This window comes from Allorhizobium undicola ORS 992 = ATCC 700741 (genome assembly GCF_000621665.1).
GTDB classification, from domain to species: domain Bacteria; phylum Pseudomonadota; class Alphaproteobacteria; order Rhizobiales; family Rhizobiaceae; genus Allorhizobium; species Allorhizobium undicola.
On record NZ_JHXQ01000002.1, the window covers coordinates 56,679 to 172,021 of the forward strand.

Annotated in this window: 101 protein-coding genes and 2 pseudogenes (1 of these 103 only partly in view); 52 read left to right on the forward strand and 51 right to left on the reverse strand. The window is 58.6% G+C overall.

Annotation, left to right across the window (positions count from 1 at the left end; translation table 11 throughout):
• Positions 1 to 245 precede the first annotated feature (245 nt).
• Both T424_RS0102360 and ilvA read right to left on the reverse strand, forming a co-directional pair.
• On the reverse strand, positions 246 to 695 hold the full coding sequence (locus tag T424_RS0102360) for an RrF2 family transcriptional regulator (protein WP_027486296.1): 450 nt from the start codon (positions 693 to 695) through the stop codon (positions 246 to 248).
• Between the two features lie 530 nt (positions 696 to 1,225).
• Positions 1,226 to 2,476 (reverse strand): threonine ammonia-lyase, encoded by a 1,251-nt coding sequence (ilvA, locus tag T424_RS0102370; protein ID WP_169737295.1) that lies wholly within the window; start codon positions 2,474 to 2,476, stop codon positions 1,226 to 1,228.
• A 927-nt stretch (positions 2,477 to 3,403) separates the two neighbouring features.
• Here ilvA and T424_RS19975 point away from each other — a divergent pair.
• The 4 genes from T424_RS19975 to T424_RS0102395 all read left to right on the forward strand — a co-directional run bounded on the left by T424_RS19975 (position 3,404) and on the right by T424_RS0102395 (position 8,186).
• Positions 3,404 to 5,155, forward strand: coding sequence for a type I secretion system permease/ATPase (locus tag T424_RS19975; RefSeq protein WP_245269392.1), 1,752 nt, complete (start codon positions 3,404 to 3,406; stop codon positions 5,153 to 5,155).
• Complete coding sequence (locus T424_RS0102380; protein WP_051558737.1) at positions 5,152 to 6,510, forward strand: HlyD family type I secretion periplasmic adaptor subunit; 1,359 nt, start codon at positions 5,152 to 5,154, stop codon at positions 6,508 to 6,510. Before T424_RS19975 ends, T424_RS0102380 begins: the two co-directional genes overlap by 4 nt.
• Positions 6,511 to 6,742: 232 nt before the next feature.
• A complete protein-coding gene (locus tag T424_RS0102385) occupies positions 6,743 to 7,708 on the forward strand; it encodes a calcium-binding protein (RefSeq protein ID WP_027486300.1) in 966 nt (321 codons plus the stop codon).
• 157 nt (positions 7,709 to 7,865) lie between these two features.
• Complete coding sequence (locus T424_RS0102395; protein WP_027486301.1) at positions 7,866 to 8,186, forward strand: HlyU family transcriptional regulator; 321 nt, start codon at positions 7,866 to 7,868, stop codon at positions 8,184 to 8,186.
• A gap of 354 nt (positions 8,187 to 8,540) precedes the next feature.
• Here the strand turns inward: T424_RS0102395 and T424_RS0102400 are convergent, their stop codons facing one another.
• Together T424_RS0102400 and T424_RS0102410 are read right to left on the reverse strand one after the other, a co-directional pair.
• Entirely contained in the window at positions 8,541 to 10,541 is a 2,001-nt protein-coding gene (locus T424_RS0102400) for a bifunctional 2',3'-cyclic-nucleotide 2'-phosphodiesterase/3'-nucleotidase (protein ID WP_037066407.1), read from the reverse strand.
• 243 nt (positions 10,542 to 10,784) lie between these two features.
• Positions 10,785 to 11,243 (reverse strand): Lrp/AsnC family transcriptional regulator, encoded by a 459-nt coding sequence (locus T424_RS0102410; protein WP_037066508.1) that lies wholly within the window; start codon positions 11,241 to 11,243, stop codon positions 10,785 to 10,787.
• A gap of 160 nt (positions 11,244 to 11,403) precedes the next feature.
• Here T424_RS0102410 and ald point away from each other — a divergent pair, with 160 nt between their 5' ends.
• The gene (gene ald, locus T424_RS0102415; RefSeq protein ID WP_027486304.1) at positions 11,404 to 12,522 is read left to right on the forward strand and encodes an alanine dehydrogenase; all 1,119 of its coding nucleotides are present in this window, start codon (positions 11,404 to 11,406) and stop codon (positions 12,520 to 12,522) included.
• 122 nt (positions 12,523 to 12,644) lie between these two features.
• Here ald and T424_RS0102420 read toward each other — a convergent pair whose 3' ends face one another.
• The 5 genes from T424_RS0102420 to folE form a co-directional block, all read right to left on the reverse strand.
• Positions 12,645 to 14,216 carry an asparaginase domain-containing protein gene (locus tag T424_RS0102420; RefSeq protein ID WP_027486305.1) on the reverse strand — a complete coding sequence of 524 codons (1,572 nt, stop codon included), beginning with the start codon at positions 14,214 to 14,216 and terminating at the stop codon, positions 12,645 to 12,647.
• Between the two features lie 178 nt (positions 14,217 to 14,394).
• Complete coding sequence (locus T424_RS0102425; protein ID WP_245269399.1) at positions 14,395 to 14,679, reverse strand: lysozyme inhibitor LprI family protein; 285 nt, start codon at positions 14,677 to 14,679, stop codon at positions 14,395 to 14,397.
• 714 nt (positions 14,680 to 15,393) lie between these two features.
• Positions 15,394 to 16,326, reverse strand: coding sequence for a patatin-like phospholipase family protein (locus T424_RS0102435; RefSeq protein ID WP_027486307.1), 933 nt, complete (start codon positions 16,324 to 16,326; stop codon positions 15,394 to 15,396).
• Positions 16,327 to 16,457: 131 nt separating this feature from the next.
• Entirely contained in the window at positions 16,458 to 16,922 is a 465-nt protein-coding gene (hisI, locus tag T424_RS0102440) for a phosphoribosyl-AMP cyclohydrolase (RefSeq protein WP_027486308.1), read from the reverse strand.
• Positions 16,923 to 16,997: 75 nt separating this feature from the next.
• Complete coding sequence (gene folE / locus T424_RS0102445) at positions 16,998 to 17,603, reverse strand: GTP cyclohydrolase I FolE (RefSeq protein WP_027486309.1); 606 nt, start codon at positions 17,601 to 17,603, stop codon at positions 16,998 to 17,000.
• A gap of 380 nt (positions 17,604 to 17,983) precedes the next feature.
• Between folE and T424_RS0102450 the strand changes: the two genes are divergently transcribed.
• The 4 genes from T424_RS0102450 (at position 17,984) to thrS (ending at position 21,346) form a co-directional block, all read left to right on the forward strand.
• Positions 17,984 to 18,427, forward strand: a complete 444-nt coding sequence (locus T424_RS0102450; protein ID WP_210164376.1) for an iron-sulfur cluster assembly scaffold protein — start codon at positions 17,984 to 17,986, stop codon at positions 18,425 to 18,427.
• 1 nt (position 18,428) lies between these two features.
• A complete protein-coding gene (gene yidD, locus T424_RS0102455; protein ID WP_027486311.1) occupies positions 18,429 to 18,806 on the forward strand; it encodes a membrane protein insertion efficiency factor YidD in 378 nt (125 codons plus the stop codon).
• Between the two features lie 2 nt (positions 18,807 to 18,808).
• Positions 18,809 to 19,237, forward strand: a complete 429-nt coding sequence (locus T424_RS0102460) for a DUF2267 domain-containing protein (protein WP_245269401.1) — start codon at positions 18,809 to 18,811, stop codon at positions 19,235 to 19,237.
• 108 nt (positions 19,238 to 19,345) lie between these two features.
• Positions 19,346 to 21,346, forward strand: coding sequence for a threonine--tRNA ligase (thrS, locus tag T424_RS0102465; protein WP_027486313.1), 2,001 nt, complete (start codon positions 19,346 to 19,348; stop codon positions 21,344 to 21,346).
• 208 nt (positions 21,347 to 21,554) lie between these two features.
• On the opposite strand, the gene T424_RS0102470 is transcribed toward thrS, so the two are convergent.
• Positions 21,555 to 22,091: a hypothetical protein gene (locus T424_RS0102470; RefSeq protein WP_027486314.1), complete on the reverse strand. Its 537-nt coding sequence runs from the start codon at positions 22,089 to 22,091 to the stop codon at positions 21,555 to 21,557.
• A 255-nt stretch (positions 22,092 to 22,346) separates the two neighbouring features.
• On the opposite strand from T424_RS0102470, the gene T424_RS0102475 reads away from it, so the two are divergent.
• The 5 genes from T424_RS0102475 to T424_RS0102495 all read left to right on the forward strand — a co-directional run bounded on the left by T424_RS0102475 (position 22,347) and on the right by T424_RS0102495 (position 27,397).
• The gene (locus T424_RS0102475; protein ID WP_027486315.1) at positions 22,347 to 23,255 is read left to right on the forward strand and encodes an NUDIX hydrolase; all 909 of its coding nucleotides are present in this window, start codon (positions 22,347 to 22,349) and stop codon (positions 23,253 to 23,255) included.
• Positions 23,256 to 23,371: 116 nt separating this feature from the next.
• On the forward strand, positions 23,372 to 24,337 hold the full coding sequence (nadA, locus tag T424_RS0102480) for a quinolinate synthase NadA (protein WP_027486316.1): 966 nt from the start codon (positions 23,372 to 23,374) through the stop codon (positions 24,335 to 24,337).
• Positions 24,334 to 25,869, forward strand: coding sequence for an L-aspartate oxidase (locus T424_RS0102485; RefSeq protein ID WP_027486317.1), 1,536 nt, complete (start codon positions 24,334 to 24,336; stop codon positions 25,867 to 25,869). The genes nadA and T424_RS0102485 overlap by 4 nt, the downstream gene beginning before the upstream one ends.
• A 1-nt stretch (position 25,870) precedes the next feature.
• Positions 25,871 to 26,725, forward strand: coding sequence for a carboxylating nicotinate-nucleotide diphosphorylase (gene nadC / locus T424_RS0102490; protein ID WP_027486318.1), 855 nt, complete (start codon positions 25,871 to 25,873; stop codon positions 26,723 to 26,725).
• A gap of 339 nt (positions 26,726 to 27,064) precedes the next feature.
• Positions 27,065 to 27,397, forward strand: a complete 333-nt coding sequence (locus tag T424_RS0102495) for a hypothetical protein (RefSeq protein ID WP_027486319.1) — start codon at positions 27,065 to 27,067, stop codon at positions 27,395 to 27,397.
• Between the two features lie 31 nt (positions 27,398 to 27,428).
• Here T424_RS0102495 and tam read toward each other — a convergent pair whose 3' ends face one another.
• Positions 27,429 to 28,199 (reverse strand): trans-aconitate 2-methyltransferase, encoded by a 771-nt coding sequence (tam, locus tag T424_RS0102500; RefSeq protein WP_027486320.1) that lies wholly within the window; start codon positions 28,197 to 28,199, stop codon positions 27,429 to 27,431.
• A gap of 49 nt (positions 28,200 to 28,248) precedes the next feature.
• Positions 28,249 to 30,552: an NADP-dependent malic enzyme gene (locus T424_RS0102505; RefSeq protein ID WP_027486321.1), complete on the reverse strand. Its 2,304-nt coding sequence runs from the start codon at positions 30,550 to 30,552 to the stop codon at positions 28,249 to 28,251.
• A gap of 291 nt (positions 30,553 to 30,843) precedes the next feature.
• Between T424_RS0102505 and T424_RS19985 the strand changes: the two genes are divergently transcribed.
• From T424_RS19985 to T424_RS0102530, 5 genes are all read left to right on the forward strand, one after another.
• Positions 30,844 to 31,695: a UDP-2,3-diacylglucosamine diphosphatase gene (locus tag T424_RS19985; RefSeq protein WP_051558738.1), complete on the forward strand. Its 852-nt coding sequence runs from the start codon at positions 30,844 to 30,846 to the stop codon at positions 31,693 to 31,695.
• A gap of 204 nt (positions 31,696 to 31,899) precedes the next feature.
• Entirely contained in the window at positions 31,900 to 33,021 is a 1,122-nt protein-coding gene (locus tag T424_RS0102515; RefSeq protein WP_027486322.1) for an ABC transporter permease, read from the forward strand.
• Between the two features lie 9 nt (positions 33,022 to 33,030).
• Positions 33,031 to 33,846: an ABC transporter ATP-binding protein gene (locus tag T424_RS0102520; protein WP_027486323.1), complete on the forward strand. Its 816-nt coding sequence runs from the start codon at positions 33,031 to 33,033 to the stop codon at positions 33,844 to 33,846.
• A 10-nt stretch (positions 33,847 to 33,856) separates the two neighbouring features.
• Positions 33,857 to 35,224 carry an MCE family protein gene (locus T424_RS0102525; RefSeq protein WP_027486324.1) on the forward strand — a complete coding sequence of 456 codons (1,368 nt, stop codon included), beginning with the start codon at positions 33,857 to 33,859 and terminating at the stop codon, positions 35,222 to 35,224.
• A 77-nt stretch (positions 35,225 to 35,301) separates the two neighbouring features.
• Positions 35,302 to 35,916 carry an ABC-type transport auxiliary lipoprotein family protein gene (locus T424_RS0102530; protein WP_051558739.1) on the forward strand — a complete coding sequence of 205 codons (615 nt, stop codon included), beginning with the start codon at positions 35,302 to 35,304 and terminating at the stop codon, positions 35,914 to 35,916.
• A 214-nt stretch (positions 35,917 to 36,130) separates the two neighbouring features.
• Here T424_RS0102530 and T424_RS0102535 read toward each other — a convergent pair whose 3' ends face one another.
• The 6 genes from T424_RS0102535 to T424_RS0102560 all read right to left on the reverse strand — a co-directional run bounded on the left by T424_RS0102535 (position 36,131) and on the right by T424_RS0102560 (position 40,136).
• Entirely contained in the window at positions 36,131 to 36,667 is a 537-nt protein-coding gene (locus T424_RS0102535; protein WP_027486326.1) for an acyloxyacyl hydrolase, read from the reverse strand.
• Positions 36,668 to 36,845: 178 nt separating this feature from the next.
• Complete coding sequence (locus T424_RS0102540) at positions 36,846 to 37,232, reverse strand: hypothetical protein (RefSeq protein ID WP_027486327.1); 387 nt, start codon at positions 37,230 to 37,232, stop codon at positions 36,846 to 36,848.
• Between the two features lie 280 nt (positions 37,233 to 37,512).
• Entirely contained in the window at positions 37,513 to 38,187 is a 675-nt protein-coding gene (gene purQ, locus T424_RS0102545; protein ID WP_027486328.1) for a phosphoribosylformylglycinamidine synthase subunit PurQ, read from the reverse strand.
• Between the two features lie 146 nt (positions 38,188 to 38,333).
• Positions 38,334 to 38,579, reverse strand: a complete 246-nt coding sequence (purS, locus tag T424_RS0102550) for a phosphoribosylformylglycinamidine synthase subunit PurS (protein WP_027486329.1) — start codon at positions 38,577 to 38,579, stop codon at positions 38,334 to 38,336.
• A gap of 15 nt (positions 38,580 to 38,594) precedes the next feature.
• Entirely contained in the window at positions 38,595 to 39,359 is a 765-nt protein-coding gene (gene purC / locus T424_RS0102555) for a phosphoribosylaminoimidazolesuccinocarboxamide synthase (RefSeq protein WP_027486330.1), read from the reverse strand.
• 228 nt (positions 39,360 to 39,587) lie between these two features.
• On the reverse strand, positions 39,588 to 40,136 hold the full coding sequence (locus tag T424_RS0102560) for an RBBP9/YdeN family alpha/beta hydrolase (protein ID WP_027486331.1): 549 nt from the start codon (positions 40,134 to 40,136) through the stop codon (positions 39,588 to 39,590).
• A gap of 233 nt (positions 40,137 to 40,369) precedes the next feature.
• Here T424_RS0102560 and T424_RS0102565 point away from each other — a divergent pair, with 233 nt between their 5' ends.
• Entirely contained in the window at positions 40,370 to 41,596 is a 1,227-nt protein-coding gene (locus tag T424_RS0102565; RefSeq protein ID WP_027486332.1) for a GGDEF domain-containing protein, read from the forward strand.
• A gap of 274 nt (positions 41,597 to 41,870) precedes the next feature.
• On the opposite strand, the gene T424_RS0102570 is transcribed toward T424_RS0102565, so the two are convergent.
• Together T424_RS0102570 and T424_RS0102575 are read right to left on the reverse strand one after the other, a co-directional pair.
• Positions 41,871 to 42,509: a glutathione S-transferase family protein gene (locus T424_RS0102570; protein ID WP_027486333.1), complete on the reverse strand. Its 639-nt coding sequence runs from the start codon at positions 42,507 to 42,509 to the stop codon at positions 41,871 to 41,873.
• A 77-nt stretch (positions 42,510 to 42,586) separates the two neighbouring features.
• Positions 42,587 to 43,801 carry an NADP-dependent isocitrate dehydrogenase gene (locus T424_RS0102575; RefSeq protein WP_027486334.1) on the reverse strand — a complete coding sequence of 405 codons (1,215 nt, stop codon included), beginning with the start codon at positions 43,799 to 43,801 and terminating at the stop codon, positions 42,587 to 42,589.
• A gap of 228 nt (positions 43,802 to 44,029) precedes the next feature.
• Between T424_RS0102575 and T424_RS21660 the strand changes: the two genes are divergently transcribed.
• The 5 genes from T424_RS21660 to T424_RS0102600 all read left to right on the forward strand — a co-directional run bounded on the left by T424_RS21660 (position 44,030) and on the right by T424_RS0102600 (position 49,658).
• Positions 44,030 to 44,602, forward strand: a complete 573-nt coding sequence (locus T424_RS21660) for a hypothetical protein (protein WP_051558740.1) — start codon at positions 44,030 to 44,032, stop codon at positions 44,600 to 44,602.
• 114 nt (positions 44,603 to 44,716) lie between these two features.
• A complete protein-coding gene (locus T424_RS19990) occupies positions 44,717 to 45,556 on the forward strand; it encodes an RNA methyltransferase (RefSeq protein ID WP_037066417.1) in 840 nt (279 codons plus the stop codon).
• On the forward strand, positions 45,543 to 46,352 hold the full coding sequence (murI, locus tag T424_RS0102590; protein WP_245269393.1) for a glutamate racemase: 810 nt from the start codon (positions 45,543 to 45,545) through the stop codon (positions 46,350 to 46,352). The genes T424_RS19990 and murI overlap by 14 nt, the downstream gene beginning before the upstream one ends.
• Before the next feature lie 153 nt (positions 46,353 to 46,505).
• On the forward strand, positions 46,506 to 47,798 hold the full coding sequence (locus T424_RS0102595) for a hemolysin family protein (protein WP_027486337.1): 1,293 nt from the start codon (positions 46,506 to 46,508) through the stop codon (positions 47,796 to 47,798).
• Positions 47,799 to 48,137: 339 nt separating this feature from the next.
• On the forward strand, positions 48,138 to 49,658 hold the full coding sequence (locus T424_RS0102600; RefSeq protein WP_027486338.1) for an ATP-binding protein: 1,521 nt from the start codon (positions 48,138 to 48,140) through the stop codon (positions 49,656 to 49,658).
• Positions 49,659 to 49,700: 42 nt separating this feature from the next.
• Here the strand turns inward: T424_RS0102600 and pepT are convergent, their stop codons facing one another.
• Positions 49,701 to 50,936 carry a peptidase T gene (gene pepT / locus T424_RS0102605; protein WP_027486339.1) on the reverse strand — a complete coding sequence of 412 codons (1,236 nt, stop codon included), beginning with the start codon at positions 50,934 to 50,936 and terminating at the stop codon, positions 49,701 to 49,703.
• Positions 50,937 to 51,025: 89 nt separating this feature from the next.
• Positions 51,026 to 52,012, reverse strand: coding sequence for a TerC family protein (locus T424_RS0102610; protein WP_027486340.1), 987 nt, complete (start codon positions 52,010 to 52,012; stop codon positions 51,026 to 51,028).
• 333 nt (positions 52,013 to 52,345) lie between these two features.
• Here T424_RS0102610 and rpsD point away from each other — a divergent pair, with 333 nt between their 5' ends.
• The 6 genes from rpsD to T424_RS0102640 all read left to right on the forward strand — a co-directional run bounded on the left by rpsD (position 52,346) and on the right by T424_RS0102640 (position 57,739).
• Positions 52,346 to 52,963, forward strand: a complete 618-nt coding sequence (gene rpsD, locus T424_RS0102615) for a 30S ribosomal protein S4 (RefSeq protein WP_027486341.1) — start codon at positions 52,346 to 52,348, stop codon at positions 52,961 to 52,963.
• 102 nt (positions 52,964 to 53,065) lie between these two features.
• Complete coding sequence (locus tag T424_RS0102620; RefSeq protein WP_027486342.1) at positions 53,066 to 53,992, forward strand: glutaminase; 927 nt, start codon at positions 53,066 to 53,068, stop codon at positions 53,990 to 53,992.
• A 230-nt stretch (positions 53,993 to 54,222) separates the two neighbouring features.
• Positions 54,223 to 55,014 carry a ChbG/HpnK family deacetylase gene (locus T424_RS19995; protein WP_161712507.1) on the forward strand — a complete coding sequence of 264 codons (792 nt, stop codon included), beginning with the start codon at positions 54,223 to 54,225 and terminating at the stop codon, positions 55,012 to 55,014.
• Positions 55,015 to 55,092: 78 nt separating this feature from the next.
• Positions 55,093 to 55,986 carry a tRNA 2-thiocytidine(32) synthetase TtcA gene (ttcA, locus tag T424_RS0102630; protein WP_407921372.1) on the forward strand — a complete coding sequence of 298 codons (894 nt, stop codon included), beginning with the start codon at positions 55,093 to 55,095 and terminating at the stop codon, positions 55,984 to 55,986.
• An 87-nt stretch (positions 55,987 to 56,073) separates the two neighbouring features.
• The gene (locus tag T424_RS0102635; RefSeq protein ID WP_027486344.1) at positions 56,074 to 56,901 is read left to right on the forward strand and encodes an inositol monophosphatase family protein; all 828 of its coding nucleotides are present in this window, start codon (positions 56,074 to 56,076) and stop codon (positions 56,899 to 56,901) included.
• A 16-nt stretch (positions 56,902 to 56,917) separates the two neighbouring features.
• Positions 56,918 to 57,739: an inositol monophosphatase family protein gene (locus tag T424_RS0102640; protein WP_027486345.1), complete on the forward strand. Its 822-nt coding sequence runs from the start codon at positions 56,918 to 56,920 to the stop codon at positions 57,737 to 57,739.
• An 85-nt stretch (positions 57,740 to 57,824) separates the two neighbouring features.
• Here the strand turns inward: T424_RS0102640 and purB are convergent, their stop codons facing one another.
• From purB to T424_RS0102670, 6 genes are all read right to left on the reverse strand, one after another.
• Entirely contained in the window at positions 57,825 to 59,126 is a 1,302-nt protein-coding gene (gene purB, locus T424_RS0102645) for an adenylosuccinate lyase (protein WP_027486346.1), read from the reverse strand.
• Positions 59,123 to 59,257 (reverse strand): hypothetical protein, encoded by a 135-nt coding sequence (locus tag T424_RS23135; RefSeq protein ID WP_269076419.1) that lies wholly within the window; start codon positions 59,255 to 59,257, stop codon positions 59,123 to 59,125. Before T424_RS23135 ends, purB begins: the two co-directional genes overlap by 4 nt.
• Before the next feature lie 33 nt (positions 59,258 to 59,290).
• Positions 59,291 to 59,773, reverse strand: coding sequence for a hypothetical protein (locus tag T424_RS20000; protein ID WP_051558742.1), 483 nt, complete (start codon positions 59,771 to 59,773; stop codon positions 59,291 to 59,293).
• 7 nt (positions 59,774 to 59,780) lie between these two features.
• Positions 59,781 to 60,515: a DUF2259 domain-containing protein gene (locus tag T424_RS0102660; protein ID WP_051558743.1), complete on the reverse strand. Its 735-nt coding sequence runs from the start codon at positions 60,513 to 60,515 to the stop codon at positions 59,781 to 59,783.
• Positions 60,512 to 61,189, reverse strand: a complete 678-nt coding sequence (rpe, locus tag T424_RS0102665) for a ribulose-phosphate 3-epimerase (protein WP_027486348.1) — start codon at positions 61,187 to 61,189, stop codon at positions 60,512 to 60,514. The genes T424_RS0102660 and rpe overlap by 4 nt, the downstream gene beginning before the upstream one ends.
• A gap of 185 nt (positions 61,190 to 61,374) precedes the next feature.
• Positions 61,375 to 62,430: a branched-chain amino acid ABC transporter substrate-binding protein gene (locus T424_RS0102670; RefSeq protein WP_027486349.1), complete on the reverse strand. Its 1,056-nt coding sequence runs from the start codon at positions 62,428 to 62,430 to the stop codon at positions 61,375 to 61,377.
• A gap of 99 nt (positions 62,431 to 62,529) precedes the next feature.
• On the opposite strand from T424_RS0102670, the gene T424_RS0102680 reads away from it, so the two are divergent.
• Positions 62,530 to 62,895, forward strand: a complete 366-nt coding sequence (locus T424_RS0102680; protein WP_027486350.1) for a TfoX/Sxy family protein — start codon at positions 62,530 to 62,532, stop codon at positions 62,893 to 62,895.
• A 78-nt stretch (positions 62,896 to 62,973) separates the two neighbouring features.
• Here T424_RS0102680 and T424_RS20005 read toward each other — a convergent pair whose 3' ends face one another.
• From T424_RS20005 to T424_RS22765, 6 genes are all read right to left on the reverse strand, one after another.
• Complete coding sequence (locus T424_RS20005; RefSeq protein WP_037066421.1) at positions 62,974 to 63,372, reverse strand: NUDIX domain-containing protein; 399 nt, start codon at positions 63,370 to 63,372, stop codon at positions 62,974 to 62,976.
• A gap of 2 nt (positions 63,373 to 63,374) precedes the next feature.
• A complete protein-coding gene (locus T424_RS0102690) occupies positions 63,375 to 64,877 on the reverse strand; it encodes a DEAD/DEAH box helicase (protein ID WP_027486351.1) in 1,503 nt (500 codons plus the stop codon).
• 177 nt (positions 64,878 to 65,054) lie between these two features.
• Positions 65,055 to 66,245 carry a peptidoglycan DD-metalloendopeptidase family protein gene (locus T424_RS0102695; RefSeq protein ID WP_027486352.1) on the reverse strand — a complete coding sequence of 397 codons (1,191 nt, stop codon included), beginning with the start codon at positions 66,243 to 66,245 and terminating at the stop codon, positions 65,055 to 65,057.
• Between the two features lie 169 nt (positions 66,246 to 66,414).
• On the reverse strand, positions 66,415 to 67,239 hold the full coding sequence (locus T424_RS0102700) for a ferritin-like domain-containing protein (RefSeq protein ID WP_027486353.1): 825 nt from the start codon (positions 67,237 to 67,239) through the stop codon (positions 66,415 to 66,417).
• Between the two features lie 7 nt (positions 67,240 to 67,246).
• Positions 67,247 to 67,714, reverse strand: coding sequence for a peroxiredoxin (locus T424_RS0102705; RefSeq protein ID WP_027486354.1), 468 nt, complete (start codon positions 67,712 to 67,714; stop codon positions 67,247 to 67,249).
• Between the two features lie 4 nt (positions 67,715 to 67,718).
• Complete coding sequence (locus tag T424_RS22765) at positions 67,719 to 68,126, reverse strand: hypothetical protein (protein ID WP_161712509.1); 408 nt, start codon at positions 68,124 to 68,126, stop codon at positions 67,719 to 67,721.
• A gap of 27 nt (positions 68,127 to 68,153) precedes the next feature.
• Here T424_RS22765 and T424_RS0102710 point away from each other — a divergent pair, with 27 nt between their 5' ends.
• Positions 68,154 to 71,414: a YhdP family protein gene (locus tag T424_RS0102710; protein ID WP_161712511.1), complete on the forward strand. Its 3,261-nt coding sequence runs from the start codon at positions 68,154 to 68,156 to the stop codon at positions 71,412 to 71,414.
• Between the two features lie 240 nt (positions 71,415 to 71,654).
• Here the strand turns inward: T424_RS0102710 and T424_RS20010 are convergent, their stop codons facing one another.
• The 4 genes from T424_RS20010 to T424_RS0102730 all read right to left on the reverse strand — a co-directional run bounded on the left by T424_RS20010 (position 71,655) and on the right by T424_RS0102730 (position 75,664).
• The gene (locus T424_RS20010) at positions 71,655 to 72,590 is read right to left on the reverse strand and encodes a DUF2865 domain-containing protein (RefSeq protein WP_161712513.1); all 936 of its coding nucleotides are present in this window, start codon (positions 72,588 to 72,590) and stop codon (positions 71,655 to 71,657) included.
• A gap of 254 nt (positions 72,591 to 72,844) precedes the next feature.
• Positions 72,845 to 73,492 carry an acyl-homoserine-lactone synthase gene (locus T424_RS0102720; protein WP_027486356.1) on the reverse strand — a complete coding sequence of 216 codons (648 nt, stop codon included), beginning with the start codon at positions 73,490 to 73,492 and terminating at the stop codon, positions 72,845 to 72,847.
• A gap of 105 nt (positions 73,493 to 73,597) precedes the next feature.
• Positions 73,598 to 74,491: a helix-turn-helix transcriptional regulator gene (locus tag T424_RS21665; protein ID WP_051558745.1), complete on the reverse strand. Its 894-nt coding sequence runs from the start codon at positions 74,489 to 74,491 to the stop codon at positions 73,598 to 73,600.
• 186 nt (positions 74,492 to 74,677) lie between these two features.
• On the reverse strand, positions 74,678 to 75,664 hold the full coding sequence (locus T424_RS0102730; RefSeq protein ID WP_051558746.1) for a hypothetical protein: 987 nt from the start codon (positions 75,662 to 75,664) through the stop codon (positions 74,678 to 74,680).
• Positions 75,665 to 75,777: 113 nt separating this feature from the next.
• Between T424_RS0102730 and T424_RS0102735 the strand changes: the two genes are divergently transcribed.
• The 3 genes from T424_RS0102735 (at position 75,778) to T424_RS0102745 (ending at position 78,258) form a co-directional block, all read left to right on the forward strand.
• Positions 75,778 to 76,362 carry a nitroreductase family protein gene (locus T424_RS0102735; protein WP_027486358.1) on the forward strand — a complete coding sequence of 195 codons (585 nt, stop codon included), beginning with the start codon at positions 75,778 to 75,780 and terminating at the stop codon, positions 76,360 to 76,362.
• Entirely contained in the window at positions 76,362 to 76,967 is a 606-nt protein-coding gene (locus tag T424_RS0102740) for a flavin reductase family protein (protein WP_027486359.1), read from the forward strand. Before T424_RS0102735 ends, T424_RS0102740 begins: the two co-directional genes overlap by 1 nt.
• A 151-nt stretch (positions 76,968 to 77,118) precedes the next feature.
• Positions 77,119 to 78,258, forward strand: a complete 1,140-nt coding sequence (locus T424_RS0102745) for a DUF2336 domain-containing protein (protein WP_027486360.1) — start codon at positions 77,119 to 77,121, stop codon at positions 78,256 to 78,258.
• 58 nt (positions 78,259 to 78,316) lie between these two features.
• Here T424_RS0102745 and T424_RS20020 read toward each other — a convergent pair whose 3' ends face one another.
• Positions 78,317 to 78,709, reverse strand: coding sequence for a hypothetical protein (locus tag T424_RS20020; RefSeq protein WP_245269394.1), 393 nt, complete (start codon positions 78,707 to 78,709; stop codon positions 78,317 to 78,319).
• A 523-nt stretch (positions 78,710 to 79,232) separates the two neighbouring features.
• Here T424_RS20020 and T424_RS0102755 point away from each other — a divergent pair.
• On the forward strand, positions 79,233 to 80,957 hold the full coding sequence (locus T424_RS0102755) for an ABC transporter ATP-binding protein (protein WP_027486361.1): 1,725 nt from the start codon (positions 79,233 to 79,235) through the stop codon (positions 80,955 to 80,957).
• A 90-nt stretch (positions 80,958 to 81,047) separates the two neighbouring features.
• Here T424_RS0102755 and glnA read toward each other — a convergent pair whose 3' ends face one another.
• Together glnA and T424_RS0102770 are read right to left on the reverse strand one after the other, a co-directional pair.
• Positions 81,048 to 82,457, reverse strand: a complete 1,410-nt coding sequence (gene glnA, locus T424_RS0102760; protein WP_027486362.1) for a type I glutamate--ammonia ligase — start codon at positions 82,455 to 82,457, stop codon at positions 81,048 to 81,050.
• 160 nt (positions 82,458 to 82,617) lie between these two features.
• Entirely contained in the window at positions 82,618 to 82,956 is a 339-nt protein-coding gene (locus tag T424_RS0102770) for a P-II family nitrogen regulator (protein WP_007601055.1), read from the reverse strand.
• 334 nt (positions 82,957 to 83,290) lie between these two features.
• Here T424_RS0102770 and T424_RS0102775 point away from each other — a divergent pair, with 334 nt between their 5' ends.
• Positions 83,291 to 84,808: a bifunctional ADP-dependent NAD(P)H-hydrate dehydratase/NAD(P)H-hydrate epimerase gene (locus tag T424_RS0102775; RefSeq protein WP_027486363.1), complete on the forward strand. Its 1,518-nt coding sequence runs from the start codon at positions 83,291 to 83,293 to the stop codon at positions 84,806 to 84,808.
• 453 nt (positions 84,809 to 85,261) lie between these two features.
• Here the strand turns inward: T424_RS0102775 and uvrA are convergent, their stop codons facing one another.
• Complete coding sequence (uvrA, locus tag T424_RS0102780) at positions 85,262 to 88,183, reverse strand: excinuclease ABC subunit UvrA (RefSeq protein WP_027486364.1); 2,922 nt, start codon at positions 88,181 to 88,183, stop codon at positions 85,262 to 85,264.
• Between the two features lie 263 nt (positions 88,184 to 88,446).
• Between uvrA and T424_RS0102785 the strand changes: the two genes are divergently transcribed.
• The 6 genes and pseudogenes from T424_RS0102785 to bluB all read left to right on the forward strand — a co-directional run bounded on the left by T424_RS0102785 (position 88,447) and on the right by bluB (position 92,620).
• Entirely contained in the window at positions 88,447 to 88,974 is a 528-nt protein-coding gene (locus tag T424_RS0102785; RefSeq protein ID WP_027486365.1) for a single-stranded DNA-binding protein, read from the forward strand.
• A gap of 68 nt (positions 88,975 to 89,042) precedes the next feature.
• Positions 89,043 to 89,496 (forward strand): annotated as a pseudogene (locus T424_RS20025) (helix-turn-helix domain-containing protein); the annotation flags it as partial.
• A 139-nt stretch (positions 89,497 to 89,635) separates the two neighbouring features.
• Positions 89,636 to 89,992: a hypothetical protein gene (locus T424_RS22825; RefSeq protein ID WP_027486367.1), complete on the forward strand. Its 357-nt coding sequence runs from the start codon at positions 89,636 to 89,638 to the stop codon at positions 89,990 to 89,992.
• A gap of 56 nt (positions 89,993 to 90,048) precedes the next feature.
• Positions 90,049 to 90,834, forward strand: coding sequence for a glycosyltransferase family 2 protein (locus tag T424_RS0102800; protein WP_027486368.1), 786 nt, complete (start codon positions 90,049 to 90,051; stop codon positions 90,832 to 90,834).
• Between the two features lie 159 nt (positions 90,835 to 90,993).
• Positions 90,994 to 91,439 (forward strand): annotated as a pseudogene (locus tag T424_RS21950) (integrase core domain-containing protein); the annotation flags it as partial.
• A gap of 518 nt (positions 91,440 to 91,957) precedes the next feature.
• Positions 91,958 to 92,620 (forward strand): 5,6-dimethylbenzimidazole synthase, encoded by a 663-nt coding sequence (gene bluB / locus T424_RS0102810; RefSeq protein ID WP_027486370.1) that lies wholly within the window; start codon positions 91,958 to 91,960, stop codon positions 92,618 to 92,620.
• Positions 92,621 to 92,747: 127 nt separating this feature from the next.
• Here bluB and T424_RS0102815 read toward each other — a convergent pair whose 3' ends face one another.
• Positions 92,748 to 93,830 (reverse strand): flagellar biosynthetic protein FliO, encoded by a 1,083-nt coding sequence (locus tag T424_RS0102815; RefSeq protein ID WP_027486371.1) that lies wholly within the window; start codon positions 93,828 to 93,830, stop codon positions 92,748 to 92,750.
• Between the two features lie 329 nt (positions 93,831 to 94,159).
• Here T424_RS0102815 and cckA point away from each other — a divergent pair, with 329 nt between their 5' ends.
• Positions 94,160 to 96,793 carry a cell cycle histidine kinase CckA gene (cckA, locus tag T424_RS0102820; protein ID WP_027486372.1) on the forward strand — a complete coding sequence of 878 codons (2,634 nt, stop codon included), beginning with the start codon at positions 94,160 to 94,162 and terminating at the stop codon, positions 96,791 to 96,793.
• Positions 96,794 to 96,898: 105 nt separating this feature from the next.
• On the opposite strand, the gene T424_RS0102825 is transcribed toward cckA, so the two are convergent.
• Together T424_RS0102825 and T424_RS0102830 are read right to left on the reverse strand one after the other, a co-directional pair.
• Positions 96,899 to 97,822: a pseudouridine-5'-phosphate glycosidase gene (locus tag T424_RS0102825; protein WP_027486373.1), complete on the reverse strand. Its 924-nt coding sequence runs from the start codon at positions 97,820 to 97,822 to the stop codon at positions 96,899 to 96,901.
• A 289-nt stretch (positions 97,823 to 98,111) separates the two neighbouring features.
• A complete protein-coding gene (locus tag T424_RS0102830) occupies positions 98,112 to 99,059 on the reverse strand; it encodes a carbohydrate kinase family protein (protein ID WP_027486374.1) in 948 nt (315 codons plus the stop codon).
• Positions 99,060 to 99,296: 237 nt separating this feature from the next.
• Between T424_RS0102830 and recA the strand changes: the two genes are divergently transcribed.
• On the forward strand, positions 99,297 to 100,382 hold the full coding sequence (recA, locus tag T424_RS0102835; protein WP_027486375.1) for a recombinase RecA: 1,086 nt from the start codon (positions 99,297 to 99,299) through the stop codon (positions 100,380 to 100,382).
• Positions 100,383 to 100,538: 156 nt separating this feature from the next.
• Positions 100,539 to 103,193, forward strand: coding sequence for an alanine--tRNA ligase (gene alaS / locus T424_RS0102840; RefSeq protein WP_027486376.1), 2,655 nt, complete (start codon positions 100,539 to 100,541; stop codon positions 103,191 to 103,193).
• Positions 103,194 to 103,306: 113 nt separating this feature from the next.
• Here the strand turns inward: alaS and T424_RS0102845 are convergent, their stop codons facing one another.
• Entirely contained in the window at positions 103,307 to 103,936 is a 630-nt protein-coding gene (locus T424_RS0102845; RefSeq protein ID WP_027486377.1) for a MarC family protein, read from the reverse strand.
• 270 nt (positions 103,937 to 104,206) lie between these two features.
• Between T424_RS0102845 and gyrA the strand changes: the two genes are divergently transcribed.
• The 5 genes from gyrA (at position 104,207) to T424_RS0102870 (ending at position 111,607) form a co-directional block, all read left to right on the forward strand.
• Positions 104,207 to 106,990 (forward strand): DNA gyrase subunit A, encoded by a 2,784-nt coding sequence (gyrA, locus tag T424_RS0102850; RefSeq protein ID WP_027486378.1) that lies wholly within the window; start codon positions 104,207 to 104,209, stop codon positions 106,988 to 106,990.
• A 285-nt stretch (positions 106,991 to 107,275) separates the two neighbouring features.
• Positions 107,276 to 108,412: a septal ring lytic transglycosylase RlpA family protein gene (locus T424_RS21670; protein WP_407921373.1), complete on the forward strand. Its 1,137-nt coding sequence runs from the start codon at positions 107,276 to 107,278 to the stop codon at positions 108,410 to 108,412.
• Between the two features lie 165 nt (positions 108,413 to 108,577).
• The gene (locus T424_RS0102860; protein ID WP_027486379.1) at positions 108,578 to 109,735 is read left to right on the forward strand and encodes a D-alanyl-D-alanine carboxypeptidase family protein; all 1,158 of its coding nucleotides are present in this window, start codon (positions 108,578 to 108,580) and stop codon (positions 109,733 to 109,735) included.
• Between the two features lie 172 nt (positions 109,736 to 109,907).
• The gene (gene tmk / locus T424_RS0102865) at positions 109,908 to 110,582 is read left to right on the forward strand and encodes a dTMP kinase (protein WP_027486380.1); all 675 of its coding nucleotides are present in this window, start codon (positions 109,908 to 109,910) and stop codon (positions 110,580 to 110,582) included.
• A complete protein-coding gene (locus T424_RS0102870) occupies positions 110,579 to 111,607 on the forward strand; it encodes a DNA polymerase III subunit delta' (RefSeq protein ID WP_027486381.1) in 1,029 nt (342 codons plus the stop codon). The genes tmk and T424_RS0102870 overlap by 4 nt, the downstream gene beginning before the upstream one ends.
• Before the next feature lie 454 nt (positions 111,608 to 112,061).
• Here the strand turns inward: T424_RS0102870 and T424_RS0102875 are convergent, their stop codons facing one another.
• The 5 genes in view from T424_RS0102875 to trpD are tightly spaced (each overlapping or abutting the next) and all read right to left on the reverse strand, a layout consistent with a single transcriptional unit that may run on beyond the window.
• On the reverse strand, positions 112,062 to 112,757 hold the full coding sequence (locus T424_RS0102875; RefSeq protein ID WP_037066431.1) for a phosphatase PAP2 family protein: 696 nt from the start codon (positions 112,755 to 112,757) through the stop codon (positions 112,062 to 112,064).
• On the reverse strand, positions 112,742 to 113,977 hold the full coding sequence (locus tag T424_RS0102880) for a molybdopterin molybdotransferase MoeA (protein ID WP_027486383.1): 1,236 nt from the start codon (positions 113,975 to 113,977) through the stop codon (positions 112,742 to 112,744). Before T424_RS0102880 ends, T424_RS0102875 begins: the two co-directional genes overlap by 16 nt.
• Positions 113,977 to 114,462, reverse strand: coding sequence for a cyclic pyranopterin monophosphate synthase MoaC (gene moaC, locus T424_RS0102885; RefSeq protein WP_027486384.1), 486 nt, complete (start codon positions 114,460 to 114,462; stop codon positions 113,977 to 113,979). The genes T424_RS0102880 and moaC overlap by 1 nt, the downstream gene beginning before the upstream one ends.
• Complete coding sequence (gene trpC / locus T424_RS0102890; protein WP_027486385.1) at positions 114,459 to 115,274, reverse strand: indole-3-glycerol phosphate synthase TrpC; 816 nt, start codon at positions 115,272 to 115,274, stop codon at positions 114,459 to 114,461. The genes moaC and trpC overlap by 4 nt, the downstream gene beginning before the upstream one ends.
• Positions 115,271 to 115,343 carry the end of an anthranilate phosphoribosyltransferase gene (trpD, locus tag T424_RS0102895; RefSeq protein ID WP_027486386.1) on the reverse strand. The gene runs 950 nt beyond the window's last position, so 73 of the gene's 1,023 nt are visible here — the last part of the coding sequence; its start codon lies off the right edge, out of view — the gene reads right to left on this strand; it ends in the stop codon at positions 115,271 to 115,273. The genes trpC and trpD overlap by 4 nt, the downstream gene beginning before the upstream one ends.

The window sequence follows — 115,343 nt, forward strand, 5'->3', positions numbered from 1 at the left end:
TACGGACAAAGCGCCATTCTTCAAAGAGTATTTGCGATGACGGCCTTTTTCAAGGATTTAGGCAGGGCCTTGATCTTGCCGATCTCCCCCCTTGAGGGGGAGATGTCCGGCAGGACAGAGGGGGGTAAGCCACACGCAAAACCGTAGCGTCGTGTACTGTGTTTAATAAAACGCACGACGCTGTAACTATTTACTTTTACGCATTTTCAGACGGAAAACCGGGTTCCACTTTTCCTGAAAATTCTCTAACTCAGCAATTGATCGGCCATGGCCGGATTGGCCGATTTGCCGACGAATTCCGCAAGGCTCATATTGTCCAGAATGAGGGCGATGGCATCGCGCACTTCCGTCATGGACAGGCGCACCTGACAGCTTTCCGGGTCGGCGCAATCATCGCAGGCCTCGAAGGCGGTGCGGCTGGCGCAGCGAATGGGGGCAAGCGGACCATCCAGTGCACGCACGACCTGGCCAATGGTGATCTCGGATGCGGGCTTTGCCAGTCCATAGCCGCCATTCGGGCCCTTTTTCGAACGCAATATGCCGTCCTTGCGCAATTCGAGCAAAATGGCGTCGAGAAATTTCTTGGGAATATTGTTGCGTGCGGCGATTTCGTTCACGAACGCGCTTTGTCCCGGCTCCAGACGGGAAAGGTCCACCAGCGCTTTCAATCCGTATTTGCCTTTTTTCGTCAGCATTCCAGCACCCGTTCACACGTCCGCGCAGGCGTCCGACCGGGGCGCCGACGTTTTTTTAAAATCAATTTGACCGAAACATTCCGGCCCCATTGCCTGCGACACATCAGGCCCGAGTTTCGATAGCCCCGGGATGCGTAACGTCCTAATTTCAGGCAGAAACATCGGCAAGGCTACCGGCCGTTGGCTTTTCTCATCGAATGGCCGCCGGAATCGGGCGCAATCCTGCGCCGCTCTCTCTATTCTATAAAGAAGCTCGAATGAATCATCAATGAACCAGACCCAGTCTGCGAGTGATTCCCGGCCTGCCTCGCGCACATTTCATTTCCCTGTGTAATAGAGCACAAACCCGCCGGAGTGAAACGAGGATCGACAGGATTATGCGTCGAAAAGCGCTCTACAGCGCCGTGCGTTTTAACAAACGCACAAAGGACGCTATAACACTTTAAATCTGCTGCATAATTTTCACCTTAAATCGATTCCGATTTAAGGAATTATGCAGTAACGCGCAACAGGCCGATGGCCTTGCTCGGTCAGATGATGAGGTTGGCGAGAATCTCGTTTTCGGTGATGTCTTCATAGCCCAGACCGGCCGTCTCGAAACGTTCGATCAGGCCAGTGAAATTTTCCCGCGCCGATGTTTCGATGCCGATCAGGATGGAGCCGAAATTGCGTGCCGATTTCTTGAGATATTCGAAGCGGGAAATATCGTCTTCCGGGCCCAGCAGGTTCAGGAAATCACGCAGGGCGCCGGGCCGCTGCGGCAGGCGCAGAATGAAGTATTTCTTTACGCCGCGATAACGCATGGCGCGTTCCTTCACGTCCGGCAAGCGCTCGAAATCGAAATTGCCGCCGGAGACGATGCAGACAATGGTCTTGCCTTTCAGGTCCTGCCGGTCGGCAAGATCGAGTGCGGCTATGGCGAGCGCGCCAGCAGGCTCCAGCACCACGCCTTCAATGTTCAACATATCGGTCATGGTGCAGCAGATGGCATTTTCCGGCACGAGGCGGACCTGCTCCGGGGCAAAATGCTTCAACGCCGCAAAGGGCAGGGTGCCGATGCGGGCCACGGCTGCCCCATCGACGAAATTGTCCACGCGCGGCAGGGTGACGATTTCGCCCTTTTCCAGCGACCGGCGCAGGCTGGGCGCGCCAAGCGGCTCGGCAAACAGAAAGCTTTCCGGTGGAAGCCTGTCCGAGAGAAAGCTGGTAATGCCGGCACTGAGGCCGCCGCCGCCAACGGGCAGCACCAGAAGGTCGGGCGTAATGCCATCTGGCAATTGCGCGATGATCTCGGCGGCCACCGTCGCCTGTCCTTCCATGATGTCTTCGTGGTCGAAGGGCGGCACCATGAAACCATCCACCTCATCGACATAGGCTTGTGCGGCACGGTAGCACTGGTCGAAAATATCGCCGATCAGGCGTATGGAAATAAACGGACCGCCAAAGGCGCGGGTCTTGTCTATCTTCTGCTGCGGGGTCGTCACCGGCATGAACACCACGCCCTTGACGCCGAAATGACGGCAGGCAAAGGCAAAGCCTTGCGCGTGGTTGCCAGCGGATGCGCAAATGAACACCTTGTCGGTCTGGCCCGCCGCCATGGCCTTTCGAAAGAAGTTATAGGCGCCGCGCACCTTGTAAGAGCGAACCGGGGTCAGATCCTCGCGCTTGAGGTAGACGTTGGCGTCGTAAAGCTTGCTCAGATATTCGTTCAACTGTAATGGCGTGGGCGCAAAAAGCTCCCGCACCGCGTCCAGGGCAGCATTTACGTCGGCGTCTTTCACGGCTGTTTTCCTGTTCATTCGTCTTCTGGATCGGGTCTTGCGGCGTGGTTCGGAACATTCCGGAGGGTGCCGCATTCGCCGAGGGCAAATCATCCTTTCGGATGTGGGCGTGCGCCGTCTATCGCATAAGAGACGGTGCCAGACAAATGCAGATCAATGCAACCAAAGATATTAGTAATTTATAAATGCAAGCAAAGACCATAGTCCAACGGCGGCATTTAACATTTTTGGGTGTATTTTTCTCGCCATGAAAATTGAGGTAAGTTGTTATTCTGCAACAGGCTGTGCCAATTTGGTAAAAAACCGATGCAATTTTAAAATTTCTTGCGAGATACGATCCCCATCCGCAGTTGAGGGCAAGGGCTCCTGGCCTTTTGTAATAATCAACCCAAATATATTCGGTTTTAGTGGTTGAATGTTTTCGCATCCATCCGTATCGTTAAGCCATCGTTAAAGGGTGGTGTTTATCGGCGTGCCTGCTGCTGATGTCTGCCGTGCAATGATACAGGGTGTTGAAATGATGGTTTTGGTCTGCCGTCAGGCAGGCCGTGTGAAGAGTGGGCATTTCTGTCGTCGCTTCTGTTCCGGATGGCGGGATGCGAAGGCGCCGACGGCATGAATGTAAAGTGGGTGCCGGGAGTTATAGGGGTAATTCCAGGCAATTGATCGGAAAGGTGTGGCGCCTTGGCAGGTGCTGGCCATTTCCGCATGGAAAGACGAGGACGCGGCAGTTCATCCGGAGAGGTGTGCAAACATCTTGTACCGGGGCCTGAGCGCGCGCCTTTTTGTCTTTCTGGCCGTCATGGGTGGTGGCGGTTTGCTCTTAAATTTGGCTTTTCCTTCGTCCCGGCTTCGGGGCGGGGCCGGTTTTGCTGTGCGCGCCGGAATTTCGTCCATGTTTTGTTTGGCCCGCGGAGGGTGTATTCAGTGTTTACTTCCAGAAATTTGCGGGAAGACTTTCGTTGGGCGTTTTTCGGTCTGCTGATTGCGGGGGCATTCGTCAATGTCCTGCATCTCACCGGCTCGCTGTTCATGCTGGAAGTCTATGACCGTGTGCTTCCAAGTCAGAGCATCGACTCCCTCGTCGCGCTTTTTGTGCTTGTCGCGGCCCTTTATCTTTTCCAGCTTGGCTTCGATATTCTTCGCCAGCGGATTTTGACCGGTGTTGGCGCGTCGCTCGATTCCTCCCTCTCTGAGCGATTGTTCGGCGTGCAGATGCGGGCGCAGATGCAGTCGCGCATCTCAGGCGATGTCATGCAGCCGGTTGGCGATATGGACCAGATCCGCTCCTTCGCCTCCGGCTCGGGAATTGCCGCCTTCTTCGATTTTCCCTGGTTGCCGCTTTACCTTCTCGCCTGCTTTTTCCTGCATCCGCTGATTGGCTACACCGTGATCGGTGGCGCGGTGGTGCTGGTGACGCTGGCCGTCATGACGGAGTGGCTGACGGGGCGGCTGAGCAATGAAGCCTCGGAAGAGCGCGGCAGCCGCAATGCCTTTGCCGCCGAATCGCTGCGCAATTCCGAAGCCATCCTGTCCATGGGCATGATGAACGACATGCGCGAGAGCTGGCGCACCCGCCACGGCCTTTATCGCACAACCTCCATTCGCGCCGCCAATGTGGTGGGGGCCCTGAGCGCAATGTCGCGTTCGGCGCGCATGATGCTGCAATCGGCCGTCATGGCGGTTGGAGCCTATCTGGTCATCAACGACCATGTTTCCGCCGGTACGATCATCGCCTCCTCCATCCTGTCGGCCAAGGCGCTGGCGCCGGTGGAGCAGGCTATTGGCCACTGGCGCGGTTTTTCGGCAGCCCGGCAGAGCTGGGCGCGTCTGAAGACATTCATGGATGCGCATCCGGAAGAAGGCCAGCCGCTGCCTTTGCCCCGTCCCAGCCAGAACCTCACCGTGCAGAGCCTTGCGGGTGGTCCTCCTGCCCAGGAGCGGCTGACGCTTTTCGACGTTTCGTTTTCTCTCAATGCCGGTAGCGCCCTTGGCGTGATCGGGCCGAGTGCATCGGGTAAATCCACCTTTGCACGGCTGCTTCTGGGTCTTTGGGGGCGTGCGGGCGGGCACATACGCTTCGACGGAGCCGATATTAGCCAGTGGTCGCGCGAAGAGCTTGGCAATTTCATTGGCTATATGCCGCAAAACACCGATCTGATGAGCGGCACGGTGGCCGAAAATATTGCCCGCTTCCGTGCCGACGCCACGCCGGAGGCCATCATCGACGCGGCCATTCTGGCGGGCGCCCATGATTTCATTCTCGGCCTGCCCGAAGGCTATGAAACGAAGGTTGGCAGCCGCGGCGAGGGGCTTTCGGTGGGGCAAAGACAGCGCGTGGCGCTGGCGCGCGCCCTTTACGGCAATCCTTTCCTGGTGGTTCTCGACGAACCGAATTCCAACCTCGATGCGGAAGGTGAGCGCGCCTTGAGCGAGGCCATCGCCAGCGTGCGCCGCCGTGGCGGTATTGCCATCGTCATCGCCCACCGGCCAAGCGCGCTTGAGAATGTCGATACGGTCATGGTGATCGCCGGTGGCCACATGCAGCAGTTCGGCACCAAGGAAGAAGTGCTGTCCAAGGTGCTGCGTCAGAATATCCGCACGGTTCCACAAGGCGGGGCCGCCGCAGAGGCGGTCGCCGACCAGAGGTGGCGTCAGCAATCCGGAGCATCGGAATGACAAACAGTTTGGTCCTGCTCAGCCCGGCTCGTCCGGTTCGCTATAATCACGAGGCGGAACTGCTTCAGACAAGTACGTCCATTCGCAAGAATTTCCTGCGCTCCACGGTGCTGGGGGCCGCACTCCTGTTCGGGCTCGTTGGCTGGGCGGCAACCACCGATTTGTCCGGCGCGGTGATCGCCTCCGGCCGCGTTATCATCGAAGGCAATGCCAAGAAGATCCAGCATCAGGCAGGCGGCACGGTCAGCGAGATCCTCGTCAAGGATGGCGACCACGTTGCCGCCGACCAGGTGCTTTTCCGGCTGGATGGCAATCTGGCGCGGGTGAACCAGTCCATCGTGCGCAATGCGCTGGCGCAATTTTACGTGCGCCGCGCCCGGTTGCAGGCGGAAATCACCAAGGCGCCGGAAATGACCATGTCGGAAGATCTGACCCGTCTGGTTGCGCCGGAAACGGCACAGCTTCTCTTGCGCACCGAGCGCAATCTCTTCGATAGCCGCCGCAATGCGCAGGAGGCCATGAAACAGCAGCTTACCTCGCGCCAGCAGCAACTGCTGTCGGAAACCGACGGTCTTCGCTCGCAGGTGACATCCTATAACGAGCAGCTGGAGCTTCTCAGCGATGAAATCCAGAAGGCGCAATCCATGCTGTCGCAGGGGCTGACCACGCTGGAGCGGGTCAATACCCGCAAGCGCCAGAAGGCCGAGCTGGAAGGCAATAAAGGGCAGATCATTGCAGCGCTTGCGCAGGCGCAGGGCAAGCTTTCCGAAATCGACCTGCAATTGTTGCAGACCGACGAGGAGCGCAGCACGGAAGTTTCCAACGACCTCACGACCACGGAAGCCAAGGTTTCCGAGTATGAGGAACGGGAAACGGCGGCCCGCAATCTCATCGAACAATTGGAAGTAAGGGCGCCGACATCCGGCACCATTCACGAACTTGCCATCCGCAATGTCGGCGCTGTGGTGCAGCCCGGCGAAGTGGTGATGATGATCGTGCCGGACAAGGACAAGCTGGAAATCGAAACACGCATCGAGCCGCGGGACGTGGATCAGGTGCATCTCGGCCAGCAGGCGACGATTCGTTTCACCGCCTTCAACCAGAATACAACACCGACATTCGATGGGCAGGTGGCGTTTATAGCACCCGATCTCCACACCGACGAGCATACGGGCAAGGCTTATTATGTATTGCGCGTTGGCATGGATGAACAGGCGGCGAAAAAGCTTTCATCATTTGGTCTTTATCCTGGTATGCCATCCGAAGTGTACCTGAAAACCGAAGAGCGAAATGTCTTATCGTATTTCGTAAAGCCATTCGAAGATCGTCTACAGAATGTGTTTCGCTCAGAGTGAATATTGTTCCAGTGTCGTGAAGAAAAAATCACGAATTCAACCACACCTTAATGGTGTGGTTTTTTGTTTATACATTTGCTTTGGACTAGAATTACACCAAAAATGAACCAAATTCACCTAAATTAAAATTTGATTTGTTAAGTTGAGACACTATTATCCATTGCGTAAAGAGGGGGGAGCGGCTGCGCACGCGCCTCCTTCGCTGACGAATTTTCAACGCAAGGAGTAGGAAATGGCTCTCACTGTAACTTTTGGTAATGGTGGCGCCGCCACGGTTGCCGACCTTCAGAATGTCGCTGACCAGGCTGCATACGACCTGCTGGATAGCACCACGACCCAGACCAAGAGCACGATCGGCACGACGGGCTCGCAGATTTCCAGCACGTCTGTGGCTGTTGAAAGCACCACCGGCCAGGCTGCTGGCACCGTGGACATCCAGTATGATCTGTCTTCGAACTCGTTCGATTTCGACGTTGCCACCAAGTGGAACTCGGTCAAGAACGCGCTGGCCGTTTCCGATACGTCCGAAAACCTGTCCTTCAAGGATTTCGTTCAGGTTGACGTTTCGCTCGGCGGAACGGGCAACTCCACGGTTGAAATCTACAACGTCAAGCGTACCAACGTCACCACCGGCGATGGTAACGACACGGTTACGATCTCGATGTCGTCCAACGACAAGGCCTGGGTCAATGCTTTCAGCATCAACACCGGCAAGGGCAACGACACCATCACGCTGCTGAAGGGCGAAGCCCTGAACTCGTCTGATGTTGGCGGTGTACAGAGCGCGTCCGTTGTCAACGGCGGCGCTGGCGTAACCGACGGTTCCTTCACCAGCGTTACCATCAACGCAGGCGCCGGCAACGACACCATCGACCTGAGCGCCGTCAACCTGAAGAGCTCCACCGTTACCGGCGGTGCTGGCACCGATACGCTGATCGCCAGCGGCGGCACCGACACCTTCGTGTTCAACAGCGGCGATTTCGGCAAGACGGTCGGCTCCGCTGACCATATCGAAGGCTTTGCTCTCGGCACCGACAAGATCAAGCTGACCGGCACGGCCTATTCTGACTGGAAGGTCACGAATGTCGATGGCGATTCGCTGATCACCTACGTTGGCTCCGACTCGGCTCACGCCAAGGACAAGATCGTCGTTGACGGTGTTGACCTGTCCAGCTCCAGCGCCTGGTTCACTGCCTGATTTTTGCCGATTGATTTTCCGGCGGCGCTTCGGCGCTGCCGGTTTTTTTATGCCTATGGGCATGAACGTTTTCGTTCATGGACCCCCGATATTCCAAATCACGCCATTGCATGTTAAGCGCTGCCATCTGCTGCTGTCTCAGGAAGGACAAGAAGGCATGGCCAGTTTCATTTCGAAAATTCTTTCGGTCTTTTCCGGTCCTGCAAAGGGCGAAGCCGCCGCACCCGCAAGTGAGCCGCAAATCCACGCCGATTGCCGGATTTTCGCCGAGCCGCTGCGCGAGGGTGCGCAATATCGTCTCGCTGGCCGTATCGAAAAAGATGTCGATGGCCGCGTATTGACCCGCAGCTTCATTCGCGCCGATCTGTTTACCGGCCGTGACGAGGCGCTTGAATTCACCTTCCGCAAGGGAAGGCAAATTATCGATCAGTCGGGCGCCTCACTGTTTGCCGATGGCGAGGCCAGCCGTCAGGTCTGATCGTTTCCAGAGCATTTCCAGCCAAAGTGTAGTCGGTTTTGCGTGTGGTTTACCTCCCTCTGTCCTGCCGGACATCTCCCCCTCAAGGGGGGAGATCGGCAAGATCAAGGCCCTGCCTACATTCCTGAAAAAGGCCGTCACCACACCTATTCTTTGAAGAATGGCGCTTTGTCCGTATTGCAATCTCCCCCCTTGAGGGGGAGATGCCTGGCAAGGCAGAGGGGGGAAGGCCACGCGACATTCCTCAGCGTCGTGTACTGTGGAACCCGTGTTCGCCGGAAATGCTCAAATGCGTTGAATTGGAAGCAGGCCCTTGGCGGGGCCTGCTTTTTTGTGCGGGGGGTCTTCCCGGCGCTACAGCACGAGACGGTATTTCGCAAATCCGTCCGTGCCGTCTCCGGCGTCCTCGATCTTCGCGCCAACCACCTTGCCTGCGAAGGCGCGGCCCTTTGGGCCGGTCTGGAAGCTGGCGGTGGTGCCGGACAGTGGGGCAAAGCGCCAGTTGCCGTCGGCTGACGGGTTGATCGTGCCTTGTGAGACGATGTAGCGCACGATCACGTCGCGGTTGGTATCGGGGCCGACGAAGATCACCTTGTCGCTGGTGATCTCCGGGAATTTGCCGCCGCCACCGGCGCGGTAATTATTGGTGACGACCACGAATTTCTGTGTCGGATCAATTGGTTTTCCGTCGAAGCTCAACTTTTTGATGCGATTGGCTTGCGGATTGATTTCCTTGCCGTCCTTGTCGTATTTCGCCGGTTCCGACAGGTCGATCTCATAGGTCACGCCATCGATCACGTCGTAATTATAGGAGGGGAAATCGAGATTGAGCAGCTCGGCATCCTGCGAGCCCTGCTTGATCTGGTTGAACATGCCAGCCGACATTTCCAGCCAGTTTTTCACTTGCGCCCCGGTGATCAGCACGGCCTGCACCGTATTGGGGTAGAGGTAGAGATCGGAAACGTTCTTGATGGCGATGTCGCCTGCGGGAACATCGGTGTAGTAATCGGCGCCGCCGCGTCCGCCTGCCTTGAAGGGGGCTGCGGCGGAAAGAACCGGATAGTCCTTGAATTTCGTCTCCTTCAGCATGTCCTTGATGTACCAGAGCTGGGCGTTGGAGACGATTTGCACCGAGGGATCATCCGCCACCAGAGCAAAATAGGAGTAAAGCGGGGCGGCGGTTTTGCCGACGGGCGTGCGCACATAGGTCAGCGTGGCTTCGTGTTCTTCTTTCACGGCAGCCACGATTGCCGCCTTGTCGCCAGTATCGGCGATGATCTTCTTGCTGTCGTCGCGGTGGTAGATGGGGCGCGCCTCGCTGGTGAAATCCACGATCTTCCAGCTCTTGCCATCCTTCTCCAGCAAAAGATCGATCAGGCCCATATGCGAGCCCCAGAAACCGGCCATCACGGCGGGCTTGCCCATCAATGTGCCTTTCACCGCATCCACGCCCTGCATTCCCTCCCAGGTCTTGGGGCCGGGGAAGACGAGGTGCTGGTGGCCGGTAAAGATCGCATCGATCCCTTCGACGCCTGCGAGATAGAGCGATGCATTTTCCATCTTCTCGCTCTGCCCCTTGGCGTCAATACCGGAATGGGAAAGCGCGATGACGATGTCTGCGCCTTGCTCCTTCATGACCGGCACCCAGGCACGGGCGGCTTCCACGATGTCGCGGGTCTGGGCCTTGCCTTCAAGGTTCTTGGCATCCCACACCATGATCTGCGGCGGCACGAAGCCGATGAAGCCCACCTTGATCGGGCTTTCATTGCCCGCGCCGTCCTTGATCTTCTTTTCGATAATCACGAAGGGTTTGAAGAACAGCTCATCCTTGCGCGGATCGGCGGCAAGCTGACCCTTGGTGAGGTTGGCGCAGACGATCGGGTGCTTTGCTGCGGCCAGCGTGTTGAACATGAAGTCGAGGCCGTAATTGAACTCGTGATTGCCAAGCGTGCCGCAATCATAGCCCAGCGCGTTCATGGCCTTCATTACCGGATGCAGATCACCGGCCTTCATGCCCTTCTTATAGGCCATGTAATCGCCCATGGGGCTGCCCTGCAAAAGATCGCCATTGTCGATCAGCATGGAGTTGCCAGCTTCCGCGCGGATGCCGTCGATAAGGGACGCGGTGCGCGACAGGCCGAGCGTGTCGTTCGGCTTGTCGGCATAATAGTCGTAAGGCATGAGGTTGACGTGAATATCCGTCGTTTCCATCAGCCGCAGATGCGCCTGATTGGAGGCAGCGCGGGCCGCGAAGGGGTGCAGCACCACCAGCGCGCCTGCGGCGGCAAAGCCACTCAGCAGCGAACGGCGGGTGATGGGATGGAGGTCGAGGGTGTGAGGCTGTCTGAATGTCACGGGGGCTCTCCTGCCTTCGGTTATGCGCGTTGCATGACGATTGAAGGCATAACATGACAGCAGGATGATGCTATGAAAAAAGCAGAGATTCTGCCCCTTTCACAGCAAATCTCTTTTGATCCTGAAATTTACAGCGCCGTGCGTTTTATCAAACGCACAAAGGACGCTGTAAAACTTTAAATCTGCTGCATAATTTTCACCTTAAATCGATTCCGATTTAAGGAATTATGCAGTAGAATTTTCTCAAAGTCCCACATTGGGCCGGTCGATGATTTCGCGCAGCGCAAAGCTGGAATTGATTTTCACCACATGCGGCAGGGCGGAAAGCCAGTCGCGGTGAATGCGCTCGTAGTCTTCAAGATCCTTTGCGGCAACACGCAGGATATAGTCGTATTCGCCTGACATAAGATAGCAGACCAACACATTCGGGCAGCGCTTTACGGCGGCCTCGAATTCCTGAAGCGTTTTGGCGAATTGACCCGATAGCGAGATGTGGACGATCACCATCATCTTGTAATCCAGCGCCTTGTGGGCAAGGCGGGCATGATAGCCGGAAATGACGCCAGCCTTTTCCAGCGCGTCATGGCGGCGCGAGCAGGCCGACGCGCTCAAGCCCACCCGCTCTGCAAGCTCGCTGTTGGAGATGCGTCCGTTCCGCTGCAATTCCTTGAGGATCGCAAGATCAATTGTGTCCAGCTGCATGTGTGCAATAAAATCTACCAGAATAGCCAATTCCTGCAATTTTTCACGAAACTCGTGTCGCGGGCAAGCTGTCTTTGCAAGGACATTGCCAGTTTTTTCTGTTTGAATTTTCCTGCGTTACAACATTGACGCCTTGCGGGGAAAAATAAGGAAAAACGGGATGCGTGTAGGCTGCCCTAAGGAAATCAAGAACCATGAATATCGCGTGGGCCTGACGCCTGCCGCTGTGCGTGAATATGTTGCCCACGGCCACGAGGTTCTCGTGGAAACCGGGGCTGGGGCAGGCATTGGCGCCGACGATGGCGCCTATCAGGCCGCCGGTGCCAGAATTGTCGCCACGGCACGCGATGTGTTCGAAAAGGCCGACATGGTCGTGAAGGTCAAGGAACCGCAGCCGCAGGAATGGGCCATGCTGCGCGAGGGCCAGTTGCTCTACACCTATCTGCATCTTGCGCCCGATCCGGAGCAGACCAAGGGTCTTATCGGGTCCGGCGTGACCGCGATTGCCTATGAGACCGTGACGGATGACCGGGGCGGCCTGCCGCTGCTGGCGCCGATGTCGGAAGTGGCCGGGCGCTTGGCCATTCAGGCCGGTGCAACCGGGTTGCAGAAGGCCCATGGCGGCCGTGGCATCCTGCTGGGCGGCGTTCCCGGCGTATTGCCGGCCAAGGTCACGGTGATCGGCGGAGGCGTGGTTGGCCTTCATGCCGCCAAGATGGCCGTTGGCCTCGGGGCCGATGTGACGATCGTCGATCGTTCTCTGCCGCGTCTGCGCCAGTTGGATGATATTTTCAATGGCCGTGTGCATACGGTCTATTCGACCATCGATGCGCTTGAGCAGGAGGTTTTCTCGGCTGATCTGGTGATTGGCGCCGTGCTCATTCCCGGCGCTGCCGCCCCCAAGCTGGTCACGCGGGAAATGCTTTCCGGCATGAAGAAGGGCGCAGTCATCGTCGATGTTGCTATCGATCAGGGCGGTTGCTTTGAAACCTCGCACGCCACCACCCATTCCGAGCCGACCTTCGAGGTCGATGGCGTGATCCACTATTGCGTGGCCAATATGCCGGGCGCCGTGCCGATTACCTCTACCCACGCCCTGAACAATGCAACGCTTTCTCACGGTCTTGCCCTGGCTGACCGGGGTCTGCGCGCCATTGCGGAAGACCGGCATCTGCGAAACGGTTTGAACGTCCACAAGGGCCGGATCACCAACAAGGCCGTGGCTGACGCACTGGGCTACGATGCGATTGCCCCGGAAGCAGCGCTGAACGTGGCGTAATCCCGCCCGGATTTCCGGGCTCCGGTCTTGCACACCGCCGCATGGCGATGTGCTAGATCATACCAAGACGGTCTGCATTTGAATGAGGCAGCCTTCCGGTAGCGCGGCGGGCTGCTTTTTTGTCAGATCAAGGCGCGATGCGCCCAGCTCTCGCGCTGAAGGGCATAATCGTAAAGGCTGAGCTTTACGTCTCCGGCGCTTGCCGTCAACCGCAGGCTGGACGCCGCACTCTCTGCCTGTCCGGTATTGCTGGCCCAGAGCGGCTGATTGTTGCGGCTGTAAAAGACAAGATTGCCGTCATTTTGAACCACCAGCCGGCCGGGTAGTTCTGCCTGCGCATCAGGGGCAAGCATGGACCAGAGAATCCTGCCGCCATTCTGGCGCAGGAGCGGACCTTTTTGCGGATCGTTAAAGAGTTCGGCGCTGCCATTGAATGTCTTGATCGCCTGACCGGCAAGCAGAACCGGGTTGATACGGCTGTCGAGCTGGCTGATGGCCGCCATTTCGCCAGCCAGCGGTATCTGCATGAGATGTTTCACGTCATCCATGGACCAGCCATTGCCCTCGCGCGCGGCAAGCAGCACGGTCAGTTTGGCCAGCGATGCCATGGGCGTCATGTCCACAGGGTTCAGGGCGCCAATGGCCGGAAGCCAGGCGCCTGCGGCATAGGCATTATAGTCCACCCAGCCGTGCAGAACCTGCGTATTGTCCATAATCACGACACCGGCCTTGCTGGCCGCGTCCAGCGCCTTGTATATGGCGCCATCCTTTGCACTATTGGCATTGCCGCTGGGGAAATTGCCGGCACCGTAGGATTCCAGAACCAGCCCGCTCACACCTTGCGCCACGCAGGCATTGATCAGATCGGCCAGCAGGGCGCTGCCCTCGCGCTGATCGTAATGGGCGGGAAAGGCGTTGAGTTGCGCCACCCGCACGGCCCCGATGCGCGAGCGGATATGGGAAAGCTGCCTCAGCACGTCCGCACGCACATTTTCATCGTCAAGGCTGATCTGGCGCGATACCGGCGGGGGCAGAATCTCGCCCGAATCGAGCGTGAATGAAATGCCATAGCGCCCCAAGGGCGCAGCATTGGGGGTGGAAAAACCGCGAAACTGGTTTGCATCCGTCTTGGTGATGCGCGAACCGCGCAGCAGCAGGCTATCGAAAAACAGACAGACTTCCGAAAGGCCGGAACGGGCTGCCGCCACCGCGCCGCAGACATTCTGGAAGGCATCGGTGTTGAAATGCATTCCCTCGATGCGTCCGCCGCCCGGCGAATAGAAAAGGGGCACCTGTGAACCCGTCAGGATTACCGGCTTGGAAAGGGCTGCAAGCGGCGTGCCGTCGGCGCTGAAACGCGACAGCAGCAGCGGCAGGGCCATGCCGGTGAAATCCATGGTATCGGTGCCATGCAACACCACCCAGCCATCGGCCTCATCGTAATGGTTCAGAATGTAGTCGGCAATCAGACACCAGTCGGAAGGCTGGAGGTTGGTGCTGTCCAACATGCCGTTGGCGCTCTCGGGAAAGGCCAGATCCGTGGCGTAGTCCAGCACCAGGTCGGGAAAACGTTGTGCCAGAAGCGGCTCAAGCTGCACACGGCAGGCCTCGGCAAAGGCAGACGATGTCATCGGGGCCAGGGGGTTTCCCACGCAGCTTATGGTGCCGCCCGTGTTGATAATCATGATCTTCATGGCATATCCCCCGAAATAAGGGCCCGGACTTTTGCAAGTCCGGGCCAAGCTGCTGCGCGTCGCGATTCTTGTTATGGACTCCCCGCAGAGCCGCAGCATAGACTTCTCTCTTCCCTTTAAGCGATTTTTTCCCGTTGGGGAAGAAGCTGTCTGACAGATTTTCGGGGAGATCTGCCGCTCAGCGCGGTCGCTCGATATTATCGTAAACCTTCATGAGCTGCTTCAACCTTTCCTCGTATGTTGTTTTAATACATGCAATCTCCGCATTGCAGGCCTGACGGCTTTTCAGCCACGCAGTCTGCTGATCCTGCAACTCGCCACGATTGCCCATGGCAAGCAGGCCGGAGAGGAGATCGAAGGTTGTGACCATTTTAACATCGAGATCGTTGAGATCCCGATGCTCGCAAATGGCTTTTTCGTCGGCCTTGAGATCGGTCCGATTGCAGTCGAAGCTGGCAGCCATTGCCGGTGAAACCGGAAGACAACCGAGAAAAACCAGAGCGATGGCAGCGTGGAGGGAGCGGGGCATGGTGGCGCCTTTCATTGGTTTCGTCGCAAGGGAGATGATGCAGTGTCTGCAAATGTAAAGGTCACGGGCCACAATGGGCGGAATGCCAGGACTGCTTTCATTCGGTCTTGAACAGGCTGCAAACGGCAACTTTCTGCCCTTGTCGAGTTTCATGGGCGTTAAGTATACTTTGCTCCGGTTATCGATACTCACCGTTTTCATCTCACCTCAGCCGGAATGTCGATCCGCTCAGAAGGAGAGTACGCCCCCGTTGAAAGACGATGGCATCAACGAACTCAGGCAGATGCTGACCGAAGCGCGAAGATCAGCCGAAAAATGACAGGAGTTCTTCGATTGCTTCGTCCTCGACGAAAAGATCGTCGCACGCATCAAGACATATTCCCCGCAGTAGAAATCGGGCGGGTATCCCTGATGTTGCAAGGCTGCGATTCGTCTAAGGCGGAATAAGGTCGGACAGTACCTCCGCAGAAAATTTTCCTATTGTTTTCCTGCGGAGAATATTCCGTTTTCATCGAATAATGGAATATTCTCTCTATTTTCTCCTGCATTCCCATTGGAAACCGGTTCCCACTTTTCTCATGACAACGCTCTACGTGTGCAGGACAGGGAGGGGGCGTGCCGGGCAAGCTGGTGTGGTCTGAGGCACCCTTACCGCATGTAAGCTTCCTGCATCCGGGTAATCTCACCAATTCTGGCCATGGCTTCCTCATAGCCGCGCGCTATGCAGTCATCGGCGCGGTGAAACTCCGAAAGTCCAATATCGTTTACCCGCGGGTGAAGGGCGAGGTCAGGCGGGTCTCCTGCCAGTCTTGCCCGTGAAATCCGATCCTGAATGATGTTGAAGGATTGCACCATGACGGAGGTCAGGCCCAGCTTGTTGCTGGCCACGGGATTTTTTTCCTGCATATCCTCGCCAACCTTGTGCTTGACGACGGCAGAGCGGCCGAAGAGGTCGTAATTCAGGTTCACGGCCACCACCAGCGGCTGCTCATGTGCGCGGCACACTGAAACGGGAACGGGATTGACGAGCGCGCCGTCCACCAGCGTCCGGCCATTGCTGCGAACAGGCTCGAATATGCCCGGAAGCGCATAGGATGCGCGAAGCGCGGTAATAAGCGGTCCGCCGTCGATCCACACCTCATGGCCGCTCTTCAACTCGGATGCTACCGCGACGAAGGGTTTGGGAAGTTCTTCGATGGTCACACCCTGCAAATGCTCCTGCATTCGCTTGGTAAGCCGCATTCCACCCAGAAGGCCACCGCCGCCGATGGTGAGGTCCAGCAATTGCGCAATGCGGCGCACGGTCAGCGAGCGGGCAAATTCTTCCAGTTCGCCCAGTTTTCCCGCCAGATAGCAGCCGCCCGCCAGCGCGCCTATGGAGGTGCCCGCGATCATGGAAATTTCGATGCCCGCCTCGTCCAGCGCCTTGAGCACGCCGATATGCGCCCAGCCGCGGGCCGCCCCGCCACCCAGCGCCAGCGCGATCCTTGGCTTTTCCCGCACGGGCGGAATTTTCGGAGGCTCGGTTTCGGTGGCTTTGCCACCACCGCCACCCTGTGATTTCAGACCCCAGTTCAACATCGCTTATCTCCCCCACCATCGGGACATGATGGCTGGCAGTGACTTACCAAAGTCTTGAGAATGGCGGCTATGTTGCGCGGCACAAGTCAATTTGCGTGAAGATGTGAAAAGCCGCGTGCTTGCGGGCGGTGTTATGGCTTGCCGGAACCGCCGTAAACAGTGTCCGGGTCGAAATGCCGGTGGTCATCGGTGATCACGGTTCTGGCGACACCGTCTTCCAGCACGACACTGCGATAAAAGCAGGAGCGGCGGCCCGTGTGGCAGGTGGCATCATGGCCAGCCACCTCTACCTTGAGCCAGATGGCATCCTGATCGCAATCGACGCGAATTTCACGCACGCTCTGAAGGTTGCCGGAGCTTTCGCCTTTTTTCCAGATCTTCTGGCGCGAGCGGCTGTAATAATGGGCAATGCCGCTTTCAAGCGTCAACGAGAGCGCCTGCGCATTCATGTGCGCCACCATCAGCAACTCCCCATCGCGATGGTCGGTGACAATGGCCGTGACGAGGCCGTTGTCATCGAATTTCGGCGTCAACAGGCCCTGTCCTTCAAGCTCTGTCTTGTCCACGGAAGGGGCAGGAAATTCTGTCATTGTCATCTCGCAAATCAAGGGCGCAAAACGCAATCTGCGTCTCACGCCCTTTATTAAAGCAACAGCCTTTCAAAGAAAATATCAGCGGCCGCGAACCATGGTCATGAAACGCACCTGCTCGGCGGCATTGTCCTTGAATTCGCCCGTGAACGTGGTCGTCAGCGTGGTTGAACCGGATTTCTGAATGCCGCGCATGGCCATGCACATATGCTCGGCCTCGACCATGATGGCCACGCCGCGCGGCTTGAGGTTTGCATCGATGGATTCGGCGATCTGCGCTGTCATGGCTTCCTGGGTTTGCAGGCGCCGCGCAAACACGTCCACCACGCGGGCGATCTTCGAAAGACCAAGCACGCGGCCCTGCGGAAGATAGGCCACATGCGCCTTGCCGATCACCGGCAGCATGTGATGTTCGCAATGCGAGAAAAACGGAATGTCGCGCACCAGAACGATGTCGTTATAGCCGGCCACTTCCTCGAAGGTCGTGCCGAGCACATCGTCAATATCGGCGCGGTAGCCGCTGAACAGTTCTGCATAGGCCTTTGCCACGCGCTTCGGCGTATCGAGAAGCCCTTCACGGGCCGGATCGTCACCGGCCCAGCGCAACAGGGTGCGCACGGCTTCCTCGGCTTCCTCGCGGCTTGGGCGCGCCGTTTCCGGCGACAATTTTTTTACGATGGCGTCCATGCCCTTTGTCTCCTGTTCAGCCGCCCTGGAAGGAACCTTCAGAGAGGAACCCGGTTGTAAATGCGTAATTCTGCTCATATTGCAAGTCCAATCCTGAAAGCGCGGTTGCTTCCGTCTGTCGAAGACCGGAGAAAAAGCGGATGGCAAGCTTTGGCCACGCTCATTCCGTGCTTGTTCTACGTTGCGACCATGCTTCTGGATCAGTCCAAATGCCGCAGCTTTTGCATTGCCTGCCTGTTCCTGAATGCATCCGACACTGCTATATAGGAAGCCGTCCCGGTTCGTACAGGATCGGAAAGGCGACACAGTGTTGCGCAAATGACATGGCGATGAAAGGTTTCATCCTCCGCATTTGCGCCCTGCCGGAGCAAAGTTTCCTGATGGATGACATTTATAACAGCAAAATTCTCGAATTCGCGGGAAATGTCACGCGCATAGGTCCCTTGCCGCAGGCCGATGCAAGTGCTGAAAAACATTCGCGCCTTTGCGGATCGCGCCTGACGGCGCATGTGAAGGCCGAAGGCGGGATCGTTACGGATTTTGCCCATGAATTGCGCGCCTGTGCGCTGGGGCAGGCGGCGGCCTCTGTCATGGCCCGCTGTGTGGTCGGGGCAAGTTTCAGCGAGGTTCGCAAGGCCCGCGCCGATATGCTTTCCATGCTGAAGGAGGGCGGCGAGGGGCCGGACGGGCGTTTTGAAGATATGCGCTATCTGAAGCCGGTAAAGGATTATCCAGCCCGCCACGCCTCCACCATGCTGACCTTTGAAGCGGTGGTGGACTGTCTCGACCAGATAGAGGCCAAAGATCACGCCATGGCGGGTTGAAATGTGCCAGTTCTGCGAGCTTGCCGAAGACGAGGATGAAAAGCCGCCCACCGGGCGCAATTTTTCCGGCCCGTTTCGCAAAACGCCGGGGCGGCTGATCGGCATGGGTCTCATTCGCCTTTATCAACTCACGCTTTCCAGCCTTGTGGGCAATCATTGCCGACATATGCCCACCTGTTCCGAATATGGTTATGAGGCCATTGCCCGGCATGGAATGTGGAGCGGTGGCTGGCTTACCCTTTTCAGGGTCCTGCGCTGCGGACCCGGCGGAACCTGGGGCGTGGATGACGTGCCTGCTTTTTTGGGAGAGAGGTTTCGTTTCTGGCAGGTCTGGCGGCTATGGCAGTTCGGGCGCAAGCGAGCGGGAATAAGCCTTTGACCGTGCCTGAGGAATATCGTCAGGCCTCGCGTGATTTTGAGGCTGTCCTCGTCGATCTGCGGGATCAGGCCATGCTTGCCACCACGCATCGGGCCTTTACCACGCTGGAAGCGGTGCTGCGGGTTTTTCGCGCTCGCCTGACCGTTGCTGAGGGGCTTGCCTTTGCCGACCTTCTGCCCGTTGGGCTCCGGGCGCTGTTTGTCAGCCAATGGGATTGCCATCCGCCCGCTTTGCCGTTTCTGTCGCGCAAGGAGATGATGGCGGAAGTGCTGGCGCTTCGGCACAATCACAATCTTTCGACGGACACCGCGATCGAGGATGTGGTCACGGTGCTGCGCCGTCATCTTGATGAGAACGTGTTGCAGATGTTTCTGGCGGGCGTTTCGTCGCAGGCGCTTTCCTTCTGGGGCTTCGAGCCACCTGCCGATTAGACTTTACTGACAAGGCGAATTTCAGTATCCAGCGCCTTCATTCCCGGCATCTTCGCGCCGGGTCATGTCACCACCCGCATTGGTTGGCGGGACTGGAGTGGAGCTAACATGTCTGAAGCCGTTTCCCTTACATTTCCCGATGGTTCCGTGCGCAGCTTCGAGGCTGGCGCAACGGGCAAGGATGTCGCCGAATCGATTTCCAAGTCGCTGGCCAAGAAGGCCGTGGCAATCGCGCTGGATGGTGAGGTTCGCGATCTTGCCGATCCGGTCACGAGCGGGAAGATCGAAATCATTACGCGAACAGATCCGCGCGCGCTGGAACTCATTCGTCATGACTGTGCTCACGTTATGGCCGAGGCCGTGCAGGAGCTGTGGCCCGGCACGCAGGTAACGATCGGCCCGGTTATCGAAAACGGCTTCTATTACGACTTTGCCAAGGACGAACCCTTCACCCCGGACGATCTTCCGAAGATCGAAAAGAAGATGAAGGAAATCATCGGCCGCAATCAGGCTTTCCGCAAGGAGGTCTGGCCGCGCAACAAGGCCCGCGAGGTTTTCGCCGCCAAGGGTGAGGCCTACAAGGTGGAGCTGGTCGATGCCATTCCTGAAGATCAGGACCTGAAGATTTATTATCAGGGCGACTGGTTCGACCTCTGCCGTGGCCCGCACATGGCCTCGACCGGGCAGATCGGTACGGCTTTCAAGCTGATGAAGGTGGCGGGAGCCTATTGGCGTGGCGATAGCAACAACCCCATGCTGACCCGCATTTACGGCACGGCCTGGGCCGAGCAGGCCGATCTCGACCAATATCTGCATATTCTGGCCGAGGCCGAAAAGCGCGATCACCGCAAGCTTGGCCGGGAAATGGACCTGTTCCATTTTCAGGAAGAAGGCCCCGGCGTCGTATTCTGGCACGGCAAGGGCTGGCGCCTGTTCCAGACGCTGACGGCCTATATGCGCCGCCGTCTGGCTGGCACCTATCAGGAGGTCAATGCACCGCAGGTTCTGGACAAATCGCTGTGGGAAACCTCGGGTCACTGGGGCTGGTATCAGGAAAACATGTTTGCCGTGAAATCGGCCCATGCCTTTACCCATCCCGACGATGAAGAGGCCGATCAGCGTATTTTCGCCCTGAAGCCCATGAACTGCCCCGGCCACGTCCAGATCTTCAAGCATGGCTTGAAGTCTTACCGTGATATGCCTGTTCGCCTTGCGGAATTCGGGCTTGTGCATCGCTATGAGGCGTCGGGTGCGCTGCATGGTCTCATGCGCGTGCGCGGCTTTACCCAGGACGATGCCCATGTGTTCTGCACGGAAGAGCAGATGGCGGCGGAATGCCTGCGCATCAACGATCTCATCCTGTCGGTCTACGAGGATTTCGGCTTCAAGGAAGTGGTGGTGAAGCTTTCTACCCGTCCGGAGAAGCGGGTTGGCTCCGACGCTTTGTGGGATCGCGCCGAAAGCGTGATGATGGATGTGCTGAAAACCATCGAGGAACAATCGGGCGGGCGGATCAAGACCGGCGTTCTGCCGGGCGAGGGCGCCTTCTATGGTCCCAAGTTCGAATATACGCTGAAGGATGCCATCGGCCGCGAGTGGCAGTGCGGCACCACGCAGGTGGACTTCAACCTGCCGGAACGCTTCGGCGCTTTCTATATCGACCAGAACTCGGAAAAGACCCAGCCGGTGATGATCCATCGCGCAATTTGCGGCTCGATGGAGCGTTTTCTGGGTATTCTCATCGAGAATTTCGCGGGCCACATGCCCTTGTGGTTTGCGCCGCTTCAGGTGGTTGTTGCCACCATCACCTCCGATGCCGATGATTACGGGCGTGAGGTGGCCGACATGCTGCGCGAGGCGGGGCTTGAGGTGGAAACCGATTTCCGCAACGAGAAGATCAACTACAAGATCCGCGAACATTCCGTTACCAAGGTGCCGGTCATCATCGTCTGCGGGCGCAAGGAAGCAGAAGAGCGCACGGTGAATATTCGCCGTCTCGGCTCGCAGGAGCAGGTGTCGCTGTCGCTGGATGAGGCCGTATCCCGGCTTGCCGAGGAGGCCACGCCGCCGGATCTCAAGCGCAAGGCGGCCAAAAAGTCGGCCGGATAACGCTGTTGCGCTAAAAGTGGAAACTGCCCGCTGATCGTTATGCACCGGGCGGCGAGAATGCGGGGGCGGTGAAAACCGCCCCCGCTTTTTCATGGAGTTATTCAGCGTGCTGGAAAGGGCCTGACGCTATTCGATGCTTCCCGGCACTCCGGCTTCAGCTGTATTGCCGCAAAAGGCGAAGACATTTTCTCGGAAAATGCTGCCGGCATCAATCGTGGGGAACGTAGGGCAGCGAAGAATGCTGCAAGTTGATCTTCAGCTTTCCATCGGCGCCCTTGATAAAGCCCATGGTATAGTCAACCTTGGTGACAGAGCCATCCTTGGCGGTGAAGTAATAGTTGCCCATGGAAATGGCGCTGTTGCAGTCATAGGTGATGGCGTTGTTCTCGAAACGCACATTGGTATAGGGCGCAAGGGCAAAGCCCTTGTCTTCCGCCACGCTGCCCTTGACGAAGTAGGAAAGCGCTTCATCCGGCGTGTCGCGGAATTCCGGCGCAGACGCCTTGGTGGGCTTGAACAGAACCTTGCCTTCCTTGAAGCCATAGACCTCGGCAATGAACTTTTCCGCTTCTGCCTTGGGCTCCTTTGCCGCGCCGATGGCCACCAAGCCCTTGCCCCAGTTTTCCTGCGCCTGTTTTACCTCGGTTTCCGTGATGGAGGGCTTGCAGGTTGCGGCAGACGCCAGCGTCGGCACGGCAAATGCTGCGGCGGCGATAACGGCGGCGGAAAGGATCTTGTGCTTCATGGAGTCTTCCTGATGTTAAGGTTGCTTTACATTGGAATAGATCGTGTCTGTTCCTTGAGAATAAAAGATTGACAAAATGTCGCAGTATTTATTAGTAAAATATTTTTTATAAAATTATATTTTGTCGTTACTTTCTTAGTTTACTTTATTCTGTGGTGCTAATATTGATGGTGTAGACCATCGCGGAATCGCGTGTTTTTTTGTGTGGCCAATATCGGGCCGGCGGCTTATGCGCTACTATCAGGCAATGATTTGATGAATGCGGATTCGCTCTTGTATAATTCATTGGCACGTGCCGAACTGATAGCCGTCCTTACCGCCGTCACGGGCGATGAGCCGCGTGTCATGACTGTTCGTGGCGGTGAGGCGCTTCCTTCCGGTCCTTTCGAGGTGAGCCATCGCAGCCTGCAAGGCGGCCTGCGTGAGTGGATCGAACAGCAGACGGGGCATCCGGTCGGCTATCTCGAACAGCTTTACACCTTTGCGGACCGGGACCGCGCCACAGAAGGCGACAGGGCGATTTCCATCAGCTATCTGGGGCTTGTGCGCGAGCAGGCAGCGCCGGGCGCGGGGCGCCCCGGCTGGCACGGCTGGTATGGCTATTTTCCCTGGGAAGATCATCGTTCCGGTCCGCCCGCCTGTCTTGAGGCGATAACCGCCCGGTTGGGCGAATGGGCGCAGCAAGGCTCCATTCGCCGGGAACACCGCCAGAGGCGGGTGGATTTCTCCTTTGGTCTCAACGGGATGAACTGGAACGAAGACCTCGTTCTACAGCGCTATGAATTGATGTACGAGGCGGGACTGGTTTCCGAAGCCGGGGCGGAGGTCACGGCCGGACGGGCCATGTTTGCCGATCACCGCCGCATTCTCGCCACCGGAATTGCGCGCCTGCGCGCCAAAATCAAATATCGTCCGGTGGTGTTCGAGTTGATGCCGGAAAGCTTTACCCTGCTGCAATTGCAGCGCTGCGTCGAGGCGCTTGCGGGGTTGACGCTGCACAAGCCCAATTTCCGCCGTCTCATCGATCAGCAGAACCTGATCGAGGAGACAGGCGAAATGGCCAGCGAAACCGGCGGACGGCCTGCCAAGCTTTTCCGTTACCGTCATGCTGTTCTTGAGGAGCGCGCTCTTTCCGGCACCAAGCTGCCGCTATCGCGCAACTGATTCCACCTTGCGATTTCGACGCGGCCACAGACGCAACAGACGCGATTGACATAAACTCAAAACGAGAATAATGACTCCGCCCCATATACTCATTTTGAGTAGAAAGGGAGTGAGTTATGACCATCGCCATGCCCGCGCTTTATGAGCGCGTTTCACGAGTGGTGCCAAAGGCAGAATGGCTGTCTTACGAAGACGATGTTGCCGCCATTCTGGCGCTGAAGAAAAGCCGCAACGCCGTGATTCTGGCCCATAATTACCAGACGCCGGAAATCTTTCACGGCGTTGCCGATATTGTCGGTGACAGTCTGGCGCTGGCGCGCAAGGCCATGGAGGTCGAGGCCGACGTCATCGTTCTGGCAGGCGTGCATTTCATGGCGGAAACGGCCAAGCTGCTCAATCCGGAAAAAACCGTGCTGATCCCCGATATGGGGGCCGGTTGTTCGCTGGCCGATTCGATTACGCCGGAAGATATAGCCCTTCTGCGCGCAGCCCATCCCGGTGTGCCGGTCATCACCTATGTCAACACGTCGGCAGCGGTAAAGGCGGCGTCCGATATTTGCTGCACTTCCGGCAATGCGCGGCAGGTGGTGGAATCGCTCGGCGTGCCGAAGGTGCTGATGCTGCCGGATGAATATCTGGCAAAGAACGTGGCGCGGGAAACCAGTGTCGAGATTCTGGCCTGGCATGGTCATTGTGAAGTGCATGAGCTTTTCACGGCCAGCGACATTCACGAATTACGGGCGGCTCATCCCGGCATCGTGGTTCTGGCGCATCCCGAATGTCCTCCCGATGTGGTCGAGGCGGCGGATTTCGCCGGATCGACTGCGGTGATGTCGGATTATGTTGGCCGCGAAAAGCCGGGCCGCGTCGTGCTGATCACCGAATGTTCGATGAGCGACAATGTGGCCGTTCACCATCCGGATGTGGAATTCGTGCGTCCGTGCAATCTCTGCCCGCATATGAAGCGCATTTCGCTGAAGAATATTCGCGAGGCGCTGGAGCATAATCGCCATGAGGTAACTGTCGATCCGGCGATTGCCGTGGCAGCACGCCGTGCGGTGGAAAGGATGCTCGCCGTATGACCGCCTCCTTCGCCAACCCGGTTCTGGTAATCGGCAGCGGGCTTGCCGGATTGATGACGGCGCTCAGCCTTGCGCCGCTGCCTGTGCTTCTCGTAACCCGCGCGCTGGCCGGTGGCGAGAGTTCCAGCCAGTGGGCGCAGGGCGGCGTTGCCGCAGCGCTTGGCGCCGATGACGATGCGGAACGCCATGGCGAAGATACACTGGCGGCGGGCGATGGGCTTTGCGATTCGCACGCCGTGCGGGCTGTGACGGGCGCGGCACGCAGCGCCATTGAGGCGCTCCAGAGCTTTGGCGTGCGTTTCGATTTCAACCCTGATGGCACGCTGGCCGCAGGGCTTGAGGCAGCCCATAGCCGTCGCCGCATTCTGCATGTCGGCGGTGACGGGTCTGGCGCGGAGATCGTGCGCGCGCTTGTGGCGCGAGCACAGGAAACGCCCTCGATCCGCATTGTGGAAGCAAGTCTGGTGCGCCATCTGCTGACCCGGCAGGGCAGTGTGTGTGGCGCCCTCGTTACCGGGCCGCAAGGCGATGATGTGATCGCGGCAAGCCGCATCGTGCTTGCCACGGGCGGGCTTGGCGGCCTTTTCGAGGCAACCACCAATCCCTGCGGTCATCTTGGGCAGGGCGTGGCATTGGCCGCCCGCGCCGGTGCCGTGCTGGCCGATATGGAATTCGTGCAGTTTCATCCCACGGCGCTTGAAGGCCGGACCCGGCCGCTCGGCCTCATCAGCGAGGCGGTTCGCGGCGAAGGCGCAATCCTCGTCAATGAACGGGGTGAGAGGTTCATGTCGGCCTGGCCGGGAGCCGAACTGGCGGCCCGCGATGTGGTGGCCCGCGCCATCAGCGCGCAATTGCAGCGTGGAGGCAAGGTTTTTCTCGATGCCCGCGCAGCGCTCGGCCATGGTTTTGCGGCGAGATTTCCTGCCATCCATGCGCTTTGCATGGAAGCAGGGGTTGATCCGGCGGTTCAGCCGGTGCCGGTGCGGCCCGCGGCCCATTACCACATGGGTGGCGTTTTGACGGATCTGAACGGGCGCACCAGCCTTTCCGGGCTGTGGGCGGCAGGCGAGGTGGCCTGCACCGGCCTGCATGGCGCAAACCGGCTGGCCAGCAATTCGCTGCTGGAAGCTGCCGTCATGGGTGCGCGGGTTGCGGCAGATATTCGCCGGATGAGCGTGCCGGAGGTAATTTCTCCCGTACCGGTCCCAGCCTGTTGTGCGCAGGATGATGGTGCTGAGGTCCGTGCCATCACGTCAGCCCATCTTGGTGTCCTGCGGCATGAGGCTGGCTTGCGTGCGGCCGTGGAGGGCCTTTTACCGCTTGCCACTGCCGATGGGCCACAGCGGGATGCGGCAATCGTTGCCCTTTGCATGGCGGTGTTTGCCCATGAAAGGCGGGAATCGCGCGGCGCCCATGCCCGTACGGATTATCCGCTGCCACAGCCCGACGCTTCACGCCAGTTCATGAGCCTTGATGCCGTGCTGGTCCGCGCCCGCGCCATTCTTTCCCATTCTCATGCTCGGAGTGCCTGACATGTCCTCATTTAACCTGCCGCGCCTGATGGTGGAGCCTCTTGTTCGCAATGCCCTGCTGGAAGATCTCGGCCTTGCGGGCGACGTGACCTCCAATGCCGTCATTACCCCGGACCATTGCTGCAAGGTCGTCATGGCGGTTCGACAAGACGGCGTGGTTGCCGGACTGGACGTTGCAGCGCTGGCTTTTCATCTTGTCGATCCTGAAATCCGCTTCGAAGCTCATGTCAGGGATGGCGAAAAGGCTGCGGCCGGAACGGTTCTCGCAACCATGACCGGCCGCTCCCGCGCCTTGCTGACAGCAGAACGGGTGGCGCTGAATTTTCTCGGGCATCTTTCGGGCATTGCAACAATAACAGGGCAGGTGGTGCAGGCCGTGGCCCACACGAAGGCAGCGGTGGTCTGTACCCGCAAGACCACGCCCGGCCTGCGGGCGCTGGAAAAATATGCTGTCCGGATGGGCGGCGGCATGAACCACCGGTTCGCCCTTTGCGATGCCGTTCTTATCAAGGACAACCACATTGCAATTGCCGGTGGGGTGAAAGAAGCCCTGCGGCGTGCCAAGGCCAATGCGGGGCATATGCTGAAAATCGAAGTAGAGGTCGATCGCTTCGACCAATTGCGCGAAGCCATGGAAGAGGGCGCCGATGCTGTGCTTCTTGATAACATGACGCCAGCGCAACTGCGCGAGGCGGTGGATTTTATCGCGGGCAGGGCAATTGCCGAGGCATCGGGCGGCATAACGCTGGCCAATGCGGCAGCTGTGGCGGAAAGCGGCGTAGACCTGCTATCCATGGGTTGGCTGACGCATTCCGCGCCGGTGTTGGATATAGGGCTCGATTTCGAGGCGATGTGAAGACTGTGGCGGGGCTTGGCGCAGTGCGTCATGACCAGAAATGGTCGATGTGGATTGGTTCGATTTCACGTCTCATTCATGACCTCTCTCTAAAGTTCTCAACGCATTTGCGGGCTGGAAACCAGCATCCGCTCTGCCTGGAAATGCGCTGATACCAAGGGTCATTGAAAATGACTCTTGGTATTCCCTTTTCGAATGTCTCAAGCCCCGGACGCAATTGAGATATTCGAAAAATCTTCAGGGTGAGGATGCGTGAGCATCTTCGAACCTTGGTATGAATTGTGGGCGTGAGGCGAGGGGTTCCCTCGCTTTGGATTGAGATTTTTCTCGGGGGTATTCATGAAAAAACTGCTGCTGGCACTCGGGCTTTCGGCCCTGGCCACCCTTCCCGCTTCTGCCAGCGATTATGCCTTCCGGCTGCACAATCGCGCCAACGGCTACACGATCAACGGCTTTTACACCTATCAGAACGGCCGGTGGAGCGATAACTGGCTGAACAGCCGTATCCGGCCTGGCGAGGCGGTCAATATGGACTGGTTCAGCAATGAGGGCGATTGCGTCGTGCCGTTCCGGGTAAGCTGGGACGATTACGGCGCTGAAGACTTCAAGGTGGACTGGTGCAAGAACGTCAACAATATCTACATGAAAGATAAGGGTTTCACCTGGGATTAGAGCCTTTGGCTGCGGCCCGATACCCGCCTCTTCAGCCTTTCTGTGCAAGGATGAAGAGGCGGGGGAAGGGCAAAAGCACCTTGCCATCTTTCAACGGCGGATAGGCCCGCGCCAGCCGGCTGCGATAGCGGTTGAGAAAATCGGGCCGCTCCTCGTCGCAAAGCGGTTCGATAAACGGTCGCAGACCGGTACCCTTTACCCACTCGACCACCGCATCGACGCCATCCAGCGGATGATTGTAAATGGTGTGCCATATGTCCAGCCTGGCGCAATGTGGCTTGAGTGCCTCGTAATATTCCTCCGCCGTGGCCATCGGGGTGCGGGCCACCGTTTGCAGTTTTTCGGCCCACGGCTCCTGCGCGGCCACCTCGCGCATCAGCACATGCAGCGGTTCCATCAGATTGTCGGGCATCTGGATCGCCAGCACGCCGCCAGCGGCCAATGCCTTGTCGAGCAGGCTCTGCATGACCGCCATGCGATCTGGCACCCATTGAAAAACCGCATTGGAGAACAGCACGTCCACAGGCTCTTCGGGCTGCCAGTGGCTTGCATCCGCCTGATAGAAATCAATTCCGGCAAGGGTTTTGCGGGCCTTCGCCAGCATGTCGGGGGAGGTGTCGAAACCTGAAATCACCGCGTCAGGAAACCGGCTGGCCAGAAGGGCGGTGGAGTTGCCGGGACCGCAGCCGATATCGACAATACGGCCGGGGCTGGCAAGCGGGATCTGTGCCAGAAGATCGCGGGCAGGGCGGCTGCGCTCATCGTTGAACTTCAGATATTGGGCAGCCGACCAGTCATTCATGCAATGAGCCTCCAGAAAGAGCCGGGCTGACTTGCCCGGCCCGGAGGGATCATTCTGCCTGATTGGCTTCCACCACGGCAAGGGCGGCCATGTTCACGACACCGCGAGACGTCACCGAAGTGGAAAGCACATGCGCGGGCATGGCCGCACCCAGCAGGATCGGCCCCACATGCAGGGCATCCGTCATGGTGCGGACAAGGCCAAGCGAGATGTTGGCGGCATCGAGGTTGGGGAAGACCAGAAGATTGGCCTCGCCCTGCAAGGTGCTGTCCGGCATGGCGCGACGGCGAAGGGCATCGGAAAGGGCGGACCCACCCTGCATTTCGCCATCCACTTCCAGATCGGGCGCGTCCTGATGCAGGATTTCCAATGCAGCGCGCATCTTGCGTGCGCTTTCGGAATCACGCGAGCCGAAATTGGAGTGGGATAGCAGAGCAGCCTTCGGCGTAATGCCGAAGCGGCGAATGGTCTGGGCCGCCAGAATGGTCATCTCGGCGATTTCTTCGGCGGATGGATTTTCCGTTACGAAAGTATCGGTCATGAAAATGGCGCCACGCTGCGAAATCAGCAGGCTGAGGCCCGAGAAATCCCGGACGTTCGGCTTCTTGCCGATGATTTGCTGCACGTCGTGCACATGGCGGTCAAACCGGCCTTCCAGCCCGCAAATCAGCGCATCGGCTTCACTGCGTCTGACGGAAAGGGCGCCGATCACGGTGTTGTTCGTACGCACGATCGTTCGTGCCGCTTCCGGGTTGATGCCGGCGCGACCGACGAGGGCGAAGTAGTCATCCACATATTCGCGGTAGCGCGGATCGTCTTCCGGATTGACGATGGCGAAGTCCACGCCCGGACGGATACGCAGGCCGAAACGCTGCAAGCGGGTTTCGACGATCTGCGGACGGCCAATGAGGATCGGCTCGCCGATCCCGTCTTCCAGCAGGACCTGGGCGGCACGCAATACGCGCTCATCTTCGCCTTCGGCGAAGATCACCCGCTTCTTCGCCGCTGTCTTGGCGTTGGCGAAGATCGGCTTCATGATGAAGCCGGAGCGGAAGACGAAGCGGTTCAACTGGTCGAGGTAGGCGTCGTAATCGGCAATGGGCCGGCGTGCGACGCCGCTTTCCTCGGCGGCCTTGGCAACGGCGGGCGCAATGCGCAGGATAAGGCGCGGATCGAACGGCGAGGGAATGAGGTATTGCGCCCCGAACGTCGGCGTATCGCCCGTATAGGCCTTGGCGGCCACTTCCGAAACTTCCTCGCGTGCAAGTGCTGCAATGGCCTTTACGGCGGCCATTTTCATCTGCTCGTTGATGGTTGTTGCGCCGCAATCCAGCGCGCCCCGGAAGATATAGGGGAAGCACAGAACGTTATTGACCTGGTTCGGATAGTCCGAACGGCCCGTGCAGATCATCGCATCGGGGCGGGCGGTGCGCGCCTCTTCCGGCATGATTTCCGGCTTCGGATTGGCCAGCGCCATGATCAGCGGCTTTTCAGCCATCTGCGCCAGCAGTTCGGGCTTCAGCACGCCAGCGGCGGAAAGGCCGAGGAACACATCCGCGCCGCCGATGCTCTCGGCCAGCGTCCGCTTGTCGCTTTCCTGCGCGTAGATTTCCTTCCACCGGTCCATCAACTCGTTGCGGCCCTTGTAAACGAGGCCTTCGATGTCATGCACCCAGATGTTTTCGCGCCGCGCGCCCAGCTCCACCAGCAGGTTGAGGCAGGCAAGGGCCGCCGCACCGGCGCCCGAAGTGACGATCTTGACGTTGGAAATAGACTTTCCAGCCAGCTCAAGCCCGTTCAGCACCGCAGCCGCCACGATGATGGCCGTGCCGTGCTGGTCGTCGTGGAAAACCGGAATATTCATCTTGTCGCGCAATTGCTGCTCGATCTCGAAGCATTCCGGCGCCTTGATGTCTTCCAGATTGATGCCGCCGAAGGTCGGCTCCAGGGCCGAAACGGTGGAGACCATGCCATCGACGCTCAGGGCATCGACCTCGATGTCGAACACATCGATGCCGGCGAATTTCTTGAAGAGAACGGCCTTGCCTTCCATGACCGGCTTGGAGGCCAGCGGGCCGATATTGCCAAGCCCAAGGACTGCGGTGCCATTGGAAATGACGGCAACCAGATTGGAGCGGGCCGTATAATCGTCGGCGGCGGCGGGGTTGTCGCGAATGGCAAGACAGGGGGCGGCCACGCCCGGCGAATAGGCCAGCGCCAGATCGCGCTGATTGCCCAGCGGCTTGGTGGGCTGGATCTCCAGCTTACCGGGCCGCGGGTGAAGGTGATAGAACAGGGCCTGGGAATCCAGGTCGCCGGACGGTGTGGATGTCTTTGTCTTGTCTTCTGTCATCGTCTTGCCGTTTCGTTCTTTCTCTTTGGCCCCGTCATACTACAAAAGTTCCCTTGAGCCAGAAGATATTTCGGGCATCGGGTAATTGTTCCCGAGCCGAGTTGCAAGGGAAGCGGGTCGCCGGATGGCGGTGGGCGGGCGGAGACTGCCGCATCCGGTGAGCGAATTCCATAGGCGAATTTCCTGTAAAGGATGAAGAGAACCGGCGGTGTCATCATCCTGAAATACGAGTCTGGTTTTGAAAGCGCATGGGCGACGAGCGCGAAAAGGGGCAGTTGCGTGAGCGAGGCGATGGACAACCACTCCGCGGAAACGCGGCATGTAAGAACTCTCTTCATCTCCGATATTCATCTTGGCTCCAAGGCTGCCAAGACGGATTTCCTGCTGGATTTCCTGCGCATCTATGAGGCGGAAACCATCGTGCTGGTTGGCGACATCGTCGATGGCTGGAGGCTGAAGCGCAGCTGGTACTGGCCGCAGGGCTGCAATGATGTGGTGCAAAAACTGCTGCGCAAGGCGCGCAAGGGCACGCGCATTGTATATATCCCCGGAAATCACGACGAGTTTCTCCGGGATTTCCCCGGAACCCATTTCGGCGGCATAGAAGTCAAGGACCGTATCATTCACGAAGCGGCAGACGGCAAGCGTTACCTCATTCTCCATGGCGATGAATTCGATGTCGTGGTGCGCAATGCCCGCCTGCTCGCCTATCTGGGTGACTGGGCCTATGACATGGCGATCGCCATCAATGTCGGGCTATCGGCAATACGTCGCAAACTGGGTATGCCTTACTGGTCGTTTTCTGCCTGGGCAAAGCTTCAGGTCAAACATGCGGTGAATTTCATTGGCGAATTCCAGCGTGTCGTGGTGGAGGAGGCGCGCCGCGCCGATGTGGATGGCGTCATTTGCGGCCATATCCATCATGCCGTCATCGCGGAGATGGATGGAATTTCCTATATCAATACAGGCGACTGGGTGGAAAGCTGTACGGCGGTGGTGGAGCATTTCGACGGCAGTCTGGAATTGATAGAATGGGGAGAGCGTTATCAGACGCAGCCCGAAGTGAAAATGCTTGCCAGGCCCACCGTGATTCGGACCCCGCAGGAGCCGGTCATCGTCGCCGCAGAGCGCAGCATGGCCTGAAAACGGCACGGTCTTCGGCTCAGACCAGAAAAAGCCTGTGTATGACACTGTTGCCGAAGGGTTACGGAAAGCTTTTCCTGCTGCGTGTGAGTGGAATTGCGCCGTGGGCAGGATATATTCTCCTTGGCCTCGGAGAAACCCCCGATAGGCTCAATCTGTCATGGCTTTGAAAGTTTGTCCCAATTGACGTCCACGACTGCCGAAATGGCTTCGGTCGAAACCGAACCGCTGGAAGGGGATGCCGGATTAAGGCTTCGCCTTACGGGAGAATGGCGCAATGACACCATTCATGCCGTGCTGCCGCAACTGGCCGAAATAGAAGGTTCCGCTCCGGCGCGAACCGAAATCGATCTCTCCGGCCTGACCCGGCTGGATACGTCCGGCGCCTGGATCATCAGGCGGATGCAGCTTGCCGCCCGCGATGGTGGCCGCGTAACGATTTCGGGCGGCAGCGACGTCATGCGGGAGCTGATTGCCGCCTTGCCGGAACAGCCGCCGCTTCCGGAAATCAGAAAGGACACCCGGCCGCTCGCCCAGAAAATACTGGAGCCGGTGGGCAAGGGAACGATTGCCCTTTGGGACGACATCGTCGCCATGAGCTTCGTGCTTGGCTCGGCGGTGCGCGGCACCCAGTCCAAGGAAAAGCGCGGCAGCGCCTCCCTGGCCTCCATCGTCAACCAGATGGATCACATGGGTGTGCGGGCGGTGCCGATCATTACGCTCATGTCGTTTCTCATCGGCGCCATCATTGCCCAGCAGGGCGCGTTTCAGCTTCGCTATTTCGGCGCGGAAGTCTTTGTGGTCGATCTGGTCGGCATCCTGCAATTGCGCGAAATCGGCGTTTTGCTGACAGCCATCATGATTGCCGGGCGTTCCGGTTCGGCGATCACCGCCGAAATCGGCTCGATGAAGATGCGCGAGGAAATCGACGCGCTCAAGGTCATCGGCCTCAATCCCATCGGCGTTCTGGTCCTGCCGCGTCTGGTGGCGCTGGTGGTGGTGCTGCCGCTGCTGACGATCATTGCCAATTTCGCCGCGCTCTATGGCGCGGCCATCGTCTCCTGGGTCTATTCGGGCATTACATTCCAGGTTTTCCTGTCCCGCCTGCACGAGGCCGTCGATTTTTCGACGCTGATGGCGGGCATGATCAAGGCGCCCTTCATGGCCGTCATCATTGCCATCGTGGCGGCGGTGGAGGGCATGAAGGTCGGCGGCAGCGCCGAATCGCTTGGCCAGCATGTTACTGCCGCGGTGGTCAAATCCATCTTCGTCGTCATTCTCGTGGACGGGCTTTTCGCCATGTTCTACGGGGCGATCAATTTCTAGGAGATGGCGATGGCTGAAACCGGTCACGACAAAGCAGAGCGGGAGGCGGTTCTATCCGTGCGCGGCCTCACGGTCGGCTTCGGCGACAAGCTGGTTCTCGACAATCTCGATCTCGATGTCTATCGCGGCGAGGTGCTTGGCTTCATCGGCCCGTCGGGGGCGGGAAAATCCGTGCTGATGCGCACGGTGTTGCGGCTGCTCCAGCGCCGTTCCGGAACGATTCGCATTCTGGGCGCCGATTATGACAGCGTTTCAGACGCCGAGCGTGCCGCGCTGGACACGCGCCTTGGTGTTCTTTTCCAGCACGGCGCATTGTTTTCCGCGCTGACGGTGAAGGAAAACATTCAGCTTCCCATGCGCGAATATCTGAAACTTCCGCAATCTCTGATGGATGAGCTGGCTTACCTGAAGATCCAGATGGTCGGCCTCAATCCCGATGCGGGAGACAAGTACCCGTCCGAGCTTTCGGGCGGCATGATAAAGCGCGCCGGCCTTGCGCGCGCGCTTGCACTCGATCCCGATCTCGTTTTCCTCGATGAGCCGACATCCGGCCTGGACCCCATCGGTGCGGCGGAATTCGACGACCTCATTGCCAGACTGCGCGATACGCTGGGGCTGACCGTCTATATGGTCACACACGATCTCGACAGTCTGTTTTCCGTCTGCGACCGCATTGCCGTGCTGGGGCAGAAACGGGTATTGGTTGAAGGACCGCTAACCGATATGCTCGAATGCGACGACGACTGGGTTAAATCCTATTTCCGGGGAAAGCGCGCGCGCGCCATTCCAAAACAAGAACAAGCCCGCAACCTGCACCGCGACTGATTGAGAACCCATGGAAACCAAAGCAAATTATTCCATCGTCGGCTTTTTCACGATTCTCGTGATTCTCGCGGCATTCGGATTTGTCTACTGGATGGCGGAGTATGGACGCGGCGGCCCGATGGCGCAGCTGACCATCCGCATTCCCGGCTCTGCAAACGGTTTGAGCGTTGGCTCACCTGTGCGGTTCAACGGGATTCAGGTGGGGTCCGTGCTGTCGCTGAGCATCGACCGGGACGATCCGGCCTTCTCGATTGCGCAAACGGAGGTGCAGGAAGATTCCCCCGTGCGCTCCAATACCAAGGCCGTTCTGGAAATTCAGGGCCTGACCGGCGCAGCCTATATCGAGCTTTCCGGTGGCGTGGGTGGCGACAATCTCTTCGACCGCGCGCGGGAAACGGGCCGGACGGCCATGCTGACGGCCGATCAGTCGAGTGTCACCAACCTTCTTGCCACGGCAGACAAGATCATGCGTCGTGCCGATAATGCCATTTCCGACATTCAGGGCTTCGTTGCCGATGCGCGTGGCCCCCTGACCAATACGGTTCGCAATGCCGAAACCTTTTCCAAGGCGCTCGCCGACAATGCCAGCGGCATCGACACCTTCCTGAAAAGTGTGAGCGCATTGTCCGATACGGTTACGGGGCTTTCGGGGCGTCTCGATGCAACGCTTGCGGCGGCGGAAGATCTGTTGAAGGCAGTTGATCGCCAGAAGGTCAACCAGATCCTGACCAATGCCGAGACGTTTACCAATCGCATCGCCGACGCCTCCGACAAAATCGGCACGGCTATCGACAGTTTCAACGCCACTGCCCAGACCTACAATGCCTTCGGCCTGAAGGCGCAGGGCACGCTGGACAAGGTTGACCAGCTCGTCGCGACCGTCGATGGGCAGAAGGTGGCGCGTATTGTCGATGATGTTTCCGTGGCCGTCGCGGATGCGCGCAAGAGCGTTTCGGATTTCCGCTCGGTCAGCGAAAGCCTGACCAATCGCAAGCAGGACATCGATGCGGCGATCAACAATTTCACGCAATTGGCCAGCAAGCTGAACAATGCCTCCAGCCGCGTCGATGGCATTCTGGTAAAGGTCGATCAGCTTCTGGGCTCGGATGACACCAATTCGCTCTCGGCGGAGGCGCGCCGCACGCTGGTGTCGATCCGCGCGGTCGCCGATAACGTCAATCAGAAGATCGGGCCCATCGCCGATAATCTCTCGAAATTCTCATCATCCGGGCTGAAGGACATTCAGACACTGGTGAACGACACCCGCCAGACCGTGCGAAATCTGGATGACACGATCAGTAATTTCGATCGCGATCCCCAGCGCCTGATCTTCGGCGGTGACAATGTAAAGCAATATGATGGCCGGTTGCGCCGATGACCGGCATCCATAAAAACCGAAATGACGATCGGGATAACAGGGCCGGCAATCTCCGGCAGTGCGCAAGAGGGCTGACGATGGGTGCTGTAACTGTAAACGGTCTGGGCGGCTGCATGTCCAAAATTCTGGCGGGATCCTTGCTTGTCCTCGGCCTTGCGGCCTGCGGCAGTACCCCGAATGACACCTATGACCTGGCCGTGGCAACAGCCCCGCTTCAGGCAAAGGCTACGGCCCCGAAACGTCAGATTCTCGTGCAGGATCCAACCGCACTCAAGGTTCTGGACAGCGAAATGATTGTGGTGCGCGTTTCCGGCACGGAAATGCAATATCTGTCCAAGTCGCAATGGGGTGACAAGCTTCCGCGCATGGTGCAGTCCAAGCTGGTGGAATCCTTCGAAAACAGCGGAAAACTGGGTGGCGTGGGCAAGCCGGGGCAGGGGCTGGCCATCGACTATCAGTTGATCTCAGACATCAGATCCTTCGAGATCGAGGCTGGCAATGGCCGTCATGCCGTCGTGGAAATTTCGGTCAAGCTCCTGAACGATCGCAACGGCACCGTGATGGCGCAGCGCGTTTTCTCAGCCTCTGTCCCGGCCCGCAGCGGCGAAAATCAGGCCATGGTGGATGCGCTGTCGCAAGCCTTCTCCAAGGTCAGCAGCGACATTGTTGCCTGGACGCTATCGGCGATATGAGGTTTCACAGGCCCTGCGTTTATCAACCGCAGGGCACCGAACCCTCTAAATTTGCTGCGCAATTCCTGAAATAGATTTCAATATCGGGAATTGTGCAGCAGGAGTTTTGATCCTAGAGCATTTTCAGGAAAAGTGGAAACCGGTTTTCCGTCCGAAAATGCGTAAAAACAAACAGTTAGAGCCTTTCCCTGTTTCCATGAAACAGGGAAAGGCTCTAGAACCGATAACCAACCTGCAAACCGGCATGGGTCATGCCGTCATTGGGATCGCAGAGATTGGCATTGGAGGCGTGTTCGATCTGGCCAATAAGGCTCCACTTACTGTCCAGACGGTAGCCGAGAGCCGCATGTTCGCGGAAAAGCACGCGGCATCCAAGATCCGGCCCGTTGCGGCCCTTATCGTTGATGGCGCCGTCGTGAACCACGCCTCCAAAGCCCACTTCGGCAAAAATCCGGTCGGTGACATCGAATGTCCAGGCGAGGCCGCCATAGGCCTGATTGTTCATCTTGCCAAAACCTGCTTCCGCCCCGATGAAGGGGCGTGGATGCATGAGGCTTTCCATCAGACTTGGCGTATCGCCGCGGTTGAACGGATCGAAAAAGACGTTGCCTGAAAACGCCGCGCCATTTTCATCGCCTTGCACAGAGGCCATGCCACCAAAGCGCATTTCGTCGATGATATGTTCCCCGGCGAGGCTGGCATGAGATGTGGCGCCCAGGCTGAAAGCCGTCAGGATGACAAAGGCGCCCATACGAGTGGCGCCACGCCCTTTATTTTGCCCCGCGAGGATATTACCCCGAAACTTTTTGGATCGTTTCCTGATCAATGCAAATATTGGCATGGGAGCGCGCACTCGATTTTGATTCGTCGGGCCAATTCTGGGCTTGTCCCGAGGATTAGGCGAGTGGCAAAAATACGTCTCGGGGCTTTTATCGGCAGCTCGAATTGCCGGACGACCAGCGCTTCACATCGGTAGAAATACGGCTGGAGAGCGGGTCGTTCATCAACGGGCCAAAGGCTTGCAGGCGGGCAGGCTGACCTTCCGCCATGACGACCAGTTGCGGACGGATGTCAGCCGAACCCTTGCGCACCAGCAGAATGCGAGGCTGGCCGGAGAAGGAGTTCAACTCGGCATCGAGACGAAAGGCCTTGAATGCCGGGTCGCCGGATCGGACCCAGCAATTTGCGGCAGCCATGGTGATCCCTTCCATGACCTTCAGCGCGCTCACGCTTCTCTGCGGTGGTGGCGTCGTCGGTTTGCAGCCTGCCAACAGGGCAAGAGCCACCACGGAGGGGAGAAGGAGTGAGCTGCGCATTGAATGTCCCCAAGAAATCGTCATTGCAACTTTCCTTGAAGCTGTCGCGTCGTCGGGAAAGCTACGTCAAGTCGGAAGGTGAGGCCGAACCGCTTGGCCTCACGAATTGAACGGAAGCCGTGCGCCCCCGGATAAGCGCAAGCAAAGCGTGAGAGCAGGCGGCGGCCATTCACATTTTGTGCAAAGCCATGACGCCTTTGCGCACCATGTGAATGCGGCTTTTCCGATAAGGCTGGATTGTGACGGAAGCGTGTTGCGACAGGCGCTTTGGCCGTCTGCCTCAGGCGGCCGCAATCACGTTCAGCGCGGAGGCGAAAATCCCCCGGCCATCATTTCCGCCATGTGCGGCTTCGATGAGGTTTTCCGGATGCGGCATCATGCCCAGAACGTTGCCGCGCTCGTTGATAACGCCTGCAATATCGTTGATGGAGCCGTTCGGATTGGTGCCGTCAGCATAGCGGAACACCACCTGGCCATTGCCCTCGACGGCCTTCAAGGCATCGCTGTCGAGGAAATAATTGCCGTCATGGTGGGCGACGGGACTGCGGATAATCTGACCCTTTTCATAGGCGCGGGTGAAGTCCGTGTCGTCATTGACCACTTCGAGCTTCACTTCGCGGCAGACGAATTTGAGGGAGGCATTGCGCATCAGGGCGCCCGGCAGCATACCTGCCTCCAGCAGGATCTGAAAGCCGTTGCAGACGCCCAGAACCTTGACGCCCGCTTCAGCCTTGGCGCGTATGGCCTGCATGACGGGCATTCGTGCCGCAATGGCGCCGCAACGCAGATAATCGCCATAGGAAAAGCCGCCGGGAATAACGATCAGATCCACGTCGGGGATTTCCGTCTCTGTCTGCCAGACTGTAATCGGCGCATGACCGGAAATCTTGGTCAGTGCGGCAATCATGTCGCGGTCACGGTTGAGGCCCGGAAGTTGAACGACGGCGGATTTCATGGCTCTGCTGACACCTTTACTTGGAGGGTTGCGGCACGTTGCATGGATGGTGGCGGCGGGCCGGTCAGGCCCGCGTAGCCGTCAGTCTACTGGTGTCATCCTGGCCGATCATCAGGATCGCTTCGGATGACGACCAGATGCCCGGTTCATTCCACCAGGGCGATGGCGTAGTTTTCGATCACGGTATTGGCGAGGAGCTTTTCGCACATTGCCTTCAGTTCTTCCTCAGCCTTTGCCTTGTCTGCGGTGTCGAGAGCGAGATCGAAAACCTTGCCCTGGCGTACCTGGTTCACGCCGTCGAAGCCGAGCGCGCCAAGCGCGCCTTCGATGGCCTTGCCCTGCGGATCGAGAACGCCATTCTTGAGGGTAACGGTCACACGTGCCTTAATCACAATCTGTCTCCAAATTTACTTGACCAGAACCGGGCCTGTACCGCGCACGGGTTCGTTCTCGTTGATGATGCCAAGACGGCGCGCCACTTCCTGATAGGCTTCCAGCAATCCGCCCATGTCGTGACGGAAGCGGTCCTTATCGAGGCGTTCCTTCGTCTCGATGTCCCAGAGGCGGCAACTGTCCGGCGAGATTTCGTCTGCCAGAACAATGCGCATCATGTCCCCTTCATAAAGGCGGCCGCATTCGATCTTGAAATCGACGAGCTGGATGCCGATGCCAAGGAAAAGACCGCTCAGGAAGTCGTTGACACGGATGGCAAGCGCCATGATGTCGTCAAGCTCGGCGGGATTGGCCCAGCCGAAAGCGGTGATATGCTCTTCGGAGACGATGGGATCTTCAAGCGCGTCGGATTTATAGTAGAACTCGATGATGGAGCGGGGCAGAACAACGCCTTCCTCGATGCCCAGCCGCCGCGACAGCGAACCGGCAGCAACATTGCGCACCACGATTTCCAGAGGAATGATTTCCACTTCCTTGATCAACTGCTCGCGCATGTTCAGGCGGCGGATGAAGTGGGTGGGAATGCCGATCTTGTTCAGATGCGTAAAGACATATTCGGAAATACGGTTGTTCAACACGCCTTTTCCGTCGATGACTTCATGCTTCTTCTTGTTGAAGGCGGTGGCGTCGTCCTTGAAAAACTGGATCAGAGTGCCCGGCTCCGGACCTTCGTAAAGGATCTTGGCCTTGCCTTCGTAAATACGGCGGCGACGGTTCATAACGGCTTGTCTCTGCTGTTGGCGTCTTGCGGCGGACGCGAAGTGTCATTGTTGAGGCGGTCCCATAACGGAAAACGCGGGTTTTCACAATGCAGCGATTGGCCCTTCCTGTGTTTTCGTTGCAAAGAAGCTTGCTGCCGATCCTACAGCCCTTCACCACGGTCTTGAAAGAACCAGCTCGTCAAACCGGAGAATTCGCGGGGGATAAGCCGCAAATACGCGAGCCTTTCAGAGTCTGGAGAGGAATTGCGCAAAAACCATCGTGCCTTCCGGCCATGGGCCGTGCCCGGATTCGCTGTTGATATGCCCCGATTCTCCCGCATCGATCAGCAAGGCACCCCAGCTATCGGCAATGTCTTCGGCATGTTCGTAACTGCCGAAGGGATCGTTTCGGCTGGCGATCAGCATGGTGGGAAAGGGCAGGCGTTCGCGCGGATATGGCCCGAAGGTCATGAGATGTTTAGGACGGATGGCGGCATTGGCCACATCGGGCGGGGCCACGAAAAACGCCCCGGCCACGGGCTTTTTGAACAGCGGGATGGCATGAACCACCGTGGGTATGCCCAGCGAATGCGCCACAAGCACGACCGGGCGTTCGGCGGCATTCACTTCCTCTGCGAGGCGCTCCACCCAGTCTTCGCGCTCGGGTTTGGCCCACTCTGCCTGCTCCACGCGACGTGCCGTGGAAAGCTTGGCCTGCCAGCGGCTTTGCCAGTGGTCCGGGCCGGAATTCGTGTAGCCGGGAACGATGATGATATCTGCGTCTGATGCCTTCATGTTTCTTATCTGCGTGCAAGCCATGCTGGCGTCAAGCCCCCAATGGGGTTCGGCGCTGGCATCGAAGTTGGCGGCAACCATGCAACCTGCCGTGATGCAACCGGATTTGGTCATGAATCTTGCGTATCTTTACACATCGCGCATCTTTTTTGTTACGCGGGTTGTGCAATTATCCGGTCATTCACCTTTGCTATGAAATATTCCCATAGAATTTCAGGATATATCAAGAGACCATGCCCCTTCTCGACATTCCCACCCTCATGATTTGCCTGCTGGTCGGCTGGTTCATCATTGGCCTGCTGACCTATATAAGCTTCACGAGCGAGCCGTCGCGTCAGGAGCTGAAGATCTGGAGCGCCGGCTTTGCGGTCGGGGGGCTGGGCGTGCTTCTTTTGAGCCTTCGCGGTTTCGTTCCGGCTTTCTGGTCGGTGGGTGTCGGCAATGCCGCACTTCTTGCGGGCGTTGGCCTGTTGTGGCAGGGGTTTCGGTCTTTCGACGGGAAAAGCACGCATTGCGGGGCCATGTTTCTGTTTGGTGGCATCTGGATGGGCGCCTATCTGGGGTCGCCCGCCTTTTCCGGCAATATCAATCTGCGCATCATCGCAAGTTCGGTCCTGCTCAGCATCGAGCTGGGCTTGATGGCTCTGGCCATCTGGCAGGGCTATCGGCGCGAGGCATTGCCCACACGCAAGCTTCTGGTTTTCTTCCTTGCTGCCTATGTTCTCGTCAATCTGATGCGGATCCCGATGACGCTCATCTTCCCCGTTGGCGAAACGGAGGGTCAGCCGGTTTCCGTTTGGTACGGTCTGATGACGTTCATGCTGCATGTGATTTCGCTGATGTGCGGGGTGGGAATCTTTTCTCTCAGCCGGGACCGGGTATTGCTGGAATACAAGCGCGCCTCTGAAACCGATGGCCTCACCGGGGCGCTGAACCGGCGCGCCTTCATGGATCGGCTTGGCGTGGAGATTGGCGCGGGTGGCTGCCTCGCCCTTATCGACATCGATCATTTCAAGGCCATCAACGATAATCATGGCCACGCGGCGGGCGATCTGGTGCTGAGGCAATTCGTATCGAGGGTCAATGGGCAGCTTGGGCCGGGCATGGTGTTCGGCCGCGTGGGGGGAGAGGAATTCGGTCTTTTTCTCAAGGGTTTCGATAGCCAGAAGGCCTTGGCCTTTTGCGAAGCCCTTCGGCAGGATTTGCACAATGAGCCCTTCACATGGCATGGCCATTCGGTCCGGGCAGCGGTCAGCATGGGATTGAAACGGGTGGAGCCGGGCGGTGCGGAGACGGAAAGCCAGATTGTTGCTGCCGATAGCGCGCTTTATGCTGCCAAGAATGGCGGCAGAAACCGTGTGGTCTGCCATGATGCCATTGCGCGGCAAAGCCCGCCCGGCGCTGAGGCCAGCGCCAGCAATGGTTTTGCATTTTCGTCCCTTGCGCCGCAGGCCGGTTGAGGCATTTCCGGCAAAACCTGATCGCGGTCTGCGTTTCAAAAAGGCAGGTCTTGTCAGCTTTGATGCCAAGGCTCGAAGATGCTACTGCATAAATCCTTAAATCGGAATCGATTTAAGGTGAAAATCATGCAGCAGTTTTAGAGTGTTACAGCGTCCTTTGTGCGTTTGATAAAACGCACGGCGCTGTAACGCATCCTCGCCTTGAAGAGATTTCGAATATCTCAAACGCATCAGGGGCTTGAGATATTCGAAAATGGAATACGAGGAGTCATCTTCAATCACTCTTCGTATGAGCCTTCAGTTCTTCCAGGGCCTTGGCGTCGATTGCGGCAGCCCGTGCAAAGGCCTCGCGGCTTGTCATACGCTGGGTGTAATCAACGAAAGCCTGGCGTTTTTCCATTCCCAGCATATTCATCTGGAAACCCAGGTGAGAGGCGACATAGACATCGGCGGCGGAGAATTTATCCCCGGCGATGAAGGGACCGGCGGTAATCGCGGCTTCGATCACGTCCAGCATATCCTTCTGGTCGATATAGCCCATCATGCCGCGCTTTTCATCCGGCACGACGAAGCCGCAGGCATTGTTGATCACCATCGACTCGACAGGGCCTGCGGTGAAGAAAAGCCAGCGGTAATAGGAGCCGCGCGCCGAAGGTTCCGGCGCAAGACCCGCCTGCGGAAAGGCGTCTGCCAGATAAGCAAGGATTGCCGGGGTTTCGGTCACGATGGTTTCACCATGCCGGATGGCGGGCACTTTGCCCAGCGGGTTGATGGCGCGGTAGGCGGGGTCCTTCATCGCCGGGCCGTAAAGCAGCCATTCGGTCGTGTAGGGCCTGCCAATTTCCTCGAGCATCCAGCGCACCATGCGCCCGCGTGACATGGGGTGGGTATAGAGAATGACGTCTTCGGTCATGATGTTCTCCTGAAGGTCTGTGGAATTCTTCAATAAAAAAACCCGGCTCGAAGCCGGGTTTCCTTGGAACAAATGCTTCAGGCCGCCATGGCCTTGCGCAGATTTTCGTCGATCTTGTCGAGGAAGGCGGTGGTGGACAGCCAGGGCTGATCGGGGCCGATGAGCAGCGCCAGATCCTTCGTCATATAACCGGCTTCCACCGTTTCCACGCAAACCTTTTCCAGCGTCGTGGCGAAGCGGGCGAGATCGGCGTTGTCGTCCAGCTTGGCGCGATGGGCAAGGCCGCGCGTCCATGCGAAGATGGAAGCGATGGAGTTGGTGGAGGTCTCCTGACCCTTCTGGTGCTGGCGATAGTGGCGCGTCACCGTACCGTGGGCGGCTTCCGCTTCGACGGTCTGGCCATCCGGCGTCATCAGCACCGAGGTCATCAGGCCGAGCGAGCCAAAGCCCTGGGCAACGGTGTCGGACTGGACGTCGCCGTCATAGTTCTTGCACGCCCAGACGTAACCGCCGGACCACTTGAGGGCCGAGGCAACCATATCGTCGATCAGGCGGTGTTCGTAGATGATGCCGGCGGCATCGAACTTGGCCTTGAACTCGTTCTCGTAGACTTCCTGGAATATGTCCTTGAAGCGGCCGTCATAGGCCTTGAGAATGGTGTTCTTGGTGGAGAGGTAGACGGGCCACTTGCGCATCAGGCCGTAATTCATCGAAGCGCGGGCGAAATCGCGGATCGAATCGTCCAGGTTGTACATGGCCATGGCAACGCCGGAGGAGGGAGCGTTGAACACTTCCTTCTCGATGACCTGCCCGTCTTCGCCGACGAACTTGATGGTGAGCTTGCCCTTGCCGGGGAATTTGAAGTCGGTTGCGCGGTACTGGTCGCCGAAGGCGTGACGGCCAACGACGATCGGCTGCGTCCAGCCGGGAACGAGGCGGGGAACATTCTTGCAGATGATCGGCTCGCGGAAGATCACGCCGCCCAGAATGTTGCGGATCGTGCCGTTCGGGCTCTTCCACATCTGCTTGAGGCCGAATTCCTCGACGCGGGCTTCGTCGGGCGTGATCGTGGCGCACTTGATGCCAACGCCGTGCTTCTTGATGGCATGGGCGGCATCGACCGTGACCTGATCGTCGGTTGCGTCGCGGTTTTCAACCGAGAGGTCGTAATATTCGATCTCGAGATCGAGGTAGGGCAGGATCAGCTTGTCCTTGATGAACTGCCAGATGATCCTTGTCATCTCATCGCCGTCGAGATCGACGACAGGGTTTGCAACCTTGATCTTTTGCATAAATCTTCCTCACGCTTGAAGGCGACCGAATGTCACCCGACTGTCTGTTGGACCGCGTTTGCCTATAGCATTCTCAACGCGCAAGGCAAACAGGAAGGAGGGGCGGGGGCGGCAAAAGCCTCGGGGAATTTCTGGTATTTCGCGCAGAGTCACGGCCCCAGAAATCGCCGTTGCCATAGCGCTTGCTTTTGGTATCTGCAAATCTGATTGCAACCGGGGGAACGGGCGATGAAGGGTAGGGTGACAAAGGTTTTGGCGGGTACTCTGGCGCTGGCTGCATGGGGCTCGGCGGTCCTGCCGGCAAACGCTGCCGACGATGCGGTGGAAAAGGTGAAGGAGATCATGGCCGTCACGCTTCACAATTCGATGATCAAGCCCGGCGACAAGCCCCCCGCGGCCGACTATTGGGACCCGGCCACGCTGATGGTGAGCTATAGCCGGGGCTTTACCCATGACCTGACCGCCGCCCTCCTGCACATGAAGGATGCGGGCGAGCAGATGTTTCTCGATTACGAGCCGGTGCTTGGCGCGCAGGATGGCTGCCCGCTTCGCAAGGTGCAGTACAAGGCCGCGCCCGAAGACAAGGGCGTGACGCGCGTGACCGTGACTTTCGAAGCATTTTACTGCCTTGGCGACAGCCCCGACTTGCGCAAACCCACTGTGGTCTGGTTCGATCTCGTGCGCGAAGGCTGGGACAATGAGAACCGCTGGTTTGTGGTGGACGATATTCGCCATCCCGCCCAGCGCGGCGAGGCGGCGGTTTCGCTGCGGGAAAACTTTCGCCAGCTTGCATCGCATTAACGGCACCCTGGCCGTGAAAGTCAGGCGCATATCTGACAAAGCTTCCGTTCCGCCTTTGATTTTTTCCGGGCTTTGTGCCAGTGAGGCCGCGGTTTTCAATGCGGGCAGATGAGAATGGCAGGCACGAACAGCGAGCGGGACATGATTGCGGAGGGACCGGCCATTATTCTGGTGGAGCCGCAACTGGGCGAAAACATTGGCATGGTGGCGCGCGCCATGGCCAATTTCGGCCTGGCTGAGCTGCGGCTGGTGAACCCGCGCGACGGGTGGCCGTCCGAAAAGGCCCGCGCGGCAGCCGCCAAGGCCGATCACGTGATCGATGGCACCAAGGTTTTTGGCACACTCGAAGAAGCGCTTGCCGATCTGAATTTCGTTTATGCCACCACGGCGCGCCAGCGGGACGGATTCAAGCCGGTGCGCTCGCCCGTGACGGCGGCTGAAACCCTGCGCCAGCATTTTCGGGCCGGGGCAAAAACCGGCATTCTGTTTGGCCGCGAGAAATCCGGGCTCACCAACGAGGATGTGGCGCTGGCCGATGAAATCGTCACCTTTCCGGTCAATCCCGCTTTCGCATCGTTGAATATCGCCCAGGCCGTGTTGCTGATGTCCTATGAGTGGATGAAGTCCGGCATGAGCGATGTAACGGCCACGCCCTTTCAGGAGGTCGATCAGGCACCCTCGACCAAGGAGGAGCTGATCGGCTTTTTCGAGCATATCGAAGAGGCGCTCGATGCGCGCAATTACTTTCACCCGCCCCACAAAAAGGCGAAGATGGTCGATAATCTGCGCGCGGTGCTTTCCCGGCGGGCCTTTACCTCGCCCGAAATCAAGGTGATGCGGGGTGTGGTGTCTTCTCTGGATCGTTTCAGGCGCCGCAATGGCGACCCCGCGGCGGACGTGAGCGGGCAAATCGTGACCGGCGAGGAGCAGGATGCAGGATGTGACGGCAAGTGACGAGCGGCCGGTTCTGGTTTTCGATTCGGGCATCGGCGGCCTGACCGTTCTGCGTGAAGCGCGGGTTTTGATGCCTGAGCGCCGCTTCGTCTACATCGGAGACGATGCAGCCTTTCCTTACGGCGACTGGGAAGAGGAGCCGCTGCGGGCCAGGATCGTCGGCCTGTTCGGCTCCCTGCTGGCATCGCACCAGCCCGAGGCAGTCATCATTGCCTGCAATACGGCCTTTACTTTGGCGGGAGCGGCGCTGCGGGCGGCCTATCCGCAAGCCCGCTTCATCGGCACCGTGCCAGCCATCAAGCCTGCGGCCGAGCGCACGCGATCCGGCCTCGTCAGTGTCCTTGCCACGCCCGGCACCGTGAAGCGTGCCTATACGCAGGAGCTGATTTCGTCCTTCGCCAGCCAGTGCAATGTTCATCTTGTAGGGTCGCCGGGTCTTGCCCGGCTGGCCGAGGCCTATATTCGCGGCGAACCCGTGGATGAGGCGGCAGTGGCCGCCGAAGTCATGCCATGTTTTCGCAGCGAAGGCGGCGCCAAAACCGATATTGTCGTGCTGGCCTGCACGCATTATCCATTTTTGGCCAATCTGTTTCGCAAGCTTGCCCCCTGGCCGGTGGATTGGCTGGATCCGGCGGAGGCCATTGCCCGTCAGGCGCGCAGGCTTGTGCCGTTGAACGAAGGCGTTGCTCATCCGGATGCGCCCGATGTGGCGTGTTTTACGTCCGGACGGACGGATTTTTCAACGCTCCGGCTCATGCAGGGCTTCGGCCTGAAGATGGTGCCGATGATGGCGTGACGGCGCGGCTTGTGCGAAAGCCATGGCGGTTATTGGCGACCTTTCTTGTTCCATTGCGGAAAAATCGGTCCAGTGTATTTGGATTGTGGCCGCGACCTGTGCTAAAGCTTGGCCGCCGCCGCCTTGCGCGGTTCCTATGAGACCTAGAAACGCTTGATTGCTGAAATCCTTATTGTCGCGCTGCTGACCCTCCTGAACGGGCTGCTGTCCATGTCCGAGCTGGCTGTTGTTTCCGCCCGTGCCGCACGTCTCAAGGTCATGGCGGATCAGGGGCATCGCGGTGCCGCCGTGGCCATTCGGCTGGCGGAGGATCCGGGCCGCTTCATTTCGACCGTGCAGATCGGCATCACGCTTGTGGGCGTTCTGTCGGGCGCATTTTCAGGTGCAACGCTCGGTGCGCGCCTGTCGCAATGGCTGGCGCTACAGGGGCTTTCCGAGGGCGCGGCCAGCGCTTTGGGCGTGGGCTCCGTCGTTGTTCTCATCACCTATCTTCAGCTCATCATTGGCGAACTCGTGCCGAAGCAGATCGCGCTGCGCAATGCCGAACTGGTGGCAGCCCGCGTGGCGGGCGCCATGAAGGTGCTGTCGCGCATCGCCGCGCCGCTGGTGTGGTTGCTGGATAGTTCCGGCCGCGCGCTTCTGGCGCTTCTTGGGCAAAAGGGCGGCAGTTCCGGCACGGTCACGGACGAGGAAATCAAGACGGTTCTGGCCGAGGCGCAAAGCGCGGGCGTGATCGAAACCGAGGAATCGCAGATGATTTCCGGCGTGATGCGGCTTGCCGACCGCACAGCCCGCGGGCTTATGACGCCCCGCCGCGATGTCGTGACCATCAACACGGAAGACTCGATAGAGGAAATTCGCGACAAGCTTTCCGCCTCGACGCATTCGCGTATGCCGGTGCGCAATGGCAATTCCGATGAGATCATCGGTGTGCTTCTGGTAAAGAATTTTTACGATGCGCTGGCGCGCGGCAATGATTTCGACATTCAGGCGCTGACCAGCGAAGTGCCGATCGTCTCCGATCTGGCCGGCGCCATCGACATCATCCAGTCCATTCGCAAGACCGGGATGCATATGGTGCTTGTCTATGACGAGTACGGCCATTTCGAAGGCATCATTACCTCCGGCGATATTCTGGAAGCCATCACAGGCGCCTTTCAGGAAGATGGCGAGGAAGAGCCCGCTCTGCTGCTGCGGGAAGATGGCTCCTATCTCGTGGCAGGCTGGACGCCGATCGACGAGTTCGTGGAGCATATCCGCGTGCCGGTGGAAGATGACCCGGATTTTACCACCGTTGCCGGTTTCGTGCTGGACGAATTGAAGCGCATCCCTTCGCTGGGCGAAAGCTTCGTGAAGAACGGCTGGAGATTCGAGGTCGTCGATCTGGATGGACGCCGTATCGACAAGCTGCTGGTTTCACCCGTTCCGGCAGATGAGCCGGATTGACCGGCAGGCACAGGGCAGGGTGTCCTGCGTCCGGCCTTATACCAAGGGTCATTGAAAATGACCCTTGGTATTCCCCTTTCGAATATCTCAAGCCTCTGACGCAGTTGAGATATTCGAAATCTCCTCAAGGCGAGGATGCGTTCGCATCTTCGAGCCTTGGTATTATTGCCTGTGGGTTTCGTAAAGAACGCCAAGCTGTTTTGGCCTGAACATGCTAGACACTCTTCACAGGGCCGTCGCGTTAAGTCGGCTTTTGAGTGTTTGCGGTTTTCTTCGGGCCAGCGCCCGTGCTGCCAGACGGATGAAAAGCCGGGTGGCGTTGATTGAAGGGGTAGCTGCGTGCAGGTCGGGATCGATATGGGAACGGTGGCGGGCGGTCAGCCGGCCAAGCTCGATATCGAAGAGCTTCTGGCAACCCGTCTGCTGGTGCAGGGCAATTCCGGCTCTGGCAAATCGCATCTTTTGCGCCGGCTTCTGGAGCAATCGGCACCGTGGGTGCAGCAGGTCATTATCGACCCGGAGGGCGATTTCGTCACGCTTGCCGATAAATATGGTCACATCGTCGTGGATGGTGATCGCAGCGATGCCGAGTTGATCGGGATTGCCACGCGCATCCGTCAGCATCGGGTCTCCTGCGTTTTCACGCTGGAGGGGCTGGATATAGAGCAGCAAATGCGCGCTGCCGGGATTTTCCTCAACGGCCTGTTCGATGCCGAGCGCGAATACTGGTATCCTGTTCTGGTGGTGGTGGACGAGGCGCAGATGTTTGCGCCTTCCGTTGGTGGTGACGTGTCCGAAGATGCCCGCAAGCTTTCGCTGGGCGCGATGACCAATCTGATGTGCCGGGGCAGAAAGCGCGGTCTTGCCGGGGTCATCGCCACGCAGCGGCTGGCAAAGCTGGCAAAGAACGTTGCCGCGGAAGCCTCCAACTTTCTGATGGGGCGAACATTCCTGGACATCGACATGGCCCGCGCCGCCGATCTTCTGGGCATGGATCGCCGTCAGGCGGAAATGTTCCGTGATCTGAAGCGCGGGAACTTCGTGGCCCTTGGACCGGCGCTGTCACGCCGTCCCCTGCCCATCGTCATTGGCGCCGTGGAAACCTCCGCCCGGTCCTCTAGCCCCAAGCTGATGCCGCTGCCCGAAGCGCCCCAGGATGTGGAAGACCTGATTTTCACGCCCGATCCGGAGGAGTTCAACCGTCCCATCCTGCGGCGTACGCCGCCTGCGCCGCGCCCCACCACGGATATTCTGGCCGAGCTTTCCAAGGCATCGCCCGCCGCATCCGGCGATGACATTTCCATCCAGCGCGCGCCCGCCCAGCCGGAAATGCCAGCGGCAGAGCGGGAAGAGCGGCTGGCGGCTGTGCTTTCGGAAATCCTGGAAGATCCGCAGGCTGCTTATCGAACGGATTCCGTGCTTTATCAGGAATTTCTGGTTCGCGCCCGAATGCGCCGCGTGACAGGCCCGCCCATGGCCATGGGCGAGTTTCGCCGCCGTGTAGCCGTGGCCCGCGCGGGCGTTGACGAGGAAACGGCAAGTTCGGAAAACTGGCAGACCGCGCTTACGCTTTCCCTTCGCGTTTCGGAGGATTTGCAGGGCGTGTTCCTGCTCATGGCCAAGGCTGCCATTCGCAACGAGCCTTGCCCTTCCGATCTTCGCATTGCCAAGGCTTATGGCACGCATTCGGCGCGCCGCGCCCGTCGCCTTCTCGGTTATTTCGAAGAGCAGGGGCTGGTGGTGGTTCACACCGACTTTTCCGGAAAGCGCATCGTCGCCTTCCCTGATCTCGAAGCAGAGACGCTGCCCGGCGATCCGAACGCCACGGACGATGTAGACCTCAAGACCGCCGCCGAATGATCGGAGACAGGGGCGCTTACCCCCTGCCGATCCGTTTTAAACTTATATGGCTCTTTCTTCCCAAACCTTCACCAGTTCCACGATGGTGCGGGCGGAAATTTCCATATCCTGGACGCTGATCCATTCCAGCGGCGAGTGATAGGCGTGACCGCCGGTATAGATATTCGGGCAGGGAAGCCCCATGAAGGAAAGGCGTGCGCCATCCGTACCACCGCGAATGGCGGTGAGTTTCGGTTCAAGGCCAACGCGGCGGACAGCCTCCGCCAGATTGTCCATGACCTGCGGGTGCTGGTCGAGAACCATCTTCATGTTGCGATATTGTTCAAGCACCGTAAAGCTGTAGGTGGAGGCTGGAAAACCGGCCATGACCTCGCGGGTAATATCTTCCAGCAGTTTTTCCTTGTCGTGCAGTCCGGAGACGTCGAAATCGCGGATGATGAAGTTGATGTCCGCACCTTCGAGCGTGGCCGTCATATCGCTGGGATGAATGAAGCCCTGGCGGCCCTCCGTCGCTTCCGGACCAAGATCCCTGGGCAGGCGGGCAATGATCTGGCTTGCGATCCTGATGGCGTTTTCCATGCGGCCTTTGGCCGTGCCCGGATGAATGGCGACACCGGTAATGCTGATCTTGACCTCGTCGGCGGAGAAGTTTTCATTCTCGATTTCGCCAACCGTGCTTCCGTCCATGGTGTAGCCGAAGGCTGCGCCCAGTTTCTTCAGATCTACCTTGTCGGCACCGCGGCCGATTTCCTCATCGGTGGTGAAAAGGATTTTGACCGGCCCGTGCGGGATTTCCGGATGGTCCAGCAGAAATTGGGCCGCCGTCATGATTTCGGCAATGCCTGCCTTGTCATCTGCGCCCAGCAGGGTCGTGCCATCGGTTGTGACGATGTCCTTGCCGATCTGGCGCGCCAGTTCCGGATTTTCACTCACCCGGATCACGCGGCTCGTATCTCCGGGCAATACGATGTCGCCGCCCTGATAGTTGCGCAGCACCTGCGGCTTCACATTCGTGCCGGAGAAGTCCGGGGCCGTGTCCATATGGGAGCAGAAGCAGATGGCCGGAACCGCCTTTTGCGATGTAGCGGGCAGGGTGGCGTAGATATTGCCGTGTTCATCCATATGGGCATCGGCGAGGCCCATGGCCTGTAATTCGTCCACGAGAACGCGCCCGAGGTTCTTCTGCTTTTCCGTGGAGGGCTGGCTGGAGGACGTCCGGTCGGACTGGGTGTCGATCACGACATACCGCAGGAAACGGTCCAGAATCGCAGAGGTCATATGGGCATCCTTGTCATCAAAAGACTTTTATAAACAAAAACGCCGCCGTGACAGAAGCCACGGCGGCCATTTTTTCGCCCGGTTGCGGATTACTCCGCTTCGGCCCTTTGCTTGCTGCCGCGCGTTGCCCACAGCGAGCCGAAGATACCGGCGGCAAGAATGCCAAGCGTGATGGTCAGGGAGATCATCGGCGGGATCTTGGCAATGCCCAGCATGTCGGCAATGAAGATCTTGGAGCCAATAAAGATCAGCACGACCGAAAGCGCATATTTCAGATAGGCGAAGCGATGGATCAGAGCCGAGAGTGCGAAGTACAGCGCCCGAAGACCCAGGATCGCGAAGATGTTGGAGGTGTAGACGATGTAAGGATCGGTGGTGATGGCAAAGATTGCCGGGATGGAGTCCACCGCGAAGACAAGGTCCACGAATTCCACCATGATCAGCGCCAGAAGCAGCGGCGTGATATAGGTTTTCATCTTGCCGGTCTTTTCGTCGGCCTTGCGCACCACGAAATGATCGCCTTCGAGCTTTTCCGTAACCGGCAAGTGGCGGCGCACGAAATTCAGCACGGGGTTTGAAGCGACGTCATATTCCTTGTCGGCCGTCAGCAGCATTTTCACGCCGGTGAAGACCAGGAAGGCGGCGAAGAAATAAAGAACCCAGTGATAGCTTTCGACGATGGCCGCACCCGCTGCAATCATGATGCCGCGCAGCACGATGACGCCAAGGATACCGTAAAGCAGCACGCGGTGCTGATAGGCTCGCGGAATGGCGAAGTAACTGAAGATCATGGCGATGACAAAGATATTGTCCATCGCAAGGCTTTTTTCGATCACGAATCCGGTGAGATATTCAATACCGGCCTGTTGGCCCGATTGCCACCATATCCAGCCGCCGAACAACACGCCAAGCGCAATATAAAAAGCGGAGAAGGCAAAGCTTTCGGCCATGCCGATTTCCTTGCTCTTCTTGTGAAGAACACCAAGATCGAGAACGAGAAGAAAAAGAACGACAGCAATGAAGAACAGCCACATCCACACTGGCTTGCCCATCATGTCTACCCAAAGAAAATCCATTGCGGGTTTCCTTGCCGGAAGGGTTTTGGATCATAGCGCCGACATCACGGGAAACCGGCAGTCACGTCAGAGGGGCCCGGCGCTACGTTGAGGCTTAGGTGTGGCGGCAATGTTCACATTTCAAGGCACCTTATTGACATTTTTGTTTGGTGGCACTAGAGACCGCCCCAACGCCGGGTGGAAACGCCCGGTGTTGTCATGACATGTCCCGTGGCAGCACCTTTTCGCAAGAAATCCGGGCTGCCTGTCAGGAGCGCCGCAAGGCAATCCAAAGGAGGGCGTGTTTCCTGAAAAACAAGCCCCGCAAGAGGCATAAAACACAAAGGAAATACGATGAGCAAGCGCGCATCTTCCAAGTACAAGATCGATCGCCGTATGGGCGAAAATATCTGGGGCCGTCCGAAGTCCCCGGTAAACCGCCGCGAATACGGCCCTGGTCAGCACGGCCAGCGCCGCAAGGGCAAGCTCTCCGACTTCGGCGTGCAGCTGCGCGCCAAGCAGAAGCTGAAGGGCTACTACGGCGACATCCGCGAGAAGCAGTTCCGCGCCACCTATGAAGAAGCCAACCGCCGCAAGGGCGACACCGGCGAAAACCTGATCGGCCTGCTCGAATCGCGTCTGGACGCCATTGTCTACCGCGCCAAGTTCGTGCCGACCGTCTGGGCTGCCCGTCAGTTCGTCAACCACGGCCATGTGACCGTCAATGGCGTTCGCGTCAATATCGGTTCCTACCGTTGCAAGGCTGGCGACGTGATCGAGGTTCGCCAGAAGTCCAAGCAGCTCGTAACGGTTCTCGAATCGGTACAGCTCGCTGAGCGTGACGTTCCGGACTACATCGAAGCCGATCACAACAAGATGGTTGCGACCTTCGTTCGCGTTCCGGGTCTCTCTGACGTTCCTTATCCGGTCGTCATGGAGCCGCAGCTGGTCGTCGAATTCTATTCGCGCTGATTTTGCTTGTGCATTCGGGAAAGCCGTCCTTCGGGGCGGCTTTTTCTGTTTGCGGTGCAGCGGGAAAGTGGCAAAATGGCCTTCGGTACGCATGAGGGACAGATGGATCTGCAAGCCGTCGTCGATGATATAGCGCTGATGATGCAGCCGCGCCTCGGCGAGGGGCAGGTGGCTGACTATATCCCCGAGCTGGCCAATGTCGATCCCCGGCAATTTGGCCTTGCCGTGACCACGGTAGATGGCCAGACCTTTACGGCTGGCGATGCCGCAACGGCATTTTCGGTGCAGAGCATTTCCAAGGTTTTCATGCTGACGCTTGCGCTTGGCAAGGCCGGGGAAAGCATCTGGAAACGGGTAGGGCGGGAGCCATCCGGTTCGGCGTTCAACTCCATTGTCCAGCTTGAGCATGAGCATGGCATTCCGCGCAATCCCTTCATCAATGCCGGCGCCATCGTGGTGACGGATATGGTGCTGGCGGGACACAAGCCGCGCGAAGCGATTGGAGAGTTCCTGCGTTTCATGCGGTTTCTGGCCGATGATGACGGCGTGACGATTGATGAAAGAGTGGCGCGTTCCGAACATGCAACCGGCTATCGCAATTTTGCGCTTGCCAATTTCATGCGCTCTTTCGGCAATCTCGAACATCCGGCCGATCTGGTGCTCGGCACTTACTTTCATCAATGCGCGCTTTCCATGAGTTGCGTGCAGCTTTCCCGCGCCGGGCTTTTTCTGGCCAATCGCGGCACCAATCCGCTCACGGGGTTTTCGGTGGTTTCGCCGAAGCGGGCGCGGCGCATTAATGCCCTGATGCTGACATGCGGACATTATGACGGCTCGGGTGATTTCGCCTATCACGTCGGCCTGCCTGGCAAGAGCGGCGTGGGCGGTGGCATTCTGGCCATCGCGCCCGGAAAGGCGTCGATTGCCGTGTGGTCGCCGGGGCTGAACAAGGTTGGCAATTCAGCACTCGGTTCCGCTGCGCTTGAAATGCTTGCCACGCGCACGGGATGGTCGGTGTTCGGGTATTGAGCATTGTCCATAGAGGCCCCGGAACCGGCTTTCACGGGGGTGGGGTAAAAACCCAGGCGCGTTTGCGGTTGTTATGCAACCGCCGACCTCTTGTCATTAACCAGTTATAAAGGGTAATTTCCCTGAGTTGCTGCAATGCGGTGGAAGCTGTTAGCTGCCGGTTCGCGATAGGCGGGCAAAGGGCAGGGCTTCAGGAGCGGCAGCCGCGATACAGCGAGATTTCGATGCAGATGATGGATATAAGAGCCAATCGAAAGCCGCTCCATATCATTGCGGATGGCTATGGACTGTCTCCGGGTGTGGATGCCGCCATTCGGGCGCTTCTGGAGCAAGGCAAGGTGCGCGGCACCGGCTGCATGACGGTGTTTTCCGATTGGCGGGAAGAGGCTGAATTGCTGATGCCGGTCATCAATGACTGCAACGGCGAAGTCGGGCTGCATCTCACCCTTACCAGCTACATGCCATTGAGTGGCGTGAAGCCCATGTGTTCGCTGAAGCGGCGCATTTCGCAATGGCTGCTTGGCAGCGTCGATAAGGGCAAGCTGCAAAGGGAGCTTGATGCCCAGTTGAACGCTTTCATCGACGGGGTCGGCCGGGTGCCGGACTATATCGATGGCTATCAGCATGTGCATTTTCTGCCCGTCGTGCGTGACTGGTTGAAAGCGCGTCGTGAATTGCTGATCAGTCCGCGCGGAAAAAGCCCGTGGCTGCGTGGCGAGCCGCAGCAGGGGCTTGCCCTTGGCCTGCCGCAGCGCGGCAAGATCGCCGTGGTGGAGCGCATGGCCGCCGGTTTCAACGACGAAATGCGGGAGGCTGGCTATCAGGTGAAGGGGCCACTGGTTGGCTTTTACCCAAAGCGCAATCCGCAGCGGTTCCGCGACACCTTGCAGCTCGTGCGCCGTAATGCGCCGGATGACGCCATCATGATGTGCCGTCCGGGGATCGTGGACCAGATTCTGGTCTCTCGTGAGCGGCAGGTTGGCACGCGGGAGGTTGAATTCGCCGAACTGATGCGGCAGTAAGAGAAAAGCCACCCGCATAAACCCGCATCGGGGCAGGGTGGAAAGCTCTTTCGGAAGGCGAAATCCGGGATGAATATCATGACTGCCGGCTTGCAGGCACCGCAGGACGAAAGCGACACCGCGCTCTCCGAAGACTTTGCCGGGCACGCGCTTTTTATCCATGCGCCCCGTAGCGTTTCCTTCAACAAGCTGCGCAAGCGCCTGCTGCGACAGGTGCGTCAGGCCATGGATGATTTTGCCATGCTGAAAGGGCAGAAGCGCTGGCTTATCGGCCTTTCGGGCGGCAAGGACAGCTATGGCCTGCTGGCGCTGCTTCTGGATCTCAAATGGCGCGGCCTGCTGCCGGTGGAGCTGCTGGCCTGCAATCTGGATCAGGGCCAGCCGAATTTTCCCAAACACATCCTGCCGGATTATCTCGCCTCCATCGGGGTGAAACATCGCATCGAATATCGCGATACCTATTCCATCGTGAAGGAAAAGGTGCCGGAAGGGGCCACCTATTGCTCGCTCTGTTCGAGGCTTCGGCGTGGCAATCTCTACCGCATTGCCCGTGAAGAAGGGTGCGATGCGCTGGTGCTGGGCCATCATCGCGAGGATATTCTGGAAACTTTCTTCATGAACTTCTTTCATGGTGGCCGCCTTGCCGCCATGCCGCCCAAGCTGTTGAACGATGAAGGCGACCTCATGGTGCTGCGGCCGCTGGCCTATGCGGGCGAGGACGATCTGGCGAAATTCGCCGCAGCCATGCAGTTTCCCATCATCCCTTGCGATCTTTGCGGATCACAGGATGGCTTGCAGCGCAATGCAATGAAGGAAATGCTGGCGGGCATAGAGGCGAAAATGCCGGGGCGGAAGGACGCAATGTTGCGGGCGCTCGGCCATGTCAATCCTTCCCATCTCATGGATCGCACCCTGTTCGATTTTGCCGCCCTCGGCTTAAGCGGAGTGACAGAAGACCGGGGTGCTGCATAATTCCTGCCAGGGCGCTCTATTGTCACGCGCTCTTCACATGGCGGGTGCAAAGCCGGACCCGTCATATTGATTTGAGGACAAGCTTTCGTGTTTCAGGATAAAGATGTCGAACTGGTGCATCAGTTCGTCAAGCAGGCCGCCGCCACCGAGATTTTGCCGCGCTTTCGCCGGCTGTCGGCGGGCGATGTGGTGGAAAAGAAATCCAGCATCGATCTTGTGACGGATGCCGATCTTCTTGCCGAAAAACACATCACGCAGGCGCTGCTGGCCCGCTGGCCCACGGCGCTTGTGGTGGGCGAGGAGGCTTGCGAGACAAACCCTTCCCTGATTACGGCCCTGCGGGATGCCGATCTGGCCTTCGTGATCGATCCCGTTGACGGCACCTTCAATTTCCAGGCGGGAATGCCGCTTTACGGTACGAATCTGGCCGTGGTGTCGAAGGGAGAAACCATTGCCGCCATCATCCATGACAGCGTGCTGGGTGACAGTCTCGTGGCGATGAAGGGTGCGGGCGCCCACTGTGTGACTGCCGCAGGCGTGGCCTCGCCGATTTCGGTGGCCGAGCCCGTGGCTCTGGCCGAGATGGTCGGCACCATTTCCATCAACGATATTGCCTATCCGGAAAGGCGGCGTATCGCAGCCAATCTTGCCAAAACCCGCATGGCCTTTGCCTATAATTGTTCTGCCTATGAGTACTGGATGGTTGCCAGCGGCAAGGTGCATTTCATCGGCCATCACAAGCTCATGCCGTGGGATCATCTGGCGGGCGTGCTGCTTCACTCCGAGGCGGGCGGCGTTACCTCGAAATTCGATGGCAGCCCCTATCTTCCCGGCGAAACCACCGGCGGCATTCTGTCCGCCCCGGATCGGGAAAGCTGGGCCATGATCTATCGCGACATCATTCTTGCCCCTTGACCTGAAAGGATCATCCATGGAAACGCTCGACATCGCCGCATTGGCCAATCTGCTGCAAGAGGCGGCGGTGCAGGAAATCCTTCCGCGTTTTCGCAATCTGGGCGAGGGTGACGTGCGCGTGAAAACCGAGGCGATCGACCTTGTTACGGAAGCCGACGAGGCAGCCGAACGGGTGATCCGCGCTGGCATCGAACAAGTGATGCCCGAGGCCTTGTTTCTCGGTGAAGAGGCCGTGGCCGCCGATCCGGCGCTCCTCGACAGGTTACAGGATGCCGATCTTGCCGTGATTGTCGATCCGATCGACGGAACCTTCAATTTTGCCGCTGGCCTCACGCTTTTTGGCGTCATGCTCGCCGTGGTCCGCAAGGGAGAAACCGTGGCGGGCCTGATCTATGATCCGATCGGCAATGATTGGGCGATTGCGGAAAAGGGCAGCGGCGCCTGGATGTGCAAGGCGAATGGCGAACAGGAGCAGATGAATGTGCTGCCCGCGCCTGAGCTTTCGCAAATGATCGGCATTGCCAATACCGGCTTTTTCGATGTGGAAACCCGCCGCCGCATTCTGAACAATCTGGCCGATGTGCGGCTTTTCACCAGCTACCGCTGTGCAGCGCATGAATACCGCGTGCTGGCGCAGGGACATCTGCATTTCGGCATGTATAACAAGCTGATGCCCTGGGACCATCTGGCTGGTGCGCTGCTGATGCAGGAGGCAGGCGCCCATGTGGCCCGTTTCGACGGCTCGGCCTATCTGCCGCATCACACCACCGGCGGTCTGCTGGTCGCGCCCGACAAGGCCTCGTGGCAGGAGCTGCGTGAAAAGATTTTCACGGTCTGAAGGGAAGGGTGCCGGGCATTTCCCGGCAAAGCGTGCGAAATCAAAAAACCCGGTGAAGAGGCTTCACCGGGTGAATTTCTAACAATCAGCCAAACACGCGTTTGAAAATGGTATCGACATGTTTGGTGTGGTAGCCAAGGTCGAACTTCTCGCGAATGGCCTCTTCGCTCAGCGCGTTGCGCACTTCCGCATCGGCCAGCAATTCCTCCAGGAAGTCCTTGCCCTGTTCCCACACTTTCATCGCGTTGCGCTGGACCAGACGGTAGGCGTCTTCACGTGAGGTTCCGGCCTGCGTCAGCGCCAGAAGCACGCGCTGCGAATGCACCAGCCCGCGGAACTTGTTGAGGTTGGCCAGCATGTTGTCCGGATAGATCACCAGCTTTTCGATGACGCCTGCCAGGCGGTTCAGGGCAAAATCCAGCGTGATGGTCGTGTCCGGGCCGATGCCGCGTTCCACGCTGGAATGGCTGATGTCGCGCTCATGCCAGAGGGCGACATTTTCCATGGCGGGCGTAACGGCCATGCGCACCAGACGCGCAAGGCCCGTCAGGTTTTCCGTCAGAACCGGATTGCGCTTGTGCGGCATGGCGGAGGAACCCTTCTGGCCGGGGGAGAAGAACTCCTCGGCTTCCAGAACTTCCGTGCGCTGCATATGGCGGATTTCGATGGCGACGTTTTCGATCGAGGATGCGATCACGCCAAGGGTCGCGAAGAACATGGCGTGACGATCACGCGGGATGACCTGCGTGGAAATGGTTTCCGGCGCAAGGCCAAGCTTGGCGCAGACATGTTCTTCCACGCGCGGATCGATGTTGGCAAAGGTGCCGACGGCGCCCGAAATGGCACCCGTTGCCACTTCGGCGCGAGCGGCCTGAAGGCGGTCGCGGTTGCGCTTCATTTCCGCATAGAAGCGGGCGAAGGTCAGGCCCATGGTGGTAGGCTCGGCATGAATGCCATGGCTGCGGCCGATGCGGATCGTGTCCTTGTGTTCGAAGGCGCGCGTCTTCAGCGCGTTCAACACGCGGTCCATGTCATTGAGCAGCAGGTCTGCGGCGCGCACGAGCTGGATGTTGAAGGTCGTGTCCAGCACGTCCGAAGACGTCATGCCCTGATGGACGAAGCGGCTATCGGGGCCGATGAACTCGGCAAGATGCGTGAGAAAGGCAATGACGTCGTGCTTGGTGACGGCCTCGATCTCATCGATGCGGGCAACGTTAAACTCCGCAGCGCCGCCCTTCTCCCAGATGGTGCGGGCCGATTCCTTCGGGATGACGCCGAGATCGGCCAGCGCGTCGCAGGCATGGGCCTCGATCTCGAACCAGATGCGGAATTTGGTTTCGGGGGACCATATGGCGACCATTTCGGGCCGGGAGTAGCGCGGGATCATGAGCCTAACTTTCCTGCATAAATCCAAGGCATGTCGCGCAAGGCCATGAGCTGGCTTTGCAAGCGCGGCATGAGCGAAACATAGAGCTGAAGCGTGATGATAACCGGCTGGTCAGCCGCATCGCGCTTCATCTTCGGCCCCCTTAGCAAACATGGGGCAATGGTTCAACGCCGCGCGAGAAACAAGCTGGCCATAATGGCCATGAACGGTCCGCATGGCAGAAAATAGCGGCTGCCAAGCACGGCGAACTGATAAAAGGCAGAGGCCGAGGTGAAGGTGAATTGATAAAGCCAGAGCCGCGTGCCGAAGGGGCCGTGCCATTGCGCGTAAAACAGACGGTATTGCAAAACGAAGAGCGTGGCCGTAGCCAGCGCCGTCATCAGCAGAAGCGAAAGCAGGGCCGCCGCAAAATGCGAATCCCTCGGCAGCAGCAAGGATGCCAGATGTATCAGCGGCATTGCAAGCAACCAGCCCAGAAGCCCGCCAACCGCATAGAGCGTGACGATGCCAGGGAGAACGCCATCGCCAAGCCGGCCGAGATGCGCCAGTGTCACGAAGCTGGAAAGCGCCATGGCAATGGCCCATGCGCCGCTGCCGCCAAACCAGAGGCGCCAGGGCGGGATGACGCGAGCAAAGCGCCGTTTCATCACCTGATCAGGGCTTTATCGGAACCGCGAGCCAGCGCCCGTCGGATCCGTCGGAGGCAGGATTCATGACCAGCACCAGGGCAATCTGCACCATGGCGCCGCCGGGGATCTGGTAGGTAACAACGCCACCCAGCCGGTAGCCGATGGGGCAGCGGCGGCTGGCCGGGACATGCCCATCCTCGTAAACAACCTTATCCTGCTTCTGCCCGGAAATTTGCGTCATGCGCAGGCGAAAACCCTTGATGGTCTGCACCTGCTCCTTGCACGCTGCCGGTGCGCCTTCGTCCAGCTCTTCCAGCGTCACCGTATTGGCTTCACCCGCGCCGGGCTGGCTGGCGCGCAGGCGATAGGTAATGCTGTGCGGATCGCTATTGACCTCGCTTGCCGGATTGAATGCCACGAGTTCGCCCGGATGGTCGAGAAGCCCGCGCTCCTGAACGATTTTTGCGACCTGATCGGCGGCCTGCTTGCGAATGGCGGAAACGGTCGCCTTGTCGTCATCGCCGCGCTGGCGAACCGGCGTGTCGGGCAGGAAGGTATTGTTGTTGAGATCGATGGCGTAAATGGTGGAATAGGGAATATTCGTGCCGGTCTGAACTCCGAATTCCTCGAACGCAAAGACAGAGCCATCTGCGGCAAAGCCGATTGGGCGCACGGCGGCAATATCGCCTGCAAAGGCGGGAAGGCCCGCCGCACAGGCGGCGGCTGCCAGAATGAAACGGCGAAGCCGGACTGCGATCACGCGCGACCTCCTTCGGCGGCAGCGCGAATGGCGCTGACCGTCTTGCGATAGGCGTCCACGCCGTCACCCTTGTAGACCGCTGAGCCTGCCACCAGCACATTGGCGCCAGCCTTCGTCACGATCGGCGCGGTATCCACCGTGATGCCGCCATCCACCTCCAGCGCGATGTCGCGGTTGCCGATCAAGGCGTGCGCCTGGGCGATCTTGGCGGCGGCAGAGGGAATGAAGCTTTGGCCGCCAAAACCGGGATTGACGCTCATGATAAGGATCAGGTCCACATCGTCGATCACGTTTTCCAGCACGGAAACAGGCGTGGCAGGATTAAGCGAAACACCCGCCTTCTTGCCCAGTGCGCGAATGGTTTGCAGCGACCTGTGCAGGTGCGGGCCGGCCTCGGCGTGAACGGTGATGTAATCGCAGCCCGCATCGGCAAAGGCGGCCAGATAAGGGTCGGCCGGGGCAATCATCAGGTGGCAGTCGAAAACGGCCTTGGTCAGCGGACGCAGCGCCTTGATGATGGCCGGGCCGAAAGAGATATTCGGCACGAAATGTCCATCCATCACATCCAGATGCACCCATTCGGCACCGGCTTCCACCACATCCACCACTTCCTGTCCAAGCTTGGCGAAATTGGCGGCGAGGATAGAGGGGGCAATCAGCAGCGGACGGTTCATGGGCGCGGATACTCCTGGCACGGCATTTTCGGGCTCCATAGCATTCCGCGAAGGAAGCGACAACTGTCACCAACGGCAGACCCGGCTTTGCACTGCGTGTTTTCAAACCATTGAATTGGGTGAATTGTGCGGCGAGGCAAATGATTTTTGCCAATCACCGCCAATTGCGACGCCGCACGGCCGTTTCACGGGCTGGCCGCCTGAAATGCGCCATTGCGCCATTGCAAAAGCCTGTAGGGATTTTCGCTCAATTCATGCGCAGGCGTGAACCCGATCTTGCCGATGACCGTGTCGATGCTCACATTGGTGATGGATTGTGCCAAAGGCCTGCTATCCGCGCCCACGGCCGCCAGAAACTCTATTGCCGCAAAGGCAGGCAGGGCGTAGCCATCGGGCTCGGTGCCAAGCTGCCGAACGGCCTGGGCTGCGGGCAAGGCGGCCTCGTCCTTCGCATAATCGGGTATCGTTACGGCCTCAACGCCATCGGCAAGCGGCACGGGCCTGTCCACCGCCTTCAGCGAATCGCCCCCCAAAAGGGAAAGCGGAATATTTTCCGCTGCCGCATCACGGGCAATGATGGCCACATCGCTGCGGTCGCCGCCGATGAAAACATGCGTTGCGCCGGTCTTTTGCAGGCGCCGCACCAGCGCAATCTGGTTTTCCTGCCCCGGACGGTAGGTGTCGGTGAAAACCGGCTTCATGCCGCGCTCTTCCAATGGTGCGCGGATGGCATCCACCAGTTCTCGCCCACGGATGGTTCCATCGTCGATCAACGCGAAGGCAGAGCCGGTCCAGCGCGTCAAAATGACATCGACAAGTTTTTCGCTTTCGGCCTTGCCGGAGGGCGCCATGCGAAAAAGCGGCCAGCCCTTCTTCAAGGCGTCTTCCATGATCGTCGCCCAGCGCACCGACAAGGTCAACATGGGAATGGTTTGCGCGCCAAGCGGCGGCGCTGCGGTTTCGAGTGTTTCGCTGCACAAAAAGCCAATGGCGGCATCGACCTTGGCGGCGGAAAGCTTTTCGGCGATGGATACACCGCTACCGGCCTCACAGCTCTCATCCACAAAGGTGAGCGACACGCCCTTTTGTTGTGCCGAAGCCTCGGCGCCCGCCCTGATCTGCTGGCCCAGCAGGCCGTAAGGTCCGTCCTTTGGCGCAACCACGCCAATCGTCAGTGCCTCGGCCTGAGCGGCGGCGAAGAAAATAGAAAAGGAAAGGCAGAGCGGCGCTGTAAACTTCATGGGCATCCGGATATTTGACTTTCCGCTCCAACTGGTAACGATACACCATCCTTCGCAAATGCCGGTAAAAATGGCAAATCAGGAAATGCAGGCGGGCTCATGAATAATCAGGAAATCGAAGAGATATTCGCAACCGCCAGGCCAATCTCCATTCGCCGCATGTTTGGTGGCAAGGGCATTTACAGCGATGGCGCCATTATTGCGCTTTACCTCTTCGATGAGATTCTCCTGAAGGCAGATGCCGAAACTGCACCGGAATTTGCCGCCCATGGTGCAAGGCAATGGACATATGAGCGGCCCGGCGGCAAGCGCGTTGCCATGCCCTACTGGTCTGTGCCGGACAGCGCTTTCGACGATCCGGATGAAATGGCGAAATGGGTGAACCTCGCCTGCGAGGCGGGAAGGCGAGCCTTCCTCGGACGTTCAGCGAAGAAAGGCAAGACTGTCGCGGGTGAACACGGATAAAGGTTCCGGCAGGGCGTCGAGCGCGAACCAACCAAACTCCCGCTGCATAATTTCTTAAATCGGAATCGATTCAAGAAATTATGCAGCGGATTTAAAGTGATACAGCGTCCTTTGTGCGTTTGATAAACGCACGGCGCTGTATTGCTTTTCAGGCTCTGCCAATCGCGGCTCGCCCTCCGTTTCTGAGGTCTTGTAAATCATCGAGATCCAGTGCTGCCCGTCCGCAGGGATGATTTGCTCCATCACGGTCACAAATTCCAGCGTGCCAATGATTAGCCCGCTTTCTTCCACTGCCTCGCGCCGTGCAGCCTGCTCCGCGCCTTCGAACAGGTCCACCTTGCCGCCGACGATGTTCCAGAAACCGGCTTCGGGGGCCTTCCTGCGTTTGTAGAGAAGAATCTTTTCATTTCGCAAGATAGCGAGACCGACGCCAAGTCCGGGAAAGTCGGTTCCCGGACGTCCTGTCTGGTCGGACATGGTTACGCCTTGGCGTTGGCAACGATCAGCATGAAAGCCGGAATGTCGTCACCGAAGCCAACCGGCGTCGGGCCGTCATCGTGATCGCGGTAATGGCGGCGGCGCTCGCGGTTATCGTCATTGGCCGCATGGCTGGAGCGATTGTCGCGATTGTTCTGAGGCTGGCGCCGTTCGGTCCTGCGGTCCTGTTTCACGCTTTCCACCTTTTCTGTGGCGGGTTCGGAAGCAGTTTCGCTTGCGGATTCCACCTGTTTTGGCTCCTCACGGCTGGCCTTGCGGCTGCCGCGATCCCTTTCCCGTCCGCTTTCGCGGGATTTACCCTTGCCCTTGCCGCGACGCTCTTCCTTGTCGCCCTCAGCCGGTTCCGGCAGGGCGGAGAGATCACCCGCCAGCCACTCGATCTTTTCGCCGATCAGCTTTTCAATGGCGTCGAGGAACTTGGTATCCTTGCGGGTGACGATGGAAAACGCGCTGCCGGAGCGTCCGGCGCGGCCGGTGCGGCCGATGCGGTGAACATAATCTTCAGCGTGGATGGGTAGGTCGAAGTTGAACACATGGCTGACATCGGGAATGTCCAGACCACGCGCCGCCACATCCGAAGCCACCAGCAGCTTGATATTGTTGTCCTTGAAATTGGCCAGCATGGTCGTGCGCGAACGCTGGTCCATGTCGCCATGCAGCGCACCGACCGAAAAGCCGTGACGGTCGAGCGAACGGAACAGATCCGCCACATCCTTCTTGCGATTACAGAAGATGATGGCGTTCTTCAACTCGTCCTGCGCGCGGATGAGATCGCGCAGCACGGCGCGCTTGTCCCAGTCCTTGTTTTGCGAGGCAACGAGGCGCTGCGTAACCGTCTTGGCGGTAGAGGAGGGCGGCGCTACCTCGATCCGCTCGGGGTTTTGCAGGAAGCGATCGGCCAGCTTCTGGATTTCCGGCGGCATGGTTGCGGAGAAAAACAGCGTCTGGCGCGTGAAGGGAATAAGCTTGGCGATGCGTTCAATGTCGGGGATGAAGCCCATGTCGAGCATCCGGTCTGCCTCGTCGATCACGAGGATTTCCACGCCCGTCATCAGAAGCTTGCCGCGTTCGCAGTGATCGAGCAGGCGGCCTGGCGTGCAGATCAGCACGTCGGCGCCACGCTCAAGCTTGCGGTCCTGTTCATCGAAGGATACGCCGCCGATGAGAAGTGCGATGTTGAGTTTGTGGTTCTTGCCGTATTTCTCGAAATTCTCGGCGACCTGTGCTGCCAGTTCGCGCGTCGGCTCCAGAATGAGCGTGCGCGGCATTCGTGCCCTGGCGCGCCCTTTTTCCAGAAGGGTTAGCATGGGCAGAACGAAAGAGGCGGTCTTTCCGGTGCCTGTTTGCGCAATGCCGCAAATATCACGCCGTTGCAGGGCCGGCGGAATGGCGCCAGCCTGAATGGGCGTGGGGATGTTGTAGCCGGCATCGGCAACGGCAGAAAGAACTTTTTGGCTCAGGCCAAGATCAGCGAAGGTCGTCAAAGGGAAATATTTTCCGTTCCGTTCTTGCGAACTCAAGGTGACTCACCCGCGAACCGGGTGTTTACGCAAGCGCGGCATAGGCCTAAACCCACCGGAAGTCAAGGAAAGACGGCAAAGCAGCGCTATAAAGCTTAACGGAACGTCAGCTTATTGCCTATTCAAGCGCATTGCTTGGCATTACTCGATGATCGTGGCGAGTTTCAGGCCTGCCGCCACATAGCGCATGGGGTCAACGGCCACGCCGTTGCGGCGCACTTCATAATGGAGATGCGAGCCGGTGGAGCGGCCCGTGGAGCCAGCAAGGCCCACCGTGCCGCCCGTTTCCACCCTGTCGCCAACGCGCACCAGTATTTTCGACATGTGGCCGTAGCGGGTGGAAACGCCCTGGCCGTGGTCGATTTCCACCATATTGCCATAGCCGCCGGAATAGCCTGCGCTGACAACGGTTCCAGCGCCCGCAGCCTTGATCTCTCCGCCGGTCGGGGCGCGGAAATCCACGCCGGTATGCATGGCAAGGCGTCCCAGCAGCGGATCGGTGCGATTGCCGAAAGGGCTGGTGATCTCGGTGGTGGGAGCGGGATTGCTCAGCGGCATTCGCCGTGCCGTTTGCCGGGCGGCCTCCAGCCGTGAGAGCGCCGTGTCCAGCCCGTCCAGCGAGGTGTCGAAGCCGAGGTGCGGATCGGCATCGACAAGGGGCCCGCCTGCCGCATCCGCGCCCTGTTTTGGCGTATCGACCTTGAAGCCGGTGCGGCTCAATACGTCCTCGATCCGGGTGGCAACCCCGGAGGCGTCGGCGGTCAGTTCATGGATCCTGTCCATTTGCTGCTGCTCGATGGTTTTCAGCGAAAGCGTCACATTCTGAAAGGCACGGTCTGCTCTGTCTGCCGTCGTTTCGCCTGCTGCCGGAGATGTGGCTTGATCTTGCGGTAGCAGGCTGCTGCTTTGCTGGGGCGTCGAAAGCCCCGATTGGTCGGCGCGGTCCATCAGCGAGCCGAGCCTGCCGGTGCGCGATGAAAGCGCCATTTGCTGTTCGAGGAGTTTTTCGATCTTGTCTTCCACGACCTGCTGGTCGAGCAATTGCCGGGAGGTGACGCGATCCACCTGTGCCCTGAGCGCCGAAATGCGGTCTTCATAGGCATATTGCATCTGCGCCTGCCGGGCCATGGAGGCGCCGATCAGATTGTCACGCATGACCAGATAGGCGGTTGCGCCGAGATAGGCCGTTGCCGCAACGACGAGCGCACCGACGGCAAGCCCTGCCATCCACGGGCGAATGGTGATGTGGCGCACCCGTTCTCCGGAGGCGAGAATCAGCACATGCGGCGTCGTGGCCTTGCGGGCAAAACGTCCTTGTGCGGCCTTTTCCATCGGCATCTCTCCGGTTTTTCCCGGCGGCAGGGTGGGGTGCCGCGACACTCTCCGGCCTTCGCGCAGCAAAGCAGGCCGGAAAGGCTGAATGCGGACGAAGTGGAGTGATGCGATTACACTTAATTAAGGTTAATGCCCCGTTAAAATTGTGCCTTATAACTAAAGAATTTCAGGCATGGCTGATGGAGGAAAGGCTGCGATAGAAGGAGGGCGTCAGGCCCGCCTCGGCGCGGGCGACATCGTTGAAGGGCGCCTTTAGCTGGCCGCGAAAATTGCTTCGGACCAGCTCCTGGAAGGTGCGGGCGGGATCGCGCTTTTCCCGTGCGCAGAGAAAGCGGAACCACTTGGCGCCGATCGCGACATGGCCTTTCTCGTCTTCGTAAATGACCTTCAGCACGTCGGCGCTTTCGATGTCGCCGGTTTCGCGCATCTTTTCTTGCAGGGAAGGTGTTACATCCAGTCCGCGCGCTTCCAGAATAAGCGGCACGACGGCCAGCCGCGCGGTCAGATCGTTCCGGGTGGTGTGGGCAGCTTTCCACAACCCGTCATGGGCGGGCATGTCGCCATAATCGGCGCCAAGCGCGCGCAATCTGTCGCGCACCATGCCAAAATGCTTTGCCTCTTCGAAAGCCACCTGCATCCAGCCGTCAAAGAATGAATTCGGCACTGGTTCAGTGGCGAAACGCGCGACAATATCGAGTGCGAGATCAACGGCATTCAGCTCGATATGCGCCAGCGCGTGCAGCATGGCGATGCGGCCGGGCAGGGTGTGCACGGATCGCTTCTCCACCGCCTTTGGCGGCACAAGTTCCGGCTTCTCAGGCCGCCCCGGCCTGTCCGGCACAGGCGGATCGAGCGGGGATCGCAGTGAAAGCCGCCGCATCTGCCAGCGTCTTGCGCTTTCCTGGGCAAGTCGCGTTTTCAGATCGAGGTCGCCAGCGGCAATCGCCATGGTGGCGCCAGCGCGCAGCGATGGAATGTGTATATCGGTCATCTGGGTGCTAAAGCGCTTGCACGGCCTTCAGAACGGCCTCGGCATGGCCCGCCACCTTTACCTTGGGCCAGATTGCCGCGATCTTGCCATCCTTGCCGATGAGGAAAGTGGTCCGTTCAACGCCCATATATGTTTTTCCATACATGCTCTTTTCCTTCCAGACGCCATAGGCCTGAAGGGCCGACTTTTCCTCGTCGGAGGCAAGGATAACCGAAAGCCCGTGTTTGGCGGTGAATTTGTCGTGGGCTTTGACCGAATCAGGAGACAGGCCGATGACCACGGCACCGGCGGCGTTGAACTGCGGCAGAAGGCTGCTGAAATCCTTTGCCTCTGTCGTGCAGCCGCTGGTGTCGTCCTTGGGATAGAAATAGAGAACCACCGGCTTTCCCAGGTGCCCGTTCAGGCTAACCGTGCCGCCGCCGTCACGGGGAAGGGTGAAGTCTGGCGCTGTATCGCCAATCTGCAATTCAGCCATCGTGCTACCTTTCTTTTGCCGGTTTTCTGGTCCTATAAGGCTTTCGCGCGGCATGGCGCCCGCAGCCTTGGGGCGAAAGTGAAATCATCTTCGGGGTGTCCTTCTTTATCCGGTAATGGCCAGTCTTGGAATGGGGTAATTCCTGTTTGCAGACAAAGGCATTGGCCCCGGATGGAATGGTTTCGCCCGGATCCGATTCCGAATTTCGCCACCATGGTGTAGGCAGGGGCAGCCGGGTGAGAATCGCTGCGGTATTCGAAACGCCACGACCAGGAGAGATGGCCGGGACATGGGAGAAATCCGGGGCGAGAAAGTCCGATTTCGCAAAAAAGACCTGATTGCCCTGGAGAGCCTGCCCTCTTCGCAGGTCGATGACGCCTTGCTTGTGCACTGTCCACCCCCGCGCGGCCATGCGCATCGCCTGGTCCGTGCGTTAATCATGCTTTGCGGTCTGTTTGTGGTTCTGGCCGGTCTTCTGGTAGCGGCGGTGGAAAGCGGAACGCTTGACCGGATGCTGTCCACCGGGGCAGAGGCGGCGCTGCAATCGGCCATGGCACCGGGCATGAAGGCCGAACTGCAAGGCGCCTCCATCCGTTTTTCCCGGCATTACCAGCTTGCGCTGGCAGCCACTTCGGTCAGCATTTCGGATGAGGCAAGCGGCAAGCTTCTTTCCCGCACCGATACGGTAAAGCTGGTGGTGGATCCGCTGTCGCTGCTTTATGGCCGCCTCGTGGTGCGGGAAATCGAGGCGGAAGGCACGTCTTTCGATCCCGGTCTCTTCCCGCAGGGCGGAAAGACCGATCTTTCCGGCGTGAGAGTGGATGACGTTCCCGCATTTCAGCAGAAGCTTTTCCTTGTTCTCGACCAGTTGCGCGGCTTTATCGGCCGTGGTGGGCTGGACAGGCTGAGGCTGGATGGTATCCGTTTTTCCGCACGGGATAATATCGGCGAGCCCATCGCCGTCGGCGTCGATGATCTGGTGATGCTGCACCGCGCCGATGGGGTGCTTGCCATTCATGGCGCCATTTCCGTGAACGGCAAGGTCAGCCACCTCGCCGCCGAAACAACGGTGGATGGTGATCGCACCTCCTCGCTCGCGGCGACCATGACGGATCTGGAGCCCACCCCCTTCGTGCTGAAACGCCTGCCCAACGGGGTGCGGCGAGAGGGGGCCGATGCCCGTTTCAACATTGATTTCTATGCCAGCCGTGGCACGGCGGACCGCGCCCCGATGCTGGCGGCGCGGCTGCGCTCGGAAAAAGGCACGATCTATCTCGATGGCGATGCGCAGGAACTGACACATGCCGATCTCAACCTTGCCTATGACTTCGACAAGCTGACGCTGGAGATAAAGCCATCATCTCTTGATTTCGGCCCGATGCATCTGCCGCTGAGCGGCGGCGTGATCGATCTGGACCGCCTGCCGCAAGGTGAGGGTCTCGGCGCGGGTTATGGGCTGGATTTGATGGTGGAGGGCGGCACGGCGTCGATCATCGATTCCGGTGAACCGGCTTTTCCTTTTTCGATCAAGGCATTCGGCACATTCATTCATGCGAAAAAGGAGCTGAATGTAAGCCAGCTGACGGTACTGAGCCCGCATGGTTCCATGGAGGCCAATGTCAATGTGCTGTTTGGCGATCAGTCGCCGCAGGTCCGTTTTCATGGGCAAATCGCGCAGATGCGCACTTTGGCGGTCAAGCAGCTATGGCCTTTCTGGATGGCCACCAAGCCGCGCAACTGGGTGATGGCCAATCTCTATGGAGGCATGATTTCAAACGGCGTGATCGATGTTTTCATTCCGGCCGGGCGCATGAAATTCATCCCCACACCTCTCAATCTCGGCCCGGACGAATTGCGCATTCGCTTCGATATTGCCGATGCCCGGATGAATGTGACGGGCGAGATTCCGCCGATCCGCGACATGAGCGGACATTTCGACCTCAAGGGGCCGAAAATGCAGGTGAAGGTGGATGAGGGGACCTCCTATTTCTCCTCCGGCCGCAAGGTTCATATTTCCAACGGCCTGCTCGCCATTACCAATACCTATGCAAAGCCACTCATGGCCGATATTCGTCTGTCGCTGGACGGCGAGGCAGATGCCGTGGCGGAACTTGCCACCTTCAAGCCCATGGCGGCCTTGCAGAAGACGGAATTCGTGCCCGAGGATTTCGCGGGCGAGGTCAAGGCGGAAGTACAGCTTACCACCGGGCTGATAAACGACCAGAATCCGCCGCCTCCGGTGTGGAAGACCGACCTGCAACTGTCCAGGGTGGCGTTGAAGCGCCCCTTCATGGACCGTACCATTTCCGGTTTCGACGGAACCCTGTCGATCGATCCGCAGATTGCCGTTCTGGAGGGCAAGGCGGCGGTGGACGAGGTGCCGATGCAGATTTCCCTTCGCCAGCCGATTGCCAAGGATTCTGCCCTGTCGCCTGAGTGGACGGTCAAGGCGCGCTTGAGCAATGCCGATCGCAACAAGCTGGCGCCGGGGCTGGACATGCTGGTCAACGGTCCGGTGGACATTGAAATATCGCGGCTGGATGAAAAGCGCCAGCTCGTGAAGGTGGATCTGTCGTCTACCACGCTTTCCGTGCCGTGGATGGGCTGGAGCAAGGGCAGCGGCATTGCAGCCAAGGCCAGCCTCGAAATCACCCCGCAGGGCAATGGCGTTCAAAGCCTCGATAAATTCCAGCTTGCCGGAGATGGATTTGGCGCGGCCGGCAAGCTCGTGGTTTCGAAAAGCGGGCTCGTTTCCGCCGATCTCGACAAGGTGCGGCTGGCCAGCGCCGATGATTTCGCGGTTGGCGTGCAGATGAACAAGGGAATTGCCGCCATCCGGATCAGCGGCGCCATGCTGGACGGCAGGCCGCTGTTCAAGAAGCTGAAATCCTCCGGCACGTCCAGTCCGGGCAGTGGCGGAAAGTCGGACGACATCGACCTCAAGGTCGATCTCGACAAGATCCTCGGCTTCAATGACGAGATGCTTGCTGGCGTGCGGCTGGTTTATGGCACGCGCAACGACAAGACCACGGCGCTCAATCTTTCCGGCGTGACCGATAGCGGCCAGGCGCTGGTGGTGCAGACGGATGTGACCGGCAATGAGCCGGTGATGTCGGTGATCTCCGGCGATGCGGGCGATGTGGCCCGGCTGGCGGATATTTACAGCCATATGCGTGGTGGTTTGCTGGATCTGAAGATACGCGGCTCGTTAGGGAAGAACTGGGCCGGAAATCTGGATCTGCGTAATTTCAGGGTCGAAAACGAAGACCGCTTGCAAAAGATCGTTTCGACACCGGCAGGCGATGACGGGCGCAGTCTCAACAGTGCCGTGCGCAAGGATGTAGACGTCAGTTCCCAGAAGTTCCAGCGCGCCTTTGCGCGGATTGTCTATCGCGATGGCGTGTTGAGCACGCAAAATGGCGTGGTGCGGGGCGAACAGGTCGGGGCAACATTCCAGGGTGTCCTGAAGGATGCTGCGGGCCACATGGAAATGACGGGAACCTTCATGCCCGCCTATGGCCTGAACCGGCTGTTTGCCGAAGTGCCGGTCATCGGCTCCATCCTTGGCAATGGCCGGGACCGTGGCCTGCTTGGCATTACGTTCAAGTTGACGGGCGTGATCGATTCACCGCGCCTGACAGTCAATCCGCTTTCGCTGATAGCGCCCGGCGTTTTCCGGCAGATATTCGAGTTTCAGTAGGAAAGCAGGGAGCAGGGCTCGGCGAGCCCTAATGCGTTTCGCGATCTTTCAGGCTCGCTCCTGGCGCTTTAAGTTATTGTTTTGTCGCATGTCGTTATCGCAAAGCCGATGCACACTTTTGCGCGACATACTTTAGAGCGGTTCATTGTTTCACGAAAACATTGAACCGCTCTAGCTATTTGTTTTTACGCATTTTCAGACGGAAAACCGGCTTCTACTTTTCCTGAAAATGCTCTAGTGTCATTGCTGGACTGGTTGCGGGCCATTTCCTGCTGGATTTTTAAGATCGATGCCGCCGCTTTCGCCGGGCATGAATTTCGGACCCACTTGCCTTACCTTGTCATTTGCCGGATCATAGGGGCGCTCGTTCGCTTCCGGCTTTGGGAGGGGAGCGTTGCCGGACGCAGGCGCCGTGCTGGTAATGACGGTTTGGGCAGGCGTTGGACCTGCTGCACAGCTGCAACTGTTGCGCGGGCCGGTGCCGGCATTTCTATAGGCGAAGGCAAAGGGCATATCCCGGTATGCGCGACCGGTCGAGGCCGAAACCATGTCTGCTGCTTCCTGAGTGAGCAGGGCGTGGTAGTAAAGCTCCGTGCTGGCGCCGGGGCATTGCTTCTGGCACTGGGCGGCATCATTGGCGAAATTGGCTGGCGTGGCGTAGGCGGAAATCGGAAAAAACGAGCCATCGCAGGTGCGCACGCACATGGTGCGGTAGCCCGGCTGGTCTGGGCGCTGAGCGCCATTTTCCGGATAGGCCGGGGCTGTGAAGGGGCGATCCGGCTCTCCGGCAGATGTGGTTTCTTCGGCAGCCGGGTCCTGATCGCACTGGTTTTGCTGCAAGGCCGCCAAAAGCTCGCGGCGGCGCGGATTGAGGCCGCCGGATGCGCCGATTTCCTGTCTTTTACGGAGCAGATCCTGTTTATTGGCCTCCATGGACTTCACGGTCGTCGCAAGATCGTCACAGACATTGCGCCCGCTCTCATCGATGACGCTGACGCTTTGCGAACAGCCAATGCGCATCATGTTCTGGCGGGTCTTGCGAATTTCGAAGTCTTGCCGGGTAATGGCCGAGGCATAGGACCGGCTTTCCTCAGGATTGCCGATGACGATGGAGGTCTGCGCCAGCTCGGCACGGATGGCCTCACAGATCTCGCTGGCCATGACTGGTGCGGCCATGATTGTGCTGCTTGCAGCCAGCAGTCCGAAAACAGGCAAATATACAAGGCGCATGGCAACCCATCTATCGAAACGGTTTATGCCGCGGGGGCAGCGATTCGTGGGGTACTTAAGCATGTCGCACAAAAGTGTGCAGCGGTTTTGTGATAACGACATGCCTGGAAAAGAGCATGTCGCACAAAAGTGTGCAGCGGTTTTGTGGTGACGACATGCCTCAAAGGAAGCATGTCGCCAAATTCAGAGGGCGTGAGCGGTCAAGCGGCCCTTTGTGCGGCATCCAGCGAAAGCGCGGCCGGCAACAGCTTTCCCTCAATCCTGGCGACCTGCTTCATCGTTGCGAGCAGCGTTTCGCTAACCTCCCAGGCAAGCGCAACGGCATCCACAGAGCCGATGCGGCAAGGCGCGGCAATGCGCTGGCCGGGACATCCCATACGCCGGAACATGCGTTCCAGAAAAACATCCGTAACGGTGACGATATGGCTGAGGCCGGAGGCGAGGCCCATTTCACCCACCCCACACATAAGCTCGGCGGCGGTGAGGGTGATCTGGTTCGAGGACCGGTCAAGTGAAATATCCGGATCGATGCAGAAGCGACTGGATTCCCAGATGGCGGCACTGCGGATTTCGCCACCCTCGCCAAGCAGCACCGGAAAGGTATCCGCCAGCATGTTTGGCCCCAGCGTTGGCAGCAGTCGAAGCGAGCCCTGAAGCTTGCCGGTGGCAGGCTCGATGCAGAGCAGGTAAAGCGGGTTTGCGTTGTCGAACGCATCGATTTCCATATCATCGCGCAAGGTCACGTCCCATCGCAGGAGGTCGTGAAAAACACGTTTGCGCAGGCGGAACATCGCGGCCATTTCGGCCTGATTGTCCGCCTTGTTGGTCATGTTTATGATCTTCAGCATTTCGATTATCCCTTTCAGAACTGGATAACCGAAGATTGCATAGTGCTGTGTTCTAATTAAACTGACGGTAGCGACAGTGGCGGGAACGATGTTCCGGTTGCAGAGTCATGTCATGCGCGTTGAAATGAGGCCAAGCGAAATGGCCTTGGCAACGGCTTGCGTGTTTGAAACGGCATCCAGCTTGGTGCGGACATTTGCCATGAAGTAACGGACGGTCCGCTCGCGAATGCCGAGAATAACGGCTATTTCCCAGTAACTCTTGCCCGCAGCCGTCCAGTCCAGCGCCTCCCTCTCTCGGGGTGTCAACCTTGGCAGCGCAATGCAGCGTCTGTGGTCCGAAGCGGTCTTAGCAGCAAGGGCGTGGAATTTTCCTGCAAGTCTGTAGAGGTCTCGGTCATAAATACGTCTTAGCTGACGCCATTGCTCAGGGGCCGCAGAGGAGGCAATGACAAAAAGGGCGCTATAACCATCATGGGCCAATAACGGATAGCAGGTTGCTTGGAGATCGGTATGGGTGTCGAGCAAGGCTTGTCGGAACAGAAAGATTTGCCGCCGATCGATGGCCTCGGCACCGGCGAGGGTGGGACATTCCTGGAGTAGGCGCGGGGCGCAATGGCCGCCATGAAATGCCACGGGGCTGTCGTGGAGAATTGGCTGCCATCGTTCTCTTACCTCTTCCAGCTCTTCGAGGTTCACGGGGTCGAGTGCATGGCTGCACAGGGCAAAAATCTGCGCAAGCATATCTGCCCCAAGTGCCATCGCAGCCGTCCGCAGTGGTGCGGGAAGATTATGATGGAACTGGCGAAGAATGAGGGGGCGGGATGTGGCGGGTTTGCCGGGGCAGGGCATCAGGTGGGGGAACTTCAGGCAGGCGTCAATATACAGACAGCCGGAAAGACGGTAGCTTGCCGTTATCTTCTTTAGAAACTGATCTGGATTGAGCGGTCTTGTATCCTCAAGCCAGTCCAGAAGGTCGAAATAGCCAGGTGTATTGCCCATCCACCTCCCCACAGGTCTCGCGGGAAACATGTTTCAGGGTGTGTTTGGAAAGTCTATGCAATTATCCGAATATTAAGTGGTATTTTCGATTTCATGCAATAATGGACGTGTTTTACTGCCCAGGATGCACATAAGTGATGAAGTGAATAAAAGACGTGCGCGGTTTTTGAAAGCCTCGCTTGCGCGTCAATTGGTATCGAACGTAGCGTTTTGCTGCGCTGCCTGCTGACTGTCTCTGAGCAGCAGCTCCACATCCGCATCGGCGCCTGCCTTGACGGAAAATTCCCGCTGATAGATCCGGTCCTTGTTGCGGGCCACGGCGGTATACTGCCCCTCGGAGAGGACCATGACGGGATAGGCGCTGACACTTTCTGCCACCGGGTCGCCGGAAGCGCTGAAAATCGACCAAGCGGTATCGGCGATAGCTTCCGCACCATGTTCGGAAACGAGCTTGAAGGTAATTTGCGCGGCGCGGTGCTGGATGGTCGCTTCGGTAAGTTTGCCTGCCTCGACCTTTATGTCGGCCCGGACCACCGAGTTCACGTTGCCGTATTCGGAGACCACGTGATAGGTGCCGGTGTTGAGGCTGACGATGGTGTTGGGCTCGACATTATCCATCACAAGGCTGCGATTGGTGTCGTCCTGGCTGTCGCCGGCATAGATCTTGAACTTCACACTGCCGCTTCGAATGCGAATATCGCTGCCTGAAACGGCGTTCAGCACCATGCCACCCGCATCCAGCACAAGTGTTTGCACGGGAATATCGCCCTGTTCGGCAATCTCCAGCTTCTTGGTAATCCCGGCCCGGCCAAGGGAAACGTTCACGAAATAGCTGCCGGGCGCCAATTGCAGTTCCGCCGATCCACCTTCGCTGCTGGCAATCAGCGGCAGCTTGCCATCCGCGCCGGTTTGCGGGCTGAACACCCGCCAGCGCAGGCCCTTCTGCACGGGTGCACCATCGGCCGTGAGCTTGGCCTGCAATGTGACGATCCGGGCCGAGGGCATATGTGGAGCAGGAAGCTTCGGTGAGAAGGCGTTGAGCTTCGGCATTTTTGTCGGGCTTTCCAGCTGCCGAAAGGTCTTGAATGCATCTTCCGCCCGCGCGGGCAGCCCGGCCATGATCACGCCGAGTGTGATGGCTGTCAGCAGACGCGGAAATAAAAAAGATGTCATCAGCACAGGAAACCGATTCAATTCGCAGGTCCATGGCAGTAGAACCGGATTGCCATGGCAATTTCAAGGCCCGGTCGCGCCTGCGATGGGGACACAGGAAGAAGGTTCGCAGAATGTATGAGAATATAACGCTTATGGACTATCTGGCCACGCGCCGCTCCGTTCCTGCCTTCCAGATGTGCGAACCGGGGCCGGACAAGGATGTGCTCGACGCCATTCTTTCTCTTGCCGTTCGCGTGCCCGATCATGGCAAGCTGGCGCCCTGGCGCTTCATCGTGTATCGCGGCGGTGTCCGTGCCGAGATCAGCCAGGCGTTGTTGACGCTCGCGCTGGAGAAAAATCCCTCGCTCAGCGAGGACATGATCCAGGTCGAGCGCACCCGGCTTACCCGTGCGCCAGTTGTGGTGGCGGTGATCAGCCGGGCAGGGCCGCATGTGAAAATTCCCGAGTGGGAGCAGGTCATGTCTGCGGGGGCGGTGTGCCTCAACCTGTTGATGGCGGCCAATGCCCATGGATATGTGGCGAATTGGCTGACCGAATGGTTCGCCTTCGACGAGCGGGCCTTTCCCGTGCTGGGCGTGGAGCCGGGCGAAAAGGTTGCAGGCTTCATCCACATGGGGTCCACCACCTTCCCGATCACCGAACGGCCCCGGCCGGACTTGAAAGAGGTGGTGCGCTACATGGGTGAGGGCGAGTGATGTTCTACGATACGCAAGCCAATAACCACGGGTTGGCGCATGATCCTTTCAAGGCCATCGTCTCGCCGCGCCCCATTGGCTGGATCGGCACCAGGGCGGCGGATGGCAGCCTCAACCTTGCGCCCTATTCCTTTTTTTCCGCCGTCTCCGACCAGCCGAAAATGGTGATGTTTTCCTCCAGTGGACGCAAGGATAGCCTGCGAAATGTCGAGGAAACAGGTTGCTTCACCACCAGTTTCGTCGGCGAAGAACTGGTATCCCAGATGAACGACACCTCCGCCCCCTTCGATCACGGGGTAAGTGAATTCGATTGGGCGGGGCTTGAGGCTGAGATGGGGACGCTGGTTGCCGCTCCTTTCGTGGCGCGCGCCATGGCGGTGCTGGAATGCCGCGTGACGAACATCCTCAATCTGGCCGGTGTGGACGGGGCGGTGTCGGACAGTTTTGCCGTCTTCGGCCAGGTCGTCGGCATTCATATTGCCGAACAGGCGCTCCGCAACGGGCGCTTCGATGTCACCCTCGCAAAGCCCGTTTCACGTCTGGGCTACATGGATTACGCGACCGTTACGCAGGTGTTTGAAATGTCGCGCCCAACGCGCAAATAAGCTGGCCCGCATCTTCTGCTGCTTCGGTTCGCCATATGGTTAAGGCATATGGTGAACCAATCTTAAACCATTTGTCGGTATGGTCTTTTGCAGCAAATGAGCTGCCATCGAAGAGGGCCGCTGGCGGGCTGTTTAAGGTTAGGGGTACGCAGTGCTGATCAGTGCATATGTGAGCTGGGCTGGAACGGCAAAGGCCTGCGAGCGGGCAGATGCTGCCCGCGCCTTTGCCCAGGCCTATGTGGATTGCCAGCTTTCCCCCGACGAACGGCAGGCCGTGCTTGCGGTCATGGTCTGCCAACTGGATGATCCGTCTCCCAAGGTACGACAGGCGCTGGCGGATGTCATGGCATCTGCCCGGCAGGCGCCGCGCTCCATCTTGTTCGCCCTCGCCGAGGATCAGCCCGACATTGCCGCCCGCATTCTTTTGTTATCGCCCGCGCTGACGGATGACGATCTGGTGGAACTGGCGGGTTGCGGCGACAGCTATCGGCGGGCTTTGATTGCCGCCCGTCCGGGGCTGACCGTGCCAGTTTCGGCCGCTCTCAGCGAAATTGGCGATATGACGGAAATTCTTGTTCTCCTCGAAAACCAGCACGCCCAGATTGCCCCCTTCAGTCTGACCCGTATGGCGGAACGGCTCGGTGAAGAGCAGTCTGTTCGGGGCGCGCTGCTGGCGCGCCAGGACCTTCCCGCCCAGGCCCGCCATCTTCTTGTGCGGCATGTGGCAGAGGCATTTTCGGCATCCAGCCTGCTGCGTCTGTCGCTGGGCGAGGCCAAGAGCCGCAAGGTTTGCGAAGAGTTGGGCTGGCAGGCGGCAGCCGTCATTGCAGGGCAGGTGGATTATTCCGAAATGCCCGCGCTGGTGGATGACATGCGCCGCGCCGGGCAGTTGACGCCTGCATTCCTCATGCGGCTTCTCTGCCGGGGGCAGGCCGACATTTTTGCAGTCGCGCTCGAAATGCTGAGTGGTCTGGAAGAACGGCGGGTGCGTTCCATACTGGCCAGTGGGCGCCATCATGCGGTAAAGGCGCTGATGCAGGCGGCAGGTCTTGAACACGGCATCGCGCCGCTGTTTGCCGAGGCTGTAATGCTGTGGCGCGACGCGGTGAGGGTGGTGCCGGAAGTCGCCTTTGGCGAGATCTGCGAAGGCCTGCTCGCGCGCGGGGAGCGGCTGGCATCCACGCCCGACGCGCTGGCACTGCTGACGCTGGTGGAAACCATGCGCCGCGAGGATGAAAGACGAGGCCTGCGGCTGCGCGCGCATGATTTTCTGCTGGAGACCGCAGCCTGAGCTGGCGCGCACAGGCACGGATCGATATTTGCCCTTGCGTGAGCGAAGGCAGAAAATTTCAGGTTCCGTCGAGCTTTTTTGCCACCCAGGTATAGGTGTCGGTGACAACGTGGAGCGGTGCGGCGAAGACCATTCTTACATCTGCCCGTCCGGGAATGACCTCACGGATATAACCCATGGCACGGGTGGCGAGCGAGCGCTTTTCCGCTTCAGCCAGTGGTTTGGGTGTTTGTGCCGGTGCGGGTGCAGGCGCGCTTTTGGTGCTGGGCGCCTCTGCGCTTTCCTGCTTCTGGCAGACAGCGACGACGCTTGGATATTTGACGTTCGAAAACTGGCTCAATACTTTTTCCGAATCGCCATTGCACATTTCCAGGTTCACCCAATGCTGGTCGGCGGTGGCAATATATTGGCATTGGCTTACACTGTCATTGCAGCCCAATATGGTCATCATGATCAATGCTGCTTGCATGTCTTGGCCTTTCGTGGTGGTCGCCCGCATCTTGCAAGAATGCCGGAACCGGTTTTGCCTGCGCCGTCGCGCAAGATAGAGCATTTCCAGAAAAAGTGTAGCCGTGGTCCGTGGTGTGGAAATTCGTAAAAACAAAGGGTTGGAATTGCGCCGATGGAGCAGCCGCACTCCGCGACGAAAGGATTTTCGAGCGGGATAGCTTCAATCGCCCCATATACATTGCAAGGATAAATGAAGAGACCGCCGCCTGGCGGTATTTTTATGGCAATTCCTTCGCCATTGGCGGGTGTTTTTCGGCCAAGACCAGGGCGCATGGCTTGGCGCGGCTTTCAAAACATGAAAAAGAGGAGCTTTGCGAAAGCCGTGCTGTCGGCCCGGACCCTGCCAAGCGGTTGCGGCTTCGCTCGACGGCAGATAAAAATCGAGTGCGTCCGGGTGCTCTCCTCGATCCTTGCGATTGCCTCTCCAATGTCCTGCCAAATGCAGGCAAGCCAATGGATTACATATGCTGCGGCGTTTCCTTGCCTTTTACCGCCCTTATCGCGGACTGTTCATTCTTGATTTCTGCTGCGCCATCCTCTCCGGTTTGCTGGAGCTTGGCTTTCCCATGGCGGTCAAGCTGTTCGTCGATCACCTGCTGCCCACCGCCAACTGGCCGGTGATTCTCGCGGCATCGTTTGGCTTGCTGGCGGTCTATGCGCTGAATACCGGGCTGATGGCCACCGTGACCTATTGGGGCCACATGCTGGGCATCAATATTGAAACCGATATGCGCCGCATGGCCTTTGCGCATGTGCAACGGCTTTCCTTCCGTTATTTCGATAATGCCAAGACCGGGCATCTCATTGCCCATCTCACCAAGGATCTCGAGGAAATCGGCGAGGTGGCGCATCATGGGCCGGAAGATCTTTTCATCGCCGTCATGACGTTTTTCGGCGCGTTTTTGCTGATGCTGACCGTGAATGTGGAGCTTGCCATTCTGACAGCCGTGATCGTGCCGCTGACGGCCTGGGTCACGAGCCGTTATGGTAGCCGCATGACCCAAAATTTCCGGCGCCTCTACAGCCGCATCGGCGCTTTTAATGTGCGCATCGAAGAGGCAGTGGGCGGCATTCGCGTGGTGCAGGCTTTTGCCAACGAGCCCCATGAAAAGGCCCTTTTCGAAAAAGACAATCAGAATTATCGGCGCACAAAGCTCGAAGCCTACAGAATCATGGCCGCCAGCACCTCGCTTTCCTATATGAGCATGAGGCTCATTCAGATGGTCGTTATGATTGCGGGCGCTTATTTCGTGCTGGCCGACGAACTCTCTGCGGGCGGCTTTGTCAGCTTTCTGCTGCTGGTCGGGGTGTTTTTCCGGCCGGTGGAAAAGATCAACTCCGTGATCGAAACCTATCCCAAGGGTATTGCCGGTTTTCGCCGCTTCACCGAACTCATGGAAACCGCGCCCGACATTGCCGATGCACCGAATGCCATGGAGGCCCCGGCCTTCAAGGGGGACATCCTGTTTGCCGATGTCAGCTTCGGTTATCGCAGCGAAAAGCCGGTTCTCAAAGGCGTTGATCTTCACATTCGCGCAGGCGAAACGATTGCCTTCGTCGGGCCTTCCGGCGCGGGAAAAACAACGCTCTGCTCGCTGCTGCCGCGCTTTTATGAGGTCACGGGCGGGGCGATCCTTGTGGATGGCGTTGACATTCGCAGCATGACGCTCGCCTCGCTGCGCAGCCAGATCGGCATTGTCCAGCAGGATGTCTTCCTGTTCGGCGGCACGATCCGCGACAATATCGCCTATGGAAAACTGGGTGCCAGCGATGCCGAGATCATGGCCGCAGCCGAGCGGGCACGGCTGAGCGAGGTAATAGCGTCGATGCCGGACGGGCTCAATACGGTCATCGGCGAACGCGGCGTCAAGCTTTCCGGCGGCCAGAAACAGCGGCTGGCAATTGCCCGCATGTTTCTCAAAAATCCCCCGATCCTCATTCTCGACGAGGCAACCTCGGCACTGGATACGGAAACCGAGCGGGCAATCCAGAAATCGCTTGCGGAACTTGCCCGCGGCCGCACGACGCTTGTCATTGCCCACCGCCTGGCAACCATTCGCGATGCCGCCCGTATCGTCGTGGTGGACGAGCAGGGTATTGCCGAAATGGGTGGTCATCAGGAATTGCTGGCAGCGCGCGGCCATTATGCCCGGCTCTACGAGGCGCAATTCGCAGCCGCAGGGGCGTAAATCCTTCCTTCGCGATGCGAGGCCTACGGCCTCATGAAAAAGCCCGGTGGATGTTTCCACCGGGCTTTTCCGTCTCATTTATGCGATCGATCAGACCGAATAATACATGTCGTATTCCACCGGATGCGGCGTCATTTCAAAGCGCATGACTTCCTGCATCTTCAGCTCGATGAATGCGTCGATCTGGTCGTCATCGAATACGCCACCAGCGGTCAGGAACTTGCGATCCTTGTCGAGGCTTTCCAGAGCTTCGCGCAGGCTGCCGCAAACGGTCGGGATCTTCTTCAGTTCCTTCGGCGGAAGATCGTAGAGGTCCTTGTCCATGGCCTTGCCGGGGTGGATCTTGTTCTTGATGCCGTCAAGGCCAGCCATCAGCATGGCGGCAAAGGCAAGATAGGGATTCGCGGTCGGGTCGGGGAAGCGAACCTCAACGCGCTTGGCTTTCGGATTGGTGCCGAAAGGAATACGGCACGAGGCCGAACGGTTGCGGGCGGAATAAGCCAGCAGAACCGGCGCTTCATAGCCCGGCACCAAACGCTTGTAGGAGTTGGTGGACGGGTTGGTGAAGGCGTTGATGGCCTTTGCGTGCTTGATGATGCCGCCAATGTAATAGAGGCAGCTCTCGGAGAGGCCCGCATATTCATCGCCGGCGAAGGTCGGCTTGCCGTCCTTCCAGATGGACTGGTGCACGTGCATACCGGAGCCGTTATCGCCGAAGATCGGCTTGGGCATGAAGGTTGCCGTCTTGCCATAGGCATTGGCAACCTGATGGACCACGTATTTGTAGATCTGCATCTTGTCGGCATTGCGCACCAGCGTATCGAACTTGATGCCAAGCTCGTGCTGGGCTGCGGCCACTTCGTGGTGGTGTTTTTCGACCACGACGCCCATTTCGGACAGAACCGTCAGCATTTCCGAACGCATGTCCTGGCAGCTGTCGATCGGCGGAACCGGGAAATAGCCGCCCTTGACGCGGGGACGATGGCCCAGATTGCCCGTTTCGTAATCGGTGTCGTCGTTCGACGGCAATTCGTTGGAATCGAGCTTGAAGCCGGTATTGTAAGGATCGGCCTTGTACTTCACGTCATCGAAAATGAAGAATTCGGCTTCCGGGCCGACGAAGATGGTATCGCCGATGCCGGAGGCCTTCAGATAGGCTTCTGCCTTCTTGGCCGTGCCGCGCGGGTCGCGGTTATAGGCCTCGCCGGAAACCGGATCGAGAATGTCGCACATGATGACCATGGTGGACTGGGCAAAGAACGGATCCATGTGGACCGTATCGACATCCGGCATCAGCACCATGTCGGACTCGTTGATCGCCTTCCAGCCGCCAATGGATGAGCCGTCGAACATGACGCCATCGACGAACATGTCTTCATCGACGCAGACCACGTCCATCGTCAGATGCTGGAGCTTGCCCTTCGGGTCGGTAAAGCGCAGGTCAACGAACTTGACGTCATTGTCCTTGATTTGCTTGAGAATGTCGTTTGCGGTCGTCATTTATTCTGTTCCTCGATTGAGATGACGATATATGAAAGCCGGCCTCCCTGTGCCGGTGTTTGCCGGACGGCCATGAACGCCGCCCGCATGTCGCAATGGGCTTTTGCCGGAAGACTGTGGTCATCCCGTGATCTGGCCGGCATTTCTCCTCATCTGCCGGTCAGATGGCGTCCACGCCGGTTTCGCCGGTCCGGATACGAACCACTTCCTCGATGTTGGATACGAAAATCTTTCCGTCGCCGATGCGACCGGTTTGGGCGGCGTTGCGGATCGCGTCGATGACTGCCTCGACGTTTTCGTCGGCCAGTACCACCTCGACCTTAACCTTGGGAAGAAAATCCACCACATATTCAGCGCCGCGATAGAGCTCGGTATGGCCCTTCTGGCGTCCAAATCCCTTTGCCTCAGTGACCGTAATGCCTTGAAGGCCGACTTCCTGAAGGGCTTCCTTCACTTCGTCCAGCTTGAAAGGCTTGATGATCGCTTCGATCTTTTTCATGAGAAAATGTCTCTCCGCTTCCCTCATTGATGCAGGCTTATCCTGTTCGCCCTGCGATGATGCACATGTCGTGCCAATTCGGTGCGCGAATTGCGATAAAATTGGAAGAACACCCGCATTGCCAGAGTAGTTTTGCCCAAAGCCGTGAAAAATACCAGAGGTGGATGCGTGTTTTTTGTGGGCAGAGCCAAATCCGTTTTGCTGAAGAACTATTCAGATGAGATGAAAAAATGCGCATGATGATGCATTAATAATATGCAAATGAGTAATAAATCAGCATTTTTGGTATTTTATTCCCCTTGCTCTTGGCCCTGCATTTGGCTTGAATAGCATCATGCGCACAAAGAACTTCCATTTCCTGCTTTCACCTGCGGCCATGGGCCAGGTCGATGCTGCCGCCGCAAGCTTCGGCCAGTCTGGCTTCGAGCTCATGCGACGGGCTGGAGAGGCGGTTGCGGCGGCAGCGCTCCGGCATTTTCCCGGCGCGCTTCGATTTGTGGTGCTATGCGGGCCGGGCAATAATGGCGGGGATGGCTATGTGGCGGCTGCCGCGCTTCTGCGGGCGGGATGCCGGGTTGCGGTGCATCATCATGGCGACCCCGCAGCACTGCGGGGCGATGCAGCGCAGGCGCGGACGGTATGGCAAGACGAAACGGAAAACGTCCGTTCCATCCTGCCACAAGCAGAGGAAGGCAGCGGCCTTGAAGACTACTGCCCACAGGAAGGTGACGTCGTTATCGATGCACTGTTCGGTGCGGGGCTGGCGCGAGCCGTGGATGCGGCTATTGCCGATGTCATCGACCGGATCGCAGCAAAGGAAATTCCGGTGATTGCGGTGGATTTGCCCTCGGGTATCGATGGGATGACAGGGCAGGTGCGGGGTGCGGCCTTCTGTGCATGTCTCAGCGTGACCTTCATGGCAAAAAAGCCCGGACATGTGTTGCTGCCCGGACGCGAGTTTTGCGGTGCGCTCGAGGTTTTCGATATTGGCATTCCGAAGCGGATCCTGACAATGCATCAGGGGCTTGTGGCCGAAAACCATCCTGACCTTTGGCTGGCGGCTCTTCCAAGGCTTGCGGGGGCATCGCATAAATTCACGCGCGGTCATCTGACCGTGTTTTCCGGACCCCCTTCCGCCACCGGCGCTGCCCGTCTTTCCGCGCTTGCAGGCCTGAAGGCGGGCGCGGGCCTGGTGACACTTGCATCTTCCGGTGCAGCCCTTCTCGTCAACGCCAGCCAGACGACCGCTATCATGGTGAAGCGGCTGGATGATCTCGACGATCTCTCGGCCTATCTTGATGACCGGCGCATGAATGCCTTCGTGCTCGGTCCGGGTTTCGGCATCGGCGAAAAGGCACGCGCATTCGTGCTGCGTTTGGCAGAACATCGCCTTCTGCTGGATGCCGATGGGTTGACCTCCTTCAAGGAGATGCCGGAAATTCTGTTCGGTGCTTTTTCAGCGGGGGAGGTACGGCTCGTTCTAACACCGCATGAGGGAGAATTTGCCCGGCTTTTTCCTGATATTGCCGCAGACCGGAGCTTGGGAAAGATTGAAAAAGCCACGCGGGCTGCAAAGCGCGCCAATGCCATTATGGTCTATAAAGGTGCAGACAGCGTGATCGCCGGTCCCGACGGGCGCGCCATCATTAATAGCAATGCGCCGCCAAGCCTTGCCACGGCTGGTTCCGGCGATGTTTTGTCCGGCGTGATTGGCGGATTGCTCGCCCAGGGCGTACCGGCTTTCGAAGCCGCTGCGGCCGGTGTCTGGTTTCACGCCGAGGCGGCGCAACGCGCAGGCAATGCCCTGACGGCTGAGGATCTTGCAGCGCATATCAGGACCACCTTGCCTTGATCAGCCGCCCCGCAAAATAACGCACTTCAGCCGCCAAAAGCATGTCACGCAAAAGTGTGAAGCGGTTTTGCGATAACGACTGCGCCAAAACAATGACTTAAAGCGTCAGGAGCGAATCTGAACACAGTACACGACGCTAAGGTTTTGCGTGTGGTTAACCCCCCTCTGCCCTGCCGGACATCTCCCCCTCAAGGGGGGAGATCGGCAAGATCAAGGCCCTGCCTGAATTCCTGAAAAGGCCGTCATCACAAATAGTCGTTGAAGAATGGCGCTTTGTCGGCATTGCAATCTCCCCCCTTGAGGGGGAGATGCCTGGCAAGGCAGAGGGGGGTAGGCCACGCCAAATTCCTCAGCGTCGTGTACTGTGGAATCTGAAAGATCGCGACACACCCTAATCCGCCCCGAATGAAACAAGGATCTAAAATTCCTTGCTTCCGTTAAATATCCTCCCGCCTATTCCGCGGCTTGCGTCTTTTTCATCGGCCGGCGCTCCAGAAGCTCCTTGAGGAACTGTCCTGTATAGGAGGCTTCTACCTTTACCACATCTTCCGGCGTGCCTTGCGCCACGATGGTGCCGCCGCCATCGCCGCCTTCCGGGCCGAAGTCGATGATCCAGTCGGCGGTCTTGATGACTTCGAGATTGTGCTCGATCACCACCACGGAGTTGCCCTGGTTGACCAGCTCCTGCAACATTTCCAGAAGCTTGGCGACATCGTGGAAGTGCAGACCCGTCGTCGGTTCATCGAGAATGTAAAGGGTGCGTCCCGTCGAGCGTTTGGACAGCTCCTTGGCCAGCTTGACGCGCTGCGCCTCGCCGCCGGAGAGCGTATTGGCCTGCTGGCCGACCTTTATATAACCAAGGCCGACATCGAAAAGTGCCTGCAATTTGTCGCGAACGGCCGGAACCGCAGAAAAGAACTCCACGCCTTCCTCGACCGTCATATCAAGCACATCGGCAATGGACTTGCCCTTGAAGGTGACGTCCAGCGTTTCACGATTATAGCGCTTGCCGTGGCAGACGTCGCAGGTGACATAAACATCCGGCAGAAAGTGCATCTCGATCTTGATCACGCCATCGCCCTGGCAGGCCTCGCAGCGCCCTCCCTTGACGTTGAAGGAAAAGCGTCCCGGCTGATAGCCGCGCGCCTTTGCTTCGGGCAGGCCCGCGAACCAGTCTCGGATCGGCGTGAAAGCGCCGGTATAGGTTGCCGGGTTTGAGCGTGGCGTGCGTCCGATGGGGGACTGGTCAATATCGATGACCTTGTCGATAAATTCGAAGCCGTCGATGCGCTCGTGCTCGGCAGGATTTTCGCGTGCGCCCATGATGCGGCGCGCCGCTGACTTGTAGAGCGTCTCGATGAGGAAGGTGGATTTTCCGCCGCCCGATACCCCGGTAACGGCGGTAAAGACGCCAAGCGGAATGGCCGCAGTGACATTCTTGAGGTTATTTCCCTTCGCGCCGAAAACCTTGATCTGTTGACCTTTTTTCGGCTTGCGCCTTGCATCGGGAACTGCAACCCCGAGCGCTCCGGTGAGGTATTGTCCGGTCAGCGAGTTTGCATTGGCCATGATCTCGCGGGGCGTGCCCTCCGCCACAACCTGTCCGCCATGAACGCCGGCTGCCGGGCCGATGTCCACGACATAATCGGCCGTGAGGATCGCATCTTCGTCATGCTCGACAACGATGACCGTGTTGCCGATGTCTCGCAGATGTTTCAGCGTATCCAGCAGGCGGGCATTGTCGCGCTGATGCAGGCCGATGGAGGGCTCGTCCAGCACGTAAAGCACCCCGGTCAATCCGGAGCCAATCTGCGAGGCAAGCCGGATACGCTGGCTTTCGCCGCCGGAAAGCGTGCCGGACGCACGCGACATGCTGAGATAGTCCAGCCCGACGTCGTTGAGAAAGGTCAACCGCTCGCGGATTTCCTTGAGAATACGGGTTGCAATTTCATTTTGCTTGTCGGTCAGCTTGGCGGGAAGGTCGTTGAACCATGCGCCTGCCACCCGGATCGACATTTCCGTGACCTGACCGATATGCTTGCCGTCGATTTTCACCGCGAGCGCCTCGGGCTTCAGCCGGAAGCCGTTGCAGGCGGGGCAGGGCGCGGCAGACATGTAGCGCTCGATTTCTTCCCGCGCCCAGGCGCTGTCGGTTTCTTTCCAGCGCCGTTCGAGATTGGGAATGATGCCTTCGAATGTCTTTGTGGCGGTGTAGGAGCGTGAACCGTCGGTATAGGTGAACTCCACGGCTTTTGTCGTGCCGTGCAATATGGCCTTTCGGGCGTCCTCCGCGAGGTCTGCCCATTTGCTCGTCAGCTTGAAGCCATAGACCTTGCCCAGGCCTTCGAGCGTCTGATTGTAATAGGGTGATGAGGATTTTGCCCAAGGCGCAATCGCACCATCCTTCAGCCGGACCCCCTGCTCGGGCACGATCAGCGCGTCATCGATTTTCTGCTGGAACCCCAGGCCATCACAGGTCGGGCAGGCGCCAAAAGGGTTGTTGAAGGAAAACAGCCGCGGCTCGATTTCCGAAATGGTGAAACCGGAGACGGGGCAGGCGAATTTCTCCGAAAACAATACTCTTTCGTGGGTTTCGTTCAGGGATTTGTTCGCAGCGCCACCGGCGGAGGTTTCCTCTGGCGGCAGGGGCTTGTCGGCAAATTCCGCCACCGCCAGACCGTCCGCCAGCCGCAGGCAGGTTTCCAGACTGTCGGCAAGGCGGGAGCCTATATCGCTGCGCACCACGACGCGGTCCACCACCACGTCTATGTCGTGCTTGTATTTCTTGTCCAGGGTTGGCGCTTCGGCAATCTCGTAGAACTGGCCGTCGATCTTGACGCGCTGGAAGCCCTTCTTCATCAGCTCGGCAAGCTCTTTCTTGTATTCGCCCTTCCGGCCCCGGATCATCGGCGCCAGAATATAGAGCCGCGTTCCTTCCTCGAAGGCCAGAATGCGATCGACCATCTGGCTCACGGTCTGGCTTTCGATCGGCAGGCCGGTGGCGGGGGAGTAGGGCACCCCGACGCGGGCAAAGAGCAGGCGCATGTAATCGTAGATTTCCGTCACCGTACCGACGGTGGAGCGCGGATTGCGCGAGGTGGTTTTCTGCTCGATGGAAATTGCCGGTGAAAGGCCCTCGATCTGGTCTACGTCCGGCTTCTGCATCATCTCCAGAAACTGCCGGGCATAGGCCGAGAGGCTTTCCACGTAGCGGCGCTGGCCTTCCGCATAGATCGTGTCGAAAGCCAGCGAGGATTTGCCGGAGCCTGAAAGCCCGGTCATCACGATCAGGCTGTTGCGTGGCAGATCGAGATCCACATTCTTCAGGTTATGTTCACGCGCACCACGCACGCGGATGGTTTTCAATTCACTCATGATATGGCTCGGCTAACAGGAAAGCGGCTGGAACGACGTTCCTTATTTAGTCATGGGTAGCGTTCTGTCGAGGCGGTCCGGGGCGATTTGCGCGCCCCGATGCGAATCCGTTGACAGGACCATAACAAATATCTAGAACAAAGAAAGAACATATTTCGTTGTGGATTGTGGTCATTGCCGATGCCCTTGTCAGGGCACAATGGGGTAAGGTTAAAGCTGATTAAGGTTTGAAGCCGCGTTCGCGCGGCAATGAGGTGAGTATCATGGCTGGTAGCGTCAACAAGGTTATTTTGGTGGGCAATCTGGGTGCCGATCCGGAAATTCGCCGCACGCAGGATGGACGTCCCATTGCCAATCTGCGCATCGCCACCTCCGAGACCTGGCGTGATCGCAATTCCGGCGAGCGCCGTGAAAAGACCGAATGGCACACCGTTGTCATTTTCAATGAGGGCCTGTGCAAGGTTGCCGAGCAATATCTGAAGAAGGGCTCGACGGTTTACGTCGAGGGTCAGCTTCAGACCCGCAAATGGCAGGACCAGAACGGTAACGACCGTTACTCCACCGAAGTCGTGCTTCAGGGCTTCAATTCCACGCTGACCATGTTGGGCGGTCGCGGTGACGGCGGCGGGGCAAGCCGTGGCGGCAATGACTTCGGCGGTGGCGGTGGCTACGACGATTACGGCATGGCGCCCTCATCGGGCGGTCGTGGCGGTTCATCCGGCGGCGGCCGCGGTTCTTCGCAGCCTTCCGGTGGCTTCTCCAACGATCTGGACGACGATATTCCGTTCTAGTGATTTGATCGAGACAAAAGATTCCGTTCCGAGATTCGCAAGTGGTCCAGATTGTGCGACATTTGGGGATGCGCACAGGGATCAGATTTGACGTCACAGCCGCCTACCGAGTTCGGCTTGAAGCCATCATTGGCGCTCTGACTTCTGCGCAGAAACATGTGTGGCGAGCGAAGATCATATCTTGATGAGCGGCGACGGTCTGGGAACATTCGCCATCATGGAGGTGAAGGGAAAATCCAAACCCTGCGTTTGGCGCTGGCAGGAGCGTTTCATGTCCGAGAGTGTCGATGGCCTCCTGCGCGACAAGAGCAGGCCGCCCGGCATTGCGCTGCTTGATGGCGACTTGTTGAGCAGGTCGTGGCGCTGACACTTGAGACACCTCGACAGGAGGCAACGCCTTGGACCGTTCGCGCGATGGCGAAGGCTGTTGGGATTGCCGCCTCTTCGGTCGTGAAGATCTGGCATGAACATGGCCTGGCGCCGCACCGCTGGCGCAGCTTCAAACTGTCCAACGACAAGGCGGTCCCCGTCATTCTCGACAATTACGCGACCCACAAACAGCCGAAGGTCCGAAAATTCCCGAGCCATGGTTTTTCTCCGATGTTGAGGAGTTCAGGTTTCAGTGCTAGGCAGAGTGCCGATATCAGGTCAGGAGTTTGCTATGAGCGAGACCAGAACACAGCAAGAGATATTCGACATTGTTTACCGAGGGCTGGCGGCGCAGGGTTTCCGCCGTAGCGAGAGAAACTATCGATCTGCCTACCGTGGAGAAGGTGGGCTTAAATGTTCCATTGGCCACCTTATTCCAGATGCCCGTTACGTTCCCGAACTAGAAGGTCGAGCGACGACGGATCCCCTCATCCGAGAGGTAGCAGGGATTGAAGAAGCTAATGCCGAGTTCATGGAAGACCTACAGGCTGCGCACGATGCTTCGGACGCTGTTGAAGATACTCCCACTTACATGAGGAAAAGGCTCGAAATGTCCGCGGCCAAATACAACCTCGTCATCCCCTCCTGATATTTCTCCTACTCCTCAGAAAGTTCGCCTATGTCGCCATCCCTTGGGACTGCAATTTGCACATACAATCGATCCGCAGCTTTCGCTGGCTTTTGGCCTCCCTCCGCACGTTCACGGACACCAACTTTCACCTAGTCGTTTGCGAGGACGGCGGCGCCGATGAAACAGTTCGCATCTGCGATGGCCTTGGCATCCCTGTAGTGACAGGTAAAAACCGCGGCATTTCGTGGAACAAGAACCGCGGCCTCTATTGGCTCGTCAATCATACAGACGCCACGCATATCCTCATCATTGAAGACGACATGATCGCCTTTGAGAAAGGCTGGCAAAAGAGCTGGATGGCTGCTATCGACAAATGGGGCCATGTTAACTGGGCCAACGATCATCACCTTAAACCCTACCTCGAGAGCCGCAACGTAACGGGGAAGGGAAGTATCGAAGATCCTTATTTCGCAAACGTTCTAACGGGCTGTCTTATGGGATTCTCGCGCGAGGCCATCGAGAAGGTTGGGTACTACGATCCCAGGCTGGCGGGATATGGCTTTGAGCACCTAGACCTTTCGTTCCGTCTCAAACGCGAAGGGTACGGCATTGTATCGACCCCAGACGGCAAAGGCGGAAATCTCGTCCGCTACGTGTCGTTGGAAGCCGGGATGAATATGAAGGTTCTGCCCTCCCCTTCCGATAAGTCACGGGTCTCAGCCAATAAAGAACTGTACGAGAAGATTAGGAACGAAGCCACTTTCCGGCTCCCGTGGTTGAATGAAGTTGACGAAGCGATCCTCAAGACGGAGATCGATGTGGCGCTGTCGCGTCGGAAGCGACAGGCGCCATGGCTGTAATCCCTACGGCACCTGCTTGATGACATTCCCGCTGGCTGTGTCTCGCCAGAAGGCACCAGATGTGGCCGGGGCTGCTGTCGGGAGGTTGAGGCCAATGATCCTGTCGATTTCCACGCCACCAGTCCCCTGACCTCGCAAACGAAGCGGAACATTGGTCGTCGCGTTGCCTTCGCGCTCGGTTGCTGTGATCGCGAAGCCATTGCCCATGTCGCGACAACAGAGGGCATCAGGAGTGAGGACGTCCAGGACCTGATCATTACGGCTGTTGAGAACCGCTTCGGTCTCATCAATGCCCTTCCAAAGCCAATCGAATGGCTGACGGAAACGGTTCCTGCTTCATCGCGAAGGACACCAGGTCACTGCTTGTCGATATCGGCACTGAGCCTTGCTCCACGCCCATTCGCAGCCCTCAATCCAATGGGATGGCAGAGGCTTTCGTTAAAACATTCAAGCGCGACTACGTCTCAGTGAACCCTCGACCAGACGCCGCAACCGTCATCGCGCAACTGCCCTCATGGTTCGAACACTACAATACCCTTCACCCGCACAAGGCATTAGGGTATCGCTCGCCTCGTGAGTTCTTAAACCGTCAAACAGAAACCTGATCCTGTCCGGTTTTTGAGGAGCAGCTCCAGATTGTTGTCATAAAGACGTCGGCACGGTGGTCATACCGGGTAGCGACACGCTGCCAATCCTTGAGTTGGCTGAACATGTTCTTGATCTTATGACGTTGTAGGCGTTGGGCTTTGCAGAAATCATACCACGGGTCATTAAAAATGACTCTTGGTATTCCCCTTTCGAATATCTCAAGCCTCTGACGCAATTGAAATATTTGAAATTCCTTATAATAATCCCTCCTCGACGCCGAAAAGGCGACGCGAAAAACCTATGCCCAAACCCTTGAAAACGGACATGAGAATCACACTCCTTCCCTCATGGCAGATTAACAGGTCCCGACCCTAGCTTTCGAAAAAAAACGGTACAAAAACGAAGAAAGATAACCCTCAAGCCCGTTTGGAAAAAGTGGTCGGGACCGGGGCAGTTTCGGAACTGGGAAATTCCTGTATTCATCGGTCCCAGTATGATGGCAAATCGGAGGAGTGAGCCCGTGGACAATAGTAACATGACCACAGCATCGGCCTTTTCCGAAGAGGAAAAGGCAGCCGTTTATCGCGCCATTATGACGCGCCGGGATGTTCGCGATGAATTTTTGCCGGATCCGATCGAGCCCGAAACGCTCATGCGCATTCTCGAGGCTGCTCACCACGCGCCGTCGGTCGGTTTCATGCAGCCCTGGAATTTCATTCTTGTGCGGGACGAGGAAAGGCGCAAGGCTGTGTTCGAGGCCTTTTCACGCGCCAATGACGAGGCGGCAGAGCTTTTCAGCGGCGAAAAGGCGGTGCTTTACCGCCAGCTCAAATTGCAGGGCATTCTCAAGGCGCCGCTGGGTATTTGTGTTACGTGCGATCCTGACCGGGCCGGTCCCGTCGTGCTCGGGCGGACCCATAATCCGCGTATGGACAGTTACTCGACGGTCTGCGCGATCCAGAACCTGTGGCTGGCCGCAAGGGCCGAGGGCATCGGTGTGGGCTGGGTCAGCATTTTTCACGATGCCGACCTGCGCGCCATCCTCAACATTCCAGCGGGCATCGAGATTATCGGCTGGCTCTGCCTTGGCAAGGTGTCGGCCCTGTACGACCAGCCGGAATTGCAGGTCAAAGGATGGCGCGACCGCCTCGCACTCGAAGATTTGATTTTTCACGAGGAATGGAGGCGGGAGCCTTAAAGCATTTTCAGGAAAAGTGGTCCACGGTTTTCCGTCCGAAAATGCGTCAATCAGGCAGCCAAAGCATTTTCAGGAAAAGTGGCCCACGGTTTTCCTGAAAACGGTTAAAAATATCCGCTGCGCCTGTTCAGTTTTTCGTCGCGTTCATTTCACCGAATATACGGGCGATCTCGTCCTGAAGTTCGGCGTCGGCGTGTTTTTCCCTGGCGGGCTGATTGTCCTTGACGGCTGTGGATGAGGTGGCTTGCGGTGTGGGGATGGGAGGAATTGCGCGCGCGACGGGCGGCTCCACCGTAGGCTTCGGCGGAGTTGGCTTGGCTGAAAGTGCCGTGGCGGGCTGTTGGGTTTCCGCATTTTGCAGCTGTGCGGCGGCGGTCATCTGGTTATCGAGGACTTTTTCGAATTCGGATTTGGGTTCCGGGGCAGTTTTGGGTGCCGGGGCAGCGGCGGGCTTTGTATAGCGCTCGGCGGGAAATGGCTCGGTTCTTGGCGGAAGAACGCGATTGCGAACCGAATCCAGAAGGGCTGAGGCGGCTTCCGCCTGGGCCTCGATTTTTCGCGTAGGCAGGCTGCCAGCCGGTTTGTCCTGAGAAATCGCAACGTCGGCGTTCTCTGGCCGGGTGGTGGGCGCAACGACCGGCGCCGGGGCGGGTGGGCTGACCGGCTCAGCCACGATGGGCTTTACGGCCTCACGGACAGGCGCAGGTGTCGATGGCGCCGGGGCGATCGTTCGATCGACGGTTTCCTTGTGGGGCTGTCGTTCCGGGGCCGCATTGGCTTGAGCTGCGGCAAGCTGAACCGTTGGCTGCGAAAGCGACGTTGCACCGGCAGCGTCGGGTATGGCCGTTGTCGCAGGCTCTCGCCTCTGAGGCGGTGCTTCGAGGGCTTCACGCCCTGCCAGTTCACCGGCCAGCACGGTGCGGGGTTCGCCAATGCCGCTTTCGACCACGATGTCGCTTGGGCCGCCGATCAGGATGAGATGCTCGACATTATCCCGCCGGACAAGCACCAGGCGGCGGCGGGCATCGACAGCGGCGGCATCCAGCACCTGCAAGCGCGGCTGACGGCTACGGCCACCACGGACAAAGGGCGAAGGCGCGCGATTTTTCAGGATCCACAATATGACGACCAGAACCGCCAGAGCCAGAATGACGCCGAGTGCGGCGATCAGGAAACGGCCCCCGTAGGCGTTGATGATTTCGTCCATCATGGTCGTATTCTCCCGTCGGATGACAGTTGCAGTCAATGGAATGCCGCCACGTGCCGGGCGCTGGCGGGGTTCAAACAAAGCCTGACCGGGCGGGGGCTGCTCTTTACCTCGCCGACGGCTTATAGCCATGCTCGAACCAAATTCCCACCCTATCTATGGCAGAGCATTGCCAAGGGAAGAAGGGCTGGCCCGCAAGAATGCGGGAAAGGCCGGAGATTGCCTGTGAATGTCCGCGATTGTGGCGCTGCGGCGCTTTGTGGTGTTCGCGCAAGTTGCTAAGAATGGTTTGGCTGCGATTCTGCTGCCCGTAGGATACAGATGAGGAAAGAATGAAAAAGCCGCAGCAGACCGATGACAGCCTCGGGCCGCTCGTCGATCGCCGCCCGCATGGCGGGGCCGCTTTACGCATCATCATTCTGGCCTTCGTACTGCTTGCGGCGGCGGCAGGATTTGTGTTTTTCAAGAACTCTCTCGATAATCAGATCGTTCTGGGTGTTCTCGGCATTCTGGCGATCGTCGGCATCTTTTTTCTCGTCTCGGCTGCCATTGGCTTCATCGAGGTAACGCCACAAACACCCTCCGATGGACTGGGCAGGGCATTTCTCGATAGCCAGAGCGAAGGCACGGTGATCACGGATGCGCGTGGCCGCATCATCTACGCCAATGCCGCCTATGGCCGAATGACCGGCACGCGCCGCGCCACCGAGCTTCAGGCGCTGGAAACGCTGCTTTCGCGTCACCGCGAAGCCGGTGAGGCGCTTTATCGGCTTATCAACGGTCTGCGGGAAGGCAAGGAGGGATATGAGGAGTTTCGCCTGCTCAAGCCCCTCGGCCCGAAGTCCGATAACGGCTCTGGCGCCCATTGGTACCGGCTGCGGGCCCGGCGTCTGGTGGGGCAGGGCGAGGGTCTGCAAATCTGGCAGATCGCCGACATCACTTCCGAGCGCGACGATCAGGAGCGCTTCTTCAAGGAATTGCAGAATGCAATCGATTATCTCGATCACGCACCGGCGGGATTTTTCTCAGCCGGGCGCAAGGGCGAGATTTTCTATCTGAACGCCACGCTTGCCGAATGGCTGGGCATCGATCTCACGCAATTTTCTCCCGGCTCCGTCTATCTGGCGGATCTTGTGGCGGGAGAAGGCATGGCGCTCATTCAATCCGTTCAGGCTCAGCCGGGCCTCAGCCGCACGGCAACGCTCGATCTCGACCTTCGCCGCGCTGATGGCCGCAGCTTCCCGGCAAGGCTTGTGCACCGGGTACGCTCGGCGCTGGACGGGGCGCCCGGTGAAAGCCGAACCATCGTGCTGGCACGACAGGAATCCGCGTCAGGTGAGCGCTCCGATTCCAGCGCTTCCATGCGCTTCACACGCTTTTTCAACAACACCCCGATGGCTATTGCCTCCGTGGATGGCGAGGGGCGCATTCTGCGCACCAATGCGCCCTTCCTGAAATTCTTTTCCGACGTGGTTTCAAGGGATGAGATCGATCGCAAGGCCAGGCTCGATGCGGTTATCCATCCCAATGAGCGCGAGCGTTTCGACGAGGCGCTTCTGGCCGCGCGGGACCGGCAGGTGGATATTATCCCCATCGATTCCCGCCATCCCAACGACGATGCGCGCCATTTCCGCTTTTACGTCAATGCCGTGATCGATCAGAGCGACGAGGCGCCGGAAGAGGCGGCAATCGTCTATGCCGTCGATGTAACGGATCAGAAAGCGCTGGAAACCCAGATGGCCCAGACGCAGAAGATGAATGCCGTCGGCACGCTGGCGGGCGGCATCGCCCATGATTTCAACAATGTGTTGACGGCCATTCTTCTTTCTTCCGACCATCTGCTGTTGCAGGCGCGGCCTTCCGATTCGAGCTTCGCCGATCTGATGGAAATCAAGCGCAACGCAAACCGTGCAGCCGTTCTCGTGCGGCAATTGCTCGCCTTTTCGCGCAAGCAGACCATGCGGCCAAGCGTGCTGAACCTCACCGACGTGATCGGCGATCTCAGAATGCTCGTGGATCGGCTGATTTCCGGCACCAATGTCAAGCTGAATGTCGATTATGGCCGCGATCTTTGGCCGGTAAAGGCCGATCTGTCCCAATTCGAACAGGTGCTGATCAATCTCTGCGTCAATGCGCGTGACGCCATGCCGCAGGGCGGACGCATTACCATTTCCACGCGCAATATCGGCGGGGTCGAGGCTGCTTCGTTCAATTATCGAGGCTTGCCGAGCGAGGATTTCGTTCTGATCGAAGTGTCGGATACCGGAACGGGTATTGCCCCGGAAATCATGGACAAGATCTTCGAGCCGTTCTTCACCACCAAGGAGGTCGGCAAGGGAACGGGTCTGGGGCTCGCCATGGTCTATGGCATCATCAAACAGACCGGGGGCTATATCTATCTCGAATCGGAGGTGGGTGAGGGCACCAGTTTCCGGATTTTCCTGCCGCGTTTCGTGCCGGAAACACCCGCTGTTGCTGCGGCCATCGCAAATACCGGCCAAGCCCCTGTCCAAAGCGCGGAGGAAGGTGCGAAGACGGCTGCCACTTCGAAAGCCGCCGCTTCCGGCGCCGATAACGAGCCTGCCGATCTCACGGGCAAATCCGCCGTGGTGCTTCTGGTCGAAGACGAGGATGCCGTGCGCCGCGGCGGCAAGCGTATGCTTGAAACCCGCGGCTATACCGTCCACGAGGCCGGGTCCGGAGTGGAAGCGCTGGACATTATGGAGGAGCTGCAAGGCAAGGTGGATATCGTCGTTTCGGATGTTGTAATGCCGGAAATGGACGGCCCTTCGCTGTTGCGGGAGCTTCGCAAGAACTATCCCGATCTCAAGTTCATCTTCGTATCAGGCTATGCCGAGGATGCCTTTGCCCGCAACCTGCCTGCCGATGCGAAATTCGGCTTCCTGCCCAAGCCCTTCTCGCTCAAGCAACTGGCTGTCGCCGTCAGGGAAATGCTGGATAGCTGAGCGGCAATTCCGGCGTTTCTCCAGGTTATGGCCAGACATGATGCGGAGCGCCGTGCAGGCTCCGCATCGCAGGTCCGAAAGTATTTTGCGAATGAAAAGCGCCCGTCAGCTCATGGCAACGGCGATTTCCGCTGCAAGCCGCGCGTTGTTTTCCACCAGTGCGATATTGGTGGTCAGGCTGCGTCCTTCCGTGATGTGAAAGATCGCATCCAGAAGAAAGGGAGTGACGGCCTTGCCGGTAATCTCCTCGCGCTCGGCCTGCGCCAGGGCTCGGGCAATATAGATCTCCATTTCCTCGCGGGCGATTTCGAATTCTTCCGGCACGGGGTTTGCAATCAACATGCCGCCATCGATGCCAAGCTGCTCGCGCACCTTCTGGAAATTGGCAATTGCTGCCGGACTTTCCAGCGAAAGAGGGCTTTTCAGGCCAGAATCGCGCGACCAGAAGGCCGGAAAAATGTCGCTGTCATAGGTTACGACAGGCACGCCCAGCGTTTCCAGGACTTCAAGGGTTTTAGGAATGTCGAGAATGGATTTGGCGCCCGCGCACACCACGATGACCGGTGTGCGGCCCAGCTCCTGCAAATCCGCCGAAATGTCAAAGCTTTCCTCTGCCCCGCGATGCACGCCGCCAATGCCGCCGGTGGCAAAAACCGAGATATTGGCGCGCGCTGCCGCAATCATCGTGGCCGCAACGGTCGTGGCCCCGGAACGTCGCTCGGCGATGGCGAAGGCCATATCGGCGCGCGACACCTTCATGACGTCGGGCAATTGTGCCAGTTTTTCAATCTCTGCGGTTTCAAGGCCGATATGCAGTACGCCTTCGATGATGGCGATTGTTGCCGGTACCGCGCCACTTTCCCGAATGATGGCCTCCACGCCCTGCGCCATTTCGACATTGTCGGGATAGGGCATACCGTGCGTGATGATTGTCGATTCCAGCGCAACGATCGGCGCATTGCGGCTTTTGGCGGCGGCGACCTCGCGGGAGTAAACGATTGGCAGGAGGGGCGAGATGGCGCGTGTCATAGGGGCTCCATGATTTGGCTTTGGCTTTTCGGCGCGACATGCGCCGCGATCAAATGTCTGGCGTTCAAGTGTCTATGGTGTTTGGACATTCGGCATTGGGGGTGGCGAAAGCCGTGATTTTCGAGAACCGGAGCGGAGTGTACTTGAGTACATGAGCACCGGGAGCGCAGAAAATTACCGTTTGCAGCCCGCTCAAGGGCGAATGTCCACACACCATAGAGCATTGTCCCAAGAAAAGTGTAGTCACGGTTTCGTTCGGAAATGCTGGAAAACAAGAGCTTAGAGGGCTTCATGATCCTAGCGGCACGGCCTCCGCTACGCGGGTAAGTGCTTTGCCAAGTTGGTCGGGATGCAGATCGGCGACGATTGCCTGAGGAGATAGCAGCGTCAGTCCTGCCAGTGCAACACCGTGCCGCAGCGCTTGCGGCGGCTGAAAGCCACGGGCCAAGGCGTAAATCATGCCCGCCGCCAGCGAGTCGCCCGCACCTGTGACGTCTCTGATAGCCGATAGCGGCGGCGGATCGATGGTGAAGGCCCCGCTCGCATGAAAGCAAAGGGCCGGCGAGGGGCCGCGCGTCACAACGGCTGCCTTTAAACCCTCGGCGCGCAGGAGATTGGCCAACTCAAGCGGAGCAGAGCCCGCTCGCCCCGTCAATGCTGCGGCTTCAGCCTCATTCAGGAAAAGCCAGCCCAACTTGTCAAGGCAATTGCGATAGCGAATGACCTTGGCCGGGGAGATGGCAATGCCCGCCAGCATTTGCCCCTGCCGGGAGGTGATCGCCGCAATTGCCTCCAGCGTCTCCGTGGGCAGGTTGGCGTCCACCACAACAATCCGTGCCTGGGCCATGGCCTCGCGCACTGACTTTACCTGCAAGCGGCGCGGGGTGAAAAGCCGGTAAAGCTCCATATCGGCAAGGCCAACGACGAGATTGCCGTCGTTCTCTAGGATGGCCGTATAGGTCGGGGTCGCGCGATCAAGAAAGACAAAGGGCCGGTCATCGACGCCTGCCGCAAGAGCTGCCTCCGTGACCTTCTCACCTGTCGCGTCGCCGCCGCGGGGAGACACCATCGTGACGCTGAGCCCAAGACGCGAAAGCGAGCGGGCGGCGTTGAAGCCACCGCCGCCCGGCTCTTCGATCCAGCTGCCCGGATTGCTGGCGCCCGCCACGAGGCGGGCGGAAATGCGGCCGCGCCGGTCGATATGGGCGCCACCGAGAACCAGAACATCGATTGTCATTTCACCCTTCCGTGGCCTTTCAAGGCGAATCGAATACCGCGCAGCACGATGGAATACAAGCGTGCAAGCGCGAGCAGCACTCTTGCAAGCGTATGAAAACATTACAAGAACAAATAGGAAAAAATTAAATAAGGCAATGGCTTGAGAGGGGCTTGCGAAATGAGAACAAAATAAGTACATATTCGCAATCAGCCGTTTCGTTGCCTATGCGGCGGCAATAACCTAAAGGTGGTTCCCATGTCTCAGAATTCTTTGCGGCTCGTAGAGGACAAATCGGTGGATAAAAGCAAGGCATTGGAAGCAGCTCTCTCGCAGATCGAGCGAAACTTCGGCAAGGGCTCGATCATGAAGCTCGGCGCCAATGAAAAGGTCGTGGAGATCGATACCGTTTCGACGGGTTCTCTCAGTCTGGATATTGCGCTCGGCATTGGCGGCCTGCCGAAGGGGCGCATCATTGAAATTTACGGTCCCGAAAGTTCGGGTAAAACCACGCTTGCCCTGCAAACCATCGCCGAAGCGCAGAAGAAGGGCGGCATTTGCGCCTTTGTCGATGCCGAACATGCGCTGGATCCGGTTTATGCGCGCAAGCTGGGAGTGGATTTGCAGAACCTGCTTATCTCGCAGCCCGATACGGGCGAGCAGGCGCTTGAAATTACCGATACGCTGGTGCGTTCCGGCGCAATCGACGTTCTGGTCGTTGACTCCGTTGCAGCACTGACGCCACGCGCCGAAATCGAGGGGGAGATGGGCGACAGTCTGCCGGGTATGCAGGCACGTCTCATGAGTCAGGCGCTCCGCAAGTTGACCGCATCCATTTCGCGCTCGAATTGCATGGTCATCTTCATCAACCAGATCCGCATGAAGATCGGCGTGATGTTCGGCTCGCCGGAAACCACCACGGGCGGCAATGCGTTGAAATTCTATGCGTCGGTCCGTCTGGATATTCGCCGTATCGGCTCGGTGAAGGAGCGTGAAGAGGTGGTGGGCAACCAGACGAGGGTCAAGGTCGTCAAGAACAAGATGGCGCCTCCCTTCAAGCAGGTCGAATTCGACATCATGTATGGCGAGGGTGTTTCCAAGACGGGTGAGCTGATTGACCTTGGCGTCAAGGCCGGTATCGTTGAAAAGTCCGGGGCGTGGTTCTCCTATAACAGCCAGCGGCTTGGTCAGGGGCGCGAAAACGCCAAAAATTTCCTTCGCGATAATCCGGCCCTTGCCCAGGAAATCGAACTGGCGTTGCGGCAGAATGCCGGTTTGATCGCCGAGCGGTTCCTGCAAAATGGCGGTCCGGATGCAAATGACGGCGATTCTGCGGAAGAATAAGTCTTTGCCCGCGTGAGCATCGGATAATGTTGAAAGGGTCGGGATCGTTTATCTCCGGCCCTTTTCTATCTCTGGCTGGACAGGCGACAAGACCGGCGATAAAAGCCGGTGGTTTCTAAGGTCCGTCCGGTTTGGACACTATATCAAGGGCATCCCATGAGCGGCGTAAACGACATTCGATCGACCTTTCTCAATTACTTCAAGTCGAATGGTCACGAGGTGGTGTCGTCAAGCCCGCTTGTGCCGCGCAATGACCCGACCCTGATGTTCACCAATGCGGGGATGGTGCAGTTCAAGAACGTTTTTACCGGACTTGAGCAGCGGCCCTACTCCACGGCAGCGACGGCGCAGAAATGCGTTCGCGCCGGCGGCAAGCATAACGATCTGGATAATGTCGGTTATACGGCCCGCCACCACACCTTCTTCGAAATGCTCGGCAATTTTTCCTTCGGAGATTACTTCAAGGAAAACGCCATCGAACTTGCATGGAACCTGATCACCAGGGAATTTGCCATTCCGAAGGATCGGCTTTGCGTGACGGTCTACCATACCGACGATGAGGCCTTCGATCTCTGGAAGAAGATCGCGGGCCTGCCGGACCACAAGATCATCCGTATTCCCACGAGTGACAACTTCTGGGCCATGGGCGATACCGGCCCCTGCGGTCCCTGCTCTGAAATTTTCTACGATCACGGCGATCATATCTGGGGCGGTCCTCCCGGTTCTCCGGAAGAAGATGGCGACCGGTTCATCGAGATCTGGAACCTCGTTTTCATGCAGTATGAACAGGTGACGAAGGAAGAGCGTATCGCCCTGCCGCGTCCCTCCATCGATACGGGCATGGGGCTTGAGCGCGTGGCCGCCCTGCTTCAGGGCCAGCATGACAATTATGACATCGATCTTTTCCGCGCCCTTATTCAGGCGTCGGTGGAATTGACCGGCGTCAAGGCCGAAGGTGAGCGCCGGGCAAGCCATCGCGTCATTGCCGACCATCTGCGCTCTTCCGCATTCCTGATCGCCGATGGCGTTTTGCCCTCGAATGAAGGCCGTGGCTATGTGCTGCGCCGCATCATGCGCCGCGCCATGCGTCACGCCGAACTTCTGGGTGCGCGCGAGCCGATCATTTACAAACTGCTGCCGGTGCTGGTGCAGCAGATGGGCCGGGCCTATCCCGAACTCGTGCGCGCCGAGGCGTTGATCTCCGAAACGCTGAAGCTTGAGGAGAGCCGTTTCCGCAAGACGCTCGAACGCGGCCTCAATCTGCTTGCCGACTCGACCTCCTCGCTTTCCAAGGGCGACAGCCTCGATGGCGAGACCGCTTTCAAGCTTTACGACACCTATGGTTTCCCTCTGGATTTGACGCAGGATGCGCTGCGCGCGCGCGGGATCGGGGTGGATATTACCGGTTTCAATGATGCCATGCAGCGCCAGAAGGCGGAGGCACGCGCCAACTGGGCTGGCTCCGGCGACAAGGCCACCGAAACGGTCTGGTTCGAATTGAAGGACAAGTTCGGCGCCAGTGAATTTTTGGGCTATTCCTCGGAGACGGCTGAAGGCGAAATTCTTGCCCTCGTGCGCGATGGCGCCGTGATTGCAAATGCCGTGGCCGGTGAAAGCGTTCAGGTTGTCGTCAACCAGACGCCGTTCTACGGCGAATCCGGTGGTCAGATGGGCGATGCGGGCGTGATCGCCGGTGAAGGCTTTATTCTGGATGTGACCGATACGCAGAAGAAGGGTGAGGGGCTTTTCGTGCACATCGCAAATGTGCGCGAAGGGTCGGTCAAGGCCGGCGAACCGGTTTCGTTGACCGTTGACCATGCCCGCCGCAGCCGTTTGCGCGCCAATCACTCTGCAACGCACCTTCTGCATGAAGCGCTTCGGGAAGTGCTGGGCACGCATGTTGCCCAGAAGGGCTCGCTTGTTGCGCCGGAGCGCCTGCGCTTCGACATTTCCCACCCAAAACCGATTTCGGCTGAAGAGTTGAAGCTGGTCGAGGAGATGGCCAATGAGATCATTGTGCAGAATTCTGCGGTCGTAACCCGGCTTATGGGGGTCGATGACGCGATTGCCGAAGGTGCCATGGCGCTTTTCGGTGAGAAGTACGGCGATGAAGTGCGGGTGGTTTCGATGGGGACGGGCACGCGCGGGGCGAAGGCTGGCAAGACCTATTCCATCGAGCTTTGCGGTGGCACGCATGTATCGGCCACCGGTGACATTGGTCTTGTGCGCCTCGTGGCGGAAAGTGCGGTTGGCGCGGGAGTGCGCCGTATTGAAGCGCTGACCGGTGAGGATGCTCGTGCCTATCTGGCTGAACAGGATGAGCGCGTGAAATCCCTGGCCGCAGCGTTGAAGGTACAGCCCGGCGATGTCGTCGGCCGGGTGGAGCAGCTGGTTGACGAACGGCGCAAGCTGGAGCGCGAGCTTGCCGAGGCAAAGCGGAAACTTGCCATGGGCGGCAATGCAGGCGGGGCCGATGCACCGCGCGAGGTGAACGGCCTCAAATTCGTCGGCAAGACGCTGAACGGTATAGACGCCAGGGATCTCAAGGGTATGGTCGATGAGACCAAGGCCTCTATCGGTTCTGGGGTGGTGGTGCTGATTGCCGTTGCTGATGACGGCAAGGCCAGTGCCGTGGTGGGCGTCACAGGCGATTTGAGCGGGCGCTTCTCGGCTGTTGATCTGGTTCGGGTTGCGGCTGCGGCTCTTGGCGGCAAGGGCGGCGGCGGCCGTGCGGACATGGCGCAGGCTGGTGGACCGGATGGCGCCAAGGCTGCGGAGGCCATCGAGGCTGTCGCTGCGGCTCTGGTCTGAGCGTCACCCTGGGGGCTTGCAGCGCCATGCGTGTGATAAAACGCTCGGCGCTGTATGTTCCTGTATCTGCGGCATCACTCCTTGCCGGAAATTACGGTGAGGAATGGTGCGGGTCAGAGGGCGAAGGCTGATTTTACGCCATCAACGACGAACTGGACGGAAAGCGCGGCGAGGATGACGCCGAGCAGGCGCGTGAGAATGGCGCGACCTGTTACGCCCAGGAAACGGTCCAGCCGATCGGCGATGATGAGGGCACAGAATACCGCCAGAATGCTGACTGCGATGACGGCGAGCAGTTCAATTCGTCCCACAGCGCCGGGCAGTGATCCCGCAAGCAAAATAGTGGCTGAGATCGCGCCTGGTCCGGCAATCAGTGGCAAGGCCAGTGGAAAAACCGCTATATTGTGGACGTGATCGCGCGTGATGGCGTCTTCGGATGTCTTTTCCTTCCGCTCCTGGCGCTTTTCGAAGATCATCTCGAAGGCAATCGAGAAAAGCATCAATCCACCTGCGATGCGGAAGGCGCCCATGGAAATGCCCAGCGCCGAGAGAATGCTGGCGCCAAACAGCGCGAAGACCGCCAGAATACTGAAGGCGATGATCGATCCGCGCAGGGCTACCTGCTTGCGCTGGCTTCGGCTCATGCCCCGCGTCAGCCCGAGAAAGAGGGGCGCAAGACCGGGTGGATCGAGCGTGACGAGCAGGGTCGTGAGGGCGTTGATCAGCAGTTCGAAGGTCGTCATGCGCGTCTTTCCCGTAAGGGTTTTTGGCGGTGCGGGTTCAGTTGCTCAGTATGTCAGCAAAAAATGTAAAATGCCTTGTTTAATCCGCAAAAGACTGTTCAAAACATCCGCGAAAATTGGCGCTGAAGGGTTGTTTCGGCTATAAATCCATCACTGGTTGGCGGGTTAGGCGAATCGTCCTCACTTGCCATCCGCAAACATGGCCAGCCCATGCCGGCGCCGTTGCGCTGCTGCATGGAGAGGCGCACAAACGAGAGATCGTGACCCGTTTTGACTGACCAGAGCAGCACACAAGGCGGCGGCAAGATGCCGTCTGATATCGAACCCATCTCGATCATGACGGAGATGCAGCGCTCCTATCTCGATTACGCCATGAGCGTCATCGTGAGCCGTGCGCTGCCGGATGTGCGCGACGGGTTGAAGCCCGTTCACCGGCGCATTCTCTATGGAATGTCCGAACTCGGCATCGACTGGAACAAGAAATACGTCAAATGCGCCCGCGTCACCGGTGACGTGATGGGTAAATACCATCCGCACGGCAATGCCGCGATTTACGATGCGCTGGCGCGTATGGCGCAGGACTGGTCCCTGCGGCTTCCGCTGATTGACGGTCAGGGCAATTTCGGATCCGTCGATGGCGATCCGCCCGCAGCCGAGCGCTACACGGAATGCCGCCTTCAGAAGGCCGCCCATTCGCTTCTGGATGACCTGGACAAGGAAACCGTCGATTTCCGCGATAACTATGACGGCACGCTTTCCGAGCCGGTCGTGGTTCCCGCCAAATTCCCGAACCTGCTGGTCAATGGTGCGGGCGGTATTGCCGTTGGCATGGCCACCAATATTCCGCCGCATAATCTTGGCGAAGTGGTCGATGGCTGCATTGCGGTCATCGATAATCCGGCAATCGAATTGCCGGAGCTCATGCAGATTATTCCCGGCCCGGATTTTCCAACGGGCGCCATGATCCTTGGCCGCAGCGGCATTCGCTCCGCCTATGAAACGGGACGCGGCTCCGTGATCATGCGCGGCGTTGCGCGGATCGAGCCGATGCGCGGCGATCGCGAGCAGATCATCATCACCGAAATTCCCTATCAGGTGAACAAGGCGACGATGATCGAGAAAATGGCCGAACTGGTGCGCGAGAAGCGTATCGAGGGCATTTCCGATCTGCGCGACGAATCTGACCGCCAGGGCTATCGTGTCGTCATCGAGCTGAAGCGCGATGCCAATGCCGATGTGATCCTCAACCAGCTCTACCGTTACACCCCGTTGCAAACCTCGTTCGGCTGCAACATGGTGGCATTGAATGGCGGCAAGCCGGAGCAGTTGACACTGCTGGATATGCTGAAGGCCTTCGTGTCCTTCCGCGAGGAAGTTGTCAGCCGTCGCACCAAGTTCCTGCTGCGCAAGGCCCGTGACCGCGCCCATGTGTTGGTAGGTCTTGCGATTGCGGTTGCCAATATCGATGAGGTCATCAACCTCATCCGGCGCGCCCCGGACCCGCAGACGGCGCGCGAGCAATTGATGGAGCGGCGCTGGCCGGCCCATGATGTCGATGCGTTGATTCGCCTGATCGACGATCCCCGCCATCGCATCAACGAGGACAACACCTATAATCTCTCCGAGGAGCAGGCGCGCGCCATCCTCGAATTGCGCCTTGCCCGCCTGACGGCTCTGGGCCGGGATGAAATCGATGAGGAACTGAACAAGATCGGCGCGGAAATTGCCGATTATCTGGAGATCCTCTCATCGCGTGTCCGCATCATGCAGATCGTCAAGGACGAGCTGGCGGCGGTTCGCGATGAATTCGGCACGCCGCGCCGCACCCAGATCATGGAAGGCGGCCCCGATATGGACGATGAGGATCTCATCGCCCGTGAGGACATGGTTGTCACGGTTTCCCATGCCGGTTACATCAAGCGCGTGCCGCTCGCCACCTATCGCGCCCAGCGCCGTGGCGGCAAGGGCCGTTCCGGCATGGCAATGAAGGACGAAGATTTCGCCACGCGGCTTTTCGTTGCCAATACCCATACGCCGGTGCTGTTCTTCTCCTCGCGCGGGATTGTTTACAAGGAAAAGGTCTGGCGGTTGCCGATCGGTACGCCCACCTCGCGTGGCAAGGCGCTGATCAACATGCTGCCGCTTGAGGCGGGAGAGCGGATCACCACAATCATGCCGCTGCCTGAAGATGAGGCGAGCTGGGATAATCTCGACGTCATGTTCTCGACAACGCGCGGGACCGTGCGCCGTAACAAGTTGTCGGATTTTGTGCAGGTCAACCGCAACGGCAAGATTGCCATGAAGCTGGAAGAGGAGGGCGATGAAATCCTCTCCGTCGAAACCTGCACGGATCGTGACGATGTGCTGCTGACCACGGCGCTGGGCCAGGCAATTCGCTTCCCCGTCGATGAGGTGCGCGTCTTTGCCGGGCGTAACTCCATCGGGGTGCGCGGCATCACGCTTCAGCCGGGCGATCGCATTATCTCCATGACGATTGTCGGCCATGTAGATGCCGAACCTTGGGAGCGCGCCGCCTATCTCAAGCGGTCTGCTGCCGAGCGGCGCGCCAGTGGTGTGGATGAGGAAGATATTGCGCTGGTCGGCGAAGAAGTCGGCGATGTGCAGGACCTGCCGGAAGAGCGGTATCAGGAACTCAAGGCGCGTGAACAGTTCGTGTTGACGGTCTCGGTGCGCGGCTTCGGCAAGCGGTCTTCGTCTTATGACTTCCGCACCTCCGGTCGCGGCGGTAAGGGCATCCGTGCCACCGATACCTCCAAGACCAATGAAATTGGTGAACTGGTGGCTGCTTTCCCTGTCGAGGACAAGGATCAGATCATGCTGGTTTCCGATGGCGGGCAGTTGATCCGTGTGCCGGTGGACGGCATTCGCATTGCCAGCCGTGCAACCAAGGGTGTGACGATCTTCTCCACGGCCAAGGATGAGAAAGTGGTTTCGGTCGAGCGTATCAGTGAGCCGGAAGGCGATGAAGATGCTGCCGGAATAGCCGAAGAGGATATTTCGCTGGCCACGGATACGGATAACGCATCCGAATAACTGCCCATATGCTTAACGTGAATTAACATGAACGGCCCCGCAAGGGGCCGTTTTGTTTTGAAACATGGCTTGTTAACGAAAATGCCAGCCAGATTTCATAGATCATTAACCATGATGGGAAGTAATTTCGCTAAGGCTTTAACCATAATCGCATTTTTGCCATGTTATCCCCGCTTTTGCTATGGCAGGTTCTGTGCCATTCGGGGAATGAGGACGTACCATTTTGATGCTGCGCGGCGGCGAGGCAGGCAAGTTTGGGGTCCGGATGCGATGAAGGTTATGCAGGTGTTTAAAGCTGTTCGGCCGGTAGCGGTCTCAATTCGTGGCGTTGCGCTGGCCTTTGTCGGCTTCTCGCTGGCGGCGTGTTCGACCACGCATGACACGTCGAAGGTTGATACGGCAAAGAAGCGTAGCAAGGAGTATTTCGCCGAATCCGCCTATGGCGTGAAGGCCAGTCCGCGTGTGGTGGAAAACGGCCCGGTACCCAAGGGTGGTGGCCGCCGCCTGGTAGGCGATCCTTATGTGGTTGCGGGAAAAACCTATACGCCGAAGGAAAACCCGAATTACGAAGCCGTCGGCCTTGCCTCGTGGTATGGCTCGGCTTTCCATGGTCGTTATACCGCCAATGGCGAGGTCTATGACCAATACAGCATTTCCGCTGCACATCCGACCATGCCCTTGCCCAGCTATGCCCGCGTGACCAATCTGGATACGGGCAGTTCCGTTCTTGTCCGCGTCAACGACCGTGGTCCCTTCCATCAAAACCGGCTGATCGACCTTTCCGACAAGGCCGCCGAGCTGCTTGACGTGAAGGGGCGCGGCACGGCGCATGTCAAGGTGAAATATGTTGGCCCGGCCGATATGAGCGGGCATGACATGCCGTATCTGATGGCCTCTTACACGCGCAAGGGCGAGCGGGTGCCGCTGGTGGATCCGATGTCCAACGGCAATGTCATGGTGGCGTCGAACAATTCTCCGCTTCAGAATTTCCTTGGACGCTTTGCGGGCCCGACGGAGCCTGCGCGCCCGGCTGCCAAGACATCTCGCCCGGCGGTGCAGCCGGGGCCGGTTGTTGCTTATAACGCCCCGCCGCAAGCGGTTGAGCGCGCCGTGCCTCCAGTTGTTAATGCGCCAATGGCGAAGCCTGCCAGCGCCCCGCTGCCCGTTCAGCGTGCGGCTGTTGCACCTGCGGCGCAGCCGCCGTTCACGAGGCCTGTCGCTTCCGCGCCGGTCGCAACTGTCGCTCAACCGGTTTACCGTGAGCCGGTGCGCAGCCAGCCGCAGCCGGTGCAGCGGGCCAAGCCAGCCGTAACAATTGCCGCTCAACCGCAATCGGCGCCTAAAAACGGCTTGCCACCGGGTTGGAATGTCGGCCCGCAACCTGTGAAGACCGGCACGGCCTATATGGCGACGGATGGTTAGAGCGGATCATTGTGTCACGGAAACATTGACCCTCTCTAACATTTTGGTTTTACGCATCTTCGGACGAAAAACCGGTTTCCACTTTTCCTGAAAATGCTCTAGGGAAATTGCCTCGGGTTCCGGACGCAAGCGGGCTTGAAATCATCGGCTTTCGAGGGGCTCACCGTGAATCTGCGCATTATTGCGATCGGCGTCATTCTCCTCACCGGCTTGCCAGGGGTGGGCGTTGCGGCTGAACAGCCGGCATTCACCACGCAAGCGCGCCAGGTTCTGCTCGTCGAGGAAGAAACGGGCAGTATCCTGTTTGAAAAGCAGGCGGATGAGGCGTTTGCGCCAGCCTCTCTTGCCAAATTAATGACGGCGGACTTGGTCCTCGAAGCGGTGAAAACGGGACAATTGCGTCTGCAAGACGAGCTTCCGGTTTCTGAAAACGCCTGGCGCACAGGTGGTGCGCCTTCCCGAACCGCAGCCATGTTTGCCGCGGTACGCTCTCGCATTCCGGTAGAGGCGCTTTTGCAGGGCCTTATGGTGCAGATGGCCAATGATGCATGTCTTGTGCTTGCCGAAGGCATGGCGGGGTCGGAGGCGGATTTCGTAAAACGCATGAATGCGCAGGCCGCAAAACTCGGTTTGAAGGCCAGCCATTTCGCCAATGCTACAGGCCTTCCCGATGCTGAAAACAAGGTCAGCGCCCGCGATATGATTACACTCGTTCGGCATTTGCGGGAGCATTATCCTGAGTTTTATGGATACTATAAACAACCGGATTTTACCTGGAACCGGATTTTTCAGCGCAATCGGAATCCTCTTTTAGGGCAGGTGCCGGGGGTAGATGGTCTTGCGGCGGGCTATGCCGAGGGTGAAGGCTACTCCGTTGTTGCCTCCGCAGAGCAGAATGGCACGCGGCTTCTTCTTGTTCTGGCTGGAAGCGAGAGCGAAAAGACCCGGCTTGAGGATGCGGCGCGGGCCTTTGCCTGGGGCTTCTCGGCCTTCGAGAAAATCCGGTTGTTTCAGGCGGGCCAGCAGGTTGGGCGGGCCAAGGTTTATGGCGGGGCGCCGGAGGATATTGGGCTTGTAACTGAACAGCCGGTGGATGTTTATGCGCCGCTGGGTTCTGCCGTGCGCCTCGAAATCACGACGACCTATGCATGGCCCTTGAGGCCCAAGATTTCGGCAGGCGAGGAAATTGGCACATTGAAGGTGCGGTTGGGGGAAAAAGTGTTGCGGGATCTGCCACTTAGATCCGCAGATGACGCCAGTTTTGGGAGTTTGCCTGCGCGGGCGCGTGATGCGCTGATGGAGCTTTTGTTTTTCTGGCTTTAAACATTTACAGGAAAAAGGGCTTCCGGTTTTCCATAAGCAGATGCCTGGAAGGGGGATTTACAGAAAAAGTGGTTCCGGTAGCAAGCCAATCGGCTTGGCATTGGGTTTTTCGGGCTTTTGCAGTAAAGAGCGGGATCAGCTTCCCCAGGCGGGGACATGGAGAGATAGGCTTGTGGCAGTTGGGCTAGGATTGTTCGTGACATTCGAGGGCGGAGAGGGCGCTGGTAAATCCACGCAGATTCGTTTGCTTGCCGAGCGTCTGCGCGCTCTTGGATTTCCCGTCACGATCACTCGGGAGCCTGGCGGTTCACCTTCGGCAGAGGCATTGCGACGGGTGCTGCTTTCAGGCGCGGCGGAATCCTTCGGGATTGAGGCCGAAGCCATGCTGTTTGCCGCTGCGCGAAATGACCATGTGCGCACGCTCATTCGCCCCACGTTGATGGCGGGCGGCATTGTCCTATGCGACCGCTTCATGGATTCCACCCGCGTCTATCAGGGAGCGACGGGTGATCTGGAGCAAGGCTTCATGGTTCATCTTGAGCGGGTGGCCGTTGAGGGCGTAGTGCCCGATCTAACGTTTATTCTGGATCTTGATGCTCGAACCGGTCTTGCTCGCGCGCAGGCGCGGGCAGGAGCCGAAGGCGGAGGCGATCCGGATCGCTTTGAAAAAGAGACCGGCGCCATTCACGAGCAACGCCGGGAGGCCTTTCTGGCGATAGCCGCGGCTGAGCCGGATCGCTGCCGGATGGTACGTGCCGACCGGGGGCGTGAAGAGATTGGCGAGGAGATTTTTTCGAATGTGTGGCCATTGGTCGAGCGGCGCTTTTCCAAAGCCGGGCAGGAATGATGATGGAGCAGCCCGGTGTCCTGGATGGCGCAATAGCGCCCGTTCACAATAGCGCCCTTTTTGGCCATGAGGCGCAGGAGGATTTTTTGGCGCGGGCCTATCGCAGTGGCAAATTGCACCACGCGCTTTTAATTGAAGGACCGCAAGGTGTGGGAAAGGCAACTTTAGCCTTCCGGTTTGCGCAGCATGTGCTTTCCCACCCCGATCCACAAGCAGCGCCGGAAACGATGGCCGCACCCGATCCGGAGTCGCCCATTGCGCGCCAGCTTGCGTCTGGTGCCTCACATAATCTTTTGCATATTACACGTCCCGTGGATGAGAAGACCGGCAAGGTAAAGACGGCAATTACCATTGAAGAAATCCGGCGGGTTGGTCATTTCTTTTCGCAGACATCCGGCACGGGAAACTGGCGGATCGTGATTATCGACCCTGCCGACGACATGAATCGCAATGCCGCCAATGCTGTGCTTAAAGTGCTGGAAGAGCCGCCCAAACGCTCGCTCTTTCTGGTTTTGTCGCACGCGCCGGGAAAATTGCTTCCGACGATCCGCTCGCGGTGCCTGCCGTTGAAGCTTTCGGCATTGCAGCCCGACGATCTCCTCAAAGCAATCGGGCATCTTGGGCTTGCGGTTCACGGTGACCAGAAGCCCGTGCTGGTGGATCTTGCCAAGGGCAGTGTCTCCCAAGCCCTCAAGCTGATAAATTATGGCGGCGCCGATATCATTGCTGCGTTTCGGGAGGTTCTTTCAAGCGATGCTTCGACTGCTCGCAGAAAGATGCATAAGCTGGCCGATGCCCTTTCTGGCAAGGACGGCGACGTCGTATTTCAGTTCTTCCTTGACCATCTGACTGAATATCTGATGCAAATGGCCAAGGATGCAGCCATGACAGGAAATCTGGTTTCCGCAGATCGCCTCTCACACCTGACAAGTGACCTGACCCAGCGACTGGTTATTGCAGGCGCGTATAATCTTGACCGAAAACAGACGATTCTGGACGTTCTTGTTGACGTGCGTGCCTGTTAGCGCTTTTGGATCTGATTGAATCGGATCGGCGCTCTACAGCGCCGTGCGTTTTGTCAAATGCACAAAAACGCTGTAAAACCCTAAATCTGCTGGATAATTTTCACCAAAATCGATTCCGGTTTAAGGAATTATGCAGTATATTTTTATTTGTGACGCATAGTCTTGTCGATCTTCGTTTCACTCTGATCGGATTATGCTCTAACCAATGCTCGAAGATGCTAACGCATCCTCGCCTTGAAGGGATTTCGAATATCTCAACTACATCATATGATTGAGATATTCGAAAAGGGAATACCAAGGTCATTTTCAATGCCCCTTCAATCCCATCAAACCGTGCTCACTATTGCATCGTGTACTGCGGATAAATATGGCATTGTAGTGCTAAACACTTAGAGCGTCTCAGCATTTTACGGAAACATTGAAACGCCACGCGGATTCGTAACATTTCGACTTGTCATTGCGGCGGGTCGCCGGGGCGGCGTCTGCGGTTCAGCCAATCGGCCACCATCCACACGCACAGCGCCCAGGCGGATCCCACCGTCCAGCCCGCCATGACATCGGTTGGCCAGTGGACGCCAAGATAAATGCGGCTCATTCCGATCAGCAGCGTCAGGAACAGGCCGCAGCCGAAGACGAAACTGCGAAGCCGCCAGCCTGTCTGACCTCTCGCCAGCATGGCGCCAAGTGTCAGATAGGTGATGGCCGACATCATGGCATGACCGCTGGGAAAGCTCATGGTCTGCACATCGACAAGATGCGGAACCACATCCGGCCTTGCCCGCGAAAACAGCAGTTTCAGCCCGCTTTCCGCCGCCGCTCCAAGAACGATTGCGGACGTGACAATGGCAGCATTGCGATATTTCCCGGCAGCCATCAAATAAAAGACGGCCAGCACCGTAACCAGCGTGATGATGGTGAAACCGCCAAGACTGGTTAGGTCGCGCACCGAGGCAATGAGCCACGGTGGTCCCAGGGGTTGCGAAAGATCCCGGCTATCGCGAAGCGCCAAGAGAATTGCACGATCAAAGCCGTGCTGTTGCTGATTGAAAACACCGTCTGCCAGAAAGGCAAAGCATAACACCAGAGCGGCCAGAACGCACAGGCTGGCCAGCAGTCTTGGTTCCATCCGCGCCTTCAGGCGTTGCCACATGCGGCCTGCCTTCTCAGGTGCAAAATCGGGCATGGCGCCCCTTGCGGCAGCGCAGAGGCATGAGGCGGACGAATGATGAGGCAATCGGCCTCGGCCAGCACGCGCATCATCGAGGAATCCTGCCTGTTGAAGGGCTCGGCCATCAGTTCGCCCTCCGGTGAGGTAAACAGCCGGGCACGAATATAATCCTGCCGCTGGTCATTCTGTTTCATGTCGATTGCGGCCCGCGCGGTTGCCAGACGGTTGGGAACCGGGTTGCAGCCAAGCCGCGCCAGGAGCGGCTCCAGAAACAGCAGCGCGCAGACCATGCTGGAAACCGGATTGCCGGGAAGGCCAAGAACAGGCATGGCCTCAAGCCTGCCCACCATCAGCGGCTTGCCCGGCCGCATGGCGATTTTCCAGAAGTCCAGCACCATGCCCGCGTCTTTAAGCGCATCCTGCACAAGGTCATGATCGCCCACCGATGCGCCGCCCAGCGTCACCAAAGCGTCCGCCCCCGCTTTACGGGCGCGGCGCACGGCTTGCGTTATCGCGGTCCGGTCATCAGGCACAAGTCCGAGATCGATAATGTCGGCACCATTTTCTTCGGCAAGCGCTGCAATGCCGAAACTGTTGGAGGCAATGATCTGGCTTGGACCTGGTGCCGCACCCGGTAAAACGAGCTCGTCCCCGGTGGCGAGAATGGCAAGCCTTGGCTTGCGGTAAACCGTGATCATTGGCTGGTTTGCCGCCGCTGCCAGCGTGAGGGAGGCAAAGTCCAGCTTTCGCCCGACTTCCAGCAATCGATCGCCTTGCGCAAAGTCCTGTCCCCTGGGGCGAATGTGCCGGGAGGGCGCGACGGGCAGGTTCGCTCGAATGGAATTGCCGGAAAGCTTTTCCGCATCTTCCTGGAGAAGAATGGTATCCGCGCCCTCAGGCACAGGCGCGCCGGTGAAAATGCGAACGCATTGACCCTCGGCCAAAACGCCGGAAAAGCCATGTCCGGCTGCCGATTCACCCACCAGTGTCAGAATGGACCCGGCATGGTCCGCATCTGCGGCCCGCAGCGCATAGCCATCCATGGCCGAAGCATGGAAGGGCGGTTGTGTAAGACCTGCCACCACGGGCGCGGCCAAAATCCGCCCATTGGCCTTTGCCAGTGGCAGGGGCTCTGTTTCCGTGATCGGCGAAGCTGCCGCCAGCAACCTTTCAAGCGCCTCCGCGACCGGCAAAAGCGCCATCAGCCTGCCTCCGGATGACGAAAATCGCCGGATTTGCCGCCCTGCTTTTCGATGACCCGGATGCCGGTGATTTCCATCATTTTATCGGCAGCCTTCGCCATGTCGTAAATGGTGAGACATGCCACCGAAACGGCGGTCAGCGCTTCCATTTCCACGCCTGTCTTGCCGGTCAGCTTGACGGTGGCGCAGACCTTGAGGCCGGGAAGGGCCGCATCCTCCACAATATCGACGGAAACCTTGCTCAACATCAACGGATGGCACAGCGGGATAAGGTCGGCGGTGCGCTTGGCCGCCATGATACCTGCCAGTCTCGCCGTGCCGATGACATCACCCTTTTTGGCATTGCCTTCGATAATCAGCCGGAGTGTCGAAGGCGCCATTTTCACCGCGCCTTCCGCCATGGCAATGCGCGTGGTCTCAGCCTTTTCGGAGACATCGACCATATGCGCCTCGCCTGAGGGGCCGATATGAGTAAGCCCGCTCATTCCGCCGCAATCGCGCCGGTCTTGCCGGTCAAAAGCGCTTGCGTCGCCAGCGTCACATCGTCCTTGCGCATCAGGCTTTCGCCGACCAGGAAGGTGGAGATGCCGGATTGTTTCAGCCGCAGGCAGTCTTCATGCGTGAAGATACCGCTTTCCCCGACCAGCAGCCGGTCGTCGGGCACCATGGGCGCCAGGCGTTCGCTCACAGCAAGATCGACCTCGAACGTACGGAGATTGCGGTTGTTGATGCCAACCAGAGGCGATGTCAGCTTGAGCGCGCGCTCCATCTCCGCCTCGTCATGAACCTCAATCAGCACATCCATGCCGAGGGAGAGAGCAAGCCCCTCCATATCCGCCGCCTGCCCATCGTCCAGCGAGGCCATGATGAGCAAAATGCAATCTGCGCCCCAGGCGCGAGCTTCATGCACCTGATAGTCTTCGAACATGAAATCCTTGCGCAGGGCGGGAAGGCTGCACGCCTGCCGCGCCGCAACCAGAAAATCCGGCGAGCCCTGAAAACTCGGGGCATCCGTCAAAACCGACAGACAGGCCGCGCCACCTGCTTCATAGGCGCGCGCCAGCGCTGGCGGATCGAAATCGGGCCGGATCAGCCCCTTGGAAGGGCTGGCCTTCTTGATTTCCGCGATCAGGCCAAACGAGCCCGCATCCGCCTTCGCCATCAGGGCGCGGTAAAAGCCGCGGGCCGGTGGCTGGTCTTCTGCCCGCGCCTTGATGTCGGCAGGCGAAACGGCCAGCTTCGCGGCGGCAATTTCTTGGCGCTTATAGGCTTCGATCCTGTCGAGAATATCGCTCACGCGCTCGCCCTCCCGTTTGAAACGGCAATCAGATTGTCCAGACATGCCCTGGCTGCACCGCTTTCAAGC

Bases quoted from the DNA above. Each gene is read 5' to 3' on its own strand.
- T424_RS0102620 (WP_027486342.1), top strand. From the start codon at position 53,066: ATGGATCTGCAAGCCGTCGTCGATGATATAGCGCTGATGATGCAGCCG.
- T424_RS0102735 (WP_027486358.1), top strand. From the start codon at position 75,778: ATGTATGAGAATATAACGCTTATGGACTATCTGGCCACGCGCCGCTCC.
- T424_RS0102825 (WP_027486373.1), bottom strand. From the start codon at position 97,822: ATGACACGCGCCATCTCGCCCCTCCTGCCAATCGTTTACTCCCGCGAG.
- T424_RS0102570 (WP_027486333.1), bottom strand. From the start codon at position 42,509: ATGACCGAAGACGTCATTCTCTATACCCACCCCATGTCACGCGGGCGC.
- T424_RS0102565 (WP_027486332.1), top strand. From the start codon at position 40,370: ATGCCCCTTCTCGACATTCCCACCCTCATGATTTGCCTGCTGGTCGGC.
- purC (WP_027486330.1), bottom strand. From the start codon at position 39,359: ATGAACCGTCGCCGCCGTATTTACGAAGGCAAGGCCAAGATCCTTTAC.
- T424_RS21665 (WP_051558745.1), bottom strand. From the start codon at position 74,491: ATGGGCAATACACCTGGCTATTTCGACCTTCTGGACTGGCTTGAGGAT.
- T424_RS0102525 (WP_027486324.1), top strand. From the start codon at position 33,857: ATGGAAACCAAAGCAAATTATTCCATCGTCGGCTTTTTCACGATTCTC.
- T424_RS0102395 (WP_027486301.1), top strand. From the start codon at position 7,866: ATGGCCAGTTTCATTTCGAAAATTCTTTCGGTCTTTTCCGGTCCTGCA.
- T424_RS0102670 (WP_027486349.1), bottom strand. From the start codon at position 62,430: ATGAAGTTTACAGCGCCGCTCTGCCTTTCCTTTTCTATTTTCTTCGCC.
- recA (WP_027486375.1), top strand. From the start codon at position 99,297: ATGTCTCAGAATTCTTTGCGGCTCGTAGAGGACAAATCGGTGGATAAA.
- T424_RS0102425 (WP_245269399.1), bottom strand. From the start codon at position 14,679: ATGGCTGCCAGCTTCGACTGCAATCGGACCGATCTCAAGGCCGACGAA.
- T424_RS0102450 (WP_210164376.1), top strand. From the start codon at position 17,984: ATGGATGACATTTATAACAGCAAAATTCTCGAATTCGCGGGAAATGTC.
- T424_RS0102680 (WP_027486350.1), top strand. From the start codon at position 62,530: ATGAATAATCAGGAAATCGAAGAGATATTCGCAACCGCCAGGCCAATC.
- T424_RS0102380 (WP_051558737.1), top strand. From the start codon at position 5,152: ATGACAAACAGTTTGGTCCTGCTCAGCCCGGCTCGTCCGGTTCGCTAT.
- T424_RS0102740 (WP_027486359.1), top strand. From the start codon at position 76,362: ATGTTCTACGATACGCAAGCCAATAACCACGGGTTGGCGCATGATCCT.
- T424_RS0102495 (WP_027486319.1), top strand. From the start codon at position 27,065: ATGAAAAAACTGCTGCTGGCACTCGGGCTTTCGGCCCTGGCCACCCTT.
- pepT (WP_027486339.1), bottom strand. From the start codon at position 50,936: ATGACCTCTGCGATTCTGGACCGTTTCCTGCGGTATGTCGTGATCGAC.
- T424_RS0102410 (WP_037066508.1), bottom strand. From the start codon at position 11,243: ATGCAGCTGGACACAATTGATCTTGCGATCCTCAAGGAATTGCAGCGG.
- T424_RS0102770 (WP_007601055.1), bottom strand. From the start codon at position 82,956: ATGAAAAAGATCGAAGCGATCATCAAGCCTTTCAAGCTGGACGAAGTG.
- T424_RS0102535 (WP_027486326.1), bottom strand. From the start codon at position 36,667: ATGGGCGCCTTTGTCATCCTGACGGCTTTCAGCCTGGGCGCCACATCT.
- ald (WP_027486304.1), top strand. From the start codon at position 11,404: ATGCGTGTAGGCTGCCCTAAGGAAATCAAGAACCATGAATATCGCGTG.
- tam (WP_027486320.1), bottom strand. From the start codon at position 28,199: ATGAATGACTGGTCGGCTGCCCAATATCTGAAGTTCAACGATGAGCGC.
- folE (WP_027486309.1), bottom strand. From the start codon at position 17,603: ATGGACGCCATCGTAAAAAAATTGTCGCCGGAAACGGCGCGCCCAAGC.
- cckA (WP_027486372.1), top strand. From the start codon at position 94,160: ATGAAAAAGCCGCAGCAGACCGATGACAGCCTCGGGCCGCTCGTCGAT.
- T424_RS0102485 (WP_027486317.1), top strand. From the start codon at position 24,334: ATGACCGCCTCCTTCGCCAACCCGGTTCTGGTAATCGGCAGCGGGCTT.
- T424_RS20020 (WP_245269394.1), bottom strand. From the start codon at position 78,709: ATGATGACCATATTGGGCTGCAATGACAGTGTAAGCCAATGCCAATAT.
- T424_RS0102385 (WP_027486300.1), top strand. From the start codon at position 6,743: ATGGCTCTCACTGTAACTTTTGGTAATGGTGGCGCCGCCACGGTTGCC.
- T424_RS0102520 (WP_027486323.1), top strand. From the start codon at position 33,031: ATGGCTGAAACCGGTCACGACAAAGCAGAGCGGGAGGCGGTTCTATCC.
- T424_RS0102420 (WP_027486305.1), bottom strand. From the start codon at position 14,216: ATGAAGATCATGATTATCAACACGGGCGGCACCATAAGCTGCGTGGGA.
- T424_RS20005 (WP_037066421.1), bottom strand. From the start codon at position 63,372: ATGTCCGACCAGACAGGACGTCCGGGAACCGACTTTCCCGGACTTGGC.
- T424_RS19990 (WP_037066417.1), top strand. From the start codon at position 44,717: ATGGCAGGCACGAACAGCGAGCGGGACATGATTGCGGAGGGACCGGCC.
- yidD (WP_027486311.1), top strand. From the start codon at position 18,429: ATGTGCCAGTTCTGCGAGCTTGCCGAAGACGAGGATGAAAAGCCGCCC.
- T424_RS0102880 (WP_027486383.1), bottom strand. From the start codon at position 113,977: ATGGCGCTTTTGCCGGTCGCGGAGGCGCTTGAAAGGTTGCTGGCGGCA.
- T424_RS0102730 (WP_051558746.1), bottom strand. From the start codon at position 75,664: ATGACATCTTTTTTATTTCCGCGTCTGCTGACAGCCATCACACTCGGC.
- T424_RS0102505 (WP_027486321.1), bottom strand. From the start codon at position 30,552: ATGACAGAAGACAAGACAAAGACATCCACACCGTCCGGCGACCTGGAT.
- T424_RS0102640 (WP_027486345.1), top strand. From the start codon at position 56,918: ATGGAAACGCTCGACATCGCCGCATTGGCCAATCTGCTGCAAGAGGCG.
- bluB (WP_027486370.1), top strand. From the start codon at position 91,958: ATGACCACAGCATCGGCCTTTTCCGAAGAGGAAAAGGCAGCCGTTTAT.
- uvrA (WP_027486364.1), bottom strand. From the start codon at position 88,183: ATGAGTGAATTGAAAACCATCCGCGTGCGTGGTGCGCGTGAACATAAC.
- T424_RS0102875 (WP_037066431.1), bottom strand. From the start codon at position 112,757: ATGTGGCAACGCCTGAAGGCGCGGATGGAACCAAGACTGCTGGCCAGC.
- T424_RS0102775 (WP_027486363.1), top strand. From the start codon at position 83,291: ATGCGCACAAAGAACTTCCATTTCCTGCTTTCACCTGCGGCCATGGGC.
- T424_RS0102705 (WP_027486354.1), bottom strand. From the start codon at position 67,714: ATGGCTGAATTGCAGATTGGCGATACAGCGCCAGACTTCACCCTTCCC.
- T424_RS0102515 (WP_027486322.1), top strand. From the start codon at position 31,900: ATGGCTTCGGTCGAAACCGAACCGCTGGAAGGGGATGCCGGATTAAGG.
- alaS (WP_027486376.1), top strand. From the start codon at position 100,539: ATGAGCGGCGTAAACGACATTCGATCGACCTTTCTCAATTACTTCAAG.
- T424_RS0102815 (WP_027486371.1), bottom strand. From the start codon at position 93,830: ATGATGGACGAAATCATCAACGCCTACGGGGGCCGTTTCCTGATCGCC.
- glnA (WP_027486362.1), bottom strand. From the start codon at position 82,457: ATGACGACCGCAAACGACATTCTCAAGCAAATCAAGGACAATGACGTC.
- ttcA (WP_407921372.1), top strand. From the start codon at position 55,093: ATGACTGCCGGCTTGCAGGCACCGCAGGACGAAAGCGACACCGCGCTC.
- T424_RS19995 (WP_161712507.1), top strand. From the start codon at position 54,223: ATGATGGATATAAGAGCCAATCGAAAGCCGCTCCATATCATTGCGGAT.
- nadA (WP_027486316.1), top strand. From the start codon at position 23,372: ATGACCATCGCCATGCCCGCGCTTTATGAGCGCGTTTCACGAGTGGTG.
- T424_RS0102830 (WP_027486374.1), bottom strand. From the start codon at position 99,059: ATGACAATCGATGTTCTGGTTCTCGGTGGCGCCCATATCGACCGGCGC.
- T424_RS0102530 (WP_051558739.1), top strand. From the start codon at position 35,302: ATGGGTGCTGTAACTGTAAACGGTCTGGGCGGCTGCATGTCCAAAATT.
- rpsD (WP_027486341.1), top strand. From the start codon at position 52,346: ATGAGCAAGCGCGCATCTTCCAAGTACAAGATCGATCGCCGTATGGGC.
- T424_RS22765 (WP_161712509.1), bottom strand. From the start codon at position 68,126: ATGGCCGCGCGGGGGTGGACAGTGCACAAGCAAGGCGTCATCGACCTG.
- T424_RS21660 (WP_051558740.1), top strand. From the start codon at position 44,030: ATGAAGGGTAGGGTGACAAAGGTTTTGGCGGGTACTCTGGCGCTGGCT.
- hisI (WP_027486308.1), bottom strand. From the start codon at position 16,922: ATGACAATGACAGAATTTCCTGCCCCTTCCGTGGACAAGACAGAGCTT.
- T424_RS0102845 (WP_027486377.1), bottom strand. From the start codon at position 103,936: ATGACGACCTTCGAACTGCTGATCAACGCCCTCACGACCCTGCTCGTC.
- T424_RS0102755 (WP_027486361.1), top strand. From the start codon at position 79,233: ATGCTGCGGCGTTTCCTTGCCTTTTACCGCCCTTATCGCGGACTGTTC.
- T424_RS19985 (WP_051558738.1), top strand. From the start codon at position 30,844: ATGGACAACCACTCCGCGGAAACGCGGCATGTAAGAACTCTCTTCATC.
- T424_RS0102720 (WP_027486356.1), bottom strand. From the start codon at position 73,492: ATGCTGAAGATCATAAACATGACCAACAAGGCGGACAATCAGGCCGAA.
- T424_RS0102475 (WP_027486315.1), top strand. From the start codon at position 22,347: ATGAATGCGGATTCGCTCTTGTATAATTCATTGGCACGTGCCGAACTG.
- thrS (WP_027486313.1), top strand. From the start codon at position 19,346: ATGTCTGAAGCCGTTTCCCTTACATTTCCCGATGGTTCCGTGCGCAGC.
- T424_RS0102470 (WP_027486314.1), bottom strand. From the start codon at position 22,091: ATGAAGCACAAGATCCTTTCCGCCGCCGTTATCGCCGCCGCAGCATTT.
- T424_RS0102695 (WP_027486352.1), bottom strand. From the start codon at position 66,245: ATGGAAAAGGCCGCACAAGGACGTTTTGCCCGCAAGGCCACGACGCCG.
- T424_RS23135 (WP_269076419.1), bottom strand. From the start codon at position 59,257: ATGAAGCGCGATGCGGCTGACCAGCCGGTTATCATCACGCTTCAGCTC.
- T424_RS0102360 (WP_027486296.1), bottom strand. From the start codon at position 695: ATGCTGACGAAAAAAGGCAAATACGGATTGAAAGCGCTGGTGGACCTT.
- T424_RS0102560 (WP_027486331.1), bottom strand. From the start codon at position 40,136: ATGAAGGCATCAGACGCAGATATCATCATCGTTCCCGGCTACACGAAT.
- moaC (WP_027486384.1), bottom strand. From the start codon at position 114,462: ATGAGCGGGCTTACTCATATCGGCCCCTCAGGCGAGGCGCATATGGTC.
- T424_RS0102870 (WP_027486381.1), top strand. From the start codon at position 110,579: ATGATGATGGAGCAGCCCGGTGTCCTGGATGGCGCAATAGCGCCCGTT.
- T424_RS20010 (WP_161712513.1), bottom strand. From the start codon at position 72,590: ATGGCCGCACCAGTCATGGCCAGCGAGATCTGTGAGGCCATCCGTGCC.
- purQ (WP_027486328.1), bottom strand. From the start codon at position 38,187: ATGAAATCCGCCGTCGTTCAACTTCCGGGCCTCAACCGTGACCGCGAC.
- rpe (WP_027486348.1), bottom strand. From the start codon at position 61,189: ATGAACCGTCCGCTGCTGATTGCCCCCTCTATCCTCGCCGCCAATTTC.
- T424_RS0102435 (WP_027486307.1), bottom strand. From the start codon at position 16,326: ATGTTGAACTGGGGTCTGAAATCACAGGGTGGCGGTGGTGGCAAAGCC.
- T424_RS22825 (WP_027486367.1), top strand. From the start codon at position 89,636: ATGAGCGAGACCAGAACACAGCAAGAGATATTCGACATTGTTTACCGA.
- T424_RS0102710 (WP_161712511.1), top strand. From the start codon at position 68,154: ATGCTTTGCGGTCTGTTTGTGGTTCTGGCCGGTCTTCTGGTAGCGGCG.
- T424_RS0102700 (WP_027486353.1), bottom strand. From the start codon at position 67,239: ATGACCGATATACACATTCCATCGCTGCGCGCTGGCGCCACCATGGCG.
- purB (WP_027486346.1), bottom strand. From the start codon at position 59,126: ATGATCCCGCGCTACTCCCGGCCCGAAATGGTCGCCATATGGTCCCCC.
- T424_RS0102575 (WP_027486334.1), bottom strand. From the start codon at position 43,801: ATGCAAAAGATCAAGGTTGCAAACCCTGTCGTCGATCTCGACGGCGAT.
- T424_RS0102610 (WP_027486340.1), bottom strand. From the start codon at position 52,012: ATGGATTTTCTTTGGGTAGACATGATGGGCAAGCCAGTGTGGATGTGG.
- T424_RS0102540 (WP_027486327.1), bottom strand. From the start codon at position 37,232: ATGCGCAGCTCACTCCTTCTCCCCTCCGTGGTGGCTCTTGCCCTGTTG.
- T424_RS20000 (WP_051558742.1), bottom strand. From the start codon at position 59,773: ATGAAACGGCGCTTTGCTCGCGTCATCCCGCCCTGGCGCCTCTGGTTT.
- T424_RS0102785 (WP_027486365.1), top strand. From the start codon at position 88,447: ATGGCTGGTAGCGTCAACAAGGTTATTTTGGTGGGCAATCTGGGTGCC.
- nadC (WP_027486318.1), top strand. From the start codon at position 25,871: ATGTCCTCATTTAACCTGCCGCGCCTGATGGTGGAGCCTCTTGTTCGC.